The sequence below is a fragment of the Modestobacter marinus genome (genome assembly GCF_019799945.1).
GTDB classification, from domain to species: Bacteria; Actinomycetota; Actinomycetes; order Mycobacteriales; family Geodermatophilaceae; genus Modestobacter; species Modestobacter marinus_B.
This window is the reverse complement of record NZ_JABGCH010000004.1, coordinates 1-111661: the sequence shown is the minus strand read 5'-3', so window position 1 is coordinate 111661 and position 111661 is coordinate 1. Positions and strand designations below refer to the sequence as shown.

119 protein-coding genes, 1 pseudogene and 2 riboswitches (1 of these 122 cut by a window edge) are annotated in these 111661 nt (G+C 74.5%); of the genes and pseudogenes, 57 read left to right on the top strand and 63 right to left on the bottom strand.

Annotated elements, in window-relative coordinates; all coding sequences use genetic code 11:
• From HK417_RS05660 to HK417_RS26080, 3 genes and pseudogenes are all read left to right on the top strand, one after another.
• On the top strand, window positions 1-487 hold the 3' portion of the coding sequence (locus HK417_RS05660) for an alpha/beta fold hydrolase (RefSeq protein ID WP_308123398.1). 2072 nt of this gene lie to the left of the window's left edge; the window shows 487 of its 2559 coding nt (coding positions 2073-2559); the start codon falls outside the window, past its left edge; its stop codon occupies window positions 485-487.
• Window positions 484-1446 carry an NAD-dependent epimerase/dehydratase family protein gene (locus HK417_RS05655; RefSeq protein WP_222264254.1) on the top strand — a complete coding sequence of 321 codons (963 nt, stop codon included), beginning with the start codon at window positions 484-486 and terminating at the stop codon, window positions 1444-1446. The genes HK417_RS05660 and HK417_RS05655 overlap by 4 nt, the downstream gene beginning before the upstream one ends.
• A pseudogene (locus tag HK417_RS26080) lies at window positions 1337-2056 on the top strand (prolyl oligopeptidase family serine peptidase). Before HK417_RS05655 ends, HK417_RS26080 begins: the two are co-directional and overlap by 110 nt.
• Before the next feature lie 12 nt (window positions 2057-2068).
• On the opposite strand, the gene HK417_RS05640 reads toward HK417_RS26080, so the two are convergent.
• From HK417_RS05640 to HK417_RS05625, 4 genes are read right to left on the bottom strand one after another with little or no spacing between them, the layout of a single operon-like run.
• The gene (locus HK417_RS05640; RefSeq protein WP_222264250.1) at window positions 2069-2824 is read right to left on the bottom strand and encodes a carbon-nitrogen family hydrolase; all 756 of its coding nucleotides are present in this window, start codon (window positions 2822-2824) and stop codon (window positions 2069-2071) included.
• A complete protein-coding gene (locus tag HK417_RS05635) occupies window positions 2821-4011 on the bottom strand; it encodes a pyridoxal phosphate-dependent aminotransferase (RefSeq protein ID WP_222264248.1) in 1191 nt (396 codons plus the stop codon). The genes HK417_RS05640 and HK417_RS05635 overlap by 4 nt, the downstream gene beginning before the upstream one ends.
• Before the next feature lie 42 nt (window positions 4012-4053).
• Entirely contained in the window at window positions 4054-5265 is a 1212-nt protein-coding gene (locus HK417_RS05630; RefSeq protein WP_222264247.1) for a low temperature requirement protein A, read from the bottom strand.
• 17 nt (window positions 5266-5282) lie between these two features.
• Window positions 5283-6125: an NmrA family NAD(P)-binding protein gene (locus HK417_RS05625; protein ID WP_222264244.1), complete on the bottom strand. Its 843-nt coding sequence runs from the start codon at window positions 6123-6125 to the stop codon at window positions 5283-5285.
• A 57-nt stretch (window positions 6126-6182) separates the two neighbouring features.
• On the opposite strand from HK417_RS05625, the gene HK417_RS05620 reads away from it, so the two are divergent.
• The gene (locus HK417_RS05620) at window positions 6183-7250 is read left to right on the top strand and encodes a Gfo/Idh/MocA family protein (protein WP_222264242.1); all 1068 of its coding nucleotides are present in this window, start codon (window positions 6183-6185) and stop codon (window positions 7248-7250) included.
• Window positions 7251-7270: 20 nt separating this feature from the next.
• On the opposite strand, the gene HK417_RS05615 is transcribed toward HK417_RS05620, so the two are convergent.
• The 3 genes from HK417_RS05615 to paaK form a co-directional block, all read right to left on the bottom strand.
• Window positions 7271-8212 carry a hypothetical protein gene (locus HK417_RS05615; protein ID WP_222264240.1) on the bottom strand — a complete coding sequence of 314 codons (942 nt, stop codon included), beginning with the start codon at window positions 8210-8212 and terminating at the stop codon, window positions 7271-7273.
• A gap of 112 nt (window positions 8213-8324) precedes the next feature.
• Window positions 8325-8930, bottom strand: a complete 606-nt coding sequence (locus HK417_RS05610) for a TetR/AcrR family transcriptional regulator (RefSeq protein WP_222264238.1) — start codon at window positions 8928-8930, stop codon at window positions 8325-8327.
• 54 nt (window positions 8931-8984) lie between these two features.
• Complete coding sequence (paaK, locus tag HK417_RS05605; protein ID WP_308123397.1) at window positions 8985-10334, bottom strand: phenylacetate--CoA ligase PaaK; 1350 nt, start codon at window positions 10332-10334, stop codon at window positions 8985-8987.
• Between the two features lie 186 nt (window positions 10335-10520).
• Between paaK and paaA the strand changes: the two genes are divergently transcribed.
• From paaA to paaE, 5 genes are all read left to right on the top strand, one after another.
• The gene (paaA, locus tag HK417_RS05600) at window positions 10521-11501 is read left to right on the top strand and encodes a 1,2-phenylacetyl-CoA epoxidase subunit PaaA (protein ID WP_222264235.1); all 981 of its coding nucleotides are present in this window, start codon (window positions 10521-10523) and stop codon (window positions 11499-11501) included.
• Window positions 11498-11863, top strand: a complete 366-nt coding sequence (paaB, locus tag HK417_RS05595; RefSeq protein ID WP_222264233.1) for a 1,2-phenylacetyl-CoA epoxidase subunit PaaB — start codon at window positions 11498-11500, stop codon at window positions 11861-11863. The genes paaA and paaB overlap by 4 nt, the downstream gene beginning before the upstream one ends.
• Before the next feature lie 96 nt (window positions 11864-11959).
• Window positions 11960-12868 (top strand): 1,2-phenylacetyl-CoA epoxidase subunit PaaC, encoded by a 909-nt coding sequence (paaC, locus tag HK417_RS05590; RefSeq protein ID WP_222264231.1) that lies wholly within the window; start codon window positions 11960-11962, stop codon window positions 12866-12868.
• Between the two features lie 8 nt (window positions 12869-12876).
• Entirely contained in the window at window positions 12877-13386 is a 510-nt protein-coding gene (gene paaD, locus HK417_RS05585; protein ID WP_222264229.1) for a 1,2-phenylacetyl-CoA epoxidase subunit PaaD, read from the top strand.
• Window positions 13386-14450, top strand: a complete 1065-nt coding sequence (paaE, locus tag HK417_RS05580) for a 1,2-phenylacetyl-CoA epoxidase subunit PaaE (protein ID WP_308123396.1) — start codon at window positions 13386-13388, stop codon at window positions 14448-14450. The genes paaD and paaE overlap by 1 nt, the downstream gene beginning before the upstream one ends.
• Before the next feature lie 29 nt (window positions 14451-14479).
• Here the strand turns inward: paaE and HK417_RS05575 are convergent, their stop codons facing one another.
• The 3 genes from HK417_RS05575 to HK417_RS05565 all read right to left on the bottom strand — a co-directional run bounded on the left by HK417_RS05575 (window position 14480) and on the right by HK417_RS05565 (window position 15884).
• Complete coding sequence (locus HK417_RS05575) at window positions 14480-14707, bottom strand: hypothetical protein (protein ID WP_222264227.1); 228 nt, start codon at window positions 14705-14707, stop codon at window positions 14480-14482.
• A gap of 203 nt (window positions 14708-14910) precedes the next feature.
• Window positions 14911-15378, bottom strand: coding sequence for a flavin reductase family protein (locus HK417_RS05570; RefSeq protein WP_308123395.1), 468 nt, complete (start codon window positions 15376-15378; stop codon window positions 14911-14913).
• 8 nt (window positions 15379-15386) lie between these two features.
• Window positions 15387-15884, bottom strand: a complete 498-nt coding sequence (locus HK417_RS05565; RefSeq protein WP_222264225.1) for a hypothetical protein — start codon at window positions 15882-15884, stop codon at window positions 15387-15389.
• Between HK417_RS05565 and HK417_RS25050 the strand changes: the two genes are divergently transcribed.
• Window positions 15861-15992: a hypothetical protein gene (locus tag HK417_RS25050; RefSeq protein WP_261325948.1), complete on the top strand. Its 132-nt coding sequence runs from the start codon at window positions 15861-15863 to the stop codon at window positions 15990-15992. The genes HK417_RS05565 and HK417_RS25050 overlap by 24 nt on opposite strands.
• A gap of 100 nt (window positions 15993-16092) precedes the next feature.
• Window positions 16093-17241: a glycerol dehydrogenase gene (locus HK417_RS05560; protein ID WP_222264223.1), complete on the top strand. Its 1149-nt coding sequence runs from the start codon at window positions 16093-16095 to the stop codon at window positions 17239-17241.
• Between the two features lie 6 nt (window positions 17242-17247).
• Here HK417_RS05560 and HK417_RS05555 read toward each other — a convergent pair whose 3' ends face one another.
• From HK417_RS05555 to HK417_RS05545, 3 genes are all read right to left on the bottom strand, one after another.
• Entirely contained in the window at window positions 17248-17514 is a 267-nt protein-coding gene (locus HK417_RS05555) for a DUF1905 domain-containing protein (protein WP_222264221.1), read from the bottom strand.
• Window positions 17511-18494, bottom strand: coding sequence for an SMP-30/gluconolactonase/LRE family protein (locus HK417_RS05550; RefSeq protein WP_222264219.1), 984 nt, complete (start codon window positions 18492-18494; stop codon window positions 17511-17513). The genes HK417_RS05555 and HK417_RS05550 overlap by 4 nt, the downstream gene beginning before the upstream one ends.
• 223 nt (window positions 18495-18717) lie before the next feature.
• Window positions 18718-19686, bottom strand: coding sequence for a sulfotransferase family protein (locus HK417_RS05545; RefSeq protein ID WP_222264217.1), 969 nt, complete (start codon window positions 19684-19686; stop codon window positions 18718-18720).
• A gap of 41 nt (window positions 19687-19727) precedes the next feature.
• On the opposite strand from HK417_RS05545, the gene HK417_RS05540 reads away from it, so the two are divergent.
• Window positions 19728-20651: a hypothetical protein gene (locus HK417_RS05540; RefSeq protein WP_222264215.1), complete on the top strand. Its 924-nt coding sequence runs from the start codon at window positions 19728-19730 to the stop codon at window positions 20649-20651.
• A gap of 8 nt (window positions 20652-20659) precedes the next feature.
• On the opposite strand, the gene HK417_RS05535 is transcribed toward HK417_RS05540, so the two are convergent.
• Window positions 20660-22036 (bottom strand): aminotransferase class V-fold PLP-dependent enzyme, encoded by a 1377-nt coding sequence (locus tag HK417_RS05535; RefSeq protein WP_222264213.1) that lies wholly within the window; start codon window positions 22034-22036, stop codon window positions 20660-20662.
• A 35-nt stretch (window positions 22037-22071) separates the two neighbouring features.
• Window positions 22072-22184: riboswitch (SAM riboswitch) on the bottom strand.
• A gap of 65 nt (window positions 22185-22249) precedes the next feature.
• Here HK417_RS05535 and HK417_RS05530 point away from each other — a divergent pair.
• The 4 genes from HK417_RS05530 (at window position 22250) to fdhA (ending at window position 25491) form a co-directional block, all read left to right on the top strand.
• Window positions 22250-22750, top strand: a complete 501-nt coding sequence (locus HK417_RS05530; protein WP_222264211.1) for an NADPH-dependent FMN reductase — start codon at window positions 22250-22252, stop codon at window positions 22748-22750.
• Window positions 22751-22875: 125 nt separating this feature from the next.
• Complete coding sequence (locus HK417_RS26370) at window positions 22876-23103, top strand: DUF1918 domain-containing protein (protein WP_222264209.1); 228 nt, start codon at window positions 22876-22878, stop codon at window positions 23101-23103.
• Window positions 23104-23144: 41 nt separating this feature from the next.
• Window positions 23145-24104 (top strand): universal stress protein, encoded by a 960-nt coding sequence (locus tag HK417_RS05520; protein WP_222264207.1) that lies wholly within the window; start codon window positions 23145-23147, stop codon window positions 24102-24104.
• A gap of 160 nt (window positions 24105-24264) precedes the next feature.
• Entirely contained in the window at window positions 24265-25491 is a 1227-nt protein-coding gene (gene fdhA, locus HK417_RS05515; RefSeq protein WP_222264205.1) for a formaldehyde dehydrogenase, glutathione-independent, read from the top strand.
• Between the two features lie 43 nt (window positions 25492-25534).
• On the opposite strand, the gene HK417_RS05510 is transcribed toward fdhA, so the two are convergent.
• Window positions 25535-26215, bottom strand: a complete 681-nt coding sequence (locus HK417_RS05510) for a DUF6766 family protein (protein ID WP_308123394.1) — start codon at window positions 26213-26215, stop codon at window positions 25535-25537.
• Window positions 26216-26299: 84 nt separating this feature from the next.
• The gene (locus HK417_RS05505) at window positions 26300-26698 is read right to left on the bottom strand and encodes a hypothetical protein (protein ID WP_222264203.1); all 399 of its coding nucleotides are present in this window, start codon (window positions 26696-26698) and stop codon (window positions 26300-26302) included.
• A gap of 115 nt (window positions 26699-26813) precedes the next feature.
• Here HK417_RS05505 and pdxY point away from each other — a divergent pair, with 115 nt between their 5' ends.
• Window positions 26814-27683, top strand: coding sequence for a pyridoxal kinase PdxY (pdxY, locus tag HK417_RS05500; RefSeq protein WP_308123393.1), 870 nt, complete (start codon window positions 26814-26816; stop codon window positions 27681-27683).
• A gap of 2 nt (window positions 27684-27685) precedes the next feature.
• On the top strand, window positions 27686-28159 hold the full coding sequence (locus HK417_RS05495) for a heme-degrading domain-containing protein (RefSeq protein WP_222264201.1): 474 nt from the start codon (window positions 27686-27688) through the stop codon (window positions 28157-28159).
• A 33-nt stretch (window positions 28160-28192) separates the two neighbouring features.
• On the opposite strand, the gene HK417_RS25040 is transcribed toward HK417_RS05495, so the two are convergent.
• Window positions 28193-28327, bottom strand: a complete 135-nt coding sequence (locus HK417_RS25040) for a hypothetical protein (RefSeq protein WP_261325947.1) — start codon at window positions 28325-28327, stop codon at window positions 28193-28195.
• Window positions 28328-28528: 201 nt separating this feature from the next.
• Here HK417_RS25040 and HK417_RS05490 point away from each other — a divergent pair, with 201 nt between their 5' ends.
• The 3 genes from HK417_RS05490 (at window position 28529) to HK417_RS05480 (ending at window position 31009) form a co-directional block, all read left to right on the top strand.
• Window positions 28529-29398 (top strand): pentapeptide repeat-containing protein, encoded by an 870-nt coding sequence (locus HK417_RS05490; RefSeq protein WP_222264199.1) that lies wholly within the window; start codon window positions 28529-28531, stop codon window positions 29396-29398.
• A 140-nt stretch (window positions 29399-29538) separates the two neighbouring features.
• Window positions 29539-30576 (top strand): L-glyceraldehyde 3-phosphate reductase, encoded by a 1038-nt coding sequence (gene mgrA, locus HK417_RS05485; protein WP_222264197.1) that lies wholly within the window; start codon window positions 29539-29541, stop codon window positions 30574-30576.
• A gap of 40 nt (window positions 30577-30616) precedes the next feature.
• On the top strand, window positions 30617-31009 hold the full coding sequence (locus HK417_RS05480; RefSeq protein ID WP_222264195.1) for a VOC family protein: 393 nt from the start codon (window positions 30617-30619) through the stop codon (window positions 31007-31009).
• A 41-nt stretch (window positions 31010-31050) separates the two neighbouring features.
• Here the strand turns inward: HK417_RS05480 and HK417_RS05475 are convergent, their stop codons facing one another.
• Together HK417_RS05475 and HK417_RS05470 are read right to left on the bottom strand one after the other, a co-directional pair.
• Window positions 31051-31998, bottom strand: a complete 948-nt coding sequence (locus HK417_RS05475) for a quinone oxidoreductase family protein (protein ID WP_222264193.1) — start codon at window positions 31996-31998, stop codon at window positions 31051-31053.
• Between the two features lie 37 nt (window positions 31999-32035).
• The gene (locus HK417_RS05470; RefSeq protein ID WP_222264191.1) at window positions 32036-33460 is read right to left on the bottom strand and encodes an NADP-dependent succinic semialdehyde dehydrogenase; all 1425 of its coding nucleotides are present in this window, start codon (window positions 33458-33460) and stop codon (window positions 32036-32038) included.
• A 148-nt stretch (window positions 33461-33608) separates the two neighbouring features.
• Here HK417_RS05470 and HK417_RS05465 point away from each other — a divergent pair, with 148 nt between their 5' ends.
• On the top strand, window positions 33609-35132 hold the full coding sequence (locus HK417_RS05465; protein ID WP_222264189.1) for an acetyl-CoA hydrolase/transferase family protein: 1524 nt from the start codon (window positions 33609-33611) through the stop codon (window positions 35130-35132).
• A 6-nt stretch (window positions 35133-35138) separates the two neighbouring features.
• Here the strand turns inward: HK417_RS05465 and HK417_RS05460 are convergent, their stop codons facing one another.
• The 3 genes from HK417_RS05460 to HK417_RS05450 are packed head-to-tail and all read right to left on the bottom strand — an operon-like array spanning window position 35139 to window position 37919.
• Window positions 35139-35489 carry a hypothetical protein gene (locus HK417_RS05460; protein WP_222264187.1) on the bottom strand — a complete coding sequence of 117 codons (351 nt, stop codon included), beginning with the start codon at window positions 35487-35489 and terminating at the stop codon, window positions 35139-35141.
• A gap of 13 nt (window positions 35490-35502) precedes the next feature.
• The gene (locus HK417_RS05455; RefSeq protein ID WP_222264185.1) at window positions 35503-36498 is read right to left on the bottom strand and encodes a cytochrome d ubiquinol oxidase subunit II; all 996 of its coding nucleotides are present in this window, start codon (window positions 36496-36498) and stop codon (window positions 35503-35505) included.
• Entirely contained in the window at window positions 36495-37919 is a 1425-nt protein-coding gene (locus HK417_RS05450; RefSeq protein WP_222264183.1) for a cytochrome ubiquinol oxidase subunit I, read from the bottom strand. Before HK417_RS05450 ends, HK417_RS05455 begins: the two co-directional genes overlap by 4 nt.
• Window positions 37920-38131: 212 nt before the next feature.
• Here HK417_RS05450 and HK417_RS05445 point away from each other — a divergent pair, with 212 nt between their 5' ends.
• Window positions 38132-38593, top strand: coding sequence for an Hsp20/alpha crystallin family protein (locus HK417_RS05445; RefSeq protein ID WP_222264181.1), 462 nt, complete (start codon window positions 38132-38134; stop codon window positions 38591-38593).
• Window positions 38594-38691: 98 nt separating this feature from the next.
• On the opposite strand, the gene HK417_RS05440 is transcribed toward HK417_RS05445, so the two are convergent.
• Window positions 38692-39525, bottom strand: coding sequence for a hypothetical protein (locus HK417_RS05440; RefSeq protein WP_222264179.1), 834 nt, complete (start codon window positions 39523-39525; stop codon window positions 38692-38694).
• Window positions 39526-39677: 152 nt separating this feature from the next.
• On the opposite strand from HK417_RS05440, the gene HK417_RS05435 reads away from it, so the two are divergent.
• From HK417_RS05435 to HK417_RS26365, 3 genes are all read left to right on the top strand, one after another.
• The gene (locus HK417_RS05435; protein ID WP_222264177.1) at window positions 39678-41372 is read left to right on the top strand and encodes an amidase; all 1695 of its coding nucleotides are present in this window, start codon (window positions 39678-39680) and stop codon (window positions 41370-41372) included.
• Window positions 41373-41597: 225 nt separating this feature from the next.
• Window positions 41598-42773, top strand: a complete 1176-nt coding sequence (locus HK417_RS05430) for an acyl-CoA dehydrogenase family protein (RefSeq protein WP_222264175.1) — start codon at window positions 41598-41600, stop codon at window positions 42771-42773.
• 7 nt (window positions 42774-42780) lie between these two features.
• Window positions 42781-43914, top strand: a complete 1134-nt coding sequence (locus tag HK417_RS26365; RefSeq protein ID WP_222264173.1) for an acyl-CoA dehydrogenase family protein — start codon at window positions 42781-42783, stop codon at window positions 43912-43914.
• A gap of 36 nt (window positions 43915-43950) precedes the next feature.
• On the opposite strand, the gene HK417_RS05420 is transcribed toward HK417_RS26365, so the two are convergent.
• A complete protein-coding gene (locus HK417_RS05420; protein ID WP_222264171.1) occupies window positions 43951-44301 on the bottom strand; it encodes a hypothetical protein in 351 nt (116 codons plus the stop codon).
• 170 nt (window positions 44302-44471) lie between these two features.
• Between HK417_RS05420 and HK417_RS05415 the strand changes: the two genes are divergently transcribed.
• The 6 genes from HK417_RS05415 to HK417_RS05390 all read left to right on the top strand — a co-directional run bounded on the left by HK417_RS05415 (window position 44472) and on the right by HK417_RS05390 (window position 49143).
• The gene (locus HK417_RS05415) at window positions 44472-45617 is read left to right on the top strand and encodes an LLM class flavin-dependent oxidoreductase (RefSeq protein WP_222264169.1); all 1146 of its coding nucleotides are present in this window, start codon (window positions 44472-44474) and stop codon (window positions 45615-45617) included.
• Entirely contained in the window at window positions 45614-46234 is a 621-nt protein-coding gene (locus HK417_RS05410) for an FMN reductase (protein WP_222264167.1), read from the top strand. Before HK417_RS05415 ends, HK417_RS05410 begins: the two co-directional genes overlap by 4 nt.
• Window positions 46235-46368: 134 nt before the next feature.
• Window positions 46369-46872, top strand: coding sequence for a cupredoxin domain-containing protein (locus HK417_RS26360; protein WP_222264165.1), 504 nt, complete (start codon window positions 46369-46371; stop codon window positions 46870-46872).
• A gap of 60 nt (window positions 46873-46932) precedes the next feature.
• On the top strand, window positions 46933-47442 hold the full coding sequence (locus HK417_RS05400) for a sigma-70 family RNA polymerase sigma factor (RefSeq protein ID WP_222264163.1): 510 nt from the start codon (window positions 46933-46935) through the stop codon (window positions 47440-47442).
• On the top strand, window positions 47439-48197 hold the full coding sequence (locus tag HK417_RS05395; RefSeq protein ID WP_222264160.1) for an anti-sigma factor family protein: 759 nt from the start codon (window positions 47439-47441) through the stop codon (window positions 48195-48197). The genes HK417_RS05400 and HK417_RS05395 overlap by 4 nt, the downstream gene beginning before the upstream one ends.
• A 31-nt stretch (window positions 48198-48228) precedes the next feature.
• On the top strand, window positions 48229-49143 hold the full coding sequence (locus tag HK417_RS05390; protein ID WP_308123392.1) for a maleylpyruvate isomerase N-terminal domain-containing protein: 915 nt from the start codon (window positions 48229-48231) through the stop codon (window positions 49141-49143).
• Window positions 49144-49146: 3 nt separating this feature from the next.
• On the opposite strand, the gene HK417_RS05385 is transcribed toward HK417_RS05390, so the two are convergent.
• From HK417_RS05385 to HK417_RS05365, 5 genes are all read right to left on the bottom strand, one after another.
• Window positions 49147-50283 carry a serine hydrolase domain-containing protein gene (locus tag HK417_RS05385; protein WP_222264158.1) on the bottom strand — a complete coding sequence of 379 codons (1137 nt, stop codon included), beginning with the start codon at window positions 50281-50283 and terminating at the stop codon, window positions 49147-49149.
• Between the two features lie 85 nt (window positions 50284-50368).
• The gene (locus HK417_RS05380) at window positions 50369-50968 is read right to left on the bottom strand and encodes a YceI family protein (protein WP_222264156.1); all 600 of its coding nucleotides are present in this window, start codon (window positions 50966-50968) and stop codon (window positions 50369-50371) included.
• A gap of 210 nt (window positions 50969-51178) precedes the next feature.
• Window positions 51179-52024, bottom strand: a complete 846-nt coding sequence (locus HK417_RS05375; RefSeq protein WP_261325946.1) for a transglycosylase SLT domain-containing protein — start codon at window positions 52022-52024, stop codon at window positions 51179-51181.
• Between the two features lie 14 nt (window positions 52025-52038).
• Window positions 52039-52193: riboswitch (cyclic di-AMP (ydaO/yuaA leader) on the bottom strand.
• A gap of 165 nt (window positions 52194-52358) precedes the next feature.
• Window positions 52359-53006: a class I SAM-dependent methyltransferase gene (locus HK417_RS05370; RefSeq protein WP_222264154.1), complete on the bottom strand. Its 648-nt coding sequence runs from the start codon at window positions 53004-53006 to the stop codon at window positions 52359-52361.
• A gap of 51 nt (window positions 53007-53057) precedes the next feature.
• A complete protein-coding gene (locus HK417_RS05365; RefSeq protein ID WP_222264152.1) occupies window positions 53058-53597 on the bottom strand; it encodes a universal stress protein in 540 nt (179 codons plus the stop codon).
• Window positions 53598-53826: 229 nt separating this feature from the next.
• Here HK417_RS05365 and HK417_RS05360 point away from each other — a divergent pair, with 229 nt between their 5' ends.
• Window positions 53827-54219: a cupin domain-containing protein gene (locus HK417_RS05360; protein ID WP_222264149.1), complete on the top strand. Its 393-nt coding sequence runs from the start codon at window positions 53827-53829 to the stop codon at window positions 54217-54219.
• 149 nt (window positions 54220-54368) lie between these two features.
• Here the strand turns inward: HK417_RS05360 and HK417_RS05355 are convergent, their stop codons facing one another.
• The 3 genes from HK417_RS05355 to HK417_RS05345 form a co-directional block, all read right to left on the bottom strand.
• Window positions 54369-54686: a hypothetical protein gene (locus HK417_RS05355; RefSeq protein ID WP_222264147.1), complete on the bottom strand. Its 318-nt coding sequence runs from the start codon at window positions 54684-54686 to the stop codon at window positions 54369-54371.
• 142 nt (window positions 54687-54828) lie between these two features.
• Window positions 54829-55827, bottom strand: a complete 999-nt coding sequence (locus tag HK417_RS05350; protein ID WP_222264145.1) for an HNH endonuclease signature motif containing protein — start codon at window positions 55825-55827, stop codon at window positions 54829-54831.
• The gene (locus HK417_RS05345) at window positions 55794-56405 is read right to left on the bottom strand and encodes a hypothetical protein (RefSeq protein WP_222264143.1); all 612 of its coding nucleotides are present in this window, start codon (window positions 56403-56405) and stop codon (window positions 55794-55796) included. The genes HK417_RS05350 and HK417_RS05345 overlap by 34 nt, the downstream gene beginning before the upstream one ends.
• A gap of 123 nt (window positions 56406-56528) precedes the next feature.
• Here HK417_RS05345 and HK417_RS05340 point away from each other — a divergent pair, with 123 nt between their 5' ends.
• The gene (locus HK417_RS05340; RefSeq protein WP_222264141.1) at window positions 56529-57125 is read left to right on the top strand and encodes a hypothetical protein; all 597 of its coding nucleotides are present in this window, start codon (window positions 56529-56531) and stop codon (window positions 57123-57125) included.
• Window positions 57126-57243: 118 nt separating this feature from the next.
• On the top strand, window positions 57244-58080 hold the full coding sequence (locus tag HK417_RS05335; RefSeq protein ID WP_222264139.1) for an HpcH/HpaI aldolase/citrate lyase family protein: 837 nt from the start codon (window positions 57244-57246) through the stop codon (window positions 58078-58080).
• A gap of 64 nt (window positions 58081-58144) precedes the next feature.
• Here HK417_RS05335 and HK417_RS05330 read toward each other — a convergent pair whose 3' ends face one another.
• Window positions 58145-58930, bottom strand: a complete 786-nt coding sequence (locus tag HK417_RS05330) for a putative protein N(5)-glutamine methyltransferase (RefSeq protein WP_308123391.1) — start codon at window positions 58928-58930, stop codon at window positions 58145-58147.
• A 91-nt stretch (window positions 58931-59021) separates the two neighbouring features.
• On the opposite strand from HK417_RS05330, the gene HK417_RS05325 reads away from it, so the two are divergent.
• From HK417_RS05325 to HK417_RS05295, 7 genes are all read left to right on the top strand, one after another.
• Window positions 59022-59774: a LamB/YcsF family protein gene (locus HK417_RS05325; protein ID WP_222264135.1), complete on the top strand. Its 753-nt coding sequence runs from the start codon at window positions 59022-59024 to the stop codon at window positions 59772-59774.
• Window positions 59774-60382 (top strand): 5-oxoprolinase subunit B family protein, encoded by a 609-nt coding sequence (locus tag HK417_RS05320; protein WP_222264133.1) that lies wholly within the window; start codon window positions 59774-59776, stop codon window positions 60380-60382. The genes HK417_RS05325 and HK417_RS05320 overlap by 1 nt, the downstream gene beginning before the upstream one ends.
• Window positions 60379-61254, top strand: a complete 876-nt coding sequence (locus tag HK417_RS05315) for a biotin-dependent carboxyltransferase family protein (protein WP_222264131.1) — start codon at window positions 60379-60381, stop codon at window positions 61252-61254. The genes HK417_RS05320 and HK417_RS05315 overlap by 4 nt, the downstream gene beginning before the upstream one ends.
• Before the next feature lie 34 nt (window positions 61255-61288).
• The gene (locus tag HK417_RS26355) at window positions 61289-63529 is read left to right on the top strand and encodes a LuxR C-terminal-related transcriptional regulator (protein WP_222264129.1); all 2241 of its coding nucleotides are present in this window, start codon (window positions 61289-61291) and stop codon (window positions 63527-63529) included.
• A gap of 88 nt (window positions 63530-63617) precedes the next feature.
• A complete protein-coding gene (locus tag HK417_RS05305; protein ID WP_222264127.1) occupies window positions 63618-64550 on the top strand; it encodes an alpha/beta fold hydrolase in 933 nt (310 codons plus the stop codon).
• Window positions 64508-65350 (top strand): CPBP family glutamic-type intramembrane protease, encoded by an 843-nt coding sequence (locus tag HK417_RS26070; protein ID WP_222264125.1) that lies wholly within the window; start codon window positions 64508-64510, stop codon window positions 65348-65350. The genes HK417_RS05305 and HK417_RS26070 overlap by 43 nt, the downstream gene beginning before the upstream one ends.
• Window positions 65347-66036 (top strand): spermidine synthase, encoded by a 690-nt coding sequence (locus tag HK417_RS05295; RefSeq protein WP_222264123.1) that lies wholly within the window; start codon window positions 65347-65349, stop codon window positions 66034-66036. Before HK417_RS26070 ends, HK417_RS05295 begins: the two co-directional genes overlap by 4 nt.
• On the opposite strand, the gene HK417_RS05290 is transcribed toward HK417_RS05295, so the two are convergent.
• Together HK417_RS05290 and HK417_RS05285 are read right to left on the bottom strand one after the other, a co-directional pair.
• Window positions 66024-67376, bottom strand: a complete 1353-nt coding sequence (locus tag HK417_RS05290; protein WP_308123390.1) for an MFS transporter — start codon at window positions 67374-67376, stop codon at window positions 66024-66026. The genes HK417_RS05295 and HK417_RS05290 overlap by 13 nt on opposite strands.
• 64 nt (window positions 67377-67440) lie before the next feature.
• Window positions 67441-68757 (bottom strand): alpha-amylase family glycosyl hydrolase, encoded by a 1317-nt coding sequence (locus tag HK417_RS05285; RefSeq protein WP_222264121.1) that lies wholly within the window; start codon window positions 68755-68757, stop codon window positions 67441-67443.
• A gap of 111 nt (window positions 68758-68868) precedes the next feature.
• Here HK417_RS05285 and HK417_RS25010 point away from each other — a divergent pair, with 111 nt between their 5' ends.
• From HK417_RS25010 to HK417_RS05270, 3 genes are all read left to right on the top strand, one after another.
• Window positions 68869-69171: a hypothetical protein gene (locus tag HK417_RS25010; protein ID WP_261325944.1), complete on the top strand. Its 303-nt coding sequence runs from the start codon at window positions 68869-68871 to the stop codon at window positions 69169-69171.
• Between the two features lie 97 nt (window positions 69172-69268).
• Window positions 69269-69772, top strand: a complete 504-nt coding sequence (locus HK417_RS05275) for a hypothetical protein (protein WP_222264119.1) — start codon at window positions 69269-69271, stop codon at window positions 69770-69772.
• Between the two features lie 60 nt (window positions 69773-69832).
• On the top strand, window positions 69833-71134 hold the full coding sequence (locus HK417_RS05270; RefSeq protein WP_222264117.1) for a cytochrome P450 family protein: 1302 nt from the start codon (window positions 69833-69835) through the stop codon (window positions 71132-71134).
• A 221-nt stretch (window positions 71135-71355) separates the two neighbouring features.
• Here the strand turns inward: HK417_RS05270 and HK417_RS05265 are convergent, their stop codons facing one another.
• From HK417_RS05265 to HK417_RS05255, 3 genes are read right to left on the bottom strand one after another with little or no spacing between them, the layout of a single operon-like run.
• On the bottom strand, window positions 71356-71763 hold the full coding sequence (locus HK417_RS05265; protein WP_222264116.1) for an ankyrin repeat domain-containing protein: 408 nt from the start codon (window positions 71761-71763) through the stop codon (window positions 71356-71358).
• Window positions 71760-72536: a dienelactone hydrolase family protein gene (locus HK417_RS05260; RefSeq protein ID WP_222264114.1), complete on the bottom strand. Its 777-nt coding sequence runs from the start codon at window positions 72534-72536 to the stop codon at window positions 71760-71762. The genes HK417_RS05265 and HK417_RS05260 overlap by 4 nt, the downstream gene beginning before the upstream one ends.
• Before the next feature lie 46 nt (window positions 72537-72582).
• Complete coding sequence (locus tag HK417_RS05255) at window positions 72583-73131, bottom strand: hypothetical protein (RefSeq protein ID WP_222264112.1); 549 nt, start codon at window positions 73129-73131, stop codon at window positions 72583-72585.
• 135 nt (window positions 73132-73266) lie between these two features.
• Between HK417_RS05255 and HK417_RS05250 the strand changes: the two genes are divergently transcribed.
• Window positions 73267-74811, top strand: coding sequence for a UDP-N-acetylglucosamine 1-carboxyvinyltransferase (locus HK417_RS05250; protein WP_222264110.1), 1545 nt, complete (start codon window positions 73267-73269; stop codon window positions 74809-74811).
• Between the two features lie 26 nt (window positions 74812-74837).
• On the opposite strand, the gene HK417_RS05245 is transcribed toward HK417_RS05250, so the two are convergent.
• From HK417_RS05245 to HK417_RS05230, 4 genes are all read right to left on the bottom strand, one after another.
• Window positions 74838-75692, bottom strand: coding sequence for an endonuclease domain-containing protein (locus HK417_RS05245; protein WP_222264108.1), 855 nt, complete (start codon window positions 75690-75692; stop codon window positions 74838-74840).
• Between the two features lie 85 nt (window positions 75693-75777).
• Complete coding sequence (locus tag HK417_RS05240; RefSeq protein WP_222264105.1) at window positions 75778-76356, bottom strand: hypothetical protein; 579 nt, start codon at window positions 76354-76356, stop codon at window positions 75778-75780.
• The gene (locus HK417_RS05235; protein WP_222264103.1) at window positions 76353-76937 is read right to left on the bottom strand and encodes a hypothetical protein; all 585 of its coding nucleotides are present in this window, start codon (window positions 76935-76937) and stop codon (window positions 76353-76355) included. Before HK417_RS05235 ends, HK417_RS05240 begins: the two co-directional genes overlap by 4 nt.
• Window positions 76938-76975: 38 nt before the next feature.
• The gene (locus tag HK417_RS05230) at window positions 76976-77458 is read right to left on the bottom strand and encodes a PPOX class F420-dependent oxidoreductase (protein WP_222264101.1); all 483 of its coding nucleotides are present in this window, start codon (window positions 77456-77458) and stop codon (window positions 76976-76978) included.
• Window positions 77459-77557: 99 nt separating this feature from the next.
• On the opposite strand from HK417_RS05230, the gene HK417_RS05225 reads away from it, so the two are divergent.
• The 3 genes from HK417_RS05225 to HK417_RS05215 all read left to right on the top strand — a co-directional run bounded on the left by HK417_RS05225 (window position 77558) and on the right by HK417_RS05215 (window position 81279).
• On the top strand, window positions 77558-78856 hold the full coding sequence (locus tag HK417_RS05225; protein WP_222264099.1) for an AI-2E family transporter: 1299 nt from the start codon (window positions 77558-77560) through the stop codon (window positions 78854-78856).
• A 94-nt stretch (window positions 78857-78950) separates the two neighbouring features.
• A complete protein-coding gene (locus HK417_RS05220; protein WP_222264097.1) occupies window positions 78951-79904 on the top strand; it encodes a proteasome assembly chaperone family protein in 954 nt (317 codons plus the stop codon).
• A gap of 130 nt (window positions 79905-80034) precedes the next feature.
• Complete coding sequence (locus HK417_RS05215; RefSeq protein WP_222264095.1) at window positions 80035-81279, top strand: globin domain-containing protein; 1245 nt, start codon at window positions 80035-80037, stop codon at window positions 81277-81279.
• Window positions 81280-81398: 119 nt separating this feature from the next.
• Here the strand turns inward: HK417_RS05215 and HK417_RS05210 are convergent, their stop codons facing one another.
• The 7 genes from HK417_RS05210 to HK417_RS05180 form a co-directional block, all read right to left on the bottom strand.
• Window positions 81399-83066, bottom strand: coding sequence for a catalase (locus tag HK417_RS05210; RefSeq protein WP_222264093.1), 1668 nt, complete (start codon window positions 83064-83066; stop codon window positions 81399-81401).
• A gap of 35 nt (window positions 83067-83101) precedes the next feature.
• Complete coding sequence (locus HK417_RS05205) at window positions 83102-83524, bottom strand: Fur family transcriptional regulator (RefSeq protein ID WP_222264091.1); 423 nt, start codon at window positions 83522-83524, stop codon at window positions 83102-83104.
• Window positions 83525-83589: 65 nt separating this feature from the next.
• Window positions 83590-84465: a formyltetrahydrofolate deformylase gene (gene purU, locus HK417_RS05200; RefSeq protein ID WP_308123389.1), complete on the bottom strand. Its 876-nt coding sequence runs from the start codon at window positions 84463-84465 to the stop codon at window positions 83590-83592.
• A gap of 143 nt (window positions 84466-84608) precedes the next feature.
• Complete coding sequence (ligD, locus tag HK417_RS05195) at window positions 84609-85538, bottom strand: non-homologous end-joining DNA ligase (protein ID WP_308123388.1); 930 nt, start codon at window positions 85536-85538, stop codon at window positions 84609-84611.
• Window positions 85535-87010, bottom strand: a complete 1476-nt coding sequence (ligD, locus tag HK417_RS05190; RefSeq protein WP_222264089.1) for a non-homologous end-joining DNA ligase — start codon at window positions 87008-87010, stop codon at window positions 85535-85537. Before ligD (HK417_RS05190) ends, ligD (HK417_RS05195) begins: the two co-directional genes overlap by 4 nt.
• A 12-nt stretch (window positions 87011-87022) precedes the next feature.
• Window positions 87023-88111 (bottom strand): non-homologous end joining protein Ku, encoded by a 1089-nt coding sequence (gene ku, locus HK417_RS05185; protein ID WP_222264087.1) that lies wholly within the window; start codon window positions 88109-88111, stop codon window positions 87023-87025.
• Window positions 88112-88251: 140 nt separating this feature from the next.
• A complete protein-coding gene (locus tag HK417_RS05180; protein WP_222264085.1) occupies window positions 88252-88818 on the bottom strand; it encodes a DUF1360 domain-containing protein in 567 nt (188 codons plus the stop codon).
• Window positions 88819-88986: 168 nt separating this feature from the next.
• Between HK417_RS05180 and HK417_RS05175 the strand changes: the two genes are divergently transcribed.
• Complete coding sequence (locus tag HK417_RS05175) at window positions 88987-89529, top strand: hypothetical protein (RefSeq protein WP_222264083.1); 543 nt, start codon at window positions 88987-88989, stop codon at window positions 89527-89529.
• Between the two features lie 252 nt (window positions 89530-89781).
• Window positions 89782-90168 carry an STAS domain-containing protein gene (locus HK417_RS05170; protein WP_222264081.1) on the top strand — a complete coding sequence of 129 codons (387 nt, stop codon included), beginning with the start codon at window positions 89782-89784 and terminating at the stop codon, window positions 90166-90168.
• An 80-nt stretch (window positions 90169-90248) separates the two neighbouring features.
• Here the strand turns inward: HK417_RS05170 and HK417_RS05165 are convergent, their stop codons facing one another.
• The gene (locus HK417_RS05165) at window positions 90249-91256 is read right to left on the bottom strand and encodes a DNA topoisomerase IB (protein WP_308123387.1); all 1008 of its coding nucleotides are present in this window, start codon (window positions 91254-91256) and stop codon (window positions 90249-90251) included.
• Window positions 91257-91528: 272 nt separating this feature from the next.
• Between HK417_RS05165 and HK417_RS05160 the strand changes: the two genes are divergently transcribed.
• Window positions 91529-92041 carry an ATP-binding protein gene (locus HK417_RS05160; protein WP_222264079.1) on the top strand — a complete coding sequence of 171 codons (513 nt, stop codon included), beginning with the start codon at window positions 91529-91531 and terminating at the stop codon, window positions 92039-92041.
• On the top strand, window positions 92038-93066 hold the full coding sequence (locus tag HK417_RS05155; RefSeq protein ID WP_222264077.1) for an RNA polymerase sigma factor SigF: 1029 nt from the start codon (window positions 92038-92040) through the stop codon (window positions 93064-93066). The genes HK417_RS05160 and HK417_RS05155 overlap by 4 nt, the downstream gene beginning before the upstream one ends.
• 96 nt (window positions 93067-93162) lie before the next feature.
• Here the strand turns inward: HK417_RS05155 and HK417_RS05150 are convergent, their stop codons facing one another.
• On the bottom strand, window positions 93163-94365 hold the full coding sequence (locus HK417_RS05150; RefSeq protein ID WP_222264075.1) for an SPFH domain-containing protein: 1203 nt from the start codon (window positions 94363-94365) through the stop codon (window positions 93163-93165).
• Window positions 94366-94464: 99 nt separating this feature from the next.
• The gene (locus tag HK417_RS05145; RefSeq protein WP_222264073.1) at window positions 94465-94896 is read right to left on the bottom strand and encodes an NfeD family protein; all 432 of its coding nucleotides are present in this window, start codon (window positions 94894-94896) and stop codon (window positions 94465-94467) included.
• 116 nt (window positions 94897-95012) lie between these two features.
• Between HK417_RS05145 and HK417_RS05140 the strand changes: the two genes are divergently transcribed.
• Window positions 95013-95753 carry a hypothetical protein gene (locus HK417_RS05140; protein ID WP_222264071.1) on the top strand — a complete coding sequence of 247 codons (741 nt, stop codon included), beginning with the start codon at window positions 95013-95015 and terminating at the stop codon, window positions 95751-95753.
• A gap of 39 nt (window positions 95754-95792) precedes the next feature.
• Window positions 95793-96278, top strand: a complete 486-nt coding sequence (locus tag HK417_RS05135; RefSeq protein ID WP_222264069.1) for a hypothetical protein — start codon at window positions 95793-95795, stop codon at window positions 96276-96278.
• A gap of 54 nt (window positions 96279-96332) precedes the next feature.
• On the opposite strand, the gene HK417_RS05130 is transcribed toward HK417_RS05135, so the two are convergent.
• The 8 genes from HK417_RS05130 to uraD form a co-directional block, all read right to left on the bottom strand.
• The gene (locus HK417_RS05130; RefSeq protein ID WP_308123386.1) at window positions 96333-97538 is read right to left on the bottom strand and encodes a ferrochelatase; all 1206 of its coding nucleotides are present in this window, start codon (window positions 97536-97538) and stop codon (window positions 96333-96335) included.
• Window positions 97535-98314, bottom strand: coding sequence for an enoyl-ACP reductase FabI (fabI, locus tag HK417_RS05125; RefSeq protein WP_261325943.1), 780 nt, complete (start codon window positions 98312-98314; stop codon window positions 97535-97537). The genes HK417_RS05130 and fabI overlap by 4 nt, the downstream gene beginning before the upstream one ends.
• Before the next feature lie 2 nt (window positions 98315-98316).
• The gene (gene fabG, locus HK417_RS05120) at window positions 98317-99021 is read right to left on the bottom strand and encodes a beta-ketoacyl-ACP reductase (protein WP_222264066.1); all 705 of its coding nucleotides are present in this window, start codon (window positions 99019-99021) and stop codon (window positions 98317-98319) included.
• A 93-nt stretch (window positions 99022-99114) separates the two neighbouring features.
• Entirely contained in the window at window positions 99115-100455 is a 1341-nt protein-coding gene (locus HK417_RS05115) for a guanine deaminase (protein WP_222264065.1), read from the bottom strand.
• Window positions 100452-101288 carry a xanthine dehydrogenase accessory protein XdhC gene (xdhC, locus tag HK417_RS05110; RefSeq protein ID WP_222264063.1) on the bottom strand — a complete coding sequence of 279 codons (837 nt, stop codon included), beginning with the start codon at window positions 101286-101288 and terminating at the stop codon, window positions 100452-100454. The genes HK417_RS05115 and xdhC overlap by 4 nt, the downstream gene beginning before the upstream one ends.
• A 10-nt stretch (window positions 101289-101298) precedes the next feature.
• Window positions 101299-103743 carry a xanthine dehydrogenase molybdopterin binding subunit gene (gene xdhB / locus HK417_RS05105; RefSeq protein ID WP_222264061.1) on the bottom strand — a complete coding sequence of 815 codons (2445 nt, stop codon included), beginning with the start codon at window positions 103741-103743 and terminating at the stop codon, window positions 101299-101301.
• Complete coding sequence (locus tag HK417_RS05100) at window positions 103740-105245, bottom strand: xanthine dehydrogenase small subunit (protein ID WP_222264059.1); 1506 nt, start codon at window positions 105243-105245, stop codon at window positions 103740-103742. Before HK417_RS05100 ends, xdhB begins: the two co-directional genes overlap by 4 nt.
• Before the next feature lie 89 nt (window positions 105246-105334).
• Entirely contained in the window at window positions 105335-107272 is a 1938-nt protein-coding gene (uraD, locus tag HK417_RS05095) for a 2-oxo-4-hydroxy-4-carboxy-5-ureidoimidazoline decarboxylase (RefSeq protein WP_222264057.1), read from the bottom strand.
• A gap of 205 nt (window positions 107273-107477) precedes the next feature.
• Between uraD and HK417_RS05090 the strand changes: the two genes are divergently transcribed.
• A complete protein-coding gene (locus HK417_RS05090) occupies window positions 107478-107720 on the top strand; it encodes a thiamine-binding protein (protein WP_222264055.1) in 243 nt (80 codons plus the stop codon).
• 4 nt (window positions 107721-107724) lie between these two features.
• Window positions 107725-108126, top strand: a complete 402-nt coding sequence (locus tag HK417_RS05085) for a helix-turn-helix domain-containing protein (RefSeq protein ID WP_222264053.1) — start codon at window positions 107725-107727, stop codon at window positions 108124-108126.
• A 53-nt stretch (window positions 108127-108179) separates the two neighbouring features.
• On the opposite strand, the gene HK417_RS05080 is transcribed toward HK417_RS05085, so the two are convergent.
• The 3 genes from HK417_RS05080 to HK417_RS05070 all read right to left on the bottom strand — a co-directional run bounded on the left by HK417_RS05080 (window position 108180) and on the right by HK417_RS05070 (window position 111273).
• Window positions 108180-109220, bottom strand: coding sequence for a zinc-dependent dehydrogenase (locus HK417_RS05080; protein ID WP_222264051.1), 1041 nt, complete (start codon window positions 109218-109220; stop codon window positions 108180-108182).
• A 56-nt stretch (window positions 109221-109276) separates the two neighbouring features.
• Window positions 109277-109714, bottom strand: coding sequence for a PTS sugar transporter subunit IIA (locus HK417_RS05075; RefSeq protein ID WP_222264049.1), 438 nt, complete (start codon window positions 109712-109714; stop codon window positions 109277-109279).
• Between the two features lie 71 nt (window positions 109715-109785).
• On the bottom strand, window positions 109786-111273 hold the full coding sequence (locus HK417_RS05070; RefSeq protein WP_222264047.1) for a PTS mannitol transporter subunit IICB: 1488 nt from the start codon (window positions 111271-111273) through the stop codon (window positions 109786-109788).
• Window positions 111274-111661 lie beyond the last annotated feature (388 nt).

Genomic DNA, 111661 nt, shown 5'->3' with positions numbered 1-111661 from the left:
GCACGTCAAGGACCGGTACGACGCGCTGTGGGCCACCGAGCGGGCCGCCTCCCGCGACCCGGGCTGGCACCGCACCGGCGACGTCGGCCACCTGGACCTCGCGGGCCGGTTGTGGGTCGAGGGCCGGCTGCCGCACGTGGTCCCCACCGCGGCCGGGGTGGTCACCCCGGTCGGCGTCGAGCAGCGGGTGGAGCAGCTGGACGGCGTCGCCGCCGCCGCGGTGGTCGGCGTGGGCCCGGCGGGCACTCAGGCGGTCGTGGTGGTCGTCGTCCCGGACCGGCCGGGCCGACGGAGGTCGCTCGCCCCCGCGGCCCCGGCACTGGCCGACGCCGTCCGGGCCGCCGCGGGCACCGAGGTCGCGGCCGTGCTGGTCACCGACCGGCTGCCGGTCGACGTGCGCCACCAGTCGAAGGTGGACCGGACGGCGGTCGCGCGGCGCGCCGCCCGGCTGCTCGCCGGCTCCCGCACTCCCGCCCGCCACCGGTGAGGGTGCTGGTCACCGGCGCCAGCGGGATGCTCGGCCGGGTCACCGCGCAGGCGCTGCTGGCGCGTGGCGACGAGGTGACCGTGCTGCAGCGCCGGCCGGCCGGGCTGCCGTGCCGGGAGGTGCTGGGCGACGTCGCCGACCCCGGCGCCGTGCGGCGGGCGGTCACCGGGCAGGACGCCATCCTGCACCTGGCCGCCAAGGTCGACGTCGTCGGCCCGTGGCCCGAGTACGCCCGGGCCAACGTGGTCGGCACCCGGACCGTGCTCGGCGCCTGCCGCGCGGCCGGGGTGCCCCGGCTGGTGCACGTCTCCTCCCCCTCGGTCGCGCACGCCGGCGCGGCACTGACCGGGGTGGGGGCCGAGCCGGCCGACCCGGCCACCGCCCGCGGCAACTACGCCCGGTCCAAGGCGCTGGCCGAGCGGCTGGCGCTGGCCGCCGACTCCGCGTCCCTGGCGGTGCTCGCGGTGCGCCCGCACCTGGTCTGGGGGCCCGGCGACACGCAGCTGGTCCAGCGGATCGTCACCCGGGCGCGGTCCGGGCGGCTGCCGGTGCTGGGCACCGGCGCCGCGCTGATCGACACCACCTACGTCGACAACGCCGCCGCGGCGCTGGTCGCGGCCGTCGACAGCGAGGCCCACGGAGAGCCGCTGGTGGTCTCCAACGGCCAGCCGCGACCGGTGGCCGAGGTGCTCGCCCGGCTGTGCGCGGCCGCCGGCGTCCCGGGCCCGCGCCGGCACCTGCCCTTCCCGGTCGCCTGGGCGGCCGGCGCGGTGGTCGAGGGCGTCTGGACGGCGACCGGACGGCGCAGCACCCCCCCGCTGACCCGCTTCCTCGCCGAGCAGCTGGCCACTGCCCACTGGTTCGACCAGCGCCGCACCCGCGAGGCGCTGCGCTGGCGGCCGGAGGTTCCCCTCGAGGAGGGCTTCGCCCGCCTCGCCGCCTGGTACGCCGCCCGCTGACCCCAGGGGGCAGAAGTGGCCACTTCTGCCCCTCGGGCGAGAGGTCAGGCGGGCGAAGGCCGCGGTCCGCTGGCTGCGGGCCCGCGCCGGCGAGCTGGGCGTCGATCCGGACCGGATCGCGGCCTGGGGCGAGTCGGCCGGCGGGCACCTGGCCGAGCTGCTGGGGCTGACGGCGGGCGATCCGGAGCTCGAGGGCGCCGCCGGGTTGACCGGCCCGTCGAGCGCGGTGTCCGCCGTCGTCGCCTGATACGCCCCCAGCGACGTCGCGGCCGTGGCGGGCGACCAGGGCATCGACCCGTGGTCGCCGGACAGCCGGGAGGCGCAGCTGCTCGGCGCGCCACCGCCGTCCGTGCCATGGCTCGCCGCGCAGGCCAGCCCGGTCAGCCACGTGTCGGGGGACGCGCCGCCGTTCCTGCTGCTGCACGGCCGGGCGGACCGCTTCGTCGGGTGCGGGCGCAGCGAGCGGCTGCACGACGCGCTCGCCGCCGCGGGGGCCGAGGTGGAGCTGCACACCTACGCCGGCGCCGACCACATGTGGCTGGGCGCACCCGACGCCGCGCGCGACGCACTCGACCGCACGACCGCGTTCCTCACCGCCCGCCTCGGCTGAGTCCGGGGCCGGTCAGCCGCGCCGGTCGGCGAGGAAGGGGAACCGGTCGCGGGTGGCGGCCACCTCGGCCGGGTCGACGTCGGACAGCACGATCGTCTCGGTGCCGGACGCCGTCGCGAGCAGCTCCCCCATCGGGCTGACGATGCGGCTGTCACCGGCGTGCGCAGTGCCGTCCCCGGCCGTGCCCACCCGGTTGCAGCCGACCACGTAGGCCTGGTTCTCGATGGCCCGGGCCTGCAGCAGCGCCTGCCAGTGGTGCCGGCGCGGGCTCGGCCAGTTGGCCGGCACCAGGTAGAGGTCGGTGCCGGCGGCGGCGTTCCAGAAGACGTCGGCGAAGCGGAGGTCGTAGCAGATGAACGGGGTGATCCGCAGACCGCCGACCTCGACCGTCACCGGGCCGGTGCCCGGCCGGAAGCGGTCGCGCTCGTCGGCGAACGGGTGCAGCTTGCGGTACCGGTGGGTGGTGCCGTCCGGGCCGGCCAGGACGAAGGAGTTGTACGGCAGCTCGCCGTCGTCCGCGGTCTCGGGGCAGGTGCCAGCCACCCACACGCCGTGCTCCGCGGCCTGCGCGCCGAGGAACTGCGACGACGGGCCGCCCTCGGGCTCGCCGATGCCGGGGGTCATCGAGAAGCCGGTGGAGAAGGTCTCGGTGAGCAGGACGAGCTCCGCCCCGGCGCCCACCGCCCGGGCGACCTGCGGGGCGAGGCGCTCGAAGTTCGCCTCGCGGTCCTCCCAGACGATGTCGTGCTGCACCGCTGCGATCCTCATCGCATCCTCCCCAGCCGCTGCGCCGCCTCGGCGAGCACGTCGTCGGTCTTGCAGAAGGCGAACCGGACCAGGTGCCGGCCCAGGTCCGCGTCCGCCGGTTCGTAGAACACCACGGTGGGGATGGCCACCACCCCGGCACGCTCGGGCAGCGACCGGCAGAAGGCCCAGCCGTCGCCGTCGAGCTGCACCGGGCGGACGTCGACGGTGGCGAAGTAGGTCGCCTGCGGGCTGACCACCGGCAGCCCGGCCGCCGCGAGCCCGGCGACCAGCAGGTCCCGCTTGCGCTCCAGGTCGCGGGCGATGCCGGTGAAGTACGCGTCGGGCAGCCGGAGCCCAACGGCGATCGCCGGCTGGAACGGGCCGCCGTTGACGTAGGTGAGGAACTGCTTGGCGGTGCGGACGGCGGACACCAGCGGCGCCGGCGCGCACACCCACCCGATCTTCCAGCCGGTGGTGTTGAACGTCTTGCCGCCGCTGCTCACCACCAGCGTGCGCTGCCGCATGCCGGGCAGCGTGGCGATCGAGACGTGCTCGGCGCCGCCGAAGACCAGGTGCTCGTAGACCTCGTCGGTGAGCACCAGCAGGTCCGCGGTGGTCGCCACCTCGGCGAGCAGCGCGAGCTCGGCGCCGGTGAAGACCTTGCCCGTGGGGTTGTGCGGGGTGTTGAGCAGCAGCAGCCGGGCGTGCGGGGTCACCGCGGCGCGCAGCTCGGCCTCGTCGAACGTCCAGGGGCCGGCGTCCCCGGGCGGCGGCGGGCGCAGCGGCACCGGCCGCGGCACCCCGCCGGCCATCGCCACCGCGGCGGCGTAGCAGTCGTACATCGGCTCGAACAGCACGACCTCGTCGCCGGGGTCGAGCAGCGCGAGGAGCGCGGCGGTCAGCGCCTCGGTGGCCCCCGCGGTGACCAGCACCTCGACGTCCGGGTCGTAGGAGAGCCCGCGGAAGCGCAGCTGGTGCTCGGCGATCGCGGTCCGCAGCTCCGGCAGGCCCGGGCCGGGCGGGTACTGGTCGTGCCCGGTGCCGATCGCGGCCCGGGCGACGTCGAGCACCTCGGCGGGGCCGGGCTCGTCGGGGAAGCCCTGGCCGAGGTTGATCGCCCCGGTGGCGACGGCCAGGGCGCTCATCTCGGCGAACACCGTCGTCCCGAAGCCCTGCAGCCGCGACGACAGGAAGGGCGCGCGGATCATCCCGCCATCCTGCACCCCGGCGTCCCGCCGGACGCCGCCGGCTCAGACCGGGTCGACCTCCAGGTCGCCGGTCGCCCGCTGCACGGTGCCGACGACGACCACCGCGACCAGCAGCGCGGCCAGCGCGCCGACAACCACCACCGCCGGGAGCTCGATCAGGACGTCCAGCGCCGCGATGGCCGCGGCGAGCAGCGGCCACAACCACCCGCGGCTGCCGCCCGTGGCCATGCCGGTGTTCCGCAGGCTGACCGCCGCCAGGTACAGCGCCACCCCGCCGGCCAGCAGCACGCGGGTGATCAGGGGCACGTCGCCCTGCCCGCTCTCCAGCACCGCCAGCTGGATCCCGGCGCCGATCCCGGCGAGGGCCAGGGCGACGGGCAGTTGCCCGAAGACGTACACGTCGTGGGCCCGTTCGCTGCGCTCGCCACCGGCCTCGGCGAGCAGCCGCTTGGCGCCCGCGCCCGCCAGGTCGAAGTGGCTCCACCACAGCGCGGCGGCGAGCACGAAGGACACCGCCCCGACGGCCACCGCCTCCGCCGTCCAATGAGCCTCGTACAGGCCGTGCGCGACGGCGGCGACGGACTCGCCGAGCACCAGGATGACGAACAGCGCGAAGCGCTCGGGCAGGTGCTCCATGTGCAGCGGGACGGCGGCCGACGCCGCGGTTGCCCGCAGCGGAGCTGCCACCTCGACCGCGATGGCCAGTCCCCAGAGGACGAAGCAGACCGGCGCCGGGACGGCGATGGACACCGCCCACAGCAGGCCGCCGACGACGAGCGCCACCAGGTACGTGCGGGCCAGCGGCCGCGCCTCCTCGACGTGCCGGTGCACCCGGGCGTACTGCAGCACCAGCACGACCCGGAGCAGGACCTGGCAGCCGGCGAACAGGCCGAGCCGCTCGCCGGTGGCCTCCGACGCGGTGGCCGCCAGCCCGACCACCGCCGCCATGCTCGCCAGCTTGTACAGCCGGAAGACGACGTCGTCGTGGTCGAAGCGGTTGGCGTACAGCGTGGAGCTGACCCAGGCCCACCAGACGGTGGCGAACAGGCCGGCGAAGACCGCCACCCCGTGTGCGGACACGTCCTCACGGAGGGCGGTGGACAGCTCGGCCACGACCAGCACGAAGGCCAGGTCGAAGAAGAGTTCCAGCTTGGACGCCGATCGGTCCTCGTCGGTCTTGAGGCTCGGTGGCCGCACCAGCCCGGCGGAGCCCACCGAGCGGAGGGTCCTGCGGACAGAGATCCGGTCGGCCATCACCCGGCCGTACCCGCTCAGCCGACCTCAAGCACCTGGGCCGGCGTGCGGGCGGAGTGCCCGGTGAGGTCGGCGACCGCCGTGCTGACGGCGGCCATCTCCCCCGCGGCGATCGCGGTGTAGGTGGACACCCAGGCGTCCACCTGCCAGGCCGGGGCGCCGTAGCCGGCCCGGGACGCGTACGCCTCCTCGACCGTCTCCGGGTGGTAGGTGACCCGCCGCCCGGTGACCGCGGTGAGCGTCCCGGCCACCTCGGTGAGGGTCAGCGCCTCCGGGCCGGTGAGGTCGTAGGTCGCCCCGGCATGGCCGGCGGGCGCCCGCAGGACGGCGGCGGCCACGTCGGCGACGTCGTCCTGGGCCACCGCGGCGACCCGCCCGTCCCCGGCCGGGCCGCGGATGACGCCGTCCGCGCCGACCATGGCCGGGAAGAAGTCGCTGTACAGGTCGTCGCGCAGGAAGGTGGCCGCCGGCAAGAGGTCGCGGATGTGCTGCTCGGTCGCCCAGTGGTCGCGGGCGAGGGTGAAGGTGGCGTCCGGGGCGGCGCCGACGAACGAGACGTACACGAGGTGCTGGACGCCGGCGGCCGCGGCGGCGTCGACGAAGGTGCGGTGCTCGTCGACCCGGTCGGGGGCCTCCGCGGCCGACACCATGAGCGCCGTGGCGATGCCGTCCAGCGCGCGCCGCACCGCCTCGCCGTCGGCGTAGGACGCGACGACGACGCCCGCCCCGGGCAGCCGCGGCGCCCGTGCCGGGTCGCGCACGAGCAGCCGCTGGGCGACCCCGGCCGCGGCCAGGCGGGTGGCGACCCGCCCGCCCAGCCGGCCGGTCGACCCGGTGACGGCGATCGGGGCGGTGGTCATCGGCGGCTCCTGGGACAGCGGGTGCGCGGGAACGGTCGTCGTCCTAGCCTGCCCGGCATGACCGCGCCGCTCATCGCCCGCCCCGCGCTCCTCGACGCCGATCCGCTCACGCCCACGGGACGGCCGGTCCGCTATGGCGTGGTGGCGACCGGCACCATCGCCGCGAAGGTCACCGCGGACCTCGTGCTGCTGCCCGACGCGGTGCTGCAGGCGGTCAGCTCCCGGGACGCCGGGCGGGCCCGGGCGTTCGCCGAGCGGTTCGGCGCGGCCTCCTGGTACGCCGACGAGGAGGCGCGCACCGGCATCGAGGCCCTGATCGCCGACCCGTCGGTCGACGTGGTGTACATCGGCACCCCGCACGCCCAGCACGCCGCGGTCACCCGGGCGGCGCTGCTCGCGGGCAAGCACGTGCTGTGCGAGAAGCCGCTGACGGTCAACACCCGGGAGGCCCTGGACGTCATCGGCCTGGCGCGGGAGCGGGGGCTCTTCCTGATGGAGGCGGTCTGGACCCGGTTCCAGCCGGCGATGCAGCGGGCGTTCGAGATCGCCGCGTCCGGCGAGATCGGCGAGGTGCGCTGGGTCGCCGCTGAGACCGGGTTCCCCGCCCCGGCCGACCCGACCGCCCGCATCTGGGCACGGGCCGACGGCGGCGGCGCCCTGCTCGACCTCGCCGTCTACCCGCTGCTCTGGGCGTGGGGAACCCTCGGGCGCCCCGACTCGGTCACGGCGGTGGCGACGCTCACCGAGGAGGGCGTGGACGCGCAGAACGCGATCACCCTGCAGTACGCCTCCGGCGCGCAGGCGCAGCTGACCACGTCCCTGCTCGCCCGCTCCCCGCACACCGCGCTCATCTGCGGCACCGACGGCTGGATCCGCTCCGACGGCGCCGACACGGTCTGGCGGCCCACCCGGCTCGACGTGCAGGCCGGCGACGCCGCCATCCGCACCGAGACGTTCCCGGTCATCGGCGAGGGCTACCCGTTCGAGCTGCGCGAGGTGACCCGGTGCGTGCAGCAGGGGCTGACCGAGAGCCCGACCATGCCGCTGGACGACTCGCTGGCCACGGTGCGGTTGTTCGACGGGATCCGCGCCCAGCTCGGGGTGGTCTACCCGAACGACCACTGACCCCGCCCGGCCGCGACCGGTCAGCGGGGCAGGCGCTCCCCGTGCCGGCCGGTGGCCACCACCGGGACGGCGAGCTCCTCCGGCAGGCTGCTCGCCAGCGACGCGAGCGCCGAGCCGATCTGGTCGGTGAGCCGCTGCAGCGACGCCTGGGTCTCCTCCCGGCGGCGGGCCAGCCCGGCCAGCTCGCCCCGCACCGCTGCCACCTCGGCGGCGGCCGCGGCGGCCAGCTGCTCACGGCGGTCCCGGGCCTCCTGGTCCAGCTGGGTCCGCCGGCGGGTGGCCTGCTCGTCCGCCGCCCGGCGCGCCCGGGCCGCCGCCTGGTCCAGCCGGCGCCGCTCGACGGCCGCCTGCTCGGCCACCGCGTCCGCGTCCGCGTGCGCCCGTTCCACCACCTCCGCGGCCTGCGAGAGCATCTCCTCGGCACGCTCGTGCGCAGCCGCCGCGGCCGCCTCCCGCTCGCGGGCCCGCTGCAGCGTCGCCGCCGCCGCATCGCGCGCCTCCTCCAGCAGCGCGTCGGCCTCGGCGGCCCGGGCGGCGGCCCCGGCCTCGGCCTCCTCGGCGACGACCTGCAGGATCCGGCCGACCCGGTCGGACAGCAGCAGCGCCTCGCGCCCGGCCGCCGAGCGCTGCAGCTCCTCCCGGGTGCGCCGCAGCTCGGCCCAGCAGGCGGCGAACCGGGCCGCCAGGTCGTCGCACGTGCGCCGGACGGTGCGCAGCTCGGACTCGGCCCAGTCCACGTAGTTGTCGACCTGCAGCCGGTCGTAGCCGCGCACGTGCAGCCGGAACAGCGGTTCGGGCTGCAGGACCGTCTCCAGGTCGCCCCGCAGGTTCGGCCGCCGGGGTGGCGCCGGGGCGGGGGCGGGCGGGCCCTCGGGCGGGGCCCCGGGCGGGACGTCGTCCTGGCGGACGACCTCCGAGGCGACGGTGTTCCCCTCGACGGTGACTTCCTGCGCTGCCGACATGCGTTGCTCCCCCTGCACGTTGGTGCGGACAGGGTGGCCGCGCCGAGGCCCGCGCGCCAGGCATCTGCTCCTGGGCCGTCCGTTTCCCGGCGCGTCGCGAGGGCGCGTCGGCTCAGGACCGGCGGGCGCGCAGGCCCGTGAACAGCACGGTGACCACGGCGTCGGCGAGGTCGTCGGCGGACAGCTCCCCGCCGGGGCGGTACCACTCGGTGAGCGAGTTGACGGTGCCGAACAGCAGCCGGCTGGTCACCGCCGGGTCCACGTCGGGGCGCACGTCCCCCTCGTGCTCGGCGGCCCGCACCAGCGCGGTCACGAACCGGTCGAACTCACGGCGGCGCTGCAGGGCGCTGCGCTCGACCTCGGAGTTGCCGCGCACCCGCAGCAGGAGCGTGACGTAGGGCAGCTCCACGGCGAGCACGCCCACCGAGGCCCGGACGACGTGCTCCAGCCGGTCGATCGCCCGCCCCGCGGTGGCCGCCGGGTGCTCGGTGACGGCGAACAGCGCGTCCAGCGCCCGGTCCAGGGCCAGCCGCAGCAGCTCCACCTTGCTCGGCACGTGGTGGTAGATCGCGGACTTGGTAACACCCAGCCGGACGGCCAGCTCGTCCATGCTGGTCGCCTCGTAGCCGCGCTCGTTGAACACCGCCACGGCGACCTCCAGCAGCGACTCCACCGAGTGCCCGGGCCGCCCCCGCCGCGCCGGCGTGGTCGCGGTCATCCGCGGTCCCCGGTCATGCCCGCCCCTCAGCGGCCGTGGTGGCCAGCATGGCCGTCACCGGTGGTCCCGGTTATCCACCAGCCGCTGCAGCTTCCCCATCGACCGCGCGAGCGTCTCCGGATCGACCACCTGCACCTCCACGCTGGTGCCGACGGTGTCCTTGACCCCCTGTTCGACCTCCGCGGCGGCCGGGCCGCGCCGCTCGGGCGGGCAGTCCGGCCGCGCCTCGACGTGCACGGTGAGGTGGTCGAGCCGACCGCGGGTGGTCAGCTCGAGGGAGAAGTGCGGTGAGAGCCCCGGGGTGCGCAGCACAACCTCCTCGACCTGGGTCGGGAACAGGTTGACCCCGCGCAGGATGATCATGTCGTCGGTGCGGCCGGTGACCTTCTGCATCCGCCGCATCGCCGGTCGCGCGGTGCCCGGCAGCAGCCGAGTGAGGTCGCGGGTGCGGTAGCGGACGACGGGCACCGCCTGCTTCGTGAGCGAGGTGAACACCAGCTCGCCCTCCTCCCCCTCCGGCAGCACCTCGCCGGTGACCGGGTCGATCACCTCGGGGTAGAAGTGGTCCTCCCACACGTGCAGCCCGTCCTTGGTCTCCACGCACTCCTGGGCCACCCCCGGGCCCATCACCTCCGACAGGCCGTAGACGTCGACGGCGTGCAGGTCCAGGCGCTCCTCGATCTCCTGGCGCATCTGCTCGGTCCAGGGCTCCGCGCCGAAGATCCCGATCTCCAGCGAGGTGCTCCGCGGGTCGATCCCCTGCCGCTCGAACTCGTCGATCAGGGCCAGCATGTAGCTCGGCGTCACCATGATCACCCGCGGCCGGAGGTCGTTGATCAGCTGCACCTGCCGCGGGGTCATGCCGCCGGAGACCGGGACGACGGTGCAGCCGAGCTCCTCCGCCCCGTAGTGCGCACCGAGCCCGCCGGTGAACAGCCCGTAGCCGTAGGCGTTGTGCAGCACGTCGCCGGGCCGCCCGCCGGCCGCCCGGATGGACCGCGCCATCAACCGCGCCCAGGTGTCCAGGTCGTGCCCGGTGTAGCCGACGACCGTGGGCCGCCCGGTGGTGCCCGAGGACGCGTGCACCCGGCGGACCTGGTCGCGCGGCACGGCGAACATGCCGAACGGGTAGTTGTCCCGCAGGTCGGCCTTCGCGGTGAGCGGGAAGCGGGCCAGGTCGGCCAGCGAGCGGCAGTCGTCGGGGTGGACGCCGGCCGCGTCGAAGGCGTGCCGGTGGTGCGGCACGTGGTCGTAGGCGTGCCGCAGCGACCAACGCAGCCGCTCCAGCTGGAGGGCACGGAGCTCGTCGACGCCCATCCGCTCGTCGGGGTCGAGGGTGCGCGGCTCCGGGGCCTCGCCCAGGCGGCGGGTGGCCGCCTGGTCCGCGGCGGTGGGGGTGGTCACGGCTGCCTCCGTCGTCCGCGGGCCGCCTCGCCCGTCTGCTCCGTGCCGCTCGGCACCGGTGTCGACCGGTTGGTCGGTCATCCGACCCGGCCGCGGGAACACTGTCAAGCGCGCCTTGCCCCGGCGCCGTTCCGCCCGGGACACTCGTTACTGACCGGACGGTCAGTCTCGATCGACGGAGGACCCGTGTCCGCACCCACCCTGGAGCGCACCGCGCCGGACGAGGCCGCCCTGCAGGCCCACTTCAACGCGACCATCGCGGCCGACCACCGCGTCGAGCCGCGCGACTGGATGCCCGACGGCTACCGGAAGACCCTCATCAGGCAGATCGCGCAGCACGCGCACTCGGAGATCATCGGGATGCAGCCCGAGGGCGACTGGCTGCTGGCCGCGCCCAGCCTGCGACGCAAGGCCATCCTGCTGGCGAAGGTGCAGGACGAGGCCGGGCACGGGCTGTACCTCTACTCGGCCGCGGAGACCCTCGGCGCCGACCGGGCCGACCTGACCGACAAGCTGATCGAGCGGAAGCAGAAGTACAGCTCGATCTTCAACTACCCGACGCTGACCTACGCCGACGTCGGGGTGATCGGCTGGCTGGTCGACGGCGCGGCCATCTGCAACCAGGTGCCGCTGTGCCGGTCGAGCTACGGGCCGTACGCGCGGGCGATGATCCGCATCTGCAAGGAGGAGTCGTTCCACCAGCGGCAGGGCTACGAGCTGCTGCTGACGATGATGCGCGGCACCGCCGAGCAGCGGGCGATGGTGCAGGACGCCGTCGACCGGTGGTGGTGGCCCTCGCTGATGATGTTCGGCCCGCCCGACGCCGACAGCCCCAACTCGGCGCAGTCGATGGCCTGGGGCATCAAGCGGCACAGCAACGACGAGCTGCGCCAGCGGTTCGTGGACATGACCGTGCCGCAGGCGGAGGTCCTCGGCGTGACGCTGCCCGACCCCGAGCTGGCGCTGGACTTGGCCACCGGCCGGTACCGGTTCGGTGCGATCGACTGGGACGAGTTCAAGCGGGTGCTCGCCGGCGGTGGCCCGTGCAACGACGAGCGGATCGCCCGCCGCCGCGCCGCCCGCGACGACAACGCCTGGGTCACCGAGGCCGCGACCGCGTACGCGGCGAGGCACGACGGCGGGCGGGCGGCCGGTGAGCCCGCATGAGCGACGTGACGGCCGAGGGCGGGCATGGCGCCGTCCCCACCGGACCGGAGGTGCCGGTGCAGCCCCGGCGGGCGGCGGTGCGCCGGGACTGGCCGCTGTACGAGGTGTTCGTGCGCGGCAAGCGCGGCCTCAACCACGTGCACGTCGGCTCGCTGCACGCACCCGACGACGAGATGGCCATCGACGCCGCCCGCGACCTCTACACCCGGCGCAACGAGGGCGTGAGCATCTGGGTGGTCAGAGCGGCGGACATCACCGCGTCCAGCCCGGACGAGAAGGACCCGCTGTTCGCCCCGAGCGGCGACAAGGTCTACCGCCATCCGACGTTCTACGAGATCCCGGACGACGTCCCCCACATGTGAAGGACCTCCTCTCCCCCCACTCGCCTCGTACCTCGGCGAGCGGGGCCCTGAGAGGAGGCCGTTCCATCCACCCGTCCACGAGGCAAGGAGCGTGCGTTGGGGCACGAAGAGACCGTCTACGAGGCGCTGGCGAACGCGCACGAGGAGGGGCACTGGGCGTTCGGGACCGGCTTCGACGACCCGCTGGCCGGCGTCGACACCACCGTGCCCGACGGCGTCGACCACGCCGACCTGGGCGCCTACTGCCTGATGCTCGGTGACGACGCGCTCGTGCTGGCCCAGCGGCTGACCCAGTGGATCACCAACGCGCCCGAGCTCGAGGAGGAGGTCGCGTTCGGCAACATCGCCCTCGACCTGCTCGGCCAGGCCCGCCTCCTGCTGGCCCGGGCCGGGTCGGTGGACGTGCTCGGCCGGTCCCGGGAGCACGCCACCGCCTCCATCCCGGACGAGGATGCGCTGGCCTACTTCCGCGATCCCGACGAGTTCCGCAGCACCGCCCTGGTCGAGGCGCCCAACGGGGACTTCGGGCAGACGATCGTGCGCCTGCTGGTCGCGGCCACCGTGCGGCTGGCGGTGCTCGCCCGGCTGCGCGGGTCCCGCGACCCGGTGCTCGCCGCGATCGCCGCCAAGGGCGTCAACGAGCTGACCTACCACCGCGACCACGCGGCCCGCTGGGTGCTGCGGCTGGGCGACGGCACCGACGAGTCGCACCGCCGCGCGCAGGCCGGGGTGGACGCCGTCTGGCCGCTGCTGGCCGACGTCTTCTCCCCCACCGACGTCGAGCGCCGGCTCGCCGCGGCCGGCGTGGCCGTCGACCCCGCCGAGGTGCGCGCCGAGGTGCGCGACGTGCTGACCACCGTGCTGGAGCGGGCCACCCTGCGGGTTCCCGAGTGGCCCGCCGACGCACCCCCACGCGGTCGCGCCGGCCAGCACGGCCCCGAGCTGACCGAACTGCTGGGCACCCTCCAGGGCCTCGCCCGCGAGCACCCCGCGGCCACCTGGTGAGGGCACAAGTGGCCACTTCTGCCCCCGCGCGGGAGGCGCGCGCGGTCGCCGAGACCGTCACCGATCCCGAGCTGCCCGCGCTGACCCTGGCCGACCTCGGCGTCCTCCGCGACGTCCGCGACGAGGACGGCGTCGTGGTCGTGGAGATCACCCCGACCTACAGCGGCTGCCCGGCGATGGGCGTGATGCGCGCGGACCTCCTGCACGCCCTGCACGCGGCGGGGTTCGACCGGGTCGAGGTCCGCACCGTCCTCGCCCCGGCTTGGAGCACCGACCGGATCACCGCGGAGGGCCGCCGGAAGCTCGCCGCGGCCGGCATCGCCCCGCCCGGGCCGGCGCCGGTGCGGGGGCCCGGCCTGGTGCCGCTGGACCTGGGCCCGCCCCGCCGGGCGGCCGGCTGCCCGCTCTGCGGCTCGCCGGACACCGAGCAGCTGTCGGAGTTCGGCGCCACGGCCTGCAAGGCCCTGCGCCGCTGCCGCGCCTGCGGTGAGCCGTTCGAGCACGTGAAGGAGATCTAGTGCGGGCACGTCCGCGCTTCCACCCGCTGCGGGTCGCCCGGGTGGACCCGCTCACCGACGACGCGGTCGCCGTGACCTTCGACGTCCCGGCCGAGCTCGCCGACGAGTACGCGTTCCGGCCCGGCCAGGCGCTGACCCTGCGCCGGGTCGACGACGGCCGCGACGAGCGCCGCTCCTACTCCATCTGCGCCCCCGTCGGCGCGCCGCCGCGGGTGGGCGTCCGGGAGGTGCCGGGCGGCTTCTTCTCCCGGTGGCTGGTGCACGACGTGCGGCCCGGGGACGAGATCGAGGTGCTGCCGCCGTCCGGCACGTTCACCGCGGACCTGTCCACCCCCGGGGACCACGTGTTCGTGGTGGCGGGGTCCGGGATCACCCCGGCGCTGTCGCTGGCCGGCACGGTGCTGCGCGACGGCGAGTCGACGGTGACGGTGTTCTATGGCAACCGCCGCACCAACACGGTGATGTTCGCCGAGGAGCTGGCCGACCTGAAGGACCGGCACGGTCCCCGGCTGAACCTCGTGCACGTGCTGTCCCGCGAGCCGCGGGACACCGAGCTCACCACCGGCCGGCTCGACGGCGAGCGGCTGCGCACCCTGGTGGACGCCTTCGTCGACCCGCCCGCGGTCGACCACTGGTGGCTGTGCGGCCCGCACGGCATGGTGACCGCGGCCCGGGAGGTGCTCGCCGGGCTCGGGGTGCCGGCCGAGCAGGTGCACCAGGAGCTGTTCTACGTCGACGACGTCCCGCCGGCGCCGGTGCGCGGGGACGACGCCGCGCTGGAGGGCCCCGGGGTGGAGGTCACCGTCGTCCTGGACGGGCGGACGACGACGCTCACCCTCCCGCGCGACGAGCCGGTGCTCGACTCGGCGCAGCGGGTGCGCAGCGACCTGCCGTTCGCCTGCAAGGGCGGGGTTTGCGGCACCTGCCGGGCCCGGGTCACCGCCGGCGAGGTGGCGATGCGGCGCAACTACGCGCTCGAGCCCGCCGAGGTGGCGGCGGGGTACGTGCTGACCTGCCAGTCCGTCCCGGTCACCGACGCGGTGACGGTCGACTTCGACGCCTGACCGGCCGGCACCCCGCCGGACGCCTCAGCTCAGGCGGCGAGCTCGGCGCAACGGTGGCAGACCCGCGGGGCCTGCGCCGAGGGCGGCCACAGCCCGGCGGTCGTGCCGGAGGCGACCTCCTGGTTGCACAACGTGGCCGAGTCGGCGAGGGGGGCGGCGTGCAGCTCGTCGGGCAGCTCGAGGGTGTTCGGTGCGACGGTCACCCACGGGGCAGCCGGCCGCCAGGCGCGGACGATCACGTGCTCGGTGGTGGTCATGGGATCAGCCTGCCGTCCAGCTCCGGTACCGCCCGGTACCGCCCGGAGCGTGTCCCCGCCTCACCCGTCACACCGGACCCGGCGGGAACACCGGCGCCGGTGGTCACGCACGGGCCTGACCGTGGTCGCCCCGCGATCATCGCCGTCCACCGGCCAGGCCCGGCCGCGCGACGAGGCCCGGATCGCCGCGGTGGAGGCCGGGCTCAGCCCACCGCGGCGTGCGTCCCGAACGTGCGGGCGTGGTAGGTCAGCGGCGGTCCGGCCGTGGTCTCCGCCCGCTGCACCTCCCCGAGCACGATCACGTGGTCGCCGCCCTCGACCAGCTGCGCGACCGTGCAGGCCAGCCACCCGGGGCTGCCGGTCAGCCGGGGCGCGCCGCCGTCGACGTCCCAGCCGACGCCGGCGAACTTGTCCGCGCCCCTGCGCGCGAACGCCAGCGCCAGCGGCGCCTGCTCGCTGCCCAGCACGTTGACCCCGAAGGGGCTGCCCACGGCCAGCCGGCCCAGCAGCGAGGAGCCCCGGTCCAGGGCGACCAGCACCATCGGCGGGGCCATCGACAGCGAGGCGAAGGCGCTCACCGTCGTCCCGTGCGGGCGCCCGCCGGCGAGGGTGGTGACGACGGAGACGGGCGTGGCCACCCCGGCCATGACCGCCCGGAACTGCTCGGCCACCGTGCCGGTCAGGCCCGGCTCCCCAGCGGGGGCAGCCCCAGGTTCTCGCGCAGCGTGCTGCCGGGGTACTCGTCGCGGTACACGCCGCGCTCCTGCAACACCGGCACGACCTGGTCGACGAACGGGTCGAGGCCGCCCGGGGTGATGTGCGGGACGAGGATGAAGCCGTCGCTGGCGTCGGACTGCACCAGGTCGTCGATCTGCTCGGCGACGGTCCGCGCGCTGCCGACGAAGGTCTGCCGGCTGCTGGCCTCGATCATCAGCTCACGGATCGACAGCCCCTTGGCCTCGGCGCGCTCCCGCCACTCCCGGGCCACCGCCAGCGGGTCGCGGTTCATCCGCACGCTGGCCCGCCCCTTGGCAACGGTGTGCTCCCCGACCAGCGGGTCGACGTCGGGCAGCGGACCGTCGGGGTCGTAGCCGGACAGGTCCCGGTTCCAGACCTCCTCCAGCTCGTGCTCGACCGGATCGGGCCGGTGGTCGTGGCGGCGGGCTTCAGCGGCCACGGCTTCAAGTCCGCGACCGCCGTCGGCCGGGTGCTCGCCGACCTGGCGCTCGGCGTCCCCGCCGGGGCGGCGGCCTTCCACCTCGACCGGCACGCCGCCGTCCGCTGACCACCACGCTTAGTGGCGACCGCGCGGGGCCGCCGGGACGCCGGGCTCGGCGCGCACCTGGCGGACGTATCGTCCGCGGACCGTTCCGTGAGGGGGAGCCATGACGCAGCCCGCGCCCGTCCGCACGCTCATCAGCCCGGCCCGGTACGTCCAGGCCCGCGGCGCGCTCAGCCGGCTCGGCGAGTTCCTCGCCCCGCTGGGCAGCACGCCGCTGGTCGTGGCCGACGACGTCGTCTGGAAGCTGGTCGAGCACGACGTCCGCGCCTCGCTGTCGGCCGCGGACCTCCCCCTGACCCGGACGGGGATGGGCGTCTACGCGACCGCGGCCGAGGTGGACCGGGTGGTGGGCGAGATCGCCGCGGCCGGCGCCGACGTGTGCGTGGCCGTCGGCGGCGGCAGCACCATCGACACGGTCAAGGCGGCCGGGCACCTGGCCGGCATCCGCTGGGCCTCCGTGCCGACCGTCGCCTCGACCGACGCCCCGTGCTCGGCACTGTCGGTCATCTACACGCCCGACGGTGCCTTCGAGGAGTACCGGTTCTTCCCCCGCAACCCCGACCTCGTGCTCGTCGACACCCACGTGGTGGCGCAGGCGCCGGCGCGGTTCCTGGTGGCCGGCGTCGGGGACGCGCTGGCCACCTGGCTGGAGGCCCGGGCGACGGCGGCGGCGCACGCCGGCACCATGGCCGGCGGGCTGCCGCTGGAGACCGGGACGGCGCTGGCCCGGCTGTCCTGGGACATCCTCTGGGAGAACGCGCTGCCGGCCATCGAGGCGGTCCGCGAGCACCTGGTGACCCCCGCCGTGGAGAAGGTGGTCGAGGCGAACACCCTGCTGTCCGGGCTGGGGTTCGAGTCCGGCGGTCTGGCCGCGGCGCACGCGATCCACAACGGGCTGACCGCGGCCGAGGCCACGCACGGGCTCACGCACGGCCAGAAGGTCAACATCGGGTCGCTCACCCAGCTGGTGCTGGAGGGGGCGCCCAGCGCGGAGGTCCGGGCGTTCGTCGAGTTCACCACCCGGGTGGGGCTGCCGACCACGCTGACCGAGGTGGGGCTGGGGGTCGACGACGTGGAGGAGCTCACCCGGGTGGCCGAGGCGGCGACCGCGGAGGGCGAGACGATCCACAACATGCCGTTCCCCGTGCGGGTGCCCGAGTTGGTCGACGCGCTGCGGTCGATCGAGGGGCTCTCCCGCGGGGTGCGGGCCGAGGCCGGGCTCCACGAGCCGGTGCCCTACCAGGCGCACTGACCGCGCTCAGGAGCGGGGCACGACGCACCGCCCGTCCTCGCGGAACAGGGAGGTCGTCCACCGGGCGCCGCCGATCCGCGCCCGGACCGGGATCATCCCCCAGCCGTACGTCACCGACCGGGAGAGCTCGTGCAGCTGGGAGCTCTCCTCCTCCGGCACCGTCACGACGTGGAAGGGGGCCGGGCCCCGCCAGTGCCAGACGTCGCCACCGAACTCGAGGTCCACCCGGCCAGCATGGCCGACCTGGCGCTCCCGGCGAGCGGGACGCGTCACGGGTCGAAGGGCAGGACGACGACCTCGGAGTCCTGGGACGGCGGGTCCTCGTCGAACTGGCTGTCCACCAGCAACAGCCGCCCGCGGACCACGGCCGCGGTGGTGAGGACCCGGTCCGGGTCGGTGCCGACCTCCGCGAGCAGCCCGGCCGAGAAGGCGTCGTCCGCCAGCCGCAGGCGGGCCAGCACGTGCGCCCGGTTCCGGACGGCGACGAGGGTGTCGCCCCGCACGACCAGACCGTCGGACTGGGTGAGCAGAACCGATCCGGTGTCGACGCGGGTCGGCGTGCCCGTCGCCAGGTCGAAGCGCCACAGCTGCCCGGCCGCGCTGTGCGCGACGACCAGCGACTCCTCGTCGGGCGCCACCTCGATCCCGTTGAACCCGAAGGTGCTCGGCTCCTGGGGCACCGTCGCGGCCGCGTCGGCCCAGAGCGTCGCCGTCCAGTCGCCGTCCTCGCGGGCGATCCGGAAGACCCGCGGGGTCACCGAGTCGGTGACGTAGGCGGCGCCGTCCGGCCCGACGACGACGTCGTTGAGGAAGAGCCGGCCGTCGACCGGCATCCGCAGGGCCGCGCGCAGGTCGCCGTCGTCGTCGTACACCCAGAAGTCCGGTGCGTCGGCGGGCGCGCCCTCCTCGACACGGTTGTCCCCGCCGGCGACGTACACCCGTCCGCCGCGGTCGGTGGCGATCCCCACGGCGGTGCGCCGGCCGTCGTCGAGGGCGTCGTCCTCGTCGAGCCACACCTCGGTCCGGGAGTCGTCGACCCGGCCGCGGTGGACCTCGCCACCGGTGGTCTCGGTGACGTAGAAGGTCCGCCGGTCCGGGGTGACGTCGATGCCCTCGAACTGCGAGCCGGCCGGGTCACCGGACAGCGTGAACGTGGCGGGCAGGTCGGCGGCCGCGACCGGTGTCGCGAGCGCCAGGAGCAACGGCGCGACGAGCAGCGCGGCCACCTCGGTGCGTCGGAGCGGACGGCGCATGAGCTCTCCGTGCGGACTCGTGGAGGGACCCGTTCGCTCCCACAGTGGCGCGGCGGACCTCGATGCGCCACGTCCCCGTGCGCGGGCCGTCTCCCGGATCAGACCGGCAGCGCTGCCGCACCTCGAACTCGATCCGGCCCGGGGTGTCGTACGTCGGCGTCCCCGGACCCGGCGGTCACCGCGCCGCGCTCGGGCGCACGCCGCAGCAGTGCACCCCGTGAACTCAGCCCTGCTGGACCTGCCGCGAGCGGAAGTCGCCGCGGCCGGTGTCGCCCTTCCAGTCGCCGAACGACTCCCCGGTCAGCTCCTCCAGCAGCTCGATGTCCGGCAGCAGGGGTGCCAGCACCTCCCGCCGCACCTCCACCGGCATCGGCGGCCGCGGTGCCTTCTGCGCGTGCAGCGCGGCCAGCAGCGGCCGGCTGACCTGTCGCCACACCTGCGGCGGCGCCAGGGCACCGGCCGCCGCGCCGGCCCGCGCCGCCCGGGCGAGCAGCCGGTACAGCGGGGTGTCGCCGACGTAGGGCTTCACGTTCTCCGGCGGCACCGTGTGCGCCAGCCCCGGGGCCACGCCGAGGAAGTCGCTGACCCGGTCGAGCGTCTCCCGCGGGGTGTCGACCAGCTGCCGGTAGCGCAGCAGCAGCACCCGCTCCGGCGGCACGTGCCGGTGCAGGTCGCGCAGCTGCTCGCCGTACCGGCCCAGGCCCCGGTAGTGCCAGAAGGGTGCCCAGCCGGCGGCGACCCGGTCCTCCTCGGCGCGCACCGCGGCGGCGAAGTCGGCCTCCGGCTCCAGCCCGTCGGCGCGCAGGTGCACCCAGTTCGACCAGGCCCGGTCCACCGGGTCCCGCACCACGACGATCACCTTCGCGTCGGGCACGTCGGCGGCCAGCCGGGCGTGCGCGGCCCGGTCGTAGAGGTAGAACGGCGTGCTCTCCCCGCGCACCGCGCCGGCCGGGGCGCCGGCGAACAGGGCCCGGTACCGGTCCCGGTGCCAGACCCACTCCTGGGCGCTGTGCGCGTCGCCCGGCCCGCGCTGGGTGGCGAGGGGCGGCGGGCGGCCGTCGGTCAGGTAGTACTTCGGCTCCTTCACCGGCGACAGGTACAGCCGCGGATGGGTGGCGAGGGCCGCGTGCAACGCCGTCGTGCCGGCCTTGGGTGCTCCGGCGATGACGAACTGGGGCAGGCTGTCGGTCATCGGTCTCTTCTCCTCGTCCCTGCTCGCCCTGGAGCTGCTCCATGTCCTCCTGCACCGCATCCCGCCGGCTGCGTCCCCCGGCACCCGGCCCGTTCTGGGACGACGCGGAGGTGGTGCTCGAGCCGGAGGACCCCCAGCCGGGTTCCTGGGCGGGCGGACCGTCGGCGCTGCTCGTCGACGGCACCTGGTGGCTGGCGTACCGGCTGCGGCGGCCGGTGGGTGCGGGGCGGGGGTTCGCCAACGTGGTCGCCCGGTCGGACGACGGCGTGCGGTTCTCCCCGGTCGCGGCGCTGGGCAAGGACGCGTTCGGCGCCGAGTCGCTGGAGCGGCCGGCGCTGGTGCGCACGCCGGAGGGGCGCTGGCGGCTGTACGTCAGCTGCGCCACCCCCGGCACCAGGCACTGGCGGGTCGACCTGCTGGAGGCCGACACCCCGGAGGGCCTGGCCACCGCGCCCGCGCGCACCGTGCTGCCCGGCAGCGACCTGATCGCGGTGAAGGACCCCGTGGTGCGTCACGACGGCAGCCAGTGGCACCTCTGGGCCTCGGTGCACCCGCTGGACGACCCCACCGCGACCGACCGGATGACCACCGAGCACGCCACCAGCGACGACGGCGTCACCTGGACCTGGCGGGGCACCGCGCTGGCGGGGACGCCGGGCAGCTGGGACGCCCGCGGGGTCCGGTTCGCCACCGTGGTGCTGGCCGGCTCGGGGACCTGGGCGCTCTACGACGGGCGGGCCACCGCGGAGGAGAACTGGGAGGAGCGCACCGGGCTCGCCCGGCACGACGGCGAGCTGCGGTTCACCGCCGTGCCGGACGGACCGCTGCTGCAGAGCCCTCACCCGCCCTTCGGACTGCGCTACGCCGACGTCGTCGCCCTTCCCGACGGCGGGGCCCGCTGGTTCTACGAGGCCACCCGCGCCGACGGGGCGCACGAGCTCCGGACAGTGATCCTGCCCGACTGAGCGTCGACTCACCCCTCCACCTCCGCGGGTCCGCAGCCGGCCGCCGCGGCGGTCCGCTCGGCGAGCAGCGCGGGGAGCGGCCTCGGGTCGTCGACCGGCTGCCAGCGACCGGCGACCGGCGCGTACTCGGCGCCGGGCCCGGCGGTGCGGAACGCCGCCAGCCCGGCCAGCAGGCGGTCGACGTCCGCCAGTGTGCTGCCGACCCCGACGCTGGCCCGCAGCGCGCCGCCGGGCACACCGAGCCGGGTGAGCAGGGGGTGCGCGCAGAACCGGCCGTCGCGCAGCCCGATGCCGTGCTCGGCGGACAGGTAGGCGGCGACCAGGCCGGGGTCGGCACCGTCGACGGTGAAGCCGACCACCCCGGTGGGCTCGTCCGAGTCGGGCCAGATCCGCAGCACGCGGACGCCGGGCAGCGCGGCCAGCCCCGCGACCAGCCGCTCCCGCAGCGCGCGCTCGTGCGTCTCCAGGGCGCCGTCGGGCAGGGCGGCGAGCGCCGAGCAGGCGGCGGCCAGCGCCACCGCGCCGACGACGTTGGGCGACCCGCCCTCGTGCCGGTGCGGCGCGGGGGCCCACGAGGTCAGCTCCACGGTGACCTCGTGCACCGCTCCCCCGCCGGCCAGGTACGGGCGGCCGGTGTCGAGCCAGTCCCGGCGGCCGACCAGTGCCCCGGCGCCGAACGGCGCGTAGGTCTTGTGGCCGGAGAAGGCGACGTAGTCCACCTCCGTGGCGGCGAGCGAGAACCGCCGGTGCGGCACCAGCTGTGCCCCGTCGACCAGCACCCGGGCGCCCGCGGCGTGCGCCAGGGCGACCACCTCGGCGAGCGGTAGCGCCTCGCCGGTCACGTTGGACGCGCCGGTGACCGCGACGAGCGCGTACGGCCGGGCGGCCAGCGCCGCGCCCAGCGCGCGCAGCGTGGCGGTCACCGTCGCGCCGGTGGGCAGCACGGTCACCGGGCCGCGCTGCTGCCAGGGCAGCAGGTCCGCGTGGTGCTCGCCGTCCAGCACGAGCACCGCCTCGCCCAGCGGAACACAGCCGGCGAGCAGGTTGAGCGCGTCGGTGGTGTTGCGCGTGATCACGCAGACGTCGCCGGCCCGGGCGTCCACGAAGCCCGCGACGGTCGCCCGCGCGGACTCGTACAGCGCGGTGGACAGCTGGGACAGGTACCCGGCGCCCCGGTGCACGCTGGCGTAGACGGGCAGCGTGTCGGTGACCGCCGCCGCGACGGCGGTCAGGGGCCGCGTGCTGGCGGCGGCGTCGAGGTCGACGTAGCGCACGGTGCCGCCGGAGAGGACGGGCACCTCGGTGGCGGCGCCGGTCAGGGGCAGCAGCGGCTCGGCGCCCGGGCGGGCGGTGTCGACGGGCGGGCAGAGGACGGCGCTGGACATCGAGGTGCTCCTGTCGGGTCGGGACCCGGGGCACGGGTCCGCGCTTGCGACGGCCGGACGGCAGTCGCCAGGTCGTCACCCGGGGCACCCCATCGCGGAGGAGGGTTGCCGGCCAGCGAGCCGGGGCCTCGCGCTGGCACTCGTGACCTGCCGACAGACTGACAGAGCGACCCGAATGCCGTCAAACATGATCGGCATGGTGGGATTTGCGTCGTGAGCACGATCGCCGTCGTCGGCAACCCCAAGCCCCGCTCGCGCACGCGGTCCGCGGCCGAGCTCGTCGTCGAGCAGCTCACCGGTGCGCCGCCGGACCGGGTGGTCGACGTCGTCGACCTCGGCGCGGGCCTGCTGCACTGGGGGAACCCGGCCGTCGCCGAGGCGGTGCAGGCCCTGCGGTCGGCCGAGGGCGCGGTCGTCGCGAGCCCCACCTACAAGGCCACCTACACCGGGCTGCTCAAGCTCTTCCTCGACCAGGTCGGCACCGGGGACCTGGCCGGGGTGGTCGCCGTCCCGCTCATGCTCGGCGGCGGCCCGGGGCACGCGATGGCGCCGGACCTGCTGCTCAAGCCGGTGCTCGTCGAGCTCGGCGCGACCACCCCGACCCGGGGGCTCCACCTGCTGGACAGGAGCTGGGACTCCCCCGGTGTCCTGGACGACTGGCTGGCCGCGGCCCGGCCGCAGGTGGCCGCCGCCCGGACCGCACGCGCCCGCTGAACGGTGCGCGGAAGGGCCTGGACACCCGCCGCGCGGGCGCTCAGCATGGATCTGCCCGTGCACCGAGGAACCGCCGTGCAGGAGGTGGCTCGTGGACGACGTCCTTCCCCGACGACGCTCCGGAGGTGGTGACCGTGCAGGCGCGGCCCGGTGAGTGGCTGGTGGTCCACGGGCGCGTGACCGACGCGCCCGAGCGGGTCGGCCAGATCGTCGAGGTGCCCCACCCCGACGGCTCGCCGCCCTACGTCGTCCGCTGGGTGGGTGACGAGCACACGTCCGTCGTCTTCCCCGGTCCGGACGCCGGCGTGGTGGCCGAGCAGCCACACGGCACCTCGTTCCACGGCTCCGCCTGACGCGTGCCCGGACCACCCGTGCGTGGGGATCGGGGCCGTTGGTGGGGTCGCTGAGGTCCTCCGCCGTCGTCGCCGCGGTCGACGGCTCGCCCGCCGCCACGGAGGCCGCCCGCACCGCCGCCCTGGAGGCCGACCGCCGGCACGCGCAGCTGCGCCTGGTGCACGCCTTCGCCTGGCCCACCGAGCCGTTGCCCGGCCTCCCCGACGTGGCCGAGGCGCGGGCCGCGGCGCAGCGCTGCGCCGTCGGCGACGTCGAACGGCTGCGCGGCACGCTCACGCACCTGCTGCCCCCGGGCTCGGTGACCACCGCGGTCGTCGACGGCAGCCCGGAGGACGTCCTGCACCGTGAGTCGACCTCCGCCGCGCTGCTCGTCCTGGGCGCCGCGGGGCGCACCTGGGGCCACGGGCCGATGCCGGGGTCGGTGGCCGAGATCGTCGTGGCCACCGCGGAGTGCCCGGTGCTCGTGCACCGCCGTCCGTCGGGTCCGGGGCGGCCGCGCGGGGTGGTCGCCGCCGTGGACGGCGCGGCAGGGACCGCGGAGCTGCTGGCCGTCGCGGCCGCCGAGGCGCGGCTGCGCGGAGCGCCACTGCACGTCGTCCACGCCTGGCGGCAGCTCACCGAGGACGCCGTGCACTGCCTGCGCTGGCGGCTGGACACCGACGTCAGCTCCCGGGCCGAGCGCGCGCTGGTGGAGGAGGAGGCCGACCGGGTCCGCCGCGGCCACCCCGGGCTCCAGGTCCAGCTCAGCGTGCTGCCCGATCGGGCCGGCCACCTGCTGGTCCAGCTGGCCGACACCGCGGCGCTGCTGGTCGTGGGCCGGACCGCGGGGCGGACCACCCGGCGCAGCGCCACCGTGCACGCGGCGCTGCACCGCACCTCCGTGCCGCTTCTCGCGGTGCCGGTGGCGGCGCTGGTGATGCCCGAGGCCGACGCGACGCCGCCGAGCGTGCCGCTGCCCGCGCAGCCCCTCGACGAGCGGGACACGCGCCCGGTCGGCTGACCGGGTGCACGCTGAACGGCGTGCCGCGAGGCGACACGCCGCGGCGGGCCGGGTGAGGACGGCTCCGCGTGCCGCGGCGTGACCGGGCCGGTTGACCGGGGCATCCCGCCGGGCCACGGTGCCGGGTGTCCATCCTCAACGGTGAGGGAGTTCGAAACTGATGGCCAAGAATCGCGGCGTCGCCTACAAGGGTCCCGGCAAGGTCGAGGTCGTCGACCTCGAGTACCCGGAGCTCGTACTCAAGGACGGCCCCGGAGTGAACCCGGCGAACGTGGGACGGCAAGTGCCGCACGGCGCCATTCTCAAGATCGTCACCACGAACATCTGCGGCAGCGACCAGCACATGGTGCGCGGCCGCACCACCGCACCCGAGGGCATCATCCTCGGCCACGAGATCACCGGTGAGGTGGTCGAGACCGGCCCCGGCGTGGAGTTCATCAAGGTCGGCGACATCTGCTCGGTCCCGTTCAACATCGCCTGTGGCCGCTGTCGCAACTGCAAGGAGCGCAAGACCGGCATCTGCCTGAACGTCAACCCCGACCGCCCGGGCTCGGCCTACGGCTACGTCGACATGGGCGGCTGGCAGGGCGGCCAGGCCGAGTACGTGATGGTCCCCTACGCGGACTGGAACCTGCTCAAGTTCCCCGACCGGGACCAGGCGCTGGCGAAGATCCTCGACCTGACGATGCTGTCGGACATCTTCCCCACCGGCTACCACGGGTGCGTGTCCGCGGGGGTGACCACCGGTTCCACCGTCTACATCGCCGGCGCGGGGCCGGTCGGGCTCGCGGCCGCCGCCTCCGCCCAGCTGCTCGGCGCCGCCGTGGTCATCGTCGGCGACCTCAACCAGGACCGGCTGAACCAGGCCCGGTCGTTCGGCTGCGAGACGATCGACGTCTCCCAGGGCGACCCGCAGGACCAGATCGAGCAGATCCTCGGCGAGCCGGAGGTCGACTGCGGCGTGGACGCGGTCGGGTTCGAGGCGCGCGGTCACGGCAAGGACGCGCAGACCGAGCGGCCGGCCACCGTGCTGAACTCGCTGATGACCGTGACCCGCGCCGGTGGCGCGCTGGGCATCCCGGGCCTCTACGTGACCGGCGACCCGGGAGCCGCAGACGAGGCGGCGAAGGTCGGCGCGCTGTCCATCCGGCTCGGCCTGGGCTGGGCCAAGTCGCACGCCTTCACCACCGGCCAGTGCCCGGTCATGAAGTACAACCGCCAGCTGATGATGGCGATCCTGCACGACCGCGTGCAGATCTCGAAGGCGGTCAACGCGACGGTGATCGGCCTGGACGACGCCCCGCGCGGCTACCACGAGTTCGACGAGGGGGCCTCGCGGAAGTACGTGATCGACCCGCACAACGTGACGGGGAAGGTCGCCGCTTGACGCGTCCGACGCGGCCGCGCGGCTCGGCACCGGCGGGACGGGCTCAGCCCGTCTCGCCGGTGTCGTCGTGGGCCGCGCCCACCGGCTTGCTCTCCGGCGACCCCCGCTGGCGCAGGTAGACCGCGAAGATCGCCATCGAGCCGACCGCGAGCATCTCCGACTGCCAGTTCTGCAGCGTCCGGTTCCAGAAGTCCGCCTCGCCCAGGTAGTCGGCCCAGCTCACCGGGTCCTCGTGGTCGCGCAGCTGCCCGGCGTTGAACGCCGCCCAGCCGGCCACCGACGACGCAGCCCAGGTCAGCAGGAACAGCGTGCCCATGACCAGGCCGAGCGACCGGGAGAACACCGTGGTCCGCCAGCCGCCGGCCCGCGCCCAGGCCGGGGAGTCGGGCCGCGCGTGCTCCCCCACCCGCTGCTCCTCGTCGGACTCCGTCCCGACCTGGTGCAGCTCCTTCGACTCCGCCGACCCGCGCTGCACGAGCCAGACGGTGGCGAACACGTAGAGGAAGAACTGCAGGTACTCCGACTGCCAGTTCTCCATCACGTCGACCCCGAACGTCGAGGAGGTCACGAAGGCGAGCAGGGACACCGGCTCCAGCCCGTCGGCCAGCCGCTCGTCGTTGACCTGGGCCCGGCCGGCGAACGCCTGCCCGGCCAGGGTGAGCAGGAAGAGCGCGCCGAAGGTCAGGCTCAGGCCGTTCTCGCGCAGGAACCGGCGCACGGTCACCGCCCCAGGGCCGCGAGGACGACGACGTACGCGACCCCGAGCAGGATGACCGACAGGTACCCCAGGAACACCCAGCGGACGCCTTCACGACCCCTCCAGTGCGCAGACGTAGGGCCGGTCGGGCCGCGCCGTGCAGGCCGCGGCGGTGACCCGCCACCCCCGGTCGGTGCGGGTGAGGAAGAGCGTGTCGTCGGTCAGCTGCACCTGCGCCTCCCGGTCCCACACCGCGACCGAGCGCACCGCGCCCGCACCGATCGGCAGCCCCGGCAGGGCCTCGGGGCAGGGCACACCCTCGTCCGTCGTCAGCGCCGCCTCGGTGGCGGGCGCCAGCAGGTCGCAGCGCTCGGCGGGGTCGCCGTCCGGATCGGCGAACAGGGTGGCCACCCGCTCGACGCCCGGCAGCTCACTGCTGGCACAGCCCGCACCGAGCAGGGCCACCACCAGGCCGGTCACCAAGACCGGGCCCACCCGCATCCGCGCCACGCGTCCTCCCCGACTCGCACCCGACCCCCGGCCCGAAGATCATGACGGCCGGCACCGGTCGGCGGCAGCCGGGCGAACGCGGGCGCGGCGGATCCCCTCTCGCGGGTGAACCGCGGTGTGCGAACGTTCCGGCATGGTCAACGTCCTGTCCATCCAGTCCCATGTGGCCTACGGGCATGCCGGCAACGCCTCCGCGGTCTTCCCGCTGCAGCGGCTGGGCATCGAGGTGTGGCCGGTGCACACCGTGCAGTTCTCCAACCACACCGGCTACGGCGCCTGGCAGGGCCGCGTGTTCGACGGTCCGGCCGTCGAGGAGGTCGTGCAGGGCATCGAGGAGCGCGGCGTGCTGGGCAGCTGCGACGCGGTCCTCTCCGGCTACATGGGGTCGGCGGACATCGGGCACGCCGTCGTCGGGTCGGTCGCCCGGGTGCGCGCGGCCAACCCGGACGCCGTCTACTGCTGCGACCCGGTCATCGGCGACGTGGGGCGCGGGGTCTTCGTCCGGCCCGGGATCCCCGAGCTGTTCCGCGACGTCGCCGTCCCGGTGGCCGACGTGGTCACCCCCAACCACTTCGAGCTGGACTACCTCTCCGGGCACCGGACGACGTCGCTGGCGTCGGTGAAGGACGCGGTGGCCGTCGTCCAGGGGCTCGGCCCGCGGGTCGTGCTGACCACCTCGCTGGTCGCCGACGACACCCCCGAGGACTGCGTCGACCTGCTCGCCTCGGAGGGTGGCCGGCACTTCCGGGTCCGCACCCCGCGGCTGGGGCTGTCGGTGAACGGCGCGGGCGACGCGATCGCGGCGCTGTTCCTGGCGCACTGGCTCGACACCCGCTCGGCCGGCGAGGCCCTCGGGCGGGCCGCGGCCTCGGTCTTCGGCCTGCTCCAGCGCACGGAGGACGCCGGGTCCCGGGAGATCCTGCTGGTCCAGGCCCAGGAGGAGTACGTCTCCCCCACCCGCACCTTCGACGTCAGCGAGGTCTGAGCGTGTCCGGCACCTTCCCCTCCCTCGCCGAGCTCGCCGGCCACGAGGAGGAGCTCCAGTTCAGCCGCTTCACCAACGACGACGCCTGGGACCTGGGGACGGCGCTGGTGGCGCGGGCCCGCGAGCAGCAGCTGCCGGTGGCCGTCGACGTCTCGCGCAACGGCCAGCAGCTCTTCCACGCCGCGCTGCCGGGCACGTCGGCGGACAACGACTCGTGGATCCGCCGCAAGGCCGCGGTCGTGGACCGGTTCGGGCACAGCTCGCTCTACGTCGGCCAGCGCTCCCGGGAGGCCGGCACCACGTTCGAGGCCGAGTTCGGGCTCGACCCGGAGCGGTACGCCGCCCACGGTGGCGCCTTCCCGGTGCTGGTGCGCGACGTCGGCCCGGTCGGGGTCGTGGTGGTCTCCGGCCTGCCGCAGGTCGAGGACCACCGGCTGGTCGTCGCCGTCCTGCGGGAACACCTGCGCCGACCCTGACTCCCCGGAGCCGGTGGGCTCCGGGGAAGGGGGTCAGGACTTGGTCGGGTGGGTCAGCTTCTGCATGCCCGACGAGGTGTCGGTGGCCGCCTTCTTGACCGCCCGCTTCTGCTTGATCGTCATGCCGGACTTCTTGGACTGGTGTGCGCGTGGCGACTTGTCGACCATGACGGCTCTCCCTCGTCCGGGACCGAGGGGCCCCAGGTGGCCGACGCTACGCCGTCGGGCGACCCGCTCAACCGGCCGCGGCCACGAAGGTGTTCTCACCGATGTGCACGACCTTCCCGGAGCCGGCCGGTGCGCGAGCCTTGGCAGCCGTGACCATGATCGTCACCGCTCGTGTCCGGCCCCGGCGCCTACCCTGTCCCCGTGCCCGATCGTGCGACGGCGGGTCTCGCCGCGGCCCGCCGGGAGCTCACCGCGGACTGCAGCCGCTGCGTGGGGCTGTGCTGCGTGGTCCCCGGGTTCGTCGCCTCGGCGGACTTCGCCGTCGACAAGCCGGCCGGGACGCCGTGCCGCCACCTTCGGGCCGACGCCCGGTGCGGCATCCACGACGACCTGCGCGGCCGCGGGTTCCCGGGTTGCGTCGTCTTCGACTGCTTCGGCGCCGGCCAGCAGCTGACCCAGGTCACCCTCGCCGGCCACGACCCCCGCGCGGACCCGGCCACCGCGACGCTGTTCCCGGTGCTGCGGCAGGTGGGTGAGCTGCGCTGGCACCTGGCCGAGGCGCTGGCCCGGCTGCCCGCCGGCCCGCTGCGCGACGAGGTGGCCGCCGCCGAGGCCCGGGCCCGGCAGCTGGGCGGGGCCGCGCCCGCGGAAATCGCGGCGGTGGACACCGCCGGCCTGCGCCGGGACGTCGGCGACCTGCTCGGGCGGGTCAGCGAGGCCGTCCGGGCCGGCGTGCCCGGCCGCGCGCGGGACCGCCGGAACGCCGACCTGGTCGGGGCCGCGCTGCGCGGTGCCCGGCTGCGGGGGGCGGGGCTGCGCGGCGCCTGCCTGATCGGGGCGGACCTGCGGGACGCCGACCTCCGGCAGGCCGACCTGCTCGGCGCCGACCTGCGGGGCGCGGACCTGCGCGGCGCCGACCTCGGCGGGGCGCTGTTCCTGACCCAGCCGCAACTGGAGGCCGCCCGCGGCGACGCGGCCACCCGGCTCCCGGACTGGCTGCGGCGCCCGGCGCACTGGGTCGGTGCGCCCGGTCGCCGCCGGCGGTCCCCGCTCGACCGGCAGCCCCGGTGATCTCGCGTCAGCGCGACCCGGTGTTGCTGTTCCGAACCACGGTCTACGCCGTCCACGGCTCCCGGAACTCCCGGCCGGGTCGGCAGCGGCAGCCGGAGACCGCCGGGGCGGCGAGCTGAGCGACGGGAGAAGATCCCGTCATGGCGTATCCCGCGGACAGCACCCGCTACGACTCGATGACCTACCGGCGGACCGGCGCCAGCGGCCTGGACCTGCCGGCGGTCAGCCTCGGCCTGTGGCACAACTTCGGGGACGACGTGCCCTTCGACCGGCAGCGGCAGGTCCTGCGGCGGGCGTTCGACCTCGGCGTGACCCACTTCGACCTGGCCAACAACTACGGCCCGCCCTACGGCTCGGCGGAGATCAACTTCGGCCGGCACCTCGCGGAGGACTTCCGCCCCTACCGGGACGAGCTGGTCATCTCCTCCAAGGCGGGCTGGGACATGTGGCCCGGCCCGTACGGCCAGGGCGGCGGCGGACGCAAGTACGTGCTCGCCAGCCTGGACCAGTCCCTGCAGCGACTGGGCCTGGACTACGTCGACATCTTCTACAGCCACCGGCCGGACCCGACGACTCCGCTCGAGGAGACGATGGGTGCGCTGCACACGGCGGTGCAGTCGGGTAAGGCGCTGTACGTGGGCATCTCCTCGTACTCCCCGGAGATGACGGCGGAGGCCGCGCGCATCCTCGCCGACCTGGGCACGCCGCTGCTGATCCACCAGCCCTCGTACTCGATGCTCAACCGCTGGATCGAGAGCACCGGCCTGCTGGACACGCTGGAGGACGTCGGCGCCGGGTGCATCGCCTTCTCGCCGCTGGCCCAGGGGATGCTCACCGACAAGTACCTGAACGGCATCCCCGAGGGCTCGCGGGCCGCCCAGGACAAGTCGCTGTCGACCGAGCTGCTCTCCGAGGAGGCGCTCGGGCACATCCGGGCGCTCAACCAGATCGCCCAGAGCCGCGGGCAGAGCCTGGCCCAGCTGGCGCTGGCCTGGGCGCTGCGGGACCAGCGGGTCACCTCGGTGCTCATCGGGGCGAGCAGCGTCCGGCAGCTGGAGCAGAACGTCGGTGCGGTGCAGCGGCTGGACTTCACCGCCGACGAGCTGGCCGCGATCGACGAGCACGCCGTCGACAGCGGCATCGACCTGTGGGCCGGCGCCCGCGAGGGCCGGCTCTGAACGCCCCCGGCCGCGCGGCCCAACGAGAGAGGACGACCCGATGGACATGAAGCTCGAGCTGGTGCCGGTCCCGGTCACCGACGTCGACCGGGCCAAGGCCTTCTACACCGAGCAACTCGGTTTCGTCGAGGACGTGGACGTCCGACCGGCCGAGGGTGTCCGGGTGGTGCAGCTGACCCCGCCGGGTTCGGCGTGCTCCATCGGCATCGGCACCGGACTGGCGGCGTACGAGGGGACGCCGGGCGCGATCAGGGCCCTGCACCTGGTGGTCGCCGACATCGACCGGGCCCGCGCGGAGCTGATGGCCCGCGGCGTCCCGGTCGGTCCGGTGGAGGACGTCGGGGGCGGGGTCAGGTACGCCGCACTGAGCGATCCGGACGGCAACAGCCTGACGCTGCAGGAGATGCCCTGGCGCACCGGGGACCGGTTCTAACTCACCCCGGGGGCAGAAGTGGCCACTTCTGCCCCCCGGGGTCAGGGGACGAGCACCAGCTTCCCGTGGGTGTGGCCGGCCTGGCCGGCCCGGTGCGCAGCCGCGACGTCGTCCAGCGGGTAGCTGCCGGCGACCACCACCTCCAGCTCCCCCGACTCGGCCAGCCGGGTCAGCTCCAGCCGGGCGGCCGCGCGGATCTCGGTCCCGGGGTCGGCGCCCGGCCCGTTGCCCAGCAGCTTCACCCCGGCCTGCGGCCCGCGGGCGAAGTTCGCGATGGTGGCGATCCGCGCCCGGTCCGCGACCAGTTCCAGCGAGGTGTCCAGCGCCTCGTCGGTGCCCACGGTGTCCACGGCGGCGGTGACCCCCTCCGGGGCCAGTTCCCGGACCCGGTCGGCGAGCCCGTCGCCGTAGCGCACCGGCTCACCGCCGAACCGGCGGACCAGCTCCGCGCCGTCCCCGCCGACGGAGCCGATCACCCGGGCGCCGCGGGCCCCGGCCAGCTGCACCAGCATCAGGCCGACGCCCCCGGCGGCACCGTGCACCAGCACGGTGTCCCCGGTGCCGACCGCGGCGGCGGTGAGCGCGTGCACCGCCGTGGCCCCGGCGAGCATGAGCCCGCCGGCCTGCTCCCAGCTCAGCTCCGCCGGCTTGGGGACGAGGGAGCCCGCCGGCGCGACGACGTGCGACGCGTACGCACCAGTCAGCCGGAACCCGATCACCTCGTCGCCGAGCGACAACGGTCCGGCCGGCCCCTCCGCGCCGTCGCCCACGGCGGCCACCACGCCGGCGGCCTCGAAGCCCAGCCGCAGCGGCAGCTTCGCCGGGTCGGTGCCGTACGCGCCGGCGTAGGTCTTCCAGTCGGCCGGGTTGACCCCGGCCGCGCGGACCTCGAGCAGCACCTCCCCCGGCCCCGGGTCGGCCGGGGGCTCCTCGATGACGGACAGCACCTCGGGGCCACCGAACGCGGTGGCGACGACGACTCGGCTCATGGCCGCACCAACCCGCGCACCCGCCGTCCCCTTCCGCTCACTCCGACGCCGCCCCGGCCGTCGAGCCCCCGGCCTGCTCGCTGCTCGGGCCGCCGATCCACACCGTCTTGGCGTTCATGAACTCGCGCATGCCCAGCTCGGTGAGCTCGCGGCCGTAGCCGCTCTGCTTCACCCCGCCGAAGGGCAGCTCCGGGTAGCTGGTGGTCATCCCGTTGACGAACGCCATCCCGGACTGGATGTCCCGGACGAACCGCGCCCGCTCCTCCTCGTCCTCGCTCCACAGGTTCGAGCCCAGGCCGTACGGGTGGCTGTTCGCGATCTCGATGGCCTCGTCCAGGCTGTCGACGGTGTACAGCGCCGCGACCGGCCCGAACACCTCCTCGCCGTGCACCCGCATCTCCGGGGTGATCCCGGTGAGCAGCGTCGGCTCGTAGAACCAGCCCGGCCGGTCGGGCCGCGTGCCGCCGACGACCACGGTGGCGCCCTTGTCGACGGCGTCGCGCACGTAGTCCTCGACGTCGTCCCGCCCGGACTCGGTGGCCAGCGGGCCGACCTGGGTGTCGGGGTCCATCGGGTCGCCGACGGTCAGCGCTCCGAGCTTCTCGGCGAACAGCCGGGTGAACTCCTCGGCGACGTCCCGGTGCACGAAGAAGCGCTTGGCGGCGATGCAGCTCTGCCCGTTGTTCTGGCAGCGCGCGGTCACCGCCACGTCGGCCGCGCGCTCCAGGTGCGCCGAGGGCATGACGATGAACGGGTCGCTGCCGCCGAGCTCCAGGACGGTCGGCTTGAGCGCGTCCCCGGCGACCGCGGCCACCGACTGCCCGGCCGGGGCGCTGCCGGTGAGGGTCGCGGCGACCACCCGGTCGTCGCGCAGCACCCGCTCGACGGTCCCCGACCCGATGAGCAGGGTCTGGAACACGTCCTCGGGGAAGCCTGCCTTCCGGAACAGCTCCTCCATGTAGAGGGCGGTCTGCGGCACGTTGCTGGCGTGCTTGAGCAGGCCGACGTTGCCGGCCATCAGCGCGGGGGCGGCGAAGCGCATCGCCTGCCAGAGCGGGAAGTTCCACGGCATGATCGCCAGGACGACGCCGAGCGGCTGGTGCGTGACGTATGCCCGCTCCGCCTTCACCGCGCCGGCGTCCCTCTCCTCCGGTTCGAGGAACGCCGGCCCGTGCTGGGCGTAGTAGCGCAGCGCCGTGACGCACTTGCTGGCCTCCGCCTTGGCCGACGCCAGCGTCTTGCCCATCTCGGTGGTCATGAGCTCGGCGACGGAGTGGACGTCGGCCTCCAGCGCGTCGGCCGCGGCGGTGAGCCACCCGGCCCGCTGCTCAGCCGAGGTCAGCCGGTAGCTGCCGAAGGCGGCGGCCGCCCGGGCGATCTTCTCCTCGAGCGCCTCGTCGGACAGCGGCTCGTAGGTCTTCACCGTCGCACCGGTGGTCGGGTTGATGGTCGCGATGGCCATGTGGTCTCCCGTCGTGTGCTGGTCGGGGTGGGCCGGACGGCGCCGCCTGCATCGTGCACCTGCCCGCCGCCCAGCCGACGAAACCGGAGCGTCGTAGCGTCCAGGGCACACCGGCGTACCGCGGTGCCGGGGCGAGGGGGACGACGCCATGTCCGGGTCCGGCCGCATCCGCAACGCCGACCTCGCCCGCCGGGTGGTGTCGGCCGACGAAGCCGCCGCGGTCATCCGTCCCGGCGACACGGTCGGGATGAGCGGCTTCACCGGCGCCGGTTACCCGAAGGCGGTGCCCGAGGCGCTGGCCCGGCGCATCACCGAGTCGAATGCCGCCGGGAAGCCCTTCCGGATCAACGTGTGGACCGGGGCGTCGACCGCGCCGGAGCTGGACGGCGCGCTGGCCGCCGCCGACGGCATCGAGCTGCGGCTGCCGCACCAGTCCGACCCGGTGAGCCGGCAGAAGATCAACGCCGGCCAGATGGACTACATCGACGTCCACCTCTCGCACGTCGCCCAGCTGGCGTGGCAGGGGTTCCTCGGGCCGCTGGACGTCGCCCTGATCGAGGTCAGCGGGATCGCCGAGGACGGCACGCTGGTCCCCTCGTCCTCGATCGGCAACAACAAGACCTGGCTCGACCAGGCGGACCGGGTCGTGCTGGAGGTCAACTCCTGGCAGCCGGCCGGGCTGGACGGGATGCACGACGTCTACTACGGCACCGCCCTGCCACCGGACCGCCGGCCGATCCAGCTCACCCGGCCCGACGACCGGATCGGGGTGCCCCACCTGCGGGTCGACCCGGCGAAGGTGGTCGCGGTCGTCGAGACCGACTCACCGGACCGCAACACGCCGTTCAAGGAGCCCGACGACGCCGCCCGGGCGATCGCGGGACACGTGATCGAGTACCTGGAGCACGAGGTCACCCGCGGCCGGCTGCCGGCGGAGCTGCTGCCCTTGCAGTCGGGCGTCGGGAACGTGGCCAACGCGGTGATGGCCGGGCTGCAGGAGTCCTCCTTCCAGGGGCTGACCGCCTACACCGAGGTGATCCAGGACGGCATGCTCGACCTGCTGCGCTCGGGGACGCTGGTCTCCGCGTCGGCGACCGCGTTCTCGCTCAGCCCCACCGCGATCGCCGACTTCAACGCAGAGATCGAGGAGTTCCGCGACCGGATCCTGCTGCGGCCGCAGGAGATCAGCAACCACCCGGAGGTGGTCCGCCGGCTGGGCGTGCTGGCGATGAACGGGATGATCGAGGCCGACGTCTACGGCAACGTCAACTCCACCCACCTGATGGGCAGCAAGATCCAGAACGGCATCGGCGGCTCGGGCGACTTCGCCCGCAACGCCTTCATCTCCTTCTTCGTCACCCCGTCGACGGCGAAGGACGGCGCGATCTCCGCGATCGTGCCGATGGTGTCGCACGTCGACCACACCGAGCACGACGTCGCCGTCATCGTCACCGAGCACGGGCTGGCCGACCTGCGCGGCCTCTCGCCCCGGCGCCGGGCCCGGCTGGTGGTCGAGCGCTGCGCCCATCCGGACTACCGGCCGATGCTCACCGACTACCTCGACCGGGCCGACCGGGACGCCTACGGCCGGCACACCCCGCACCTGCTGACCGAGGCGCTGGGCTGGCACACCCGCTACCTGGAGACGGGCACGATGCTGCCGGCCGCCTGACCCCGGTCAGGACCGCCGGGCGTCGAGCCGCTGCAGCAGCTCGTCGGCCGCCTGCTCGATCTGCGGGTGGTCGTTCTGGGCGGCCCGCTGCTTGGCGTGGACCAGCGCCGCCCGGTTGACGTTCTCGAAGTCGCCGTACGGGAAGCGGTAGCGGGCCTTGGTGGTCTCCCCGGCGTCCTCGTCGACCGCGAGGTACCAGCGGCTCCACTCCTCGCGGCCCTCCTCCTCGAGCTCCTCGTTCCGCTCCTCGGTGGTCGGCGCCGCCTCGGACCACTCGGTGCTGTCGTCGTAGCGGTCGGCGTCGATCAGCCGCCGGGCGTACCGGACCCCGGCGTCGTTGACCCGGTAGGTGGGCATGACCCTCCCTCGCTCAGTGACTCTCCAGGCTCCCGCGCTGGGCGAGCACGAACAAGAGGACCATCGAGGGGACGACGATCACCAGCGCCAGCGCCGCGACGATGGTGAGGGACCACAGCGTGGCCGCCGGCGCGGCCGCCTCGCTGATGGTCGTGTGCGGCACCAGCAGGTAGGGGTACTGCGCCGTCCCCCACCCGGCGATGATCGCCGCCACCGCCAGGACGGCGAGGCCCTGGACCAGCCGCGGCGCCAGCCGCCGGACGAGCAGCAGCGCGGCCAGCCCGGACGCGGCGGAGAGCAGCACCAGCGGCAGCCCCCGGGTCAGCAGCGCGTCGAACAGCCGGGGCGAGTCCGCGCGGAGCACCGCGATGCCGGCCAGGGCGACTGCGCCGGTGACCCCGGCGACCACCTGCGACCGGCGCTGGAACCAGGCCTCCAGCTCCACGTCGTCCCGGCGGCGCGCCTCGGCGGTGAGGAAGACGGCGGCGACGAAGGCGCAGGTCAGCACCGCGAGGGTGCCGCCCAGCAGGGAGGTGGGGTTGACCCAGCTGGTGATCGGGTCGCCGTGCCCGTCCGCGGGCACCCGCCCGGAGGCGATGCCCCCGACGACCGTGCCGAGCATGAACGGGGCGAGCACCGAGGAGATCGCGAACGCGGCGCCCGCGAGCCGCTGCTGGTCGGTGCGGACCAGGACCTTGCGGAACGCGAAGCCCGCTCCGCGCGCGACGATCCCGAGCGCCGCCAGCCCCAGCGGGATGTACAGCGTCGTCGTGATCGCGGCGAACGCGGTGGGGAACCCGGTCCACAGCATCACCAGGCAGAAGACCAGCCAGACGTGGTTGGCCTCCCACACCGGCGCCAGCGACTCGTCGACCAAGTGCCGCGGGCGCCGGCCGCGCCCCGCCCCGCCGGCGGTGAGGTCCCAGAACCCCGCCCCGAAGTCGGCGCCGCCGAGGACGGCGTAGGCCAGCACCCCGGTGAACAGCACGGCGGCGGCGAAGGTGCTCACGACCGGTCCCCCGCCCGCGCCCGGGACGGCCCGTAGGGCACGTCCCCCTCCCCGCCCGGGTCGGCCTCCCCCTCGGCCTCGGCCGCCCGCCAGCGCTCGCGGAGCAGGCGCAGCACGTAGAACGTGCCGAACGCGATCGCCACGTAGAGGACGACGGTGGCCCCGAAGAACGGCCACAGGTTCCCGGTCGTCGGGGCGGCGTCCTCGGTGCGCAAGAGCCCGACGACGGTCCACGGCTGACGCCCGACCTCGGTGACCACCCACCCGGCCTCCAGCGCCACCACCGCGGCGACGCCGCTGACCGCGGTGCAGGCGAGGAACAGCCGGTTCTCCGGGAGCCGGCGGTGCCGCCACCAGGAGAACCCGCCCCACAGAGCCAGCCCGAGCAGGGCGCTGCCGATCGCGACCATCACCTGGAAGGCGAGGTGCACGGTGTTGACCAGCCGGGCCGCCGGCCGCTCGTCGGGCGGGATAGCGTCCAGCCCCTGGATCTCGGTGTCCGGGTCGAACCCGGCCAGGATCGAGGCCATCAGCGGGACCTCGATGCCGTAGCGCACCTCGCCGTCGACGAGGACGCCGCCGAGCACCTCGGGCACGCGGGTCCCGGTCTCCGGCAGCGCGGCGATCATGGCGAACTTCGCCGGCTCGTTCTGGTGCACCTCGCGGGCGGCCACGTCGCCGACGACGACCTGGATCGGGGTCGCGATCGCGGCGACGGCGAACGGGATGGCCAGCCCCAGCCGGTGCAGGCGGTCCCGGCGTCCGCGCAGCATCCCGACCGCGTAGACGCCCGCGATCACGAACCCGGCCACCATGTAGGCGGCCAGCAGCATGTGGACCGCCTCGTACCAGAAGGCGTCGGTGAAGAAGATCTCCAGCGGCCGGACGTCGACCACCCGGCCGTCCTCGACCGTGATGCCCCCGGGCATGTTCATCCAGGCGTTGGCGGCCACCACCGAGGAGGTCCCGCCCACGCCCGAGATGACGATGGGCACGCCGCTCCAGAAGTGCGGCCAGGGCCGCATCCGCTCCCAGCCGTAGATGTAGATCGCGACGAAGATCGCCTCGACGAAGAAGAACAGGCCCTCGACGGCGAAGGGGATGCCGAAGGCCGCGCCGTAGCGCCCCATGAGCCCCGGCCACAGCAACCCGAGCTCGAAGGAGAGCACCGTCCCGGACACCGCGCCGACCGCGAACAGCACCCCGGCGACCAGGGACCAGCGGCGGGCCAGCTGCAGTGCCGTCTCGTCGCCGTGCCGGATCCCGCGGTAGTTGGCGATGAGCATGATCGCGGTGAAGGCGACCCCGAAGGGCACCAGGATGATGTGGAAGCCCAGGGTGAAGGCCATCATCTGGCGCGCGGGCAGCACCTGCGAGGAGTCCGCTGCCAGCAGGGGGACGGCCTCGGCCAGTACGCCCATGGCGGCAGTGTGCCCGCGCACCGCGTCCTGAGCCAGCGACGGTCTCCGCGCAGGCGGCGACACGCGGGGCGATCCGAGCGGCAGGCTCCCCGGGGGTTCCGTGCCAACACCGGCGCGAGGCGGCGCCGGCGGCCCAGTCGCCGGGAATTTACAGCCGCCACTGGAAGTTCTCTCAGGTGTCCGACAGGACCACCACCGAGAGGAGGACCACCATGACACTGCCCGTTCACGCCCGGTCGCGCAGCACGGCCCCCCGCGGCCGCCTCGCTCCCCGTGACCCCTTCCGTGAGCTCGACGAGCTCTACGACCGCCTCACGTCGCTGTGGGAGTCGAGCTTCGGTGGAGCCGTCGACCGCTGGGTCCCCTCCGCGGACCTCGAGGAGACCGACGACGCATGGTCGCTGGAGCTGGAGCTGCCCGGTGTGGCCCGCGACGACGTCGACGTCCAGCTGCAGGACCGCGTCCTGACCGTCGCCGGTGAGGTCCAGGAGAAGGAGCGCTCGGGCATCCTGCACCGGCGGGCCCGACGCGTCGGTGCCTTCCAGTACTCCGTGACGCTGCCCGGCGAGGTCGACGCGGACGGAGTCGAGGCCTCGCTGCACGACGGTGTCCTGACCGTCCGGGTCCCGAAGTCACCGGCCGCCAAGCCGCGCCGGATCGCGATCTCCAGCTGATCGCACCCGGGCGTTGCACGCCGACGGGCCGGGGGCCAGCAGCCCCCGGCCCGTCCACGCGTCTGACCCCGGACTCGTCGACCAGCCCGCCCGGCGGCTCAGCCGTGCCCGAGCGCGGCCAGGGTGGCGCGCACCTCCGCGGCGGTCGCCGGCTCGACCGGCAGCTCGGCCAGGAGGGTGGGCACCTCCTCCGGGAGCACCCCCTCCGCGAGCAGCACGTCCAGCAGCTGGTCGGCCCGGTCCACGGGGACCGGGAGGGGCAGCCCGGAGGCGCGCAGGGCGGCGTCGGCGAGGAACCGGGCGCCGGCCAGGTCGTCGCGGGTGGGGTCCGCGGCCGGGGGCGCGGGGGCCGCGGCCCGGGTGACCGCCTCGGCGGCTCGCACCAGCGACAGCGGCAGCCCCTCCGCCTCGACCTCCACCAGCGGGACGTGCCCCAGCGCGGCCAGCACCAGGTGCTCCGCGTCGATGCGCAGCGGCGCCTCCCACTCCCCGACCCGGACCACCTCGACCAGGTCGCTGCCGTCGTCCCCCAGCTCGTCGAGGAGCTCGGCCCACGCGCCCGCCCGGGAGTCCCGGAACCGGGCGACCGCCTGCACGCAGGTGTCGAGCACGAACGGCTCGAGCACCTCCCGGTCGAACCGCTCGGCGATCAGCGTGCCGTCGGCCGTCACCGTGTTCAGCACGTCCTGGAAGCTGCCCGGCCGGGCGTCGCCCAGCTCCAGCCGACCGTCCTCCTCGCCGGACAGCAGCTGTCCCGCGGCGGCGCGGGCGCCGATGGTGATGCCGGTGCCGACCACGCGGCCGCCGCGCCGCAGGTAGTGCGGCTGGTCGGAGAGGCCCACGGCCCACGCGCAGCTCTCGGCGATCAGCGCGGCCACCCGCTCGCGGAGCACCTCCCGGGTCAGCAGGGCCAGCAGGTCCACGTCGAACACCCCACCACTGTCCCCCGCCGGGCCGCACGGTGCCCGGACCGGGGCACCCAGCCGCCGCACCGGCCCGACCTGGCGCTCACCCGGCGCGCTCGCCCCGACGGTCCTACCTTGCAACGGTCCGCTGCGCCCGCCCGAACTCCTCGGAGATGCCCATGCGCGCCGTTCCCCGCACCGCCCGCCGACCGCTGCGCCGCAGGGCCACGGTCGTCGTCGCGGCCGCCGTCGTCCTCGTGACCCCTCCCGGGGCCGCCGCGGCGGACACCGCCGGCTCCACCACCCTGCTGCCGGCCGGGCTGGACCTCGACGCCGCCACGATCCCCGACCTGCAGCAGCGGATGGACGACGGGGACCTGACCGCCGTGGAGCTCACCCAGGCCTACCTGGACCGGATCGACGACCTCGACGACGAGCTCGGCGCGGTGCTGGCGGTCAACCCGGGGGCCCTGGACGAGGCGGCCGCCAGCGACGAGACCCGCGCGCAGGACGGGACCCGCGGTCCGCTCGAGGGCATCCCGGTGCTGCTCAAGGACAACGTGGACACCGCGGACATGCCGACCACCGCGGGCTCGCGGGCCCTGCTGAACAGCGAGCCGGACGACGCGACGATCACGACGAGGCTCCGCGACGCGGGCGCGGTCATCATCGGCAAGGCGAACCTCTCCGAGTGGGCGAACTTCCGCGGCGCGGGGTCCACCAGCGGGTGGAGCGGCGTGGGCGGTCAGACCGCCAACCCCTACGTGCTCGACCGCAACCCGTGCGGTTCCTCCAGCGGCTCCGGCACCGGCGTGGCCGCCGCGCTGGCCCAGGTCGCGATCGGCACCGAGACCGACGGGTCGATCGTCTGCCCCTCCGGACAGACCGGCCTGGTCGGGCTGAAGCCGACCCTCGGGCTGGTCAGCCGGGACGGCATCGTGCCGATCTCCGCCGAGCAGGACACAGCCGGCCCGATGGCCCGGCACGCGGTCGACGCCGCGATCGTGCTGGAGGTGGTGGCGGGTGCCGACGACGCCGACGCCGCCACCGGCGAGATCCCCGCCGACCTCGCGGCCGACTTCGCCGACCTGGACCTCGACGCCCTGCAGGGCGCGCGGATCGGGGTCTGGACGCTCAGCCCCGAACAGTCGACCACGGTCGACGACGTGACCGAGGCGGTGTTCGCGACGGCGGTGAAGCAGGTCGAGGCCGCCGGGGCTGCCACGGTGCCGGTGCAGCTGGCCTACCGAGACGAGATCAACGCCGGGGAGACCCCGGCGCTGCTGGCGGAGTTCAAGCGCGACCTCAACGCCTACCTGGCCGCCACCCCCGGGGACCACCCGGCCGACCTCGCCGGCTTGATCGCGTTCAACGCGCAGGACCCGGTGGAGCTGTCCACCTTCGGCCAGGAGCTGTTCGAGCAGGCGCAGGCGGCGGCCGTCCCCGCGGAGGACCCGGCGATCCAGCAGACCCGGGACCGCATCCGCGAGCTGGCCCGGGCCTCGATCGACGAGGTGCTCGCCCAGGGGCCGGGCACCGAGGACGACCTCGACGCGATCGTGGGGCTGACCAACACCCCTGGCTGGCAGACCAGGTACAAGAACCTGGACGGGATGGGTGACGCGTTCGAGTACAGCACCTCGGGTCCGGCCGCGGTGGCCGGCTACCCGAACGTGACGGTGCCGGCCGGGTTCTCCGGTCCGCAGGAGTCCCTACCGGTCGGCGTCTCCTTCTTCGGCGCGCGGTGGGCCGACGCGGCGCTGCTGGACATCGCCGCGGACTTCGAGGACCAGGCCGCCGCCCGCCAGGCGCCGCGCTTCCTGCCGACCGTGGGCGCCGACCCGCAGCCGGACAACCCGGAGCCGGGCACCTGATCCCCCGCGCGGCGGGCCCGCTCGCCAGCCGGCGGGCGGGCCCGTCGCACGTGGTCCCGCGGGCAACCGGCCCAGCACCGCCTGCCCCCGTTCAGGGCGGGGTGACCGCCCGCCGGACACGCTGCGCAGCGATCCGCCCCCTGGAGTTACCCGGCAGTAGCTCGTGTGGGATGTTCGACACCACCACGTCGGAGACGGCGGAGCTGCCGTCGGGAATGAGGTCCCATGCGCTTGCACCTGTCGCCGGAGGACCACGCCTTCCGGGACGAGATGCGCACCTTCTTCACCACTGCGGTGCCGCAGTCGATCCGGGACGCGGTCGCGGCCCGCCGCGAGCTGACCAAGGAGCAGTTCGTCGAGACCCAGCGGATCCTGAACGCCGCGGGGCTCGCCGTGCCGCACTGGCCGGTCGAGTGGGGTGGCCGGGGATGGACGCCGCTGCAGCGCCACATCTGGCACGAGGAGATGATGGCCGCCTGCGTGCCGCCGCCGCTGGCGTTCAACGCCACGATGGTGGGCCCGGTGATCGCCACCTTCGGGTCGCAGGAGCAGAAGGAGCGCTTCCTCCCGCCCACGGCGAACCTGGACATCTGGTGGTGCCAGGGCTTCTCCGAGCCCGACGCGGGCTCGGACCTGGCGTCGCTGCGCACCACCGCCGTCCGGGACGGCGACGACTGGGTGGTCAACGGCCAGAAGACGTGGACGACGCTGGGCCAGCACGCCGACTGGATCTTCTGCCTCGTGCGCACCGACCCCGCCGCGCCCAAGCGGCAGCGCGGCATCTCCTTCCTGCTGTTCCCGATGGACTCCCCCGGCGTCACGCTGCGCCCGATCGAGCTGATCGACGGCGGGCACGAGGTCAACGAGGTGTTCTTCGAGGACGTCCGGGTCCCGGCGGAGAACCTGGTCGGCGAGGAGAACCGCGGCTGGGACTACGCGAAGTTCCTGCTCGGCAACGAGCGGGTCGGCGTCGCACCGGTCGCCTCGACCAAGCGGCTGCTCGCCCAGGCCAAGGAGCACGCCCGCGAGCTCCAGGTCGGCGGCCGTCCGCTGGCCCAGGACCCGCTGATGGCCGCGCGCATCGCGGAGCTGGAGAACGAGGTGCTGGCGCTGGAGCTGACGGCGATCCGGGTGGTCGCCAACTCCGCCGACGGCCGACCGCACCCCGCGTCGTCGGTGCTCAAGCTGCGCGGCACCGAGCTGCAGCAGGCGGTCACCGAGCTGGTCGTGGACATCGCCGGGCCGGCCGCGGTCGCCTCGTTCGCCGACGGCGACTCGACCGTTCCCGAGTGGGCGCGGCTCGCCACACCGGCCTACCTGAACTTCCGCAAGGCCTCCATCTACGGCGGCTCGAACGAGGTGCAGCGGCAGATCATCGCCGGCTCGATCCTGGGGTTGTGAGGTAACCGTGGAGTTCAGCTACGACAGCGAGCAGGTCGCCCTCCGGGAGGCCGTGCACGGTCTGCTCACCCGGGCCTACGGCGGCGACCAGCGTCGCGCGGTCACCGCCAAGGACCCCGGCTTCGACGAGGGCACCTGGGGCCGGCTGGCCGAGATGGGCGTCCTGGGACTGCCCTTCGCCGAGGCCGACGGGGGCATGGGCGCGGGGCCGGTCGAGGTGTCGATCGTCGCCGAGGAGGTCGGGCGGGTGCTGGCGCCCGAGCCGTTCGTGGCGGCCGTCGTCCTGGCCGGCGGGCTGGTGTCCGACGTCGGCACCGCCGCCCAGCGCAGCGAGGTGCTCAGCGCCCTCGCCGAGGGCACCCTCGTCCCGGCCTTCGCGCATCCCGAGCCGGGGTCGCGCTGGGAGCCGACGGCCCGGTCGGTCACCGCGACGGCGGACGGCGGCGGGTGGACGCTGACCGGGGTCAAGGAGCCGGTGCCGCACGGTGCGCGTGCCGACCTGCTCGTGGTCAGCGCCGCCGTCGAGGGGGCCACCCGGCTCTTCCTGGTGCAGGGGGACGCCGCCGGGCTGACCCGCACCGGCTACCGCACGCACGACGGCACCCGCGCGGCGAAGGTCGAGTTCGACGGCACGCCGGCGGAGCTCCTGGGCGAGGGGGACGCGGACCGGGCGGCGGCGATCGAGAAGGCGCAGGCCCGCGCCCGGGTGGCCTACGCCCACGAGGCGCTGGGCGCGATGGAGACGGCGCTGACCACGACGGCGGAGTACCTCAGGACCCGCAAGCAGTTCGGGGTGACGCTCAACAAGTTCCAGGCCCTGACCTTCCGGGCCGCGGACATGTACGTGTCGCTCGAGCTGGCGCGCAGCACGGTGCTGTGGGCGACGCTCGCGGTCGACGCCGACGGCGACGTGGTCACCGCCGCGGACCGCGCCCGGCTGCAGGTCAGCCGCGCGAGCCGGCACCTGGGCAAGGAGGCGATCCAGCTGCACGGCGGGATCGGCATGACCGCCGAGTACAAGATCGGCCACTACACCAGCCGGCTCACCGCGATCGACCACCTGCTCGGTGACGGCGACTGGGCGCTGGCCCGACTGGCCGCCACGGTCGGCGACCACGAGACGGTCGACCCGCTCAGCTAGCGGGGTGGCCCCCCGGCGAGGGGGGCCACCCGTCGCTCAGGCCTCGTGCCTGCCGCGCCGCTCGGCCGGCTCGTCGCGCCGCGTCGTCGACGGGGTGACGATCCAGGCCAGCAGGTCGGAGACGTGCGGGCGGGGGTCCGGCGGCGCGGGACGGCGCGGCTGCCGGTGTGGAACGTGCTCGGCGTCCTTGTGCTTACGGGCGTCCTCGCACCGGGTGTGCATGAGGTACTCCCCCACAGTCACCGCACTGGGCCGGCGGCCGCGGGCGGCGACGTCGTGCCGCGCCTCCCACTCGGCCATGAGCTTCTCTGCTTCGGAGAACGACGCCGGCCCGGCGTTCCCCTCGGTCGTCGGACGGGCTGGTCCTCCAGGGCCAGGAGCGGTCATTGCTCCTCCTTTGAACGGCAGTGCCTCCTCCCATGGTGGTCCGACCCGGCGCGTGGGGGCAAGGCTGCTGGTACGCGACTCGGATGAGTCCCCTGTTCGGCGGGAATGCCCTGGGCCGGGCAGCGGTTCCATGAGACAGTAGTTGCACTCTCAACCAACTGGAGGACGAGATGCAGTTCGGGGTCTTCACGGTCAGTGACATCACGACCGACCCGACGACCGGCCGCACGCCCAGCGAGGGCGAGCGGATCAAGGCGGTCCTCACCATCGCGAAGAAGGCCGAGGAGGTCGGTCTGGACGTCTTCGCCCTCGGCGAGCACCACAACCCGCCGTTCTTCTCCTCCTCCCCCACCACCACGCTCGCCTACGTCGCCGCGCAGACCAGCACGCTGCAGCTGTCGACGGCCACGACGCTGATCACCACCAACGACCCGGTGAAGATCGCCGAGGACTACGCGATGCTGCAGCACCTGGCTGGCGGCCGGGTGGACCTGATGATGGGACGGGGCAACACCGGTCCGGTCTACCCGTGGTTCGGCAAGGACATCCGGGACGGCATCCCGCTGGCGGTGGAGAACTACCAGCTGCTGCGCCGGCTGTGGCGCGAGGACGTCGTCAACTGGGAGGGCCAGTTCCGCACGCCGCTGCAGGGCTTCACCTCCACGCCGCGGCCGCTGGACGGCGTCCCGCCGTTCGTCTGGCACGGCTCGATCCGGTCCCCGCAGATCGCCGAGCAGGCCGCCTACTACGGCGACGGCTTCTTCCACAACCACATCTTCTGGCCCAAGGAGCACACCCAGCGGATGGTCGAGTTCTACCGCCGCCGGTTCGAGCACTACGGCCACGGCGCCGCCGACCAGGCGATCGTCGGTCTGGGCGGGCAGGTGTTCATGCGCAAAAACTCGCAGGACGCGGTGCGGGAGTTCCGGCCCTACTTCGACAACGCCCCCGTCTACGGGCACGGCCCGTCGCTGGAGGACTTCAGCCGGGAGACCCCGCTGACCGTCGGGTCCCCGCAGCAGGTGATCGAGCGGACGCTCGGCTTCCGCGACTACGTCGGGGACTACCAGCGGCAGCTGTTCCTCATCGACCACGCCGGCCTGCCGCTGAAGACGGTGCTGGAGCAGCTGGACGTCCTCGGCGAGGAGGTCGTGCCGGTGCTGCGGCGGGAATTCGCCGCGCGCAAGCCCGCGCACGTGCCCGACGCGCCCACCCACGCGTCGCTCGTCGCAGCGGCCGGCGGCACGACGGACAGCACCGTCCACGCCGCGGCCGACGACGTCACCGGGCGCACCGTCGAGGAGGTCCAGGCATGACCACCCGCACCCTTGCCGTCGTCAGCGCCGGGCTGAGCACCCCCAGCTCCACCCGGTTGCTGGCCGACCGGCTCGCCGAGGCCACGGTCGCGGCGCTGCGCGCCCGCGGCGAGGACGCCACCGTGGAGGTCGTCGAGCTGCGCGGGCACGCCCGCGACCTGGCCGACCACCTGACCACCGGCTTCGCCAACGAGTCGCTGCGGGCTTCCATCGACACCGTGACCGGCGCGGACGCGGTGATCGCGGTCACCCCGGTGTTCTCGGCGTCCTACAGCGGGCTGTTCAAGACGTTCTTCGACGTCCTGGACAAGGACGCGCTGGTCGGCAGGCCGGTCCTGCTCGGCGCCACCGCCGGGACGGCGCGGCACTCGCTGGCCGTGGAGTACGCGATGCGGCCGCTGTTCGCCTACCTGCGGGCGGTGCCGACGCCGACCGGCGTCTTCGCCGCCAGCGAGGACTGGGCCGGCGGCGGCACCGACGCGGCGCTGGCCGGCCGGATCGAGCGTGCCGCCGGCGAGCTCGCCGACCTCGTCGCCGCCCGGCCGGTGGCCACCGGGCCGGTCGACCCGTTCGCCGACCCGACGACCTCCTTCGAGGAGCTGCTCCGCGGCAGCTGAGCCGCCCCGCCGATGGCCTCCTCCCCGCCCGGAGGGGGCCATCGGCGTGTCCGGGCGAAACGCGCCGACGAGGTGAACCCGGCGGGCCTGCGCTCCGTACGGCCAGGTACGCACCCTTTCCCCCTGGAGGCACCGTGGTCGCAACCCTGAGACGATCCCGCCTGCTCGCCGCCGCACTGGCCCTCGGCCTGGCCCTCTCCGGCTGCGGCGGCGAGGACGTCCCCGACGCGGCGTCCGACGCCGCCTCCTCGCTCGCCGAGGCCGCGTCCTCGGCCGCCGAGCACGCGACCGGGTCGCACTCCGCACCGTCCAGCCCGGCGGCGGACGCCGTACCGGGTCCGTTGCCCGGCGACACCGCTGGGACCCCGGTCACCGCGACCGAGTCCGACTTCGCGATCAGCCTGTCCAGCAGCACGCTCACGCCCGGCACCTACACCTTCACCGTGGAGAACACCGGCAACGCCCCGCACTCGCTGGCGATCGCCGGGCCCGGCCTCGCGGCGACCGAGTCCGAGACCGTCCAGGGCGGCGAGACCACCACGTTGACGGTGACCCTGCAGAGCGGTGAGTACGAGGTCTGGTGCCCGATCGGCAACCACCGGGCCATGGGGATGGAGACCACGATCTCGGTGAGCTGAGCATGGCGGCGGCACCCCGGCAGGCACCAGACTCCTCGTGCACGGGGGCGAGGAGGGGGCGTGACGAGCCGGGACGAACACCTGGTGCGGGCGCTGTACGCCGAGCACGCGGCCGCGCTGTGGTCCTTCGTCGTCCCGCTGGTGGACGGTGACCGGGCCCGGGCACAGGACGTCGTGCAGGAGACGATGCTGCGCGCCTGGCGCCGGCCGGAGGTGCTCGGCCAGCCGCACGGCTCGGTCCGGCCCTGGCTGTTCACCGTCGCCCGCCACCTGGTGATAGACGAGTGGCGGCGGCACCGGACCGACCGCGACGTCCCCCTGGAGGCCGGGATCGAGGCCAGTGCGGACGACGGCACCGACGCCGTGCTGGACAGCTGGATCGTCGGGGACGCGCTGGCCCGGCTCAGCCCGCAGCACCGGGCGGTGATCGAGCAGTGCTACTTCCAGGGCAGGACGACGGCCGACGCCGCCGCGGTCCTCGGGATCCCGGAGGGCACCGTGAAGTCCCGGGCCCACTACGCCCTGCGCGCGCTGCGTGTGGCGCTGCACGAGATGGGGGTGACCGCGTGACCGGCGGACCGGATCCGTTCGAGCGCGAGGACGCCGCCTACGTGCTGGGCGCGCTCGGCGACGAGGACCGGATCGAGTTCGAGGACCACCTGCGCACCTGCATCCGCTGTGCCGCGGCGGTCGCCGAGCTCGCGCCGCTCGCCGGGCTGCTGGCCCGGCTGCCCGGTCCGCCGGGGCCGGCGACCGCGCCGGAGCCCCCGCCGGACACCCTGCTCGCCGGGCTGCTCAGGGCCGTGCGCCGGGACCGTGTCCGCCGCCGTGCCTGGGTCGCGGCGGCCGGGGTGGCCGCCGCGGCGGCGCTCGTCGCGGGCACCGTGGTGGTGACCGAGCAGCTGCGGCCGCCGAGCGCTGCGGCGCCGACCGGGCCGGCACCGACCGAGGCAGCACCGACCGAGGCGGCACCGACCGCTCCCGCGCCGTCGACGGAGCCGGCCGGGGTGCCGGTCGCCCTCGTGGGCGCTCCCGACGTGCCGGTGGACGGCGACCTGCGGTTGGAGGACGTCGCCTGGGGCACCCGGATCACCATCGTCTGCCGGTACGACGGCCCGGCCGCCGCGCCCGAGGAGCCGGGCGGCGTCCTCCAACTGGTCGTCTACCCGGCGGGGAACGGCAACCCGCAGAGCGTCGCGCGGTGGCTGACGCTGCCCGGCCGCGACGCCCGGGTCACCGGCGCGACGGACCTCGATCCGAACCAGATCGCCGAGGTCCGGCTGCTCGACGGCGCCGGCACGGTGCTGCTGCAGGGCCAGCCGTGACCGGGTCGCGGATCGCGGGTAGGGGCGGCCGGTGACGACGTCCTCCCAGGGCATGGCCGACGCCGGGCGCGACGAGGTGGGCCGGCTGGTCCTCGGCGCTTGGGACGCGTTCCTCGAGCAGGCGGCCGCGGTCGACCTGGCCCGCGCCACCCGGCTGCCCGGGTGGCGCGCGCACGAGGTGTGCGTCCACCTCGGCGCTTGGCCCGACCACGCGGCGCTGGCCGACCTGACCGCCGTGGCCCGGGCCGGCGGCACCGGCACGCCGGCGGATCCCGACCCGGTGAACGCCCGGGTCACCGCGGCCCACCGGAACGCCTCGCGGGACGAGGTCCTCGCCGCGCTGCGCCGGGCCCGGGCTGCCACCGAGCGGTACCTGGCCGACGAGCCGGCCTGGGTCGACACCGCACCGACGGTCTCCACCGTCGGCCGGCTGCCGATGCTCAGCGTTGTGCTCGGCCAGGCCTACGAGCTGGCCGTGCACGGCCTGGACCTGGTCTCCGTGGGAGCCGCTCCCCCACCGCCGGACGTCCTCCGCGCGGGGCTGGCCGCACTCGCCGACGTGACCGGCGCGCTGGCCGCGGCGAGCGGGATCGCCGGCGGCGCCACGCTGGCCACCCCGGACGGCGGCTGGCGCTTCGCCGCGGCGGACGGCGGGTGGACCGTCGACGCCGTCCCACCCGGCGCCGCCGTCGGCCCGGCGGTGGAGGCCCCGGCCGTCCTGCTGCTCGACGCGGCGTCCGGCCGGGCCAACCCGGTGGTCGCGCTCGCCCGGCGCCAGCTGCGGATCCACGACCTGCCCGGCCTGATGACCCTGACGCCGATCGTCCAGGCCGCCCCGGGCATCCCGGGCGGACCGATCCTGCAGCTCGCGGCCCGCACGCTCGGCGGCGCCGGCGGCCTGCTCAGCACCGCCGGTGGCCTGCTCGGCCGGCTGCGCCGGGGCTGAGCCTCACAGGCAGCGGTGGACCGCCTGCCAGAACCAGTCGGTCCCGTCGCCGGGACCGCCGTAGCCGCGGGTGGTCAGCAGCACCGCCACCAGGTCGCGGTGCGGGTCGACCCAGCCGGTGGTGCCGGTGCCGCCGTCCCAGCCCCACCGGCCGGCCGCCTGCCAGGGCTCTCCGCCGCCGGTGTCCACCCCGACCTGCAGACCCCACGACGTCCCGGGGGGCAGGAGGTCGCCGGCGCTGCGGCGCTGCGCGGGCGTGAGGGACTCCCTGGTCATCGCCGCGACCGAGGCGGGTCGCAGCACCGGCGCGCCGCCGTCGGCCAGCGCGCCGAGGAAGGTCAGCACGTCCTCCGCCGTGGACACCAGCCCGGCGGCCAGCCCCTCGAACCGCGGGGGCCGGGCCGCGCGGCCGTCGGCCGCGTCCAGCAGCTGCAGGCGACCGTCCTCGGGCAGGTAGGCCGCGGTGAGCCGGGCCGGGTCGACGGCGGAGAAGCCGGTGGACCGCAGCCCGAGCGGACCGGTGACCCGCTCGGCGAGCAGCTGCCGCAGCGGTCGCCCGGTGGCGCGCGCCAGCAGCACCGACAGGACGTCGGCGCTGCAGTGGGGGAGCCAGCGCTCACCCGGTTGCGCGGCCAGCGGCAGCGCGGCCCACCGGGCCAGGTACTCGTCCGGGCCCAGGTCCGGGGACTCCGGCCCGGGACCGATGCCGGCCGCGGTGACGGCGCGGTCCAGCGGCGAGCCGTCCCAGAGGCCGCCGAACCCGGCGGTGCCGGTGAGCAGGTGCCGGACGGTGATCGGCTCACGGGCCGGCAGGGTGTCGTCCAGCGGGCCGCCGGGGGTGCGCAGCACGCGGGGCGCGGCGAGCTCGGGCAGCCAGCGAGCCACCGGGTCGTCCGGGTGGAGCACGCCGTCCTCGACCAGGGCGAGGGTGAGGGCCCCGGCGAACGGCTTGGACAGCGACGCGAGCCGGAACAGGGCATCCGGGCCGGCCGGGGCCCCGCCGGGGGTCAGGCAGCCGCCGGCCCGGACCTCGGTCTCCCCGCGGTACCGGACGGCGGCGGCCCAGCCGGGCACGCGGCCGTCCTGCACCCGGGCCTGCAGGGCGGACCAGACGGTGACGAACCGGGACAGGTGCGACATGCCGGGCCTCCTCGGGACGACGCGCTCGTCGTCAGAGACCACCCCGGCGCCCGCAACTCATCGGCGGGTCAGGCGCGCCCTCGGCTCAGGAGACCTTGATGGCCGAGACGTCGAACTCCACCTGGACCCGGTCGCTGACCAGCACGCCGCCGGTGTCCAGCACCGTGTTCCAGGTCAGGTCCCACTCGCTGCGCTTGATCGCCAGCGCGCCCTCGAACCCGACCCGCAGGTTGCCGAAGGGGTCCAGCGCGGAACCGGTCAGGGTGAAGTCGATCGACACCGGTCGGGTCACGCCCTTGATCGTCAGGTCCCCGGTGACCTGGTAGACCTCGACGTCGACCTGCTCGACGTCGGTCGACCGGAAGGTGATCTCCGGGAACCGCTCCACGTCCAGGAAGTCCGCGGACCGCAGGTGCGCATCGCGGTCCGGGACACCGGTGTCGACGCTGGCGGTCGCGATGCGCAGCTCGACGCTGCTGGCCGCGGGGTCCGCTGCGTTGAGGTAGGCGGTCCCGGCGAACTCGGTGAAGGACCCACGGACGGTGGTCACCATGGCGTGCCGGGCGCGGACGCCGATGCGGGTGTGCGCGACGTCGACGGAGTACTTCCCGGTCACGTCGGCGAGCGCACTGGTGGCTGCATCGAAGTCCGTCGCGGCACCTTCGGGTGCGCGGTGCTTGGCCACGGGTCGGTGCTCCTCGCTCGGGTGGGTGGACAGGTGGAGTGTCCCCGATCGTCCTCCGACGCGCGGCACGTGGTGCCGCGGGGGGCGGGATGTCGTCGTCGTTCCTCCGACCACCGGCGCGACTCCGGCGACCCCGCCGTCCCGAGTCGTGGACGAGGCCCCACCCCCGTCAGGGGTGGGGCCTCGTCCACGCGTCGGCTGGCTACTGGATCAGTACCAGCCCTTGGCCTTGGAGTGCGACCACGCGCCGCAGGGCGAGCCGTAGCGCGAGTCGATGTAGATCAGCCCGGCGTCGATCTGACGGTACGGGTCGGAGGTCTTGGCGATCCCGGTGCTGGCCCAGGTCGAGTTGAGGAACTGCGGGATGCCGTAGGCGGTGCTGGAGGGGTTCTGCGCATTGGGGTTCCAGCCGCTCTCCTTGCCCCACAGGCTCTCGAGGCAGGAGAACTGCGACGGGTCACCGCCGACCTTGGAGAGCGCGTAGTCCTGGTAGGAGCCGGACGCGGCGACGCTGCCGGACCGCGGCGCCGGGGAGTCCTGCTTGGCGGCCCGGGCGGCGGCAGCCTCCTCGGCGGCCTTGGCCTCGGCGGCGAGCCGGGCCTCCTCGGCGGCCTTCGCCTCGGCGGCGAGCCGGGCCTCCTCGGCGGCCTTCGCCTCGGCGGCGGCCTGGTCGGCGGCAGCCTGGGCAGCGGCGGCCGCGGCCTGCTCGCCCTCCCGCTGGCTGCGCTGCGCGGCGAGCTCACCGAGTCGCTCGCCGACGACGCCGTCGGCGACGACGGTCTGCTGCGAGCTCAGCCCGAGGGTGGCGGCGACGCTGACCGGCTCGGCCGTGGCCAGAGCCGCGGGCTCGCTCGTGGCGAGCACGTTGACCATGATCGCGCCGGCCGCGGCGGCGGCGAGGTAGATGGCGGGGCGACGGAAGCCGGCCGGGGTGCGGTGCCGGCTACGGCGCGAGGAGTCGGTCCCGACCGTGGTGCCCTCCGCCTCATCCAGCGCGTGGACGTCGGTCGTAGGGGTCTGCTCGATCGAGGTGTGCGCATTGTTGCGGTGGGACATGAAGAGAGGGGCTCCGGATCTTCCGTGGCCGCCTACCGAGTTAGCTGACGGGTTCGGGTTGGAAGTCGCCCTACCCGTCCCAGGCACACGTGTGCCCGAGGCGGGATTCACCCCAGTGCTGCGGTGGGTCCCCGGCTCGCTGCGCGCAGCGACTCGGCGGCATCCGGTACGGGCTCCCCCGGGTGGGGACCTGACGTCCGACCGAATGACCTCAACGTACGGGCCGTTACCTGGCCGTGACAATCGTCCGTGCCCGATTTGGGCGTGATGTGCCACTCGTTGCGCAGGACGCCGAGGTGTGGCAGAACCCCTGGGGCAGGTGTGACGGGTGGGCTCAGGGTAGTCGCCAGACCGTCGTCCGGCGCACCTGCTCCCCGTCGGCGTCCGGGACGTCGTACTCCGCCGCCGCGATGAGCCCCTCGCGCGGCACGTATGCCCGCCCCGGGTCACCGAGCAGCACGGTCGCGCCACCGAGCCAGGCCTGCCCGAGGAAGGGCAGCACCCGGGCGGTCATCTCCCGGTCGTAGCAGACGTCGCCGGCCAGCACGACGTCGACGGCGGGAGGCTCGCCGTCCAGCACGTCACCTACCACCTCGATCCCGGACACCCCGTTGACCTGCTCGTTGAGGGCGACGGCGGTGTGCGAGTAGGGGTCGATGTCGCTGGCGACGACCGCGGCCGCGCCGGCCCGCAGGGCGGCGACGGCGACCAGGCCACTGCCGGCACCGAGGTCGAGGACCCGCCGCCCGGCGACGACCTCCGGGTGGTCCAGCACGTAGCGCGCGAGCGCCTGGCCGCCCGGCCAGGCGGCGGCCCAGAACGGCGGGTCCTGCCCGGCTCCGCCGCCCTCGGTCGCCATCGCCTCCCAGAGCGCCACGACGTCGTCGGCGACGTGCAGCTGCACCTCGGGGACCAGGGACGGGCGGGCGAGCCGGGTGTGGCCCTGCAGGAAGGACGGCGGGACGGCGCGCGGAGCGGACACCCCGTCAGTGGACACCGCAACCGACCGCCGGCTCCCGGCCGGGTCCCTCCTTCAGTTGCGGCGCCGGCTGCGCACCACTGTCACCGGGCACGGCGCGTGGTGCGTGATCTGGTCGCTGGTCGACCCGAGCATCAGGCCGGCGAAGCCACCCCGGCCGCGGGCGCCCACCACCAGCAGGTCCGCGTGTTCCGCCGCCTGGATCAGCGCCTTCACCGGCGAGACGTGCACGACGTGGAAGGTGGCCTGGCGGGCCCGCTCGGCACCGAGCGCCGCCACCACGTCGGCCTCGAGGTCGCTCAGGACGGCCTTCTCGTAGTCGGTCATCGGTGGGACGTAGCCCACCTCCCAGGTGGGCGGCTGGGGCGCGGTGGAGATCCGCCAGCTGCGCACCACGTGCAGGGGCCAGGAGGCCCGCTCGGCCAACCGGGCCGCCCACTGCAGGGCCTCCTGCGCACAGCCTGACCCGTCGTGGCCCACGACCACGCCGCCGTTGATCACCGCCCGGATCGAGACCTCGTGCTCGCCGCCCGGCTCACGGATCGCGTCGCTCCGCTCCGCCGTCCGTGCCGCGTCCGCTGACTGGTCGGTCACCGTCGTCCTCCCCTGGCCGCACCCGGCACCTCGCCGGGACCTGTCCCACCCTGGCGCACGACCGGCCGGTGGGGCCAGGGACAACCGCGCGCCGTCGGCGGTTCCGCCGCCTGCGGCTCGGATCGCGCGGGCCGCCGACCTGCACTTGACTGATCACGAGCCGGCGTCCGTGCCGGCCGGCCGGCGTCGCGCCGGCCGCGGAGCGAGGAGATCGGGAGAGAGAGCGTCCATGGAGCACTTCACGATCGCCACCGTCGCCGAGCAGAGCGCCGACTTCCGTCGAGTGCTGTGGACCGGTGAGCACACCCAGCTGGTGATCATGACCATCCCGCCGGGCGGGGAGATCGGCGAGGAGGTGCACGACGTCGACCAGATCCTGACCTTCGTCAGCGGCACCGCCCAGGCGCAGGTCGGGGGCCAGAAGAAGAACGTCGCGCAGGGCGATCTGGTGGTCGTCCCGGCGGGCAAGAAGCACAACTTCGTGAACAACGGGGTCAACCCCCTGGTGCTCTACACCGTGTACGGCCCGCCGGAGCACGCCGACAAGGCGGTGCACCACACCAAGGAGGAGGCCGACGAGCTGGAGGAGCAGGGCAAGGACGAGCCGCCGACGTCCGACTGAGGACTCCCCTCGGGCGGGGTGGCACTGCCCCCTGCCCGAGGGGTCTGCTCGCGGCGGACGGCGCGACGGCAACCGTGTGCGGCGTGCCGAGCCGACCTCTGGTACGTGCCCCGCCCGTAGCCGTCGGGCGGGACGGCCCGCCCGACGGCTCAGGCGGCGTTCGCGCCGGTGGTGCGGCTGCCGTACCAGCTGATGAGCAGGTGACTGCGGACGGCGGCGGGCAGCGCACCCCAGCGCAGCAGTGCTGCGCGGGCGGGCAGTGCACTCGCCGCGGCCAGCTGCCCGAGCTCCCGAACGCGCTCGGGGCGGGGACTGAGCGGACTACGGTCGTGCAGGCCGGTGGCCAGATGGCTGTCGAAGGCCATGAGGATGTCGGCCTGGTGCGCGGGATCGAACCACTGGGGGCTCCGCAGCGAGCCCCGCTCGACGTCCTGACGGATCACACCGCCCTTATCGGCAGATCGCACCCGTCCCGCTACTCGATCGGGACGGCCGCGAGCGCGACGCCCCAGTCGTCACAGCCGTCACTCGAAGTGAGGCGTCCGGAGGGGGCTGCGTCCAGCGCCGAGCAGCCCACCGCTTTCCCGGACCATCGGGCGTCCGCGCCGCTCAGTAGGGCGGCGGCTGAAGGACCCCCGTGCCCCCCACCGCTCGCAAGCTCGCGTCAGGACCCTGCACGGAGGCCGAACCCGGTGGTCGGGTGGTGCGGGTGACGCCCGACGAGGTCGTCCCGGTGAGCACCCCGTCGCAGCGCACGGCGAACCGCCAGCCGGGGGCGTGGGTCTTGAGCCGGTGGTGCCGGCGGCACAGGCAGCACAGGTTCGCGCAGTCGGTCCGCCCGGCCGGCCGCCGGCAGCCCGGATGCCGGCACCAGCGGTCCCGGGCGCGGAGGAACCGCCGCTGGGCGGGTGTCGGGGTGTACCGGTCCACCGGCGGGGGCCGGTCCAGCACCGCGCAGCCGCACGCCCCTCCCGGATGCGCCGGGCAGCCCCGGCGCCCCAGCCGCTGCAGCTCCGCCCGGGTGACGGTCGCCCGCAGCGCCCCGCTGCCCGGATTGGTGAGCGCGAACTCCCGGGTGCCGCCGGGCGGGGCCCGCAGCCCGCCCGGGCACAGTGCGTCCAGCCGCTCCAGCAGCTCCCGCAGCTGCCCGGCGGTGATCGGCGCCCCGTCCACCGACGCCGGGTCGGCATCGGTGGGCACCGAGAGCCCCGCACCACCCTCTCCGCCGCCAGCACCCGCACCCCGGCCGGGGCCGGCTGGCCGCCGCGCGTCGAGCGCGGGTAGCGGCGCGAGCACGGTCAGGTGCGCGGTCACCGGCTCCCGCGAGGTGTCCCAGGGGCGCAGCACCAGCTCGGCCAACACCAGCGACCGCAGCTGACCGATCGGCCGCTCGTCCCCGGTCTTCCTGGCCAGCCGGGCGTAGCCGTCCACCGCCTTCCGGCAGGCCGCGGCCACCGGCCCGGGCAGGTCCGCGACCAGCTGCGCCATCCCCTCCGCGGCCGGGCGCACGGTCACGTCGGCGTGCCGCTCGGCCCGCTTCCGCCGCCGGTCGGCCGCCGCGTCATCGACCGCGATTAGCGCCGCCGCCGTCCGCTCCCGCCACCGCACCGGGGTCTCCCCCGCGATCGCCCAACCCAGCGCCCGAGCTGGACCTCGGCGACCACCGCCGGATCCACGACACCGCCGGCGTCGGTGGACTGCCCGCCCAGCGCGGCGGCGATCGCCCGCGCCCGCGGCTCGTCGATCAGCCCGTCGGCCAGCGCATGCCACGTGGCCGGCAGCTCGCGCACCCAGACCAGCGCCCGCTCGGCCAGCCCCACCGCCGCCGCGCGGGATGACCGGGTGATCGCCGCCAGCTCGTCGGCGAAGAACTCACTCACCCCCACCGGTGGCGGATCCGGCAGCCACCCTCGACCGCGTGCCCGGGCCGGTCGGCATCCCGGTCGGACTCGGCGGGCGGCGAACGCCACCACCACCCCGGCCTCGTAGGCGGCCAGCTGCGCCCGCACATCGGCGATCGCGGCCAGCTCACCGACCAGCCCGGCATCGACGACCCCGGCCGGGTGCAGCACCTCGGTCAACCGCGGCCGCCGCCGCACCACCGGCACCGGCGGCTCGTCCCCAGCCGGCAGCACGGAGACCGGCACGACCGTCACCGCGACCCCGAACCCACCGCCTCCGAACACACCCCCAAACCTGGAGCGGGGTACGACAGTTCCCGCTGGTCGACGGGCTGACCAGAGCACCGATGCGGCGCCGGGCGCCGCGCCTGCGCGGAGCTGTCCGACCTGCCCGGCAGACTGCCGACCGTGGAGAACTCCCCCGACGCCGTCGTCGCCCGGCTGCGGCCGCTGCTCGCCGCCGTCCGCGACGCGCTGGCCGCCGGGGTCGCCGTGAGCCGCCGGATCCACGCCGACCACGGCTGGCAGCCCTCGGCCGACCGGCACCTCGACCACCAGCTGGTCCGGCGCGAGGCCATGGAACGGCTGCGGCCGTTCGGCGCGCACCTGGACGACGGCCCGCTCAGCGGCCAGCTCGACCTGCTCGACCTCGGCACCGACAACCTCGGCCTGCCGATGAGCGGGCTGATCCTGCACACCGCGACCGACGTGCTCCGGGTGTGGCACTCCGACGACGGCGAGCTGCCCGCGGCCGACACCCAGGGGCTGCGCGAGTTCTACCGGCAGGCCCCGGTCCAGCAGACCCAGCTGGCCCTAGGCGCCTCTGACGAGCGGCAACCGGGCCGCGCGCACCTGGCCCTGCTCTGGGCCGACGGGCTGTTGCCCGGTGGGCGCACCGGCCTGGTCCGCTTCGACCTGGTGCGTCCGCGGGGCTCGGCCGGCCGGCGGGTCGACGTGGACTGGCACGTCGGCCTGCTGGACCGGCTGGGCGACCGGGCCGCCTGAGCTCGGGAGGCGGTCAGGCGGTGGCCGGGAAGAGTCAGCAGGCAGCAGACAGTCACTGAGACGCACTGCACGGCACCCCCGCGGGTGCGATCGGCGCCACACCACGCACAATGTCGGGGTGCACAGAGGCAGGAACGTAGACCCCGGAATCGCCCGCTCGTGGCTGTTGGTGAACGGCGCCCGCAAGGAGCTGTTCGACGAGGCCCACGGCTCGCGCGCCGACCAGGTCATCCTCGACATCGAGGACGCGGTCGACCCGGCACGCAAGCCCGACGCCCGGGCCGACGTCGTGGACTATCTGAGCAGCGGCAACAAGAAGGCGTGGGTGCGGATCAACGACCACTCGACCCCCTTCTGGGCCGACGACGTCGCCGCGCTGGCCGGGCTGCCCGGCCTCAACGGCGTGATGCTGGCGAAGACCGAGGTCGGCGAGCACGTCACCGAGACCTTCGACCGGCTCGGCGGCGGCACCCCGGTGCTCGCGCTGGTCGAGTCGGCGCTGGGCATCGAGGAGGCGGTGACCATCGCCCGCGCCCGCGGCGTGTTCCGGCTCGCCTTCGGCAGCGGTGACTACCGCCGCGACACCGGCACCAGCGCCGATGACCTGGCGATGGCCTACCCGCGCTCCCGCCTGGTCATCGCCAGCCGGGTCGGTGGCCTGCCCGGCCCGATCGACGGCCCGACCGTGAGCACCAGCCACCCGATCTTGCGCGAGCAGTCGGCGCTCACCGTCTCCCTCGGCCTGACCGGCAAGCTGTGCCTGCAGATGGACCAGCTCCCGGTGATCAACGAGGTGATCAGCCCGACGCCGTCGGACGTCGCCTGGGCCCGCGACTTCCTCGCCGACTTCGAGGCCCGTGGCCGCGTGATCCGCGACGGCAGCGACCTGCCCCGGCTCGGCCGGGCGCGGAAGATCGAGAACCTCGCCAGCGCCTTCGGCGTCGAGCCCAACTGACGAAAGGCCCTCCTGCAGGGCCGACGGCCACGGCCCCCTCCGCATGCTGCGGAGGGGGCCGTCCTCATGGGGGTGGGAGGCCGGCGGGCGGCCGGGTGCCGACGGCGACCGTGGCGTCGAGTTCGTCGTCGCGGACCACCTCCGCCCGCAGTCCGGTCGCGGTCATCGCCGCGGCCGTCGCCGGCGCCTGCCGCTCGCTGGTCTCGACCAGCAGCACGCCGCCCGGCGCGAGCCACGCCGGGGCACCCGCCGCGATCCGTCGGTGCAGGTCGACGCCGTCCACCCCGCCGTCGAGCGCGGTGCGCGGCTCGTGGTCCCGCGCCTCCGGCGGCATCAGCCCGATCGCCGCGGTGGGCACGTACGGCGCGTTCGCGGTCAGCACGGCCACACGCCCCCGCAACTCCGCCGGCAGTGCGTCGAACAGGTCACCCTGGTGGACGGCGCCGGACGCCAGGTTGCGCCGGGCGACAGCGACAGCCACCGGGTCGAGGTCGGCGGCGTGCACTGCCACCCCCGGGACGGCGGCGGCCACCGCCGCGGCCACCGCCCCGGACCCGCAGCACAGGTCGACCACGACGTCCCCCCGCCCGGCACGGGCAACGGCGAGCCGGACGACCAGCTCGGTGCGGCGGCGCGGCACGAAGACCCCTGGTCCGACGGCGATCCGCAGCCCGCAGAACTCCGCCCAGCCCAGCAGGTGCTCCAGCGGCTCCCCCGCGGCCCGCCGTCCGACCAGCTCCTCCAGCTCGGCCGGCGTGCCGGCGGTGTCCAGGAGCAGCCGCGCCTCGTCCTCGGCGAACACGCAGCCGGCCGCCCGCAGCCGGCGGACCACCGGCTCGGCAGGAGTCACGGCGCCCATCCTCCCCCGCGTCGCGGCCGCGGTGCCGGGCCTCCGGGAGGAGGACGAGCGACCGGGTGCTCTCGTGCGGCAGGCTGTCCGGATGGACCTCAACTCCGACCTCGGCGAGGGCTTCGGGCAGTGGACGCTCGGCGACGACGACGCGCTGCTGGAGATCGTGACCAGCGCCAACGTCGCCTGCGGCTTCCACGCGAGCGACCCGTCGATCATGCGGCGGGTGTGCGCCCGCGCGGTGGAGACCGGCGTCGCGATCGGCGCCCAGGTCGGGTACCGCGACCTGGCCGGCTTCGGCCGCCGTTTCATCGACGTCGAGCCCCCGGCGCTCACCGCCGACGTGCTCTACCAGCTCGGCGCCCTCGAGGCCTTCGCGAAGGTGGCCGGGGCGCGGGTGCGGTACGTCAAGCCGCACGGCGCGCTGTACAACACGATCGTCCACCACGAGGAGCAGGCCGCCGCGGTGGTCGAGGCGGTGGTCGCCTACGACCGCAGCCTGCCGGTGCTCGGGCTGCCCGGCTCGGTCTGGCTCCGACAGGCGGAGGAGGCCGGGCTGACCACCGTGCACGAGGCCTTCGCCGACCGGGCCTACACCCCCGAGGGCACACTGGTCTCCCGGCGGCTGCCCGGCGCGGTGCTGCACGACCCGGCAGAGATCGCCCGCCGGTGCGTCGCGATGGCCGCGGGGGAACCGATCCGGGACGTGGACGGCGGGGAGCTCACACTCCGCCCGGACTCCATCTGCGTGCACGGCGACACCCGCGGCGCGGTGGAGATCGCCCGGCAGGTCCGCGAGGCGCTCACCTCCGCGGGGGCCGAGCTGGCCCCCTTCGCCCCCTGATGCGCCTGCTGCCCAGCGGCAGCAGCGCGCTGCTGGTCGAGCTCGACGGCCTGGACGACGTGCTCGCCCTGTACGCCGCGCTCTCCGCGCAGCCGCCGGAGGGCGTCCTCGACGTCGTCCCCGCGGCGCGCACCGTGCTGCTGGTGCTCGACCCCGGGCGCACCACACTGGCCGCGGTCGCCGACGCGGTCCGGCGCACTCCCCCGCGGGCCGATGCGCGCCGCACCGGTGAGGTCGTCGAGCTGCCCGTGCACTACGACGGAGCGGACCTCGCCGAGTGCGCCGAGCTGCTGGGCACCGACCCCGACGGCCTGGTCCGGCGGCACACCGGCGCCGAGTGGACCGTGGCCTTCTGCGGCTTCGCACCCGGCTTCGGCTACCTCACCCAGGTCGACGGCTCGTGGGACGTGCCGCGCCGGCCCACTCCCCGCACCAAGGTGCCGCCGGGCTCGGTCGCGCTGGCCGGCGAGTTCAGCGGCGTCTACCCGCGGGAGTCCCCCGGCGGCTGGCAGCTGATCGGCCACACCGACGTTGCCGTCTTCGCCCTCGACCGGGAGCCCGCCGCCCTGCTGCGGCCGGGCGTCCGGGTGCGGTTCGTGCCCGCATGACCCGCCGGCTCACGGTCCTCGCCCCGGGCCCGCTGACCACCGTCCAGGACCTCGGCCGGCCGGGCCAGGCCGCGCTGGGCATCGGCCGCTCGGGTGCCTGCGACCGGTCCTCCGCCGCGCTGGCCAACCGGCTGGTCGGCAACCCGCCCGACGCCGCGCTGCTCGAGGTGACCTTCGGCGGGCTGGTGCTGCGCGCCGAGGACGACGTGCTGCTGGCCACCGCGGGCGCCCGCTGTGCGGGGCCGTTCCCGCACGCGGCGCCCACCCCGCTGCGCCGCGGCCAGGAGCTGCGGCTTGGCGTCCCGGTGACCGGGCTCCGCACCTACGTGGCGGTCCGCGGGGGCGTTGCCGTCCCGCCGGTGCTCGGGTCGCGGTCCACCGACGTCCTCGCCGGGCTCGGTCCCGACGTGGTCGCCGCCGGGCACGAGCTACCCGTCGGGGAGCCCACCGCTCCCCCGCCGACGCTCGACGTCGCGCCGGTCGCGGACCCGGCGGGGGACGACGTCACCGTCCCGGTGCTGCCCGGCCCGCGCGCCGACTGGTTCGGCGAGGCGGGCTGGGTCGCGCTCGCCACCCGGCCGTGGACGGTCACCAGCGAGAGCAACCGGGTGGGGCTCCGGCTGGACGGCGAGCCCCTGCAGCGGGTGCGCGAGGGCGAGCTGCCCAGCGAGGGCATGGTGCGCGGCGCGCTGCAGGTGCCGCCGTCCGGGCTGCCGGTGCTGTTCCTCGCCGACCACCCGGTCACCGGCGGCTATCCGGTGATCGGCTACGTGGTGGACGCCGAGGTGGACCGCTGCGCCCAGCTGCGCCCGGGCCAGACGCTCCGGTTCCGCGCGAGCGGCCGTCTGGACGCAGGTGCTCCCAGCCGGTAGACCCGGGGACGGCCCGAGCCGGGAGGTGGACGCCGTGGCCGCGACCGGCCCCCTGCTCACCGCCAAGTCCCGGGTGCCGCCGGTGCCCGCGTCCCTGGTACCGCGGTCCCGGCTGGCCCGGCTGCTCGACGGCGGCCGCACCCCGGTCACCGTGGTCACCGCGGGCGCGGGCTGGGGCAAGACCACGCTGCTGGCCGCCTGGGTGCGCACCGCCCGCAGCCCGGTCGCCTGGCTGACCCTGGACGCAGGTGACGACGACCCGGCCCGGTTCTGGACCTACCTGGCGACGGCGCTGTCCGGGCCCGCCCCGGAGGCGACCGGGCGCGCGCTGGCGGCCCTCGCCGTCCCGTCGGTCGATCCGCTGGACGTCGCCGTCCCCGAGCTGCTCAACGGGCTGGCCGATCTCCCGCGACCGCTGCTGCTGGTCCTGGACGACCTGCACGAGGTGACCGACCGCCGGGTGACCGAGGGCCTGGAGTTCCTGCTGGACCACCAGCCGGCGGCGCTGCGGGTTGTGCTCGCCGGCCGCGCCGAGCCGCCGGTCGGGCTGCCCCGGCTGCGGGCCCGCGGCCGGCTGACCGAGATCGGCCAGGCCGACCTGCGGTTCACCGACGAGGAGGCCCGGCAGCTGCTCTCCGCCGTGGCCGGCCCGGCGCCGCCGGACGGCGCCGTCCCTGGCGTGCTCCACCGGTCCGCGGGCTGGGCGGCCGGCCTGGTGCTCGGCGGCCTCGCGCTCCGGGACCGCCGGCAGGGCCGCCCGCTGCCCGCCGGACCACCCGGGCAGGAACACGCGCTGGCCTACCTGGTCACCGAGGTGCTGCGCGGGCAGCCGGCGGAGCGGCGGGAGCTGCTGCTGCGCACCGCACCCCTGGACCGCTTCTCCGGCGCGCTGGTCGACGCGGTCCTCGGCCGGACGCACTCCGCCGCCGCCCTCGCCGGCCTGCAGCGGGACGGGCTGTTCGTCACCACGGTGGACGGCGAGTGGTTCCGCATGCACCCGCTCTTCCGGGCCGCACTGCTGCAGGAGCTGACCGACCCGGAGCTGGTGGCCGGCCTGCGGCGGCGGGCGGCCGCGTGGTTCCTGGACGCCGGCCTGCCCGAGGACGCGGTGCGCGCCCTGCTCGCCGCCGGGGACCACCCGGCCGCCGCCGCGGCGCTCGTCGCGCACACCGCCACGTTCATCGAGTCGGGTCGGGTCGGGGTCTTCGCCCAGCTCGGCGGCCTGCTCGACCCGGCGGCCACCGGCTCGGTGCCGCTGCTTGCGTCGCTGGCCTGGGCGGCCGGGGTGACCGGCCGCCTGGACCGGGTGCCCGGCCTGCTGGACCGCGCCGAGGCCCGGCTGCGCGCGGGCGCCGCCGACCCCGGCTACCCCGGCTTCGCCACCACCGCCGGGCTGCTCGCGTCGCTGCGCTCGGTCTACGGCACGCCCCCGGACGCGCCGCCGGGGACGGCGCTGGCCCTGGCCCGCCGCGCGGTGGACGAGGAGAGCGACCCGCTGCTGCCGGGCTGGGTGGTGGCGCGGGTCGCGCTGGGCGGCGCGCTGCTCGGCACCGGGGACGACGCCGCCGCCCTCGCCGTCCTGGAGACCGCGTGGCGGGCGCCGGCGATCGAGGTGCTGCCCGCGTTCTCCCGGCTCGAGGTCGCCAGCCTGCTCGGTTGGTGCCTGGTCCGGGTCGGTGCCGACCAGCGCGCCCGGCTGCTGCTGGGGGCCACCGCCGAGGAGGCGACCGCCGTGGAGTCCGCGCTGGGCGACGCCGCGGCCTCGGCGGTCGCGCTGCTGCACGCGGTCGCGGCCGAGCTCGACCAGCGGGACGGCGACCTCCGCGCCGCCCGCCGCCGGTCTGCCCGCGCCGCCGAGCTGGTCGCGGTCCAGGCCCATCCGGCGATGGCCGCGCTCGTGCTGGTCTCCGCCGCCGCGATCGCGCTGCGCTGCGGCGAGGGCCGCGCCGCCCTCACGCTGCTGGACCGGGCCGCGGAGGCCCGGGCCGAGGCGCCGCCGGACCCGGGAACCGATGCGCGCATCGCGGAGCTCGCCGGGCAGGCCGGCGCGCAGGCAGCGGCGCAGACCCGCGCCGCACTGTCCGAGCCGCTGACCGAGCGGGAGCTCGCCGTCCTGCGAGCGCTGCGGGGCGACCTCAGCCTGCGCGGCATCGGCGGCTCCCTGCACCTGTCGGTCAACACGGTGAAGGGCTACGCCAAGAGCCTCTACCGCAAGCTCGGCGTCGCCTCCCGCGCCGAGGCCGTCTCCCGGGGTCGGGAGCTCGGCCTCTGCTGACCACCCCGGGTGGTCCGGGCCGGCGGGTGGTGCGGCACCACCCCGCCGGGCCCGACGGTGGGGCTCCACCCGATCCGAGGAGTCCCCGATGCCGCAGTCCACCTCCCCGGCGCCCGCCGCCACCCCCGTCGCGTGGCCGCCGGGCGCCCGCTCGGTCCTCACCGACCTCGACGGCCCGGTGCGCCACCTGGACCTCGGCGGCCCGGCCGGCGCGCCGGCGCTGCTGTGCGTGCACGGGCTCGGCGGCTCGGCGCTCAACTGGGGCCTGCTGGCCCCGCGGCTGACCGCGACCCACCGGGTGCTCGCCGTCGACCTGTTCGGCCACGGCGGGTCCGGGCTGCCGACCCGGGGCCACGGCCTGGCCGCCGACCACCGGCTGCTGGCGCGCTTCGTCACCGAGGTGGTCGGCGAGCCGGTGGTGCTCATGGGCCACTCGATGGGTGGGGTGCTCGCCCTGCTGCACGCCGCCGCCGCACCGGAGACGCTGCGCGGGCTGGTGCTGCTGAGCCCGCCGGTCCCGGACGGCACCGGGCGCCGGGACCTCGCGCTCACCGCACGGCGGGCGTTCCTGGCGATGCCCGGCGTGGCCGCCGCGGTGCGCCGCACGCTGGTCCGGATGACCGCCGAGGAGGTCGTCAAGCGGCAGCTGCGCCAGGCCACCCCGCACGCGGACCGGCTCCCCGCCCACGCGGTGGCCGCCGTGGTCGAGGAGACCCGCACGCGCTCGGCCCGCCCGGACGCCGCGGCCGCCCAGGCGCAGCAGTGGGCCGGGATCCTGGACACCATGGCGCTGCTCGCCCGGCCCCGTCGCTGGCGGGGCACGGTCGCGGGCATCGACGTCCCGGCGCTGTGGCTGCAGGGCACCGACGACCCGCTCGCGCACGCCCGGCAGGCCCGGGCGCTGGCCGCCGTCCGGCCGGACTGGCCGTTCCGGCTGCGCGAGGGCGTCGGCCACCTGCTGGCGGTGGAGGACCCGGAGTGGACGGCCGACGCGGTCCGGAGCTGGCTGGCCGCCGGATGACCGGCCGCCCGCTCGCCACCTTCTGGCTGCTGGCGTTCGGGCTCACCTGGGCGGTGTGGGTGCCGCGGGCAGCGACCGGCGGCGACCCGGGCTGGCTGGAGCCGCTGTCGACCTACGGGCCGGCGCTGGCCGCCGTGCTCGCCGCGGCCCTTCCCGCCGGGCGGGTCGCCCTGGCCGCGCTGGGCCGCCGGCTGACCCGCTGGCGGGTGGGCCGGTGGTGGGTCGTGGTGCTGCTCGGCCCGGCCGCGGTCTGGCTGGTCACCGTCGTGCTGACCGTCGCGCTCGGGGGTCGTCCGGGCGACGCGATGCCGCTCGCGGGGACGACCGGGCCGGTCGGCGTCCTGGTCCTGTTGCTGGTGCTGGCCCTGACCGACGGGCTCGGTGAGGAGGCCGGCTGGCGCGGCTTCGCCCTCCCTGCCCTGCTGCGGCGGACCGGTCCGGCTGCGGCCGCGCTGGTCCTCGGGCTGGCGTGGGCGGTGTGGCACGCCCCGCTGGCCTGGACCGACGGGGCGGTGCTGGAGGGGACGGCGATCTGGCTGCTGCTGGTGCAGCTCCCGGCGGTCGCCGTCCTGCACACCTGGGTGTTCCTCGGGACCGGCGGCAGCGCGCTGACCGCGGTCGTGCTGCACGCCACGACCAGCCTGTGCGCCGTGCCGCTGCCCGGCGACGGCAGCCCGTGGCGGCCGTACCTGCTGCAGCTCGTCCTGCAGGTCGCCACCGCGCTCGCCGTGGTCGCCGGCTGGCGTCGTCAGCCGGTGCGGCCATCCGCCGCGGCCCGTGCCCGAGACTGGACGGTGTGACCGGCGGCGAGGCACCCCTCCGCGAGGAGCTCGGCCGGGCAGCGGGCACGCACGGCGAGGTGGTGCTCCGCCGGTGCGACGCGCACCTGGAGCTCGTCGTCGCCGGGGTGTTCGCGATGGACGACGTCGACACCTCCACCGAGCGGGCACTCGCGACCGAGGCGCTGCGCCGGTGCGGGGGTCAGGACCTGACCGTCCTGGTCGGCGGGCTCGGCCTGGGCTGGACGGCGGCCGCCGCGCTCGCCGATCCCCGGGTGACCGCGGTGGAGGTCGTGGAGCTGCAGCCGCCGCTCGTCGGCTGGGCGGAGCAGGGGCTGCTGCCGGCGCTGCCGGTCGCGGACCCGCGGCTGCGGCTGCACGTCGGCGATGTCTCCGTCCACCTGGCCGGCGCCCGCGCCCGCTACGACGCCGTCCTGCTCGACGTCGACAACGGGCCGGTGTTCCTCGTGCACCCGACCAACGCCGGGCTGTACGAACAGCCCGGCCTGGCGGCGGCGCTCGGCGCGCTGCGCCCGGGCGGTGTGCTCGCCATCTGGTCCAGCGCGCCGGTGCCCGAGCTCGCCGGCCGGCTCACCGGCCTGCCCGGGGCCGCGGACGTCGAGCACGTCGTGCTCGCGGTGGAGCGGGACCGCCGCCGCCACGAGTACGCGCTCGTCCTCGCCCGCAGGGCTGCTCAGCCCTCCTGACGCGGGTGGGCGTACGCCGACCGGTGGCGCAGCCGCGCGGTGACCGCGGTGGTCAGCGGGGCCAGCACCACGCCGTCCTGCGCCATCCGGGCCCGCAGCTGGCGGCGGTGCCGGACGACGCCGACCAGCCCCAGCGCCCAGAACACGTACTGCACCGCGAACGCGGCCCGGAAGGCGTCCAGGGAGTAGGCGGTCGAGCTGCCCGGGGTGAGCGCGTCGAGCACGAGACCGATCGCCAGCACGGTGCACAGCGAGGCGATGAACCCGCCGACGTTGACCACGCCGCTGGCGCTGCCCGAGCGCTCGGCCGGGTTCCAGGTCCGGGCGAAGTCGAAGCCGATCATCGAGCCCGGCCCGTTTGTGCCGAGGACGACCACGAGCAGGACCAGCAGCCACAGCGGCGCGCGCCCCGGCCAGAGCAGGACCACGGTCCACACCGCGGCGGTCGCGGTGAGGATGCCGAACACGAGGTTGGACCGGCGCATCGGCCACCGGGCGCACAGCCGGCCCAGCAGCGGCCCGAAGCCCATGCCGACGACGACCAGCAGGCTGAGCAGCGTCGCGGCGGCCCCGGCGGAGAGGCCCTGGCCGGTGGTCAGGAACGGATAGCCCCAGAGCAGGGCGAAGACGGTGCCGGAGAACTGGGTGACCAGGTGGGTGGCCAGCCCCATCCGGGTGCCCGGCTCGGCCCAGGTGGCGGCCAGGTTGCGCCGCACCTCGGCCATGGTCGAGGGCGGGGCGAGCTGCGTGCCGGGCGGGGTGTCGCGCAGGGCGACCAGGACCAGCACGCCCACCAGCACCCCGACGGCCGCCGCACCGAGGAAGGTCGGCGTCCAGGACGCGGTGTGCAGCAGGGTGACCAGCGGGTACGCCGCGATGATCTGCCCGACCTGCCCGAGGATGCCGGTCAGCTGGGTGATCAGCGGAACGGTGCGGCCGGGGAACCACAGCGGGACCAGCCGGAGGACGCTGATGAAGGTCATCGCGTCGCCGGCACCGACCAGCACGCGGGCCACGACGGCGGTGGGCACGTCGCTCGCCAGCGCCAGGACCAGCTGCCCGGCGGCCATCGTCAGCGCGCCGGCGATGATCACCTTGCGCGAGCCGAACCGGTCCAGCGCGACCCCGACCGGAACCTGCAGGCTCGCGTAGACGGCCAGCTGCAGCACGAGGAACAGCGAGATCGCCGACGCCCCGGCGGAGAAGCGTTCCTGCGCCTCGACCCCGGCGACACCGAGGGAGGAGCGGTGGAAGATCGCGACCGCGTAGGCGAGGAGGCCGACCACCCAGACGGCCCAGGCGCGGGCGGGCACACGGCTGGTGGTGGTCGGGGACGTCACGTTCAGCTTCGAACGCCGTTCCCGGCCGGGCTGTTCCGCGTCCGGCCGTGACAGCCCGCACAGGTCACCCCGCGAGCACCGCCCACCCGTGGCCCTCGAGCCGCACCGTGGCCCCGCCACGCACCTCGGCCGCCCCGGCCAGGACCTCCCCCGCGCCGGGGGCCGGCACCTCGGCCGGCGCGTCGTCCAGGTTGAGCACGACGACCAGCCGTCCGTCCTCGGCGGCGGTGGCGTAGCTCAGCTGCCGGTTGGCCAGGTGCAGCGGGGTGGTGCGCGCCTGGTGCAGCCAGCGGTGCCGACGGCGCAGCCCGGTGAGCTCCTGGTGCAGCCGCTGCGTCGGCGCGCCGTAGGGCGCCAACTCCCCGGGCGTGGCCGGGAAGGGCGGGCGGACGGCGTCGTCCCCGCCGGCCCGGTCCTCCTTGACGCCGGTGAACGCCTGCTCGTCGCCGGCGTAGACCGACGGGGTCCCGCCGACGGTGAACAGCACGGCCAGCGCGTGCGGCAGGTGCCGGACGTCGGTGAGCCGGCTGGCGATCCGGGTGACGTCGTGGTTGCCGACGAACGTCAGCGGCGCGAAGACGTCGAGGAACCCGTCGTGCCGCCCCAGCGCGTGCGCGAGCTCGTACAGGTTGCCGTCGTTGAGCGAGCTCCAGATCGCCTTCCACAGCTCGTACTGGGTGACGGCGTCCATCCCGGACTCGGTGACGATCCGTGCGTAGTCGCCGTGGATCACCTCGCCGACGACGTAGGCGTCGGGGTGCGCCGCGCGGACCCGCGGCAGCACGCTCGCCCAGAACGCCGGGGGGACGGCGTAGGCCGCGTCCAGCCGCCAGCCGTCCGCGCCGCGGTCCAGCCAGTGGGTCATCACCCGGGTGATCAGGTCTCCCACCTCCGGCGACCCGTGGTCGAGGGCGACCAGCTGGCCGTGCCCCTCGAAGGTGTCGTACTCGGGCTCTGCACCGGGCCGCGGGCCGTCGGGCCAGCGCAGCCGGAACCAGCCCGCGGTGGGGGCGTCGGGTCCCTGGTCCAGCACGGCGCGGAACGCGGGGTGGCCGCGGCCGACGTGGTTGAACACCCCGTCCAGCAGCACCCTGATGCCCCGCTGGTGGCAGGCGTCCACGAGCGCGTCGAAGTCCGCGTCGTCGCCGAGCCGCGGGTCGATGCGGAAGTGGTCCTCGGTGTCGTAGCCGTGGGTGCCGCTGGCGAAGACCGGGCCGAGGGCCAGGCCGTTCGCGCCGAGCTCGAGGACGTGGTCCAGCCAGTCGAGCAGCCGCGGCAGTTTGTGCCGGACGTCGCCGTCCGGCGGGCGCTCCCGCTCGGCCCCCACGAAGCCGAGGGGATAGACCTGCCACCACACCGCGTCCTGCACCCAGTTCGGCATCGCTGGTCCCGTTCCCCGCCCCCCGAGCGGTCACACCGTGAGGTGCGCCGCTCCCGGTGGCCGGGAGGAGGGCCGGGGCGGGCGACGTCCCGGGGTGACCGTCCGATCCCCGTGACCTCCCCGCCCGACGGCACCCCTCCCCCGCGCCCCGGGTTGGTCCCGGTGCTGCTCTACCTCGCGATGCTGGTCGCGGTCATCAGCAGCCTGGGTGCTCCGCTGGTGCCGGCCATCGCCGAGGCCGACGACGTCTCGCTCACCAGCGCGCAGTGGTCGCTGACCGTGACGCTCCTGGTCGGCGCCGTGGCCACCCCGGTGATCGGCCGGCTCGGGGTCGCCGGGCTGATCCTGCTGCCGTTCTCGGTGGCGAGCTTCCTCGCCGGCCTGGTCCGTCCCGCGCAGCTGACGGTGTGGTGACAGAGAGGTGACGGCGCGTCACCTAACCTGCCGTATCGGCGATCGCGGCCATGGCTCGGCATGCCGCCGCGTCGCCCTCACGGCTGGGAGCAGCTCAATGGCCACGGTCCTCATCGAGTCCGATGACGGTGAACTCGCATCGGCATCGGCCGTCCTCCAGGTGAGAGCGACGAATGCGAACTACAACCAACCTGCACTGCGGATCGATCAGACCAGCGCCCGCGGCGGCGCCGCTTCGGTGAAGATCGTCGATCCCAATCCCGACATCGAACTCGTCGAGTCGGACGCAGCAGATGCCGCTCACCCCGCGAGGGGAAAGTATGAGATCGCAGTGCAGTCGGACGAGCTCCAGATCAACGGCCGCAAGGAAGACGACTCCGGCTTCGAGACCATCATGGTGTTCCAGAGGCCGGGGGCCGGGGGGAACGTCGGCTTCCGGACAGGGAGCCAGTTCGGCGCGGGCCGGGGTGTCATCGGGATCGGGAACGCCATCGTCGCCCCATCGGTCGCCCCTGGTGGGGGCGGCGTCCTCTACGTCCAGGACGGAGCGCTCAAGTACCGCGGCTCCAACGGCACGGTGACGACGATCGCGCCAGCCTGACCCCGCCGGAGTGGCACCTGAGGGGTTGTGTCCACCGCGGCGCCCGGGGAACCTCGGAGCATGGGACACGGTCGGTCTCGCGTAGGGCGTCCCGCCGACACCGTGGTGGAGCTCGATCCGGCCTTCTTCGCCGATCCCCATGCCCTGTACGCGCGGCTGCGCGCCGAGGACCCGGTCGCACGGGCGCGGACCCCGGTGGGCCTCCCCGTCTGGGTGGTCACCCGCTACGACGACGCGCGTCGAGCGCTCAACGACCCCCGGCTCGCCAAGGACGCGACCGGGTTCGCCCGAGCGCTGGAACGGCACCCGGTGCCGCCCGAGGGCCGGGCCGTGTTCGCCCAGGAGCTCAGCCGGCACATGCTCAGCTCCGACCCTCCCGACCACACCCGGCTGCGCAAGCTGGTGAACCGGGCCTTCACGATGCGCGCGATAGCGGGCATGCGCCCGCGGATCGAGGCGATCGCCACCGGTCTCGCCGACCGGATGGCCGCCGGACCCGCCGAGGTCGACCTGCTCGACGCCTTCGCCTTTCCGCTGCCCATGAGCGTGATCTGTGACCTGCTCGGGGTGCCCGATGCCGAACGTGAGACGTTCCGGAGGTGGTCCAACACCCTCCTGTCGTCCGACGGCGATGCAGCCGGACGCACGGCCGCCGGGACGGCCATGGCGGAGTACCTCACCGCCCTCGTTGCCGAGAAGCGGGCCAGGCCGGCGGACGACATGCTCTCGGCGATCGTCGCCGCCTCGGAGCACGCCGACCGGCTCTCGGCCGACGAGACGGTGTCCATGGCCTTCCTGCTGTTGGTGGCCGGCCACGAGACGACGGTCAACCTGATCGGCAACGGCGTGCTGGCGCTCCTCCGCCGTCCCGACCGGCTCGCGGAGCTGCGTGCCGACCCGGAGTTGATCCCTCGGGCGGTGGAAGAGTTCCTGCGCTTCGACGGCCCGATCAACCTGGCCACTTTCCGCCACACCACCGAGCCGGTCGAGATCGGCGGCGTCACGATCCCGCCCGGCGAGGTGGTCCTCGTCGCCCTGGCGTCCGCCGACCGTGACCCGGACCACTTCCCGGCGGCCGACGACCTGGACCTGCACCGCGACGCAGCCGGACACCTGGCCTTCGGCTTCGGGCTCCACCACTGTCTCGGCGCCCCGCTGGCGCGGCTCGAGGGGGACGTGGCGTTCCGGACGCTGCTCGCCCGGTTCCCGGACCTCACCCTCGCCGTCGAACCGGACCGGTTGAGGTGGCGATCGAGCATCCTGATGCGCGGGCTGACCCGGCTGCCTGTGCGGTTGCGCGAGACGGACGACGCCGTGCCACCGGTTCGCCCGCGTGCTGAGACGCGCCACGAGCGGCGGTGAACCCACGGGTACCCGACCTTCCGCGCCGGGGCCCGTCCGCGCGACGTCGCCGTCCGTGGAGGCGGCTCCGGGACCATCGCCGGCGTTCAGCCGAGACGCCCCTCGCACCCTCCGCTACGTCAGTCGTCGTCGTCCGCGCAGAGGACGGCGAGGTGGAAACCGAGGTTCGCGGCGGCACCTCCGCTGCTGTGCGTGGTGGGGTCCTGCGGAGTCGACGCTGATCAGCCCCCCGGGTTCGCGAGCAGCGCGCTCATCTCGGGCAGGTCGAAGAACTGGGCGGTGGCCCGTGCGCTCGGCTGACCGGCGTCCGGGTCCGCGCCTGCGGCGAGCAGCCGGCGCACCGCGTCGGCCGACTGCTTGAACACCGCCGCCGCGAGCGCGGTCTGCCCCCGGTCGTTCGCCCGGCCGTGGTCGGCGCCCCGCTCGAGCAGCGCCCCCACCGTCTCGGGATGGCCGTGGTAGGCGGCGAGGATGAGCAGGGTGTCGCCCTTCTCGTTCGTCAGGTTGGCCGGCACCCCGGCGTCGACGTAGGCGGCGAGCTCCTCGGTGGCACCCTCGCGGGCCAGGCCGAACACCCGCTGCGCCAGCTCCAGGACGCCCTGCTCGATCGGCTGCTGCTGGTCGCTCACGCAGGCGAGGGTACGTCCGGCGGGCCGGCGGCCACCCGGTCGGTGAGGGCGAGGACGTGCCGCCAGGCGTCCGCGCAGGCGTCGGCCCACTCGCCGTACGCGCGGTCGAAGAACGAGTGCGGGGCCCCCTCGTAGACGACGTCGTCGACGTCCGCCCCGGCGGCGCGCATGGTTGCGGCGAGCTGCAGCTGGTCGGCCACGGGCGTCGCCCGGTCGGCTCCGGCGATGATCATCACGACCGGCTTCGTGGCGCGCTGCGCGGCCTCGCCGACCACCCCCGGCTTCCCGTAGAAGCCGGCGCTGCCGGCGATGTCCAGCGAGCCGGCCGACTGCCGCCAGGCGTGGCTGCCGCCGAAGCAGAAGCCGACGGTGACTACCGGCAGGGCCGGGTCGGTGCGGCGGCGCAGGTACTCGACCGCCGCGGCGGTGTCGGCGTCGACGCCCTCGGGCGTGACCTGCGCGGCGTGCGACCTGTGGTCGAAGTCCTCCGCCCGCGTGCCGGTCTCGGCGAGCCCGGCGGTGCGGCCGAACCAGTCGATCGCGACGGCGGGGAGCCCGGCCCCGGCGAACCGCTCGGCCAGGGCCACGTAGTAGGGGTGCAGCCCGCGGACGTCCGGGAGGACGACGACGCCGGCCCGGGCGGGCGCAGCGGGGGCGGCGTAGGCGGCGGAGAACTCGGTGCCGTCGGCGGCGGTCAGGGTCAGGGTGCCGCGCTCGGCGACGTCCCCCGTGCGCGGCGGGGCGGGCGGACGGCTGTCGTGGTCGTGGCACATGGCTGCGGTTCTACCGGGACCCCCGAGCCCCCCGCCCGCCGGACGGTCAGAAGTCCTCGGTGCCGGCGACGGCGGCGGGGTCCCCGCCGAAGACCCCCGCCGCGACATCGCGGCGCGCGTCGGTCAGCCACGCGAACTGCCGGTTCGCCTGGTCGATGAGCCGGTCGAAGAGCTCCTTGTCGATCCGGTCGTCCGCCTCGGCGGCGATCCGCATCGTCTCGAAGCCGCTGCGCTTGCCACGGACGGCGGAGGCGAGGAACTCGAACTCGACCAGGTCGCTGAGCGGTGAACGACTGAGCAGGTGCCCGTTCAGCTTGGCCCGGCTGGCCTTCTCGGCGACCCAGACGGCCAGCTGCTTGTACTGCCGCACCGGCAGACCCAGCTCACGCGTCTGCCGGGTCAGCGCGGACTTCTCCTCGCGCAGCTCGTCGAGCAGCTGCCGCAGGGGCCCCTCGTACCTGGAGCCCCGCTGCGCACCGATCATCCGCGAGACGAGCTCGATGCCCCCGGCCGCGGACGCCAGGTGGTCGTTGCAGTAGACCCCCAGGAGGTCTGGGTGCCGGACGCCGGGGGTGGCTGTTGAGCTGTCGGTCACGGGGTCTCCTCGCGTCGCGCTGCGTCGTCCACCCCATCATCCCGGCTGGTCATGGCGGCGGCACGCCCGCGTCGGTCAGGCGGCCGGTCGCCGGGACGTCCGGAGATCGCACCGATGTAATACGGTCGCGCTCCGATGACGCTCACCGATCCGGCCACCGGCCAGGACCTCCGCAACGTCGGCGGCCTGGTCCGGGACGCCCGCCGGCACCGCGGGCTGACCCAGGCGCAGCTCGCCGAACGCCTGGGCAGCAGCCCGGTCGAGGTCGCGCGGATCGAGCGGGGTGACCAGGAGGTCAGCCTGGAGCTGCTCGGGCGCCTGGCGGCGGCCCTCGGCGACGGGCCGGTGCCGGTCGGCCGCACCGTCCGCACCCACCTGCGGGTCAGCGGCGGCACCCCGCTGCACGGCAGCGTGACGGTGAAGTCGTCGAAGAACGCTGCCGTCGCCCTGCTGTGCGCGTCCCTGCTCAACCGCGGCCGGACGACGCTGCGCAACGTCGCCCGGATCGTCGAGGTGGACCGGATCCTCGCCGTGCTGACCTCGATCGGCGTCTCGGCCACCTGGGACGCCGGCGGCCGCGACCTCACCCTCGTCGTGCCCGAGCAGCTGGACCTCGCCGCGATCGACGCCGACGCCGCCCGGCGCACCCGCAGCATCATCATGTTCCTGGGCCCGCTGCTGCACCGGGCGGACAGCTTCGAGCTGCCCTACGCCGGCGGCTGCGACCTGGGCACCCGCACGGTCGAGCCGCACATGATCGCGCTGCGACACTTCGGGCTCGCCGTGGAGGCCCGCGCCGGCCGGTACCAGGCGACGGTGACCCGCTCGGCCGGATGCGACCGCACGATCGTGCTGACCGAGCGCGGGGACACCGTCACCGAGAACGCGCTGCTCGCCGCCGCCCGGCACGACGGGACGACGACTATCCGCAACGCCAGCCCGAACTACATGGTCCAGGACCTGTGCCTGTACCTGGAGAAGCTCGGCGTGCGGATCGAGGGCTTCGGGACGACGACGCTCGTGGTCACCGGCCGCCCGGTGCTCGACGCCGACGTCGACTACCCGCTGAGCGAGGACCCGGTCGAGGCGATGAGCCTGCTGACCGCGGGGATCGTGACGAACTCCGAGGTCACCGTGCGCCGGGCGCCGATCGAGTTCCTGGAGATCGAGCTGGCGATCCTGGCCGAGATGGGACTGCGGTACGGGCTGTCGCCGGAGTACCCCGCCGACAACGGCCGCACCCGGCTGGTCGACGTCACCATCCACCCCTCGCAGCTGCGGGCGCCGCTGGACAAGGTGCACCCGATGCCGTTCCCGGGGCTGAACATCGACAACCTGCCGTTCTTCGCCGTCATCGCCGCGACCGCGACCGGCGAGACGGTGATCCACGACTGGGTCTACGACAACCGGGCCATCCACCTCTCCGACCTGACCCGGCTGGGCGCCGACGTCCGGCTGCTCGATCCGCACCGGGTGCTGGTGTCCGGGCCGACCCGATGGTCGGGCGCGGAGGTCGTCTGCCCGCCCGCGCTCCGTCCGGCGGTGTGCATCCTGCTGGCGATGCTCGCGGCCAAGGGACAGTCGGTGCTGCGCAACGTCGACATCATCGCCCGCGGCTACGAGCAGCTCTACGAGCGCTTGGTGGAGGTGGGCGCCCAGCTCGAGGTCTTCACCGACTGAGGGGCGGAGGTGGCCACTTCCGCCCCTCACCGGGCAAGCGCCGCGCGAACCCGCACGACGACGCCGTACAGGTCGCGCAGATCGGCGGCGCTGAGCCGGATCACCCGCCATCCCGCCGCCTGCAGGCGGGCGATCCGGTCGTCGTCCCGGACGATCTGCGGTCCGTCGAAGTGGTAGGCGCCCTCGTACTCGACCAGCACCATCTCCTCGGGGAACGCGAGGTCCGCCCGGCCGAGGAGGACACCCGCCGACCAGACCTCGAACTGGGGCACCGGCGCCAAGCCGGCCACCACCAGGGCCACCCGGACCCTCGACTCCGGTGGTGACTCCGCGCGGGCGTCGATCAACTGCACGGCCCGGCGGACACGCACCACGCCCCACCGCCCGGCGCCGTTCTCGACCCGCGCCGCGAGGTCGGTGAGCGTCGCGGCGCCTGAACGCACCATCGCGTCCAAGGCGGCCACCGCGGTACCGAGCGGTTCGAGCCCGGCCACGTCCCAGGCGGTGCGCAGAGCAGAGGTGACGGGCACTCCGTCCCGCTGCTCGATGTCGTCGGCTGCCAGCTCCGCCCGGTGGACGCGCACCCCGCGTGGGCCCTTCCACAGCACGGACGGCGGTCGAAGCACGGTCACCGGGTCCTGCGGTCCGGCGAACGGCGCACCGTGCCAGGCCGCGGCGGAATGACCGCCGATCGCCGTGCCCGGCGGCAGGACCAGGGCCACACCGGCGCAGCGCAGCCGGTGGTCGACGTCGAGTCCGGGATCGGCGTAGACCCCCTGGACGAGGCGACGGTAACTGCGTTGCCGCAGCTGCTTGGCGGTGAGCAGTCCCTCGGCGATCGCGTGGCTGCCGATGAAGACACCCGTCAGATGGCGGCGCATCCGCCGAGCGTGCCGACTCGTGGGCGAGGGGTGCGGGCGTCGTCCACAGGCAGGGCAGAAGTGGCCACTTCTGCCCTCGAAGGGGTCAGGTGCGCAGGAGGACGGCGGCGCCCACGCAGCCGAGGGCCCACAGGCCGCTGGCGAGGGTGCCGATGATGAACCGCTCGGCGGCAACCGGCGCCTTGACCTCGTGGAACCGGCCCAGCCCCTTCACCGCGATGAGCACCGCCAGCCCCTCCTGCCAGCCGGCCAGCACCGTGCCGGCGATCGCGGTGCGTTCCAGGACGCCGATCCACGCGCCGCCGCGCAGCACCTCCGGATCGGCCAGGGTCCGGGGGGCCGGCTTGACCTCGGCCCCCACCACGTCCGAGCGGGCGGGGGTGGCGGGCGGGCGCGGCTCGTCGCGTTCCGGATCGGCGGCGCGCAGCACGGCCGTGGCGACCGGGCCGCCGCCGAGCGCGGCCGCGACCACGGCCAGCACCGCGCCCATGGCCCGCGCGCCGTCGCCGGTGCCGCCGGCCCGCCAGGCGAGCGCGGCAGCTCCGGCCAGCAGCACGACGAGGCACAGCGCGCCCACCGGCCCGCGCACCCGCTCCCCGCGCAGCGTGAGCCCGCCCCCGCAGACGGCCAGGACGGCGAGCAGCGCCAGCGCCGCGTTGGTCATCCGGCGGCCCTCGCCAGCAGCCGGGCGGCGGTGGGCCGCAGGTCGCGCTCGACCTCCCAGAGCCCGGCGGCCAGCCGCTGCCCCACGGCCTGCCGGCTGACGCCGAGCTGCCCGGCCGCCTGCGCCTGCGTCCGGCCGCCCTCCACCAGCTCCACGGCCTCCCACGCCTGGTCGCTGCGCCGCCCCAGGAGCGCGGCCAGGGCGGTCAGCACCGCCTGGGCGTCCTCCGCGGCCTCGGCGACCGCTCCCCGCACGGCCACCCGCACCGGCCGCCGCTTGGCGGCCTCGACGGCGGCCCGCGCCGCGAGGAACGCCGGGCCGGTCGCCGCCCGGGTGCTGCGGGGCAGCGGGGTCTGCACCGGTCCGGCGCCGATCCCGATGCTCCAGCCACCACCGCGCACCAGGCGCCGGACGACCTCGACCACGGCGGCCGGGTCGTCGAGCACGCCCTGGACCTCGTCGCCGGCGGTCCGCTCGAAGCGCAGCACCGTCGGCACCCCGGACAGCGCGGACAGGACGGCGGGAACCTGGTCGCCGGACCGGCGGCTCCCCCGCTGGTCGACGGTCAGCACGAACGGCATTCCGCAAGTTCAGCAGCTTGCATTGGAGAAAGCAAGGCTCAGGACTTTGCCGATGCATCGTCGCCGGTGAGCTCGGGCGGGAAGCCACCGGTGGCCACCGGGCCCCACCGCTCGATCGTCACCCGGAGCAGCACCTTGCCCTGGCGGGTCATCGCCGCCCGGTACTCGTCCCAGTCGGGGTGCTCCCCGCTGATCGCCCGGAAGTACCCGACCAGCGGCTCGAGCGCCTCGGGCAGGTCGAGCACCTCGGCAGCGCCGTCCACCTGCACCCACGGCCCGTCGAAGTCGTCGGAGAGCACGCACAGCGAGACCTGCGGGTCCCGCCGGGCGTTGACCACCTTCGCCCGCTGCGGATAGGTGGAGACCACGACCCGACCGTCGTCGTCGACCCCGCAGGTCACCGGCGAGAGCTGGGGCGTGCCGTCGCCCCGGCGGGTGAGCAGCACGGCCTTGTGCCGGGGACGCAGGAAGGCGAGCAACGCGTTCCGGTCGACCCGGTCGGTGGTGGCGGTCTTCGGCATGCCGCTGAACCTACGGCCAGGATCCGACAAGGTCGTCCTGGCCGGGCGGCACCGTGCGGCGGGCGGGTCCCCCGGACGCCGATGTGTTGGGATCAACGCATGCCCGACCCCCGCCCCGACGAGTCCCCCGACGCATCGCCCGCCCCGGATGCGCCGCACGGCCCCGGCGGGACGGCCGTGCGCCGCCCCGCCGGACCCCGTCCGGACGAGGTGTCCAGCACCCGCGCACCCGCACCCGGCCCGGACCGCGCCCAACGCCTGGAGGCCGCCTCCCGCCGGGTGGCGATCGCCTCCGGTCAGCTGATCCTCATCGTCGCGGCGCTGATCGTGGTCGGCTACGTGCTCGGCCAGCTGTGGGGCGTCCTGCTGCCGGTGGTCCTCGGCCTGCTGTTCAGCACCGTGCTCTGGCCGCTCACCCGGTTCCTGCGCCGGCACTCCTGGCCGCCGGCGCTCGCCGCCGCGGTCACGCTGCTGGTCTTCCTCGGCGCGCTGGGCGGGATCATCGCGGGCCTCGCGCCGTCCGTGGCGGGCCAGGTGGAGGAGGTGGCCGACGGCGTCACCGGCGGGCTCCAGCAGGTGCAGGAGTGGATCGCCGGTCCGCCGCTCAACCTGGGCGAGGACCAGGTCGGCACGGCCGTCGACTCCGTGATCAACTCGATCCAGAACAACGCCCAGAACATCGCCGGCTACGCGGTCACCACGGCGACCACGATCGGCAACGCACTGCTCAACCTGGTGCTGGCGCTGGTCCTCGCCTTCTTCTTCCTCAAGGACGGCCCGAAGTGGGTCCCGTGGCTGGCCGCCCAGACCGGCCCGCGGGCGGCGCCGCACGTCGCCGCGCTGTCGCTCAAGACGTGGTCGACGCTGTCCGAGTTCATCCGCCAGCAGGCCATCGTGGGCTTCGTCGACGCCTTCTTCATCGGCCTCGGCCTGCTGGTCCTCGGGGTGCCGCTGGTCCTGCCGCTGGCCGTGCTGACCTTCTTCGGCGCCTTCATCCCGATCATCGGCGCCTTCGTGGCCGGCGCCTTCGCCGTGCTCATCGCGCTGGTCAGCGTCGGGCTCACCAAGGCGCTGATCGTGCTGGGCATCGTCGTCCTGGTGCAGCAGCTCGAGGGCAACGTGCTGCAGCCGATCATCCAGGGCCGCGGGCTGAACCTGCACGCCGCCGTCGTCATCCTGGCGGTGACCGCCGGCGCGAGCCTGGCCGGCATCATCGGCGCGTTCCTCAGCGTCCCGGTGGCCGCGTTGCTCGCCGTCTTCTACCGCTACGGCCGGGACATGCTCGACGGCCTCTCCCCCGAGGTGGCACCCGACGGCACCCGGCGGGAACTGACCGGCGACTCCAGCGGCGCCCAGCTGGTGCGCCAGGCCGCCGACGACGACACCCCCGGCATCTGACCGGCACCCCCCTCGCGGGGGGATCATGGGAATGTCCGCACTCCGGCCACGGCTGGTGGTCGCGTCACCAGTTCTGATGTCAGGAGGAGGTCCCGTGCCGCAGCGACCCGAGGACCTGGTCGAGGTGCTCCCCGACGCCGAGCCGCTGCTCGCCCGCGAGGCCGGGGTGGCCTCGCCGGACGAGCGCCGTGGACTCGTGCTGGTGCACGACCTGGCAGGTGAGTTCGACGCTGCCCACGCCGGTGCGCTGGCCGGCGCGCACCTGCTCAGCGCGCTGCCGCACCGGCTGGTCGCCCGCTTCGACGTCGACAGCCTGGTCGACTACCGCGACCACCGGCCGCGGATGACCTTCTCCGGCGACCGGTACGTCTCTGTCACCCCGCCGGAGATCAACCTGTACCGGGTCGAGGACGACGCGGGGCGGGAGTTCCTGCTGCTGCACGGAGCCGAGCCGGACCTCGCCTGGGAGCGGTTCGTCGCCGCCCTGCTGCAGCTGGTCGAGTGCCTCGGGGTGACGAAGGTGGTGGCCCTGCACGCCATCCCGATGCCGGTACCGCACACCCGGCCGGTGACCGTCACAGCGCACGCGACCCGCCGCCAGCTCATCGAGTCCTATCCCGTCTACTGGGGCGAGATGCGCCTGCCCGGCAGCATCGGCGCCCTGCTCGAGCTGCGCCTGGGCGAGGCGGGCGTCGACGCCCTCGGCGTGGCCGCGCACGTGCCGCACTACCTGGCGCAGACCACCTACCCGGCGGCCTCGCTCTGCCTGCTCGAGCACCTCGCGGAGCTGACCGGGCTGCACGTGCCGACCGAGACGCTGCGCGAGGCGGCCGAGACCCACCGCACCGAGATCGACGAGCAGGTCGGCCGGTCCAGTGAGAGCACCGCGGTGGTCGCGGCCCTGGAGGAGCAGTTCGACTCCTTCACCGCCGCCCGCGAGGACACCGGGCTGCTGGGCACCGGGGGCGCGATGCCCACCGGTGAGGAGATCAGCGCGGAGCTGGAGCGATTCCTCGCCGAGCAGGACCGCAACCGGCCCACCGACTGACGGTCACGGCCACCGATCGGGCGATCGCGCGATCCGGGCATGGTCCGGGCGCATCGTGGCTACGGGGAGGAGATGCCGCCGCCCCGTGCGGACGGCGGTTCCCGCACCGTTCCCGACGCGAGGAGCACCGATGCTCTCCGACCGTTCCCGCCCGGTCATCGAGGCGACCCTCCCCGTGGTCGCCGACAACATCCGTGAGATCGCCCGGCGGTTCTACGCCCACCTGTTCGACCAGCACCCGGAGCTGTTCGACGGGGTCTTCAACCGCGGGAACCAGTCGGAGGGCACCCAGCAGATCGCCCTCGCCGGCTCCGTCGCCGCCTTCGCCAGCGCCCTGGTGAAGAGCCCCGAGCAGCTGCCCGAGCACCTGCTGTCCCGCATCGCGCACAAGCACGCCTCGCTCGGCATCACCCCGGCCCAGTACGACGTCGTCCACGACAACCTGTTCTGGGCGATCGCGGAGGTCCTCGGCGACGCGGTGACGCCCGAGGTCGCCGCCGCGTGGGACGAGGTGTACTGGCTGATGGCCTACGCGCTGATCAACCAGGAACGCGGGCTCTACAGCGCCCGGGGCGTGCGCCCGGAAACCGTGTGGCGCCAGTGGCAGGTCGCGGAGAAGAAGGTCGAGACGGCCGACGTCGTCACCTTCCGGCTCAAGCGGATCGACGACCGGCTGGTCCGCACCTCACTGCCCGGCCAGTACGTCACCGTGCAGGTGCCCACGCCCGACGGCCTCCGGCAGCCGCGCCAGTACAGCCTCACCCGGGCCGACGACGGCGAGCACCGGCAGTTCTCGGTGAAGCGCGTCCGCGGCGACGGGAAGCCCGACGGCGAGGTGTCGAACCTGCTGTGCGACACGGTGGACGTCGGCGACGTCCTCACCATGTCGCTGCCCTTCGGCGACGTCGTCCTGGACGACTCGGGCCGCCCCGTGGTGTTCGCCAGCGCGGGCATCGGCGTGACCCCGATGGTCGGGATGGTCTCGCACCTGGCGGAGGCCGGGTCCCACCTGCCGATCACGGTGCTGCACGCCGACGTGGACGACGCGCACTTCGCCCTGCGCGACCAGCTGCTCTACGACATCCGCTCGCTGCCCGGGGCGTCGCTGCACGTCTGGTACGAGCGCGGGGCGTCCACGTCGCTGCCGGTCGACGGCGTCCACGAGGGGCTGATGGACCTCGACGACGTCCGGCTGCCGGACGGGGCGCTGTACTACCTGTGCGGTCCGCTGCCCTTCATGCAGGCCGTCCGCAGCGCGCTGATCGAGCGCGGCACCGCCCCGCGGGACATCCAGTACGAGGTCTTCGGCCCGGACCTGTGGCAGGCGGACATGGACACCGAGCCCGCCCCCGGCGCCACGCCGGTCGCGTCGTAGCGGCACGTGACCAGGCACCGGGCCGCGGTGGAGGCCGGTAGGCCGACAGGGTGGAGAGCACGGCGGGCCGCGACCGGGAGTCCGGTCGCGGCCCGCAGCGGTGGTGCTGAGCGGTCAGCTCACGAGGTGAGGACCTCGTGCTCGTTCGGCACGCAGTGCGTCATGGTCAGGCCGCTGACGTCGCGCGGGCCGTTCTTGCCGAGGTTGGCCGCACGCTGCAGCTCGGCCTCGGTGAGCGTCTGGGTCTGCAGCGGCGCCAGGCCACGGACGTCGTCCGCGCTGATGTCCAGGCCGTCGCCCACGCGCTGGCCCAGCTCGTCCTCGGCCATGAACAGGTGCCAGACCATCCGCTCCTGGATCGGGCGGTCGCACTGGGACAGGCCGTCGATCAGGTTGGCCACCAGGTCGTCGTTCTCCCACTGCTCCGACAGCAGGTACCGCTGGCCGGCCTGCGTGTAGTCGTCGGTGCGCGGGATCCGCTTGCGGGTGAGCCGGCCGACGATCTCCGGGCCCTGCTCGTCGTGCGTGGGGTGCTGGGCCTCACGCAGGCCGCCCAGGATCGACGGCTCGTAGTTGACGTGCGGGTTCTGCCCGGCGCCCAGGTCCACCCCGTAGGCCATCTGGCCGTCGCGCTGGTTGGTGGCGACCCGGGCGTTCTTGGCCTGGTTCACCGGCAGCTGCAGGTAGTTCGGGCCGACCCGGTAGCGCTGGGTGTCGGAGTAGGAGAACGTCCGGCCGACCAGCATCTTGTCGTCGGAGAAGTCCAGCCCGTCGACCAGCACACCGGTGCCGAAGGCGATCTGCTCGCTCTCGGTGAAGAAGTTCTCCGGGGTGCGGTTCAGCGTCATGGTGCCGACCTTGCGGAGCGGGAAGTCGTTCTCCGGCCAGGTCTTGGTGTCGTCCAGCGGGTCGAAGTCGAGCTCGGGGTGCTCGTGGTCGTCCATCAGCTGCACGTACAGGTCCCAGGACGGGAAGTCGCCGCGCTCGATGGCCTCGTAGAGGTCCTTCGTGAGGACGCCGAGCTCCTTGCCCTGCGCCACCTCCGCGTCGGCGGCGGTCCAGGACCTGACGCCCTGCCTGGGCAGCCAGTGGTACTTGACCAGCTGGGTCTCCCCGGCGGCGTTGACCCACTTGTACGTGTTCACGCCGAAGCCCTGCATGTGCCGGTAGCTGGACGGCAGGCCACGCGGGCTGAGCACCAGCGTGATCATGTGCATCGCCTCGGGCGACTGCGACCAGAAGTCGAACACCCGGTTGGGGACCTGCCGGTCGAAGTTGACCGGGTCCGGCTTCTGCGAGTGGATGAAGTCGGGGAACTTGATGGCGTCCCGGATGAAGAAGACACCCAGGTTGTTGCCGACGAGGTCCCAGTTGCCGTCCTCGGTGTAGAACTTCACTGCGAAGCCGCGCGGGTCACGCGCCGCCTCGGAGGAGTCCCGGCCACCGGCCACGGTCGAGAAGCGCAGGGCGACCTCGGTCTCCTTGCCCTGCTCCTGGAAGAGCTTGGCGCGGGTGTACTTGCTGATCGGCTCGTTCCCGACGGTGCCGTCGGCCACGAAGACACCGAAGGCGGTGGCACCGCGGGCGTGCACGACGCGCTCCGGGATGCGCTCCCGGTCGAAGTGGCTGATCTTCTCGAGGAACTGGTAGTTCTCCAGGGTCGCCGGGCCACGAGCGCCCACCGTCCGCTGGTTCTGGTTGTCGTAGACCGGGTGGCCCTGACGGTTGGTCAGAACGGCGCGGTCGGCCTCACTGGCCGCCGGGCCCTGCGATGCGACGTCGGTCATGCTTCCCCTCTTCTCTGCTCTGCTGTGTTCCGAGCTCACCTGCGCACGGCGTGGCAGCCGGCGCAGAGCCCCCAGAAGACGACCTCGGCCTCGTCGACCACGAACCCCGCGGTGTCGGAGGGGGCCAGGCACGGAGCGGCCCCCACGACGCAGTCGACGTCGACGACGACCCCGCACTCCCGGCAGACCAGGTGGTGGTGGTTGTCGCCGACCCGCAGCTCGTACCGCGCCGGCCCACCGGCCGGCTCGATCCGCCGGGCCAGACCCCCGCCGACCAGCGCCTTGAGCACCCCGTAGACCGCCTGCGGCGAGATCGAGGGGTGCGCGGCGCGGGCGACGGTGACGATGGTCTCGGCGTCGACGTGCGGATGCGTGGCGAGGACGTCCATCACGGACATCCGGGGGCGGGTGACCCGCAGCCCCGCCGTCCGCAGCTGCGCGTCCCAGGCCGTCTCCATCGACCCCGACTCAACCTCCTTTTCTTGAGCAAGTCAAGAGAAGGCCGGGGCAGCGGGGTCCTGCGTCAGGCGAAGACGATCGTGCGGTGGCCCTCGACGACCACGCGGTCCTCCACGTGCCAGGTCACCGCCTGCGCGAGCACCTGCCGCTCCACGTACCGGCCGACCCGGCGCATGTCCTCGACCGTCGCGCGGTGGTCGATCCGGGCGACCTCCTGCTCGATGATCGGCCCGGCGTCCAGCTCGGGCGTGACGTAGTGCGCCGTCGCGCCGATCAGCTTCACGCCGCGGTCGTGCGCCGCCTGGTACGGGTTCGCGCCCACGAACGCCGGCAGGAAGCTGTGGTGGATGTTGATCAGCCGCTCGGGGAACCGGCTGCAGAAGTCGGCCGAGACGATCTGCATGTAGCGGGCGAGCACCACGAGGTCGACGTCGCCGATCAGGTCCAGCGCCTTGGCCTCGGCGGCGTCCTTGGTCTCCGGCGTGACCGGCAGGTGGTGGAACGGCACGCCGTGGGCCCGCGCCACCGGCTCGAGGTCGGGGTGGTTGGAGACGACGGCGGCGATCTCGGCGCGCAGGTCGCCCGACCCCACCCGGTAGAGCAGCTCCTGCAGCACGTGGTCGGTCCTCGACACGAACACCGCCAGCCGCGGCTTGTGCGCCGCCTCGGTCAGCCGCCAGGTCATCCCCCACTGGCCGGCCAGCAGTCCCAGCGCGCCCTCCAGCTGGTGCCGGCGGACGGCGAGGTCGTGCAGCACGAACTCCAGCCGCAGCGTGAACGTGCCGCCCTCCGGATCGGAGGAGTGCTGCTGGGACTCCACGATGTTCGCGCCGGCGTCGGCCAGCAGGCGCGAGAGGACGGCGACGATGCCGGGCCGGTCGGGACAGCGGACGACCAGCCGTCCGAGATCGGTGAACCGGTCGGAGCTCTGCGGGGTCACGGCAGCGATGGTGACAGAGGCGCCCAGTGCGGCCCTCCTGCAGGGCCGCCGCGAGCCTCGTTCGGCCCTGTCCCGAGGCTCGCCCCGAGCTGGCGAGGGGTGAGGGGGACAGGGTCCTTCACGGGGGGCAGGAGGGTCCTTCGTCACACCTCGGGCAGGTCGGCCCGGTGCCGGTCCTCGACGTCGAAGAGGTCGCCGAACTCCGCCACCCGCGCCAGGACGTCCTCGGTCCCGAAGCGCACGGACTCCGGGTCCGCGCCGTCCCGCAGCGCGTCGACCTCGTCCCAGCCCAGCGGCGTGGAGACCGTCGCGCCGGGCCGGGCCCGCAGCGAGTAGGGGGCGACCGTCGTCTTCGCGGTGTTGTTCTGGCTCCAGTCGACCAGCACCTTCCCCGGCCGCAGCGCCTTCTCCATCCGCCAGACGACCTGCTCCGGCGTCTCACCGGTCAGCTCCCGGGCCAGCTGCTTCGCGTACCGGCTGGGGTGCTCCCTGTCCGTGCAGCGGATCGGCGCGTACACCTGCATCCCCTTGGAGCCCGACGTCTTCACCACGGGGTTCAGCCCGTCGGCGACCAGCCGCTCACGCAGCCGGTGCGCCACGTGCGCGCACTCGACGACACCGGTCCCGGGCCCTGGGTCCAGGTCGAGGACCAGCAGGTCGGGCAGGAGCTGTCCACCGTCCTCGTCCACCCGCCACTGCGGGACGTGCAGCTCCAGGGCGGCCAGGTTCGCCGACCACACGAGGTCGGGGACGGCGGACAGCAGCACCATGTCCAGGGTCTCCCGGCCGCGGGAGCTCCCCGGCGACGGCACGGTCACCGAACGCACCCAGACCGGGGCGTGCCGGGCGCTGTTCTTCTCGAAGAAGGCCTTCCCGTCGACACCCGACGGCCAGCGGGTGAAGGTGACCGGGCGGTCGGCCACGTGCGGCAGCAGGACCGGTGCAATCCGCACGTAGTAGTCGATGACCTGTGCCTTGGTGAACCCGACCTCGGGGAAGAGCACCTTGTCCAGGTTCGAGATCTCGAGCTGGCGCCCCTCGATCTGCACCCGCTGCCGCACGGGCTCGCTCACGGCTCGACCACCACGTCGGCGGGGTCGACGTCGTCGCGCAGACCGCGCCAGGACGGGTGGCGCAGCCGCCCGTCGCGGGTCCACTGGCCGAAGGCGACCTCACCGACGAGCAGCGGCTCGACCCAGCGCGCGTCCCGGGTCACCTCCCGCGGCAGCACGCCGGCGAACGGCGAGGTGCTGCGCGGGGTGAGCAGCGGAGCCAGGTCGGCCAGCGCCCGGGCGGTGAAGCCGGTGCCGACGTGCCCGGCGAACACCAGCCGGCCGGTGTCGTCGTGCACGCCCAGCAGCAGCGAGCCGATCCCCCCGGCCCGCCGCCCCTCCCCGGGCCGCCACCCACCGACCACCACCGCCTGGGTGCTCAGGTTCTTCACCTTGCGCCAGTCCGGGCCGCGGCCACCGGGACGGTACGGCGAGTCCAGCCGCTTGGCGACGACGCCCTCCAGCCCGTTCTCCCGGCTGGCCGCCTGCACCAGGGGCCCGTCGCCGCGGAACCAGGGGGTGGTCACCCACCGGTCGCTGCCGAGCCCGAGCGCGTCCAGCCGCTCCCGCCGCTCGATGTACGGCAGGCCGAGCAGGCTCTCGCCGTCCCAGGCGAGCAGGTCGAACACCAGGTAGCTCACCGGCGCGGCGGCGGCCATCCGGGCCACCTCCGGACCGGTCCGGTGCATCCGCCCCTGCAGCAGCCCGAAGTCGGGGCGGCCGCGCGGATCGAGCGCCACCACCTCACCGTCCACGACGGCGTCGTGCCCGTGCAGCACGGCCGGCAGCGGGACGAGCTCGGGATAGGTGGCGGTGACGTCGTTGCCGCTGCGGGCCCGCAGCCGCAGCCGCCCGGACCGGACGTGGGCCAGCGCCCGGACGCCGTCCCACTTGAACTCGTAGCCCCAGCGCGAGTCGTCGGCCGGGGGCAGCTCACCGAGGGCCGCCAGCATGGGCAGCAGGTCCTCCGGGACGCCCGCGGCGACCGGTGCCTCGACGGCGGGGTCCGGGTCGAGCCGGCGGATGTTCCAGGTGCGGTCGGGCAGCCGGAAGAGCACGTACCGGCCGGTGAGCCGCCGGCCGGCGAACGCCACGGTGACGTGGTCGTCGACCCACTTTTCGGTGGCGTACCGACCGGCGTCCCAGATGCTCACCTCGCCGCCGCCGTACTCGCCGACGGCGATCGTGCCGGTGAAGGACGCGTACTCCAGGGGGTGGTCCTCGGTGGGGACGGCGAGCCGGTTCACCCCCGGCTCCAGCGGCGGCCCCTTCGGCACCGCCCAGCTCTTCAGCACGCCGTCGCGCTCCAGGCGCAGGTCCCAGTGCACCCGCTCACCGGCCCGGCCGCGGCGTGTGTGGTGCTCCTGGACGACGAAGGTGTCGTCGTCGCCGACGGGCAGCGGCTGGCCGGCGGGCGGAACGGGCTCGGCGGTGCGCGCGGGATCCCGCTTGGCCCGGTAGGTGGCCAGCGGGTCGGGCCGGGTCGCGGACAAGCGCAGCCCGGGTCAGGCGGTCTTGCGGGCCCGCGAGGCGCGCTTGGCCGGCTTGGCCTCGGCGTCGTCCCCGGCCTTGTCCGACCCGGCCTCGTCCGACCCGGCCTTCTCCGACCCGGCCTTCTCCGACGCGGCCTTCTTCGCGGTCACCTTCTTGGCCGGCGCCTTCGCGGCCGGGGCCTTCCTCGCCGGGGCCTTCGCGGCCGGCTCGTCGTCGTCGGCGGCCTTCGCCGGGGCCTTCTTCGCGGCGGCCCGCTTGGCCGGCGCCTTCCGCGCCGGGGCCGGCTCGTCGGCGTCGGCGTCGTCGTCCCCAGCCGCGGGGGCCGCGCCCCCGGCCCGCTCGACGCTGCGGCGGAGGGCGCTCATCAGGTCCACCACCGCGCCGCCACCGGTGTCGGCGGTCTCGGGCGCCTGCTGCACCTCACCGCCGGACTGCTTGGCCTCCAGCAGCGCCTGCATCGCCTCGCGGTAGTCGTCGGTGAACTGGCCCGGATCGAAGTCGCCGGCCATGGTCGCGATCAGGGACTCGGCCATCGCGAGCTCCTGCGGCCGCACCGGCACGTCCTCGTCGAGGAAGCCGAAGTCGGGACGGCGGATCTCGTCGGGCCAGCGCATGGTGTGCAGCACCAGGACCCCGTCCCGCACCCGCAGCGCGGCCAGCGACTCCCGCTGGCGGATGGCGATCTTCGTGATCGCGACCTGGCCGGCATTCTCCAGCGCGGTGCGCAGCAGCACGTAGGGGCGGGCCGCGACACCGTCGGGCTCCAGGTAGTAGGTCTTCTCGAAGTGGATCGGGTCGATCTGCTCCTGGTCGACGAACTGCAGCACCTCGATCTCGTGCGTGGTGGGGAGCGGCAGGTCCTCGAAGTCCTCGTCGGTCAGCACGACGAGCTGGCCGTCGGGCAGCTCGAAGCCCTTGGCGATGTCGCCGTACTCGACCTCCTCGCCGTCGACCGAGCACACCCGCTTGTACTTCACCCGGCCGCCGTCGGTCGCGTGGACCTGGTGGAAGCGGATGTCGTGGTCCTCGGTCGCCGAGTACAGCTTCACGCCGATGCTGACCAGGCCGAAGGAGACCGCGCCCTTCCAGATCGACCGCACGCCGCCTCCTGTTCCCGGACCGCGACGCCCGGCGTCGCCCCAAGATCACAGGATAGGGCCGGGAGCACCTCCCCGGCAGGCCGACGGCGGCCGCCACCTGCGGTCCGCCACCCGGACGGGTGACCCGACGGCGGGCCGGATCAGCTGTCGGCGCCGCGGTCGGGGTCGAGCGCGCCGTTCTGGATGGCGTCGTAGACGAACTGCAGCACGTCCGAGCCCGCCACCATCGTCATCGTCAGCGCCGCCAGCCGGGTGGCCCGCGGCGCGGTGACGTAGCCGAGGACGAAGCCGGTGCCCACCCACTGCGCCAGGCAGAAGGGGCAGGTGAGCAGCTCCCCGATCGCGTGCTTGACGCCGCCGTGCTCGCGCACCTCCTCGGCGACCTCCGCCTCGCCGGACGTGCCCTGATAGCTGGTGAACGGCGCCCGGACCGGTGCGGTCACCGGGTCCTTGGCGATCCGGCGGGCCAGCCGGAACGTGGCGATGGTCAGCAGCGCGACGTCGCCGAGCGGGATGCGGGTGGGCAACTCCCGGCCCGAGACGCGGATCGCCGCAGCGGCGGCGCCGACCAGGCCGACGTAGACGCCCATCGCCCCCAGGTCCGCGCCCAGCGGCCGCGGCTCCCCCTGCGTGTACTCCTGCTTCTGGGTGCGGGCCCAGCGGCGCACGGGTGCGCCGATGCGCGGGAGCTCGTTCGGGATGGCCATGTCCCCCCGCTACCCGCCGTCGCCGGGGTCCATGCCGACCGGCGCCGCGCATGGCCCCGGGCCACCCGGGTAGGGCGTGATCACGACGCCGGTTACCCGACCGGCTCCCCCGTCCACCGGACGGACGAGCGTGCGCGCACCGGACGCACGCAGAACGGAGGCAACCCGATGACCCAGCCGGACCCGAACGAGCAGGCGGCCGCCGACTCGGCCCGCAACGACGCCGAGTTCCCCGACGACGAGCGCGGCCTCACCGGGGTCGACGAGGCCGCCTTCGCCGACACCGGGTCCACCGGGGGCGCCGAGGGCCAGACCGCCCGCGACGTGTTCCCCGAGGACGACGGCGTCCCGGACGTGTCCCAGGACGACTTCCCGACGATGCAGTCCAGTGAGGACCCGCAGTTCGCCCCGGAGCCCGGCGACCGGGAGAGCCACCAGACCGTCGACTTCGGGACGACGGCGTTCGAGCAGGCCGAGGGCGAGTCGCTGTCCGGCCGGCTGGCGCGCGAGCTGCCCGACGACGCCCCGGACGTCCGCCCGGCGGAGGACCCGGACCGCGCCTTCGCCCAGCTGGGCCAGGACCAGGACACCGACCTCCTCAGCGACTCGGGCACCAACCGCACCGGTGACGACGTCGAGGCCTTCGCCGACGCCCCGGTGGCCGGCGAGGGGCCGGAGGAGAGCGCCGTCCACGTCATCGAGAACACCTGAGCGGTGCCGCGGGCCGGTCCCCCTCCCGAGGGGCGGCCCCGGCGGCCCGGTTGGTGCCGTGAACAGCGCGGGACTAGGTTGGGCGCCACGGTTGAGCAGCCAGCCGTCGCCTGCCCGGATCCCCCGGGGTCAGGCGTGTCCGGAACACCCCGCGGTGTCCCGGGCCGCGTGGGGACCGGACGGTGCGCCGACGTACTCTGTCCGGGCGAACGCGTGCCCGACGTGCACCGCCGCTGAGAGGAGCTGCAGTCCGTGACCTCATCCGACTCACCCGCCGAAGGCGTGTCGACCGCGGCTGACTCGAACGAAGCGCCCTTCGACGACGTGATCACGCTGTCGACGTCCACTGACGGCGACGGCACGGTCACCGTGACGGTCGTGGGCGAGGTCGACACCTTCACCGCCCCCGTCCTGCGCGCCTCCTTGGACACGCAGCTCGAGCAGCAGCCCAAGGCCCTGGTCATCGACCTGTGCGGCGTCCAGTTCCTCGGCTCGGCCGGCCTGGCCGTGCTCGTGGAGACCCAGAAGTCGGCGCGCTCCCGCGACGTCGCGCTGCGGCTGGTGGCCAACACCCGCGCCGTGACGCGTCCGCTGGAGGTCACCGGCCTGATCGACCTGTTCACGATCGCCGACCGGTAAGAGGACCCAGCTGCCCCGTGCAGCGGTGCCACGCACGACGACGGCGCCCCGCTCCTCCCGGAGCGGGGCGCCGTCGTCGTTCAGGCGCTGAGCAGGCTGCAGACGCCGGCCTCGAGCGTGCGCTGGGCGGTCCGGTCGTCGGGCGCCTCGGCTGCCTCGGCCAGGGCGTCGGCGATCGTCTCGCCCTGCTCGTACCGGTCGACGACCCGCGGGTCGACGTAGCTGGCCTTGCACACCGCCGGGGTGTTGCCCAGCTGCTCGGAGACCTTCACGTAGGCCTGCCGCACCACCTTCTTCCGCCCCGTCTTGCTGCGCGGGGGCGGCTCCTCGGCCAGCGTGGCGGCCATCATCACCGTCGCCGTCCAGGTGCGGAAGTCCTTTGCGGTGATCTCCGCGCCGCTGATCTCCTTCAGGTAGGCGTTGATCTCGTCGCTGGTCACGTCGTGCCAGCTGCCGTCCTCCAGGTGGTAGCCCAGCAACTCCTCCCCGAGGCCGGCGGGGCGCTTGAGCAGCTCCCGGACCACCACCGCCGTCGGCTTGTCGATCAGCTCGAGCTCACGCTCGATCCCGCCCTTGGCGGTGTAGTGGAAGAAGACCCGCTCACCGCGCACCTCGACGTGCTCCCGGCGCAGCGTGGCCAGCCCGAAGGTGCCGTTGTCCTCCGCGTACTGCTCGCTGCCCACCCGGAACGCACCCAGGTCCAGCAGCCGCACGCCGCAGGCCAGCACCCGCTCCCGGTTCAGGCCGCGGCTGTTCAGCGCGTCGAGGACGGCGTCGCGGACGTCGGGCAGCTGGTGGGAGATCTCCAGCACCCGCTCGTGCTTGGCGGCGTCCCGCTTGATCCGCCACTGATCGTGGTAGCGGTACTGCCGCCGGCCGGCCGCGTCAGTGCCCAGCGCCTGGATGTGGCCGTTCGACCAGGGGCAGATCCACACGTCCTTCCAGGCCGGCGGGATCGCGAGCGCGCGGATCCGGTCCAGCCGCTCGTCCCTGATCAGCGCGCCGGTCTCGTCGCGGTAGGCCCAGCCCCGTCCGACGCGACGCCGCGTCCAGCCCGGGGCGTTCACGTCGCTGCGCCGCAGTCTCACGGGCACTCAGATGGGCACGCCCGGCCCGCGCCAAACGCAACGTGGTCGGTCCCACCCCTACCGGTGACATCAGGGTTTGATCGGACCACCCACCGGGCACCAATGACATTCGGTCGGTCTACCGTCGGGAGTTGCCGGGTCCGTCCCGGGCACCAGCCCACGAGAGCGACCGTTCGTCGCTCGCGCTCCGCGCCGGAGCCGCGGGCGGGTGCGCTGACAGACGCCGCGCTCCCGTCCGGGGGCGCGGGGGACGACGAAGGAGCAGACGACGCATGGTCGACACGAAGGGCGCCGGCCCCACGGGTGAGCGGCGGTCCGAACGGCTGGAGCTGCGGGTGCCCACCTCCCGCACGCAGCTGCCCGCCGTCCGCGCGATGGCCGGTGACCTGGCGATGCGCATGGACTTCGACCTGGACGCCGTCGAGGACCTGCGCCTGGCCGTGGACGAGGCCTGCGCCACGCTCGCCGCGGTCGCGCTCGCGGGCAGCCCGCTGACGGTCGTCTACGAGGTCAGCCGCGACGGCCTCCGGATCGATGCCTGGGTGCCCACCCAGCAGGACGTGGACGTGCCCCGGGACGGCTTCGGGTGGGCGGTCCTGCACACCCTGGTCGACACCGTGGAGGCGGGGCCGAGCAGCCAGGCGACGGTCCCGGCAGGCGACGGCAGCCCCTCCCCGGTCGCCTGCATCGCCCTGGTCAAGCAGCTGCGCCGTTGGACCTCCGCCGCCGTCGTCGACGTGCTGACCGAGGACTCCGGGCACGACGGCGTCTCGGTCGCACGGTGACCCGGTCGGCTGCCACTGATCAGCCGGCCAGCGGCGACACCGACGTGCTCGGCCCGGCTCCCGCCGCACGGCCCCGGCCGCCGGCGGACGACGAGACCCCGCTCGCCGAGGACCCCGGCGAACCGGACGGCGCGGTCGACGCCGTCACCGACGAGGACACCGACGAGCACAGCGGGGAGACCGCCGGGATGACGACGGACCCTGCGGAGGTGGTGCCGGCGGCGGCGCCCACCACGGACGGCGTGGACACCCCGCCGGTCTCGGAGAACCGCAGTCGCGCCGAGCGCACGGCCCCGCTGTTCGCCGAGCTGGCCACGCTGGAGAAGGACGACCCGCGCCGCGAGCGGCTGCGCGAGATTCTGGTCGAGGAGCACCTGCCCCTGGTCCGGCACTTCGCCCGCCGGTTCAGCAACCGGGGGGAGCCCTTCGACGACCTGCTGCAAGTCGGCACGCTCGGCCTGATCGCCGCGATCGACCGGTTCGACCCGACCCGCGGCGTGGAGTTCCTCTCCTTCGCGGTGCCCACCATCACCGGGGAGATCAAGCGGCACTTCCGCGACCAGGGCTGGTCGGTGCGCGTGCCCCGGCGACTGCAGGAGCTGCACCTGTCGCTGAACGCCGCGGTCAGCGAGCTGTCGCAGAAGAACGGGCACGCCCCGACGCCCTCGGAGCTCGCCGAGCACCTGGGCATCCCCCGCGCCGAGGTACTCGAGGGCCTCGCGGTGGCCAACGCCTACCGCAGCAGCTCGCTGGACGAGCGGCTGTCCGGCGAGGAGGACTCCCCCACCCTGGCGGCGACGCTGGGCGAGGAGGACGCCGCGCTGGAGGGCGTGGAGTACCGGGAGTCGCTGCAGCCGCTGCTGGCCACCATCCCGGCCCGCGAGCGCCGCATCCTCATCCTGCGGTTCTTCGGCAACATGACTCAGTCGCAGATCGCCGCGGACATCGGCATCTCGCAGATGCACGTGTCCCGGCTGCTGTCCCAGACGCTGGCCAAGCTCCGCGAGGGCCTGCTCAAGGATTAAGGACCTCGCTTCCCCCACCCTTCGCGAGCTCAGGGTGGGTCCCTGAAGCGAGGCCGGACGACGTGCCGGCTCCCGCGGGAGCCGGCCGTCGCTCGGCTACGGCTGGTCCGGGGCTCCCCGCTCGATCTGCGGCGGGGTGCTGCGGACCTCCTCGGTCGCCTGGGACAGCGACGGCGGGGTGGGCATCGGCGCCGACGGGAGACCCGGCTCCACGCCGATGCTGGACAGGTCGATCTTCGCCTCGGGCTGCTCGGCGGCGGGCGGGAGCTGCGACTCGAACCAGCCGGTGGTGTCCAGGGACTGGGCCGGCGCTGCTCCGTTGCCACCGTCGCCGGAGCCGACGTCCAGCCACGACCGGCTCTCGCCCTCCGCGGCACCCAGCCGGGACAGCCCCTCCAGCGCCTTGCTGAACTCGCTGGGCACGATCCACATCTTGTTCGCGTCGCCCTGCGCGATCTTGGGCAGGGTCTGCAGGTACTGGTAGGCCAGCAGCCCCTGGTCGGGCTTGCCGTCGTGGATCGCCTGGAAGACCGTCTCGATCGACTTCGCCTGGCCCTGCGCCTGCAGGAACAGCGCTGCCCGCTCACCCTCGGCACGCAGGATTCGGCTCTGCCGTTCGGCCTCGGCCTCGAGGATCGCGGCCTGCTTGCGGCCCTCGGCCGCCAGGATCTGCGACGCCTTCTGGCCCTCGGCGGTGGTGATCGCCGACTGCCGCTGGCCCTCGGCGGTGAGGATGACCGCGCGCTTGTCGCGGTCGGCGCGCATCTGCTTCTCCATCGAGTCCTGGATGGACGGCGGCGGGTCGATCGCCTTGATCTCCACCCGGGCCACCCGCAGGCCCCACGGCCCGGTGGTGCCGTCGAGCACCTCACGCAGCTGCGAGTTGATGCCGTCGCGGCCGGTCAACGCGCCCTCGAGGTTCAGCCCGCCGACGACGTTGCGCAGCGTCGTGGTGGTCAGCTGCTCCATGCCGGTGATGTAGTTGGCGATCCCGTACACCGCCAGCCGGGGGTCGGTGACCTGGAAGTAGACGACCGTGTCGATGCCGACCTGGAGGTTGTCGGCGGTGATCACCGGCTGCGGCGGGAACGAGATGACCTGCTCACGCAGGTCGATGGTGGCCCGGACCCGGTCGACGAACGGCACCAGCAGCGCCAGCCCCGGGGAGAGGGTGCGGCTGTACCGGCCCAGCCGCTCGACGACCTTCGCCTGCGCCTGCGGGACGATGGTGACGCTCTTCGCCAGGACGACGATCACGAGCAACGCGACCACGATCAGGGCGATCACTGCGGGTTCCACGGGGCTGCGCTCCGTTCATCGGTGGTGCGGGAGCTCGATCTTGCTCCCCGCCGCGGACGCCGTCATCCACTGGGGACGCGGCGTCACCCGATCGCGACGTCAGATGTCGCCGACGTAGGCGATTGGTCCCTCGATCTGCACGATCCGGACCTCCGCGCCCACCTCGTGGACCTCGCCGTCGAGGAGGGTCCGCGCCGACCACTCGTCGTGGCCCATCCGCACGTGCCCGGACTCGTTGTCCACCCGCTCGCTGACCACGGCGGTCTTCCCCACCAGGGCGGCTACCCCGTCGAGCTGCTCCTCGGTGCGCTCGAGCAGGTGCCGCTTGGCGATCGGCCGGACCACCGCGAGCAGGGCGGCGGAGACGACGACGAAGGCGATCAGCTGCAGCACCACGGGCCCGCCGACCAGTGCCACCGTCATCCCGCCGAGCGCGCCGCCGGCGAACATGAGCAGGACCAGGTCGAGGCTGGCCACTTCCCCGCCCGCGAAGACACCGGCGGCGATCAACCAGAGCAACCAGGCGGGCACACCGCGAAGTCTGGCACGCCCGGGCCTCCCCGCCGTGGGTCCGGCGAACGCGCACGTCCGGGCCCGCCGTCGTCCGGCCCGGCGTCGTCCGGCCCGGCGTCGTAGCCTCGACGACCGTGCACGATCTCGCCGCCGGCCGTCTCGCCGTCTGGGCCACCGCCTGGCTCACCGGCCGCACCTCCTACGACGACGCACTCGACGCGCTCGTCGACGACACCGCCCACCGGGTCGTGGGGTTGCCGGGCACCGACGGCGCCGTGCCCCTGGGCTGGGCGCTGAGCGCGCTGCGCCGGGCCGGTGAGCAGCGGCTGCGCCTGGTGCTGCCCGCGCCCGGCGACATCCGCGGGCTGCCTCCGGTGCCGGGGCTCGCCGCGCTCGCCCTGGAGTCCGGTCAGGCGGCCGTGGGTGCGCACCTGGCGCTGGTGCCCGAGCAGCTGGGGCCGGAGGCGGTGTCGTGGACGGCGTTCCCCCTCCGGGACGCCCCGCCGGCCGCTCCCCCGGTGGAGGACACGCTGCGCCGGGTGTCCGGCGCCCTGGACCTGGCGGTCGGCGACGCGGCCCGCACGCTGGCCTCCCTGGACCTGGCCCGCTGGCACCCGGAGGTGCCCGGCCTGCTGGCCGGGCTGGCCCGCCGGACACCGGCACCCGGCCTGCCGGCCGACCACGACCCCCTGGCGCTGTCGGTGCTCGGCCGGGCGCAACGGCTGGCGCAGGTGCTCGACCTGGCGATGGCCGACGCCCCCGGGGCGGCGGTCACCACCGCCCAGGCGGCGGCCCGGGACGACGCCCTGCGCCCGCTGGCCACCGCGGTCCGGGAGGCCGCGATGGCCGCCTACAACTGGGTCCCCCGGGCCTGACCCGCGCTCGCTCGCGATCCCGACCCGGGGGGTGGCCCGATGACCGCAGCCGACCCGACGATCGCCGCCGTCACGGCAGCCGTCGAGGCGGGGCGTGCGGGCGACCGCCCAGGCGCTCGGGACCGGCTGGTGGAGCTGTGGCAGCAGGCGGGCGTCGCGGGCGACCCGCTGCACCGCGTGACGATCGCCCACTTCCTCGCCGACCTGCAGGACGACGTCCGCGAGGAGCTGGCCTGGGACGAGCGGGCGCTGGCCGCCGTCACCGAGCTGACCGACGAGCGCACCGCCCGGTTCGACCCCGGCATGCAGGTGCGCGGGTTCCTGCCCTCGCTGCAGCTGAGCGTGGCCGACTGCCACCGCCGGCTCGGCGACCCGGCCGCGGCGCGGCGACACGTGGCCGAGGCAGAGGCAGAGGTCCACGTGCTGGCCGACGACGACTACGGCCGGCTGGTCCGCGCCGCGCTGACGCAGATCCGGAACGCGCTGGACGCGGGCTCCACCGAGCCGCTGCAGGCCGCTCCCTAGGCAGGACGGCTCGCGTCGGGGTGAGCTGGTCGGACGAGCGTCAGGAGGCGGGCGTCAGTTCCCGGCAGGGCGCGCCGGGCGTCTCACGAAGCAGCAGGAGGCGGGGCAGTTGGTGCCCAGGCGCGGCTCCCCGCCGGAGCGGCGCTCCTGCAGCACCTCCCGCAGGCCTGCCACGAACGCCGGGTGGGTGCCCGCCGTGGCCGCCCGCGCGAAGGCCAGCCCGAGCTCGCCCGCCGTCTCCTCGGCCTCGTTGTCGAGGTCCCAGATCACCTCGAGGTGGTCGCTGATGAAGCCGATCGGGAAGAGGACGACGGCCCGCTCCCCCGACTCGGCCAGCGCCCGCAGGTGGTCGTTGACGTCGGGCTCCAGCCACGGCACCGAGGGCGGCCCGCTGCGGCTCTGCCACACCAGGTCGAACTCCCGCCCGGGAGCGGCCGCGTCGACGACGAGCTGGGCGGCGCGCTGCAGCTCCGCCTCGTAGGCGTGCCCCTGCGGCCCGGCGACGTCGGCCATCGCGTTCGGGATGCTGTGCGCGGTGGCGACCAGCCGGGCGGTGCCCCGGAGATCGCCGGGCAACTCGTCGAGGGCGGCGGCGAGGGCGTCGGCGTTGGCCCGGACGAACCCCGGCTGGTCGAAGTAGTGCGGCAGCTTCTCGGCGGTCGGCCCGGCCGGCGCGGTGGGGTCGGACTCCAGCGCGACCCGCGCCCGGGCGACGTCCTCGTGGTACTGCCGGCAGCCGGAGAAGGACGCGTAAGCCGAGGTGGCGAGCACGTAGGCGTGCTCGACGCCGTCCTCGGCCATCTGCCGCCAGACGTCCTCGACGTAGGGCGCCCAGTTCCGGTTGCCCCAGTAGACCGGCAGGTCGAGGCCGGCGTCGCCCAGCTCGCCGCGCAGCGCCTCGACCAGCGCCCGGTTCTGATCGTTGATCGGGCTCACCCCGCCGAAGTGGAGGTAGTGCTCCGCGACCGCCGCCAGCCGCTCCCGCGGGATGCCGCGGCCGCGGGTCACGTTCTCCAGGAACGGCATCACGTCCTCGGGGCCCTCGGGCCCGCCGAAGCCGAGCACCAGCAGGGCGTCGCGGCGGCCGGGCGGTGCGGGCGCGACCGCCGGCGGGACCCCGCCGTTGTTGCGCACGGCGAGCGAGGGCTCCTGGTCGGGCTCCTGCCCGGGCGGGGTGAGGGAGACGCCGTCCGGCAGGGGGTGCGCCGGGCGGGCCCGGGAGGCCCGGTCCGGCGTCGAGGTGGTGCTCGTGGTGCTCACACTCCTACTGCGTGGAATCCACCGTCGACGTGGACGATCTCGCCGGTGGTGGCCGGGAACCAGTCCGACAGCAGCGCGGCGACGGCCTTGCCGGCCGGCTCGGTGTCGGTGACCGACCAGCCCAGCGGTGCGCGCTGCTCCCAGGCCTCCTCGAACTGGTTGCTGCCCGGGATCGACTTCATCGCCATGGTGCGCAGCGGGCCGGCGGCGACCAGGTTGACCCGGACGCCCTCCGGGCCCAGCTCCCGGGCCAGGTAGCGAGAGGTCGACTCCAGCGCGGCCTTCGCCGCGCCCATCCAGCCGTACACCGGCCAGGCGACGGTCGCGTCGAAGGTCAGGCCGACCACCGAGGCGGTCTCGCCGAACAGTGGCCGGCAGGCCTGGGTGAGGGAGGCCAGCGACCAGGTGGACACCTGGAAGGCGGTGGCCGCGTGCTCCCACGCGACCTCGGGGAACCCCTCGCCCATCGCCTCCTGCGGCGCGAAGCCGATGGAGTGCACGACCCCGTCCAGGCGTGCCTCGTCGCCGCCCAGGTGCTCGCGCAGCCGGTCGGCCAGCGTGGCGAGGTGCTCGGTGTTGGTGACGTCGAGCTCCACGACCGGCGCCTCCTGCGGCAGCCGCTTGGCGATCCGCTGGCAGAGCGAGAAGGCCCGGCCGAAGTTGGACAGCACGACGGTCGCGCCCTGCTCCTGCGCGATCCGGGCGGCCGAGAACGCGATCGACGCCTCGGTCAGCACGCCGGCGATCAGGATCTTCTTGCCCTCGAGGATTCCCATGCTCAGTGACCCATCCCCAGTCCGCCGTCGACCGGGACGACCGCCCCGGTGATGTAGCCCGCCTGCTCGCCCGCCAGGAAGCGGACGACACCCGCGATCTCCTCCGGCTGCGCGTACCGCGCCAGAGGGACCTGGCCGAGGATCTCCTGCTGCCGCTTCTCCGGCAGCTCGGCCGTCATGTCGGTGGCCACGAAGCCCGGGGCCACCACGTTCGCGGTGATGTTGCGGCTGCCCAGCTCGCGGGCGATCGAGCGGGCGAGCCCGACCAGCCCGGACTTGCTGGCCGCGTAGTTGACCTGGCCCGCCGAGCCGAGCAGGCCGACCACCGAGCTGATGAAGATCATCCGGCCGGCCCGGGCGCGGACCATCTTCGGCGCGGCCCGCTTGGCCACCCGGTAGGCGGCGGTGAGGTTGGCGTCGATGACCTCGGTGAAGGCGTCCTCGCCCATCCGCAGCAGCAGCCCGTCCCGGGTGATGCCGGCGTTGCTGACCAGCACCTCGACCGGCCCCTGGTGCTCCTCGACCTCGGTGAACGCCCGGTCGACGGCGGCGGTGTCGGTGACGTCGCACTGCACGCCGAACAGGCCCTCGGGGACGCCGCTGCCGCGGTGGGTCACCGCGACCGAGTCGCCCTGCTCGGCGAAGGCCCGGGCGATGGCCAGCCCGATCCCCCGGTTGCCGCCGGTCACCAGCACGGACCTGCCCACTGCCCCACCCCATCGCCGCCGCCTGCGTTGCGTCGAGGTGAACCTAATGGGTGGTCGCCCGTCACACCTGGCCGAGGGCCGGTCCCGGCCGCCCTACCGGCGCGGGTTCGGGACGACGGCCTCGCGCGGCACCGACCCCGCGTAGCGGTGCTCGGTCGGGATCGGCCGGCCGTCGATCCACACCGAGTCGACGTCGGCCGGGGAGGCCAGCGCGAACGCCCGGGCCAGCGCGTCCTCCGGGCCGGAGGCGGTGCGCAGCGCGACGTCCAGCGTGCAGCCCGGGCGGGGCCGCAGCCACACCGCGTCGAACCGCTTGCCGACCCCCAGGTCGCCCACCTGGTCGGCCAGGCCGAGGGCGTCGGCGCCGGCTGACGTGGCCAGGTGCAGCAGGTGGGCAGGGGTGAGCCGCTGCCCGTCGGCGCCCAGCAGCTGCTGCAGGAAGTAGGCCTGCAGGGCCTCCTTGAGCAGCGAGAACCCGGTGCCGGCGCCGACGTCGGAGCCCAGCGCCACCCGGACGCCGGCGTCCACGTGCCGCTTGAGCGAGAAGATGCCGCTGCCCAGCGCGGCGTTGCTGGTCGGGCAGTGCGCGATGCTGGCCCCCCGACGGCACAGCAGTTGCAGCTCGTCGTCCGTGGGGTGGACGTTGTGCGCCAGCACGCTGTTGCGTCCGATCAGGCCGTGCCGGTCGTAGGTGTCGACGTAGACGCTGCCCTCGAAGAGCTCCGCGACGGTGGCGATCTCCAGCGCGTTCTCGTTGACGTGGGAGGTGAACCAGGCGCCGGGGACGTCGCGCAGCAGCGACCCGCAGGCGTCCAGCAGCGCGTCGCCGCACGACAGCGAGAACCGCGGGGTGACGGCGTAGCGGGCGCGGCCCACCCCGTGCCACCGGCGGGCCAGCGCCAGCCCCTCCTCGTAGGCCCGCTCCGGGGTGGTCAGCAGGTCCGCGCGCAGCAGCCGGTCGCTGACCACGAGCCCGCCGGTCACCCGCAGGCCGACCCGGGCGGCCTCGGTGAACAGCGCGTCGACCGCGGGGGCGAAGTGCGCACCGAACACCAGCGCCGTCGTCGTCCCGGCCTGGGCCAGGCCGCTGACGAAGTCGGCGGCCACCGCCTGCGCGTACGGCTGGTCGGCGAGCCGGGCCTCCTCGGGGAGCGCGCACTGCTCCAGCCAGTCCAGCAGCGGCATGCCCAGCCCACCCATCGCCCGGACCTGCGGGAAGTGCACGTGGGTGTCGACGAACCCGGGCAGCAGCAGGCCCCCGGTCAGGTCGACGACGTCCTCCTCGGCGTGCCGGGCGCGCAGCTCGGCGAAGCCGCCGCGCTCGACGATCTCGCCCGCCCGGACGAGCAGCCCGCCGTCGGCCTCCACCCGGAGCACCCCGCCGGTGAACGGGTCGTCGGGGGTGTCGACGACAGTCCCGCGGAACAGCGTCACGACCGGACCTCCCTGCTCGCCCGCGCGGGAGCGTGCTCGGCCTCGAACGTCTGGATCAGGGCCGCCGCGACGCTCACCGCGATCGTCGAGGGATCCTTGCCGGCCAGGCCGGGCAGCCCGATCGGCGTCCTGATCCGGGCGATGTCCTCCGGGGTGTGCCCCTCGGCGGCGAGCTTCGCCCGGAAGCGCGCCCACTTCCCCGCCGACCCGATGAGGCCGATGGAGCCCAGCTGCGGCGTGCGCAGCGCGGCGTCGCACAGGGCCGCGTCCTCGGCGTGGTCGTGGGTCATGATCAGCACGTGCGCCCCCGGGGGCAGCTCGGCGAGGACCAGCTCGGGCAGCACCGGGACGTGGTGCACGTGCACCCGGGCCTGCGCGTCGTCCAGCACCGCCAGCCGCTCCGGGGTGAGCTGCTCGGGCCGGGAGTCGACCAGGTGCAGGTCCAGGTCGCGCCGGGCCAGGATGCGGGCGAGCTCCAGCCCCACGTGCCCGACCCCGAAGATGCCGACGGCGGGGGCCACCGGCAGCGGTTCGAGCAGCACGGTGACGTCTCCGCCGCAGCACTGGACGCCGTGCTGGTAGGGCGCCTTGTCCGACAGCGCCAGGGACAGCAGCTCCGGCCGCGCGGCGTCCTCCGCCAGGAGCGCCCGCGCCCGCTCGACCGCGACGGCCTCGAGGTTCCCGCCCCCGACGGTCCCCCAGGTCCGCTCCGCGCCGACCACCATCTTCGCGCCGGCCTCCCGCGGGGCGTGGCCGCGCACGGTCGCGACGGTGACCAGCACCCCGCGTTCCCGCGTGGACCGCAGCAGCTCGACGGCCTTCAGCCAGTCCATGCCGACCTCCTCACGTCTGGGTCAGCACGTGCTGGACGCGCTCGGAGTAGGGCCGCATCGCCGGGGCGTCGGCCCCCGGCTGGGCGGGGCGGACGCCGGGGGAGCCCTCGGCGACGTGCCCGCCCTCGGTGCCGCGCGCCCGCTGGATGGCCCAGAAGACGGCCTCCGGCGTCGCCGGGGAGGCGAGGTCCACGCCCGTGCCGGCCGGCCCGAACGCGGCCGCGGCCTGGCGCAGCGCCTCGCGGACCGAGAACGCCAGCATCAGCGGCGGCTCGCCGACCGCCTTCGAGCCGTAGACGGCGCCCTCCTCGGTGGCGTTGGTCAGCAGCGTGACGTTGAAGACCTCGGGCATCTCGGAGAAGCTGGGCAGCTTGTAGGTGCTGGCCGCCGCGGTGGCCAGCCGGCCGCGGGTGACGCCCTGCCCCTCGTCCCAGCGCAGGTCCTCGAGGGTCAGCCAGCCGACGCCCTGCACGAAGCCGCCCTCGATCTGGCCGATGTCGACCAGCGGCGAGAGCGTGTCCCCGACGTCGTGCACGATGTCGACCCGCCGGACGTGGTACGCGCCGGTGTAGCCGTCGACCTCGACCTCGGCCGCCGCGACGCCGTAGGCGAAGTACTTGAACGGCTCCCCGCGCATGGTCGAGGAGTCCCAGTGCAGCCCCTCGGTGCGGTAGAAGCCGGCCGCCCAGAGCTGGACGCGCTGGAAGTAGGCGAGTTTCACGAGCTCGTCCCAGGGCACCGGCTCGCTGGCGAAGGCGATGCCGCGCGCCTGGCCGTCCGCGAACCGCACGTCCGCCGGGGCGACGCCGAGCCGCTCCGCGGCGACCTGCGCCAGGCGCTCGCGGATCTGCTCGCAGGCGTTCTTGATGGCGGCGCCGTTGAGGTCGGCGCCCGAGCTCGCCGCCGTCGCGGAGGTGTTGGGGACCTTGTCGGTGCGGGTCGGGGCCAGCCGGACCCGCTCGAGCGGGACGCCGAGGGTGGTCGCGGCGACCTGCAGCATCTTGGTGTGCAGCCCCTGGCCCATCTCGGTGCCGCCGTGGTTGATCAGCACCGACCCGTCCTTGTACACGTGGACGAGGGCGCCACCCTGGTTGAACGCCGTCAGGTTGAACGAGATCCCGAACTTCACCGGGGTGATCGCCAGGCCGCGCTTGGTGTCCGCGTGCGCGTCGTTGAAGGCGGCGACCTCCTGCGTGCGGGCGGCGAAGTCGCTGGAGTCGAGGACCTGCCGCCAGGCGACGGCGAGCCGCTCGGGGTGCCGGACGGGCTGCCCGTAGGGCGTGGTCTGGCCGGCCGTGTAGAGGTTGCGGGAGCGCAGCGTGGCGGCGTCCTGACCGAGCAGCGGCGCGCAGCGGCCCAGGACGTCCTCGATCACCAGCATCCCCTGGGGGCCACCGAACCCCCGGAAGGCGGTCTGGGAGGTCTTGTTGGTCTTGGCGATCCGGCCGTTCACCCGGACGTTCGGGATCCAGTACGCGTTGTCGATGTGGCACAGCGCCCGGGCCAGCACCGGCTCGGACAGGTCGAGGCTCCAGCCGCCGTCGGAGGTGAGGGTCGCGTCCAGCGCCTGGAGGCGGCCGTCGTCGTCGAAGCCGACCCGCCAGCGGGCGTGGAACCCGTGCCGCTTGCCGGTCATCGAGATGTCCTGGGACCGGTTCAGCCGCAGCCGGACCGGCCGGCCGGTCAGCGTGGCGCCCAGGGCGGCGATCGCGGCCAGGCCGTGCGGCTGCATCTCCTTGCCGCCGAACCCGCCGCCCATCCGCAGGCACTGCACCGTGACCTCGGAGTTGGTCAGGCCCAGGACGTGGGCGACGATCTCCTGCGTCTCCGACGGGTGCTGGGTGCTGCTCTGCACGAAGACCTGGCCGTTCTCGTCGACGAGCGCGAGCGCGCAGTGGGTCTCCAGGTAGAAGTGCTCCTGGCCGGCGAACTCGAACTCGCCGCTGAAGACGTGCGCCGAGCCGTCGAGGCCCGCCTCGACGTCACCCCGCTCCAGGGTCGGCTGCCCGCCCTGGAAGCTCCCCGCGTCGATGGCCTCCCGGACGGTGATCAGCGAGGGCAGCGGCTCGAGGTCCACCTCGACCGCCGCGGCGCCGAGCCGAGCGGCCTCGAGGGTCTCGCCGAGCACCCAGCACACCGCGTGGCCGTAGAACATGACCTCGTCGGGGAACAGCGGCTCGTCGTGCTTCACGCCGGCGTCGTTGACCCCGGGGACGTCCGCCGCGGTGAGCACCCGGACCACACCGGGCACCTGGAGGGCCGGCTCGGTGCGCAGCCCGGTGATCCGCGCGTGCGCGCGCAGCGCCTGCACCGGGTGGGCGTGCAGCACGTCCTTGGTCCGGTACGCCAGGTCGTCGGTGTAGAGCGCCTCGCCCGTGACGTGCAGCGCGGCGCTCTCGTGCGGAACGGCCGTGCCGACGACGGGGTTGATCGGTCGCTCGGAGAGCGCGCTCATGCTCCCACCTCCTGGGGGGCCCGGTTGCGGGCGTGGAACTTGATCAGAGCTTGGCCCAGCATGGCCGCGCGGTAGGCGGCACTGGCCCGGTGGTCGTCCAGCGGCGTCCCCTCGGTGGCCATCACCCGGGCCGCCTCGAGGACGGTCTCGTCGTCCCAGGGACGACCGGTCAGCGCCTCCTCGGTGGCCCGGGCGCGCACCGGCGTCGCGGCGACGCCGCCCAGGCCGATCAGCGCCCGGCGCACGACGCCGTCCTCGACGTCCAGCCCGAAGCCGACGGCGACGCTGGAGATGTCGTCGAACCGGCGCTTGGCAATCTTGTGGAAGCCGACCAGGCCGGGTTGCGGCAGCGGGATGCGCACGGCGCGGATCAGCTCACCGGTCCGCCGCACGCTCGTCCGGTACCCGGTGAAGTACTCGGCGAGCAGCACCTCGCGCTCCCCGGCCGCGGAGGCGAGGACCACCGACGCGTCGAGGGCGAGCAGGGCGGGCGGGGCGTCCCCGATGGGCGAGCCGGTGCCGAGGTTCCCGCCGAACGTGGCGCCGTTGCGGATCAGGCGCGAGGCGAACTGCGGGAACAGCTCGCTGAGCAGCGGGACCCGCCCCTGCACCAGCTCCTCGACCTCGGTCAGGGTCAGCGCCGCCCCGATCTCGATGACGTCGGACCCGGCGTCGAAGGTGCGCAGCTCCGGGAGCCGGTCGATGGCGACGACGAGCGCGGCGCGGGCCGCCCGCAGGTTGACGTCGACGCCCCAGTCTGTCGAGCCGGCCAGGAGCAGGGCCTCGGGCTGCTCGGCGAGCAGGTCCAGGGTCTCCGCGAGGCTGGTCGGCCGGACGAACTCGGCTCCGCCGCCGGCCAGCCGGGTGCCGGGCACCGCGGGCGGCGGCTGGTCGCGCCGGGCGGCCAGCACGTCGTCGGCGGCTGGCTGGCCCAGGGCGTAGGCCGCGTCCCGGATGGGGCGGTAGCCGGTGCACCGGCACAGGTTCCCGCTCAGCGCGTGCAGGTCGAAGCCGTTCGGGCCGTGCAGGTGGTCCGGGTGGGCCCCGTCGGACGGTGCGGACCCGTCGGGGGACGGCGCGGACCCGTCCGGGGACGGCGCGGGCTCCCGCAGCGCGGCGCGGTCGGGCCGGTAGTACTCCGCGGCCATGCTGCACACGAACCCGGGGGTGCAGTACCCGCACTGCGACCCGCCGCGGACGGCCATCTCCCGCTGCACGGGGTGCAGCGCCCGGGAGGTGCCCAGCCCCTCGGCCGTGACGAGCTCCTGGCCATCGAGGGCGGCGATCGGCACCAGGCAGGCGTTGAGCGCCGTCCACTGCGTCGGGCTGGTCAGCCCGGGGCGGGCCACGAGGACCGAGCACGCGCCGCACTCCCCCTCGGCGCAGCCCTCCTTGCACCCGAGCAGGCCGCAGCTGCGCAGCCAGTCGAGCGCCGTGGTGTGCGGGGCCACCCCGTCGAGGGGCAGCACCCGTCCGTTCACGGTGACCGTGGGCGACTGCATCTGTGTTGCTCCTGTCCGTCGTCGGGGTCGGTCGGCCGCTGCGCCGGGCAGCGGCCGACCGACGGGAGGATGCCGGGGCACCCGGGGTGTCAGAGCGCCGTCGACCCGTACCGCTGGGTGCGCGCGCTGTGGATCGGGTTGGCTCCGGCGACCAGGTCGTCGAACCGGTGGCCGGCGATCTTGGCGATCTCGATGAGCGCGGCCGCGTGCTCCTGGGTGGCCGAGTTCTGCAGCCGGGCGTGGCCCTGGGCCAGGATGCGCTCCCGGCTCGGGGTGTCCCGGACGCAGACGATCAGCGGGAACCCGAACTTCTCCCGGTACTCCGTGGTCAGCTCGCGCAGCGCCTCGTGGTCCTCGTCGCTGAGCTGCGTCAGGCCCGCGGTGCGCTGGTCCAGAGCGGACTGCTCGCCGGCCGTCCCGTCGGCCACCGCGTCACCCCCCAGCGCCGGATACGCGTTCATGAGCGCACGCTGTTCCTCCGGGCTGGTGGCGAACAGCGCCTCCTGCAGCGCCGTGCGCAGCGCGGTGCTGTCAGGGAAGGGTCGCTGCGTGTAGGCATTCTGGACGACGGACGTCGGCCCCTGGAAGAGCTTGCCGAACGTGGCGGTGAACTCCTCGAGGCTCATCGCGTTGACGTCCTCCAGCCGGATCTGCCCCCGGCCCGGCGCCCCGCTCAGCGCGGCACCGCGGCTCCGCCCCACGTGGTGGAAGACGGCGTTGAGGCCGATGGCGGTGATGCTGCCCAGAGTGATGCCGCTGCCGAAGATGATCTGGGCCCACGCGGGCACCGCGTCGACCACTCCGGGCTGGGCGGTGACCAGCATGGCCAGGCCCAGGCTGGTGGCGACGATGACCACGTTGCGGTGGTCGTTGAAGTCGACCCGGGACAGCGTCTGGATGCCGACGACGGCCACCGTGGCGAACATGGCCAGCGCGGCGCCACCGAGCACCGGGTGCGGGATGCCGGCCACCACGGCGCCGGCCTTGGGGACCAGGCCGACCAGGATCATGAACCCGCCGGCCGCGGCGACCACCCAGCGACTGCGCACCTGGGTGAGCCGGACCAGGCCGACGTTCTCCGCGAAGCAGGTGTACGGGAAGGAGTTGAAGACGCCGCCGATCGTGGTGGCCAGACCGTCGGCCCGCAGCGCGGCCGCGATGTCCTTGCGCCCGATCCGCTTGTCGACGATCTCGCCGGTGGCGAAGACGTCGCCGGTGGTCTCCACCGCGGTGATCAGCATGACCACGATCATCGAGATGATCGCCGCGACGCTGAACTTGGGCCAGCCGAAGTAGAACGGCGTCGTCACCCCGACCCACGAGGAGTCCGCGACGGCGCTGAACGTGGCGTCGCCCAGCGCCCAGGCCGTCAGCGTGCCGACGACCAGGCCGAGCAGGACGGCGACGGTCGCCAGGAACCCGCGGAAGAACCGCTGGATCAACACGATCAGGGCCAGCGTCCCCACCGCGTAGGCGAGGTTGCGCGCGTTGCCCGGCTCGGGGTGCGCCGCGCCACCGACCGCGTCGGCCGCGGCGACCGGCAGCAGGGCGAGGCCGATGATGGTGATGACCGAGCCCGTGACCACCGGCGGGAAGAAGCGGATCAGCCGGCTGAAGTACGGCGCGATGAGGAAGGTGAACAGGCCGGCGACGATCACCGCGCCGTAGATCACCAGCAGCCCGTCGGTGCCGCCGCCGGCGGCCAGGCCGATGGCGATCATCGGCGAGACGGCGGTGAAGGTGACGCCCTGCAGCAGCGGCAGCTTGACGCCGATCTTCCAGAAGCCGACCGACTGGATGATCGAGGCGATGCCGCAGGTGAACAGGTCGGCGTTGATCAGGTGGATCAGTTCGCGATCGGAGAGCCCGATGGCCCCGGCGAGCAGGATCGGCACGACGACCGCGCCGGCGTAGAAGGCCAGCAGGTGCTGCACCCCGTAGAGGGCCAGCATGCCGGCGGGTGGGACCTCGTCGACGGGGTGCTTGCGGCGCACGCGCGGTGCCCGCAGGGGTGCTGCCTGGGACATGGCATTCCTCGTTGAGCCAGTCGGGACGGCTTCCGCCATACGGAAGGGATTTTCCGTATGGCAAGGCTAGAGTGAGCCACGTCACACGTCAACAGTTTGTTGATGCATAGCGGAGGACAACCGTCCGCACGCCTCGGTCGCGAGCGCTCCCCCGTCCGGGGCACCGCCGGTGCCCGGCATCGCGGGTAGGGCCTAACCTGCCGCCATGCGGTTGGTAGCGGAGTTCACCACCGAGCCGTTCGTCGGCGAGGGCGACACACCGGCGCACGCCACGGAGGCCCTGCACGTCGTCGAGGAGGCCGGACTGCGGTGCGACTTCGGACCACTGGGGACGTCGATCACCGGCGAGGACGACGCCCTGCTGCCGGTCCTGGAGCGCGTGCTGGCCACGGCGCTGACGCACGGCGCCACGCGCGTCTCCCTGCAGGTCGAGCGCGTTGACGGCTGATCCAGTGGCCCGACCCGACCGGGTGGACGCCGCCCACCCCCTGCTCGTCGCCCTCGCGCCGCTGCTCGACCGGGTCGGGGCGGAGCTCGTCGCCGCGGACCGGCTCGCGCCGTCCGACGTCCCCCTGGTGTGGGAGGGCGAGACCGTCGCCGGGGTCCGGCTCCCCGACCAGCCCGCGGAGAGCCCCAGCGAGGCGGTGGGCGACCTGGGCCGACTGCTGGAGGACCTCGCCACCGAGCTCGGCGCACCGCTGCGCGACCTGCCCCGCCCGCAGAAGCAGCGCGCGGTGCGCCTGCTGGAGGAGCGCGGCGCCTTCACCTACCGCAAGTCGGCGGAGACGGTCGCGGAGGCGCTCAACGTCAGCCGGTTCACCGTCTACAACTACCTGAACCGCAACCGCGGCTGACGGCGGTACCGGGCGGGTCGGCCTGCGACGACCCGCCCGGCCGGCCGGGGAGATCAGGGCTCGACGGTGACCTTGATGGCCTCGCCCTTGGCCACGATGTCGAAGGCCTCAAGGGCCCGGTCGAGGGGCAACCGCGCGGTGATCAGGTCCTTGACCGGGACCTTGCCGGTCGAGATGTACTCCAGCGCGCGCTTGTTGTGCTCCGGCGCGGACCCGTTCGCGCCCATGATCATGAGCTCCCGGTAGTGCACCAGGTTCGAGTCGCACTGGATGAACGGGTTGGTCTTCGGCAGCCCGCCGAAGAAGGATATCCGCCCGCGGCGGGCCGCCATCCGGATTGCCTGCTCCTGGGCGACGTTCGCCGCCGTGGCGGTGATGATCACGTCGGCGCCGCGCCCGTCGGTGAGCTCCTTGACGCGCTCCACGACGTCGACCTCGCTGCCGTTGATCACCTCGTCGGGCTTCACCGCGTCGGCCGACATCTTCAGCCGCTCGGCGTTGACGTCGATGAGGAACACCCGGCGGGCGCCGTTAGCGCGGGCGAGCCGGATGTGGATGCAGCCGATCGGCCCGGCGCCGAAGACGACGACGGTGTCCCCCTCGCCCACCGAGATCAGCTCCTGCGCGTTGATGGCGCAGGCGAACGGCTCGGCCACCGACGCCTCGTCGAACCCGATGTTGTCCGGGATCCGGTTGAGCCCGTCGACCTTGAGCACCTGGCGCGGCACGATCAAGTACTCGGCGAAGCCGCCCTCGTACTGGTACCCCACCGACGTCTGGTTCTCGCAGACCGCCATCCAGCCGCGGCGGCACTCGTAGCACTCCCCGCAGGGCACGGCCGCGATCACCTGCGCGCGGTCACCCACCGACCAGCCGCTGACGTCCGCGCCGACCTCCACCACCTCGCCGGCAACCTCGTGTCCCATGATCCGGGGCGGGCTGATGTTCTGGTGGCCGTTGTTGAAGATCTTGACGTCGGTGCCGCAGGTGGAGCAGTTGCGCACCCGCAGCTTCACCTCGTCCGGACCACAGGTGGGCTCGGGCACGTCCTCGATCCGGACGTCCTTCGGCGCGTAGAAGCGCAGGACCTTCATGAGCTGGTGTTCCTCCTCCTCCCCGGGCCCGGCCCGGGGACCTCGTGGGCGTGGGCTCAGTCCTCGTTGACGTCGTGGAGCAGCTGGTAGAGCTCCTCGGCCGACCCGGCGGCCAGCAGCTTGTCGACCTCGTCGGTGTCGGAGAAGACGATCGCGATCTTGCCGAGGATCTCGAGGTGGCCGTTCTCCACGCCGGCGACGCCGACCGCGAACCGCACCTCGTTGCCGTCCCAGTCGATCGGTTGGTCGTACCGCACGACCGACAGTGCCGAGCGGAGGATGGCGTCCTTGGCCTCGTTCGTGCCGTGCGGGATGGCCAGCGAGTTGCCCATGTAGGTGGACACCGACTTCTCCCGCTCGAACATCGCGTCCACGTAGGCGGGGCTGACGGCGCCGGCGTCGACGAGGAGCTGCCCGGCCTCGCGGATCGCCTCGTCCTTGCTGCGGGCGGTGCCCGGGACCCTGATCTGGGACAGGGTGAGGATGTCGCTCATGGAACTCCCTGGGTGAGTGGAACGGTGGACGGCCGGCACCGGACCCGCCGGTGCCGGCCGACCGGGCCGGGTCAGTGCGTGGACCCGGCACCCTGCGTGTTGGTCGTCTTGAGCTGCTCGACGATGGCGTCGTACTGCGGGCTGTTCATGAAGTTGTCGACCGACACGTGCTGCGCCGACGGGGACATCGACTTCGCCCGGTCCGTGAGGTCCTGGTGCGTCACGATCAGGTCGACGTCGTTGGTCAGGTTGGCGATCGCCACGTTCTTGACGTCGACATCGGTGAACCCGGCCTTCTTGATCTTGTTGCGGAGAACCGAGGCGCCCATCGCGCTGGACCCCATGCCGGCGTCGCAGGCGAAGACGATCCGCTGCACCGGCTTGGCGGCGGCGCCGTGGTGGTGCACCCCGGCGGCTTCGAGCTGGTCCTCCTCCGCCTCCTCGGTCGCGGAGAGGACGCCGGAGACCGAGCTCCGCTTGCCCTTCATGGCCTCCATCTCGGCCGTCGCCTCCGCGAGGTCGCCGCCCTTCTTGCGGCTGAGCTTCAGCAGCAGCGAGCAGACCACGAACGACGTGGCGGCCGCGAGGAGCACCGAGAGGATCACCCCGATGAAGCTGCCACTGGGGGTCTGTGCGAGCACCGCGATGATCGAGCCGGGCGCGGCCGGAGCCCGCAGGCCCGCGTCGAACACGGCCAGGGTGCCGATGCCGACCATGCCGCCGGCGATCGTGCCGAGCAGCAGGACCGGCTTCATCAGCACGTACGGGAAGTAGATCTCGTGGATCCCGCCGAAGAAGTGGATGATCGCGGCCGCCGGGGCGGTGCTGCGGGCCATCCCGCTGCCGAACAGCATGTAGGCGAGGAGCACGCCGAGGCCGGGACCGGGGTTGGCCTCGAGCAGGAACAGGATCGACTTGCCCGTCTCCGCGGACTGCTGGACGCCGAGCGGGGTCAGCACGCCGTGGTTGATGGCGTTGTTGAGGAACAGCACCTTCGCCGGCTCGATGATGATGCTCGCCAGCGGCAGCACGCTGTGGTCGACCAGCCAGTTCACGCCGTTGCCGAGCACCGTGGAGATGGCCTCGACGACCGGGCCGAAGGCGAAGAAGCCGACGACGGCCAGCGCGGCGGAGGCGATGCCGGCGGAGAAGTTGTTCACCAGCATCTCGAAGCCGGGCTTGATCTTCCCGTCCCACAGCTTGTCCAGCTGCTTCATCACCCAGGCGGCCAGCGGCGCCATGATCAGCGCGCCGAGGAACATCGGCTGGTCGGTGCTGACGATCACCCCCATGGTCGCCACCACCGCGACCACGGCGCCGCGGACGCCGTAGACCATCCGGCCGCCCTGCGCCGCGATGAGCAGCGGGAGCATGTAGCGGATCATCGGGCCGACCAGGCCGACGTTGGGCTCGCCGTCGGCGTTGGTGCCGAACCCGCCCAGCCCGGCGACCGGGGTCCAGCCCGACTCGATGAAGAACGCCGTGATGAACCCCCACGCGATGAACGCGGCGATGTTCGGCATGATCATCCCGGACAGGAAGGTGCCGAACTTCTGCACCCTGACCCTGGCTCCGGTCTGCCCCGCAGGTGCTGCAGCTGTGGACGCGCTCACTGGCTTTCCTCTCACTGACACGGACGGCAACCGGATCACCTGCTGCCCGGCAGGACGTGGGGTCCGGGACGACGCGGGCGACCGCGGGGACGACGCCGAGCGCGGGAGCCCCCGATCGAGGGACCCAGCGCCCGTGGCGTGACCAGCGTCACGTTCGGCGCTACTCTTGTCAAGACGTTCCCATGCGAATCAACACGAACACACGCCTTCGCAACAGAGCCGGGCGCATGTGGCCGGAGGAGGAGGGTCCGCTGTATCCGGAAGAACGCCAGCAGGCCATCGCGATGCTGGTCACCCAGCGCGGGCGCCTCAGCGTAGCCGCGGTCGCCGAGCA

Coding starts and splice junctions, on each gene's coding strand:
- HK417_RS05305 (WP_222264127.1), top strand. CDS start 63,618: ATGCCGCAGTCCACCTCCCCGGCGCCCGCCGCCACCCCCGTCGCGTGG.
- HK417_RS05315 (WP_222264131.1), top strand. CDS start 60,379: ATGACCCGCCGGCTCACGGTCCTCGCCCCGGGCCCGCTGACCACCGTC.
- HK417_RS05560 (WP_222264223.1), top strand. CDS start 16,093: ATGACGCAGCCCGCGCCCGTCCGCACGCTCATCAGCCCGGCCCGGTAC.
- mgrA (WP_222264197.1), top strand. CDS start 29,539: ATGGCGTATCCCGCGGACAGCACCCGCTACGACTCGATGACCTACCGG.
- HK417_RS05215 (WP_222264095.1), top strand. CDS start 80,035: ATGCTCTCCGACCGTTCCCGCCCGGTCATCGAGGCGACCCTCCCCGTG.
- HK417_RS05235 (WP_222264103.1), bottom strand. CDS start 76,937: ATGCCGTTCGTGCTGACCGTCGACCAGCGGGGGAGCCGCCGGTCCGGC.
- xdhC (WP_222264063.1), bottom strand. CDS start 101,288: ATGGACTGGCTGAAGGCCGTCGAGCTGCTGCGGTCCACGCGGGAACGC.
- uraD (WP_222264057.1), bottom strand. CDS start 107,272: ATGTCCCAGGCAGCACCCCTGCGGGCACCGCGCGTGCGCCGCAAGCAC.
- HK417_RS05250 (WP_222264110.1), top strand. CDS start 73,267: ATGACGCTCACCGATCCGGCCACCGGCCAGGACCTCCGCAACGTCGGC.
- HK417_RS05180 (WP_222264085.1), bottom strand. CDS start 88,818: ATGGCCATCCCGAACGAGCTCCCGCGCATCGGCGCACCCGTGCGCCGC.
- HK417_RS05410 (WP_222264167.1), top strand. CDS start 45,614: ATGACCACCCGCACCCTTGCCGTCGTCAGCGCCGGGCTGAGCACCCCC.
- HK417_RS05610 (WP_222264238.1), bottom strand. CDS start 8,930: ATGACCGCGACCACGCCGGCGCGGCGGGGGCGGCCCGGGCACTCGGTG.
- HK417_RS05430 (WP_222264175.1), top strand. CDS start 41,598: ATGCGCTTGCACCTGTCGCCGGAGGACCACGCCTTCCGGGACGAGATG.
- HK417_RS05100 (WP_222264059.1), bottom strand. CDS start 105,245: ATGCAGTCGCCCACGGTCACCGTGAACGGACGGGTGCTGCCCCTCGAC.
- HK417_RS05175 (WP_222264083.1), top strand. CDS start 88,987: ATGACCCAGCCGGACCCGAACGAGCAGGCGGCCGCCGACTCGGCCCGC.
- HK417_RS05245 (WP_222264108.1), bottom strand. CDS start 75,692: ATGCGCCGCCATCTGACGGGTGTCTTCATCGGCAGCCACGCGATCGCC.
- HK417_RS05285 (WP_222264121.1), bottom strand. CDS start 68,757: ATGCCGAACTGGGTGCAGGACGCGGTGTGGTGGCAGGTCTATCCCCTC.
- HK417_RS05260 (WP_222264114.1), bottom strand. CDS start 72,536: ATGTGCCACGACCACGACAGCCGTCCGCCCGCCCCGCCGCGCACGGGG.
- fdhA (WP_222264205.1), top strand. CDS start 24,265: ATGGCCAAGAATCGCGGCGTCGCCTACAAGGGTCCCGGCAAGGTCGAG.
- HK417_RS05080 (WP_222264051.1), bottom strand. CDS start 109,220: ATGAAGGTCCTGCGCTTCTACGCGCCGAAGGACGTCCGGATCGAGGAC.
- HK417_RS05620 (WP_222264242.1), top strand. CDS start 6,183: ATGACCGCGCCGCTCATCGCCCGCCCCGCGCTCCTCGACGCCGATCCG.
- HK417_RS05385 (WP_222264158.1), bottom strand. CDS start 50,283: ATGTCGCACCTGTCCCGGTTCGTCACCGTCTGGTCCGCCCTGCAGGCC.
- HK417_RS05545 (WP_222264217.1), bottom strand. CDS start 19,686: ATGACCGACAGCCTGCCCCAGTTCGTCATCGCCGGAGCACCCAAGGCC.
- HK417_RS05210 (WP_222264093.1), bottom strand. CDS start 83,066: ATGACCGACGTCGCATCGCAGGGCCCGGCGGCCAGTGAGGCCGACCGC.
- HK417_RS05135 (WP_222264069.1), top strand. CDS start 95,793: ATGACCGCAGCCGACCCGACGATCGCCGCCGTCACGGCAGCCGTCGAG.
- HK417_RS05535 (WP_222264213.1), bottom strand. CDS start 22,036: ATGTCCAGCGCCGTCCTCTGCCCGCCCGTCGACACCGCCCGCCCGGGC.
- HK417_RS05615 (WP_222264240.1), bottom strand. CDS start 8,212: ATGTCGGCAGCGCAGGAAGTCACCGTCGAGGGGAACACCGTCGCCTCG.
- HK417_RS05360 (WP_222264149.1), top strand. CDS start 53,827: ATGGAGCACTTCACGATCGCCACCGTCGCCGAGCAGAGCGCCGACTTC.
- HK417_RS05445 (WP_222264181.1), top strand. CDS start 38,132: ATGACACTGCCCGTTCACGCCCGGTCGCGCAGCACGGCCCCCCGCGGC.
- HK417_RS05230 (WP_222264101.1), bottom strand. CDS start 77,458: ATGCCGAAGACCGCCACCACCGACCGGGTCGACCGGAACGCGTTGCTC.
- HK417_RS05090 (WP_222264055.1), top strand. CDS start 107,478: ATGCGGTTGGTAGCGGAGTTCACCACCGAGCCGTTCGTCGGCGAGGGC.
- HK417_RS05550 (WP_222264219.1), bottom strand. CDS start 18,494: ATGCGCCGTCCGCTCCGACGCACCGAGGTGGCCGCGCTGCTCGTCGCG.
- HK417_RS05420 (WP_222264171.1), bottom strand. CDS start 44,301: ATGACCGCTCCTGGCCCTGGAGGACCAGCCCGTCCGACGACCGAGGGG.
- HK417_RS05225 (WP_222264099.1), top strand. CDS start 77,558: ATGCCCGACCCCCGCCCCGACGAGTCCCCCGACGCATCGCCCGCCCCG.
- HK417_RS05075 (WP_222264049.1), bottom strand. CDS start 109,714: ATGAGCGACATCCTCACCCTGTCCCAGATCAGGGTCCCGGGCACCGCC.
- HK417_RS05375 (WP_261325946.1), bottom strand. CDS start 52,024: ATGTCCCACCGCAACAATGCGCACACCTCGATCGAGCAGACCCCTACG.
- HK417_RS05275 (WP_222264119.1), top strand. CDS start 69,269: ATGGCCACGGTCCTCATCGAGTCCGATGACGGTGAACTCGCATCGGCA.
- HK417_RS05480 (WP_222264195.1), top strand. CDS start 30,617: ATGGACATGAAGCTCGAGCTGGTGCCGGTCCCGGTCACCGACGTCGAC.
- HK417_RS05205 (WP_222264091.1), bottom strand. CDS start 83,524: ATGGAGACGGCCTGGGACGCGCAGCTGCGGACGGCGGGGCTGCGGGTC.
- HK417_RS05475 (WP_222264193.1), bottom strand. CDS start 31,998: ATGAGCCGAGTCGTCGTCGCCACCGCGTTCGGTGGCCCCGAGGTGCTG.
- HK417_RS05635 (WP_222264248.1), bottom strand. CDS start 4,011: ATGATCCGCGCGCCCTTCCTGTCGTCGCGGCTGCAGGGCTTCGGGACG.
- HK417_RS05415 (WP_222264169.1), top strand. CDS start 44,472: ATGCAGTTCGGGGTCTTCACGGTCAGTGACATCACGACCGACCCGACG.
- HK417_RS05270 (WP_222264117.1), top strand. CDS start 69,833: ATGGGACACGGTCGGTCTCGCGTAGGGCGTCCCGCCGACACCGTGGTG.
- HK417_RS25040 (WP_261325947.1), bottom strand. CDS start 28,327: ATGGTCGACAAGTCGCCACGCGCACACCAGTCCAAGAAGTCCGGCATG.
- HK417_RS05540 (WP_222264215.1), top strand. CDS start 19,728: ATGTCCTCCTGCACCGCATCCCGCCGGCTGCGTCCCCCGGCACCCGGC.
- HK417_RS05435 (WP_222264177.1), top strand. CDS start 39,678: ATGCGCGCCGTTCCCCGCACCGCCCGCCGACCGCTGCGCCGCAGGGCC.
- paaB (WP_222264233.1), top strand. CDS start 11,498: ATGAGCGACGTGACGGCCGAGGGCGGGCATGGCGCCGTCCCCACCGGA.
- HK417_RS05320 (WP_222264133.1), top strand. CDS start 59,774: ATGCGCCTGCTGCCCAGCGGCAGCAGCGCGCTGCTGGTCGAGCTCGAC.
- HK417_RS05575 (WP_222264227.1), bottom strand. CDS start 14,707: ATGACCACCACCGAGCACGTGATCGTCCGCGCCTGGCGGCCGGCTGCC.
- HK417_RS05470 (WP_222264191.1), bottom strand. CDS start 33,460: ATGGCCATCGCGACCATCAACCCGACCACCGGTGCGACGGTGAAGACC.
- HK417_RS05625 (WP_222264244.1), bottom strand. CDS start 6,125: ATGACCACCGCCCCGATCGCCGTCACCGGGTCGACCGGCCGGCTGGGC.
- HK417_RS05160 (WP_222264079.1), top strand. CDS start 91,529: ATGGTCGACACGAAGGGCGCCGGCCCCACGGGTGAGCGGCGGTCCGAA.
- fabI (WP_261325943.1), bottom strand. CDS start 98,314: ATGGGAATCCTCGAGGGCAAGAAGATCCTGATCGCCGGCGTGCTGACC.
- HK417_RS05460 (WP_222264187.1), bottom strand. CDS start 35,489: ATGCCCACCTACCGGGTCAACGACGCCGGGGTCCGGTACGCCCGGCGG.
- HK417_RS05640 (WP_222264250.1), bottom strand. CDS start 2,824: ATGAGGATCGCAGCGGTGCAGCACGACATCGTCTGGGAGGACCGCGAG.
- HK417_RS05450 (WP_222264183.1), bottom strand. CDS start 37,919: ATGGGCGTACTGGCCGAGGCCGTCCCCCTGCTGGCAGCGGACTCCTCG.
- xdhB (WP_222264061.1), bottom strand. CDS start 103,743: ATGAGCGCGCTCTCCGAGCGACCGATCAACCCCGTCGTCGGCACGGCC.
- HK417_RS05630 (WP_222264247.1), bottom strand. CDS start 5,265: ATGGCCGACCGGATCTCTGTCCGCAGGACCCTCCGCTCGGTGGGCTCC.
- HK417_RS05465 (WP_222264189.1), top strand. CDS start 33,609: ATGTCCGGGTCCGGCCGCATCCGCAACGCCGACCTCGCCCGCCGGGTG.
- HK417_RS05240 (WP_222264105.1), bottom strand. CDS start 76,356: ATGACCAACGCGGCGCTGGCGCTGCTCGCCGTCCTGGCCGTCTGCGGG.
- HK417_RS05325 (WP_222264135.1), top strand. CDS start 59,022: ATGGACCTCAACTCCGACCTCGGCGAGGGCTTCGGGCAGTGGACGCTC.